This window comes from Novosphingobium anseongense (assembly GCF_037482895.1).
Taxonomy (GTDB): Bacteria; Pseudomonadota; Alphaproteobacteria; order Sphingomonadales; family Sphingomonadaceae; genus Novosphingobium; species Novosphingobium anseongense.
The window spans coordinates 1-93,363 of the sequence record NZ_JBBHJZ010000009.1; the positions used below are offsets into that span (position 1 = coordinate 1).

Sequence of the window (93,363 nt, forward strand, 5' to 3'; positions counted from 1 at the left end):
CGGCGGTTTTGGCAAGCGCGTGAAGGGGAACTTAAGGGGTGAGGCAATACAGTCACGTCATGCCGTTTGCTCGCCCTGTCCACTTTGGACAGCATGTTCTTGCTGTCCTAGCAGCTGCAACGCTCGGCAGCGCGGCAGTGACCGCCTGCTGGACTGCCGGCCTGGCCGTCGCCGCATCCGGTCGTCCGTTGGGAGCACCAATAGCACTACTTGCCATGGCGTGTTGGCTGGGCGTTATGATCAGCGCCCTACCATCCGCCGCTGTCGTCCTATCGGTGCTATGGCCGGTTATACGGCGGGGCACGACCGCATCGAACTGGCTCTGCTTGTTTGCTGGCATCGCCACCGGCATCGGCATCGCTCCGATTTGGAGTCCGCATATGCGCGGTGTTCCAATTTCTCAGCTTCCGATCTTCGCGCTATCCGGCGCCGCTATAGCCGTGATCTACATTGCTGTGCTGCGGCGAATGGGCCGAGCGCGGCCAATCGATGCCGAAATCTTCGCGTAAGGCGTGGATCGGCACCATCATGTGGTGCGTACGGACACCGCCTGAACAAATTTCCGCTTTCAGGGCTCGAAATTGGCATGCTGAACGGCCGAAATGTTGGCGCGTTCAGTCGCAGAAAACCTGTCAGGCGGGTTTGCCGGCGCAAAATCACGCGCATCGCAAAGTAGGACGTTCGCGACGAAATTTCGGGGGCTCGCGACGTGGTCCGAGCAACGCCTCGCGCTAGACCGCTCGCTCAAAGCACAGAGCCGGAGCGCCATGACAACCCTAGCCCAGCGTGACTACTTCACGGATCACGCCATTCTCGTCGATCCCTATTCCTATTTCGAAGCTGTCCGTGAAGGAGGGCCGGTCCAGCGCCGGTCGGATGGCATCGTCGTCGTCACAGGTTTCGAGGAGTCACTCGAAGTGCTGCGCAACACGGCCGATTTCTCGTCCGCAAACGCTCCGCAGGGCCCGAACGTGCCGCTCGCCTTCGAACCCGACGGCGACGACATAACCGCCCAAATCGAGGCGCACCGCGGCACGTTCTATGGCGGCACCCACCTCGTCGCCTATGACGACGATCAGCATACGTTTTCCCGGTCCCTGATCAACCGGCTGTTCACGCCGAGCCGGCTCAAGGCCAACGAACGTTTCATCGCCGAATTCGCCGACGAGCTCGCGCGTGACGCGGTTGCACGGGGCGGGTGCGACCTCATCGGCGACATCGCCACGCCCTTCGTCACGTTGGTTATCGCCGATCTGCTCGGCGTACCCGCCGAGGACCGATCGATCTTCATGGAAGCGATCAAGTCCGGACCGCCACCGGGCAGCCTCGATCCCGAGGACTTGAAGCTGCGCGGTCAGTCTTTGGTCATCATGGGCCGCTATTTCGCCGAATATGTCGCCGGCCGTCGCGCGGCGCCGCGCGACGACATACTTTCGGAACTGGCCGCCGCCACCTTTCCCGACGGGTCCCTGCCCGAGGTCGCCGAAATCGTTCGGCTTGCAACCTTCCTGTTCGGCGCCGGGCAGGACACGAGCGCCAAATTGCTCGGCAACACCATGCGATACCTGGTCGAGCGGCCCGAGCTGCAACAGGCCATGCGCGACGATCCCGCGCAGATCCCCGATCTCATCGAAGAAGTGCTTCGGCTCGAGGGGTCGTCCAAGATGACCGCCCGCCTCGTGCGCCGCAAGACGATGATCGCCGGCTTGGAAGTCCGTCCGGGCGACCGAATCTTTGTCGCCCTCGCCGCGGCGAACCGCGATCCACGGCGATGGGAACGCCCGGACGCGCTGGTTCTTGGCCGTCCCAAAGTGAAGGAACATGTCGCTTTCGGCCGCGGCGCACATGTCTGCGCGGGCGCTCCGCTCGCGCGGGTAGAGGTGCGCATGATTCTCGAGCGATTCCTTGCCCATACCCGGCAGATCGAACTCGACGAAGCCGTGCACGGCCCTCGAGGCAACCACCGTCTCGACTATGAGCCGAGCTTCCTCATTCGCGGGCTTTCACGCTTGCAGCTTAAACTGACCACGAAGTGATCTGGCCAAGCAACAGATACAGGACGATAAAATGATCGATGTCGCACCTCTGATCGACAGTACTCCGCTGATCGGCAAGCCCGAGGCACTGCGCGCGCGCTGGGAAGAGGACGGTGTCCTGTTCCTGCGCGGCGTGATGGACGAGGACCTGATCGCCTGGGCACGCGAGAAGTATCGCGGCGCCCTCGCGGCCGAAGACCTGATCGATCCCGCGCAGGAGGTTCCGGCCTGGACCGGCAAACAGCCCAAGACGCGGCGCCCTATAGATGCCTTGGGCACCCCCGTCTGGCACGAGATCGTCAAGCAGCCAGAACTCAACGCCATCCTGCGCGACGTTTTCGATGCGGATCCCGTCTGGATCCCAATCGCGGCGCATCGCAACGGCATGCCGAGCGGCCCCGTCATTGAGGGCCAGGACCTGTTCGCCGGTCGCCATCAGGACGGATTCTTCAACGAGGGCATCCAGTTTGCGATTTGCTGGATGCCGATCCGGGATGTCGACATGCGCTCGGGGAGTTTCGCTGTCGCGCCGGGAACGCACAGCCGGGGCGTGCTCCACGTCGAGAGCGACGATGGCTATGACATTCCAGCTGGCGTGATCGCCGATAACGCTTGGCGCGCGGCGGACTACCGCGTCGGCGACGTTCTGATCTTCAACTACCTGACCGCGCACGCGACCCTGCCCAATCCCTCGAACGAAATCCGAATGTCGCTCGACGTCCGAGCGATCCCAGCCTGGGCACCGCAGCCTGTCATCGGCGCTGTAGAAAAGGTCGAGGGCGGTGACGTCACGATCAGGACCGATGCCGGCGACCTTCGTACAGTGCACGTCGATGACGACACCTTTATCCGCGACATGAACCCCCGGCCGCGTGTGCCGACGTCCGAATTGGAGCGCATCGCCTTTCCCGGCGCGCATGTCATGGCGATGGCGCGAGAAGATGGCCGGGCCACGGTGTTGCGGCGCAATTTCTACTGATCCGACGGCTTAGCTGCAGACAACAAGGGCGCCGGTGCTTCCGGCGCCCTTTTCGTGACCGCAAAAGAAGTCGCCGGAACCCCAGGGGAATTCCGGCGCAATTTCAAACGACCGTGGGAATAAAAACCGGTCGTCTGGTTCACATGCCGAAACGGTAGCGCAGCCTTATGCCGTACATTCGGGGCTGGTTCGGGGCGATCGCCTCGTAGCCGCCGCTGGCGAAGTTGTTGGTGACGTTCAGATAGAACTTTTCCTTCGTCAGGTTCGTGACGAAGAAAGACGCGTCGAGCGGCAGGCCCGCGACCGATGCCCAGTTCAGGTTGAGATTGACCAGTTCCTGCTTGGGCAGGAGCCCGAGCGGGCTGGAGTCACTGGCGATCTGCCGGCTCGTGTAGGTATAGGTCGCGCCGATCGACAGACGGCCGATGCTCTCGTCGAGCGGCAGCGTGTAGGTGAGCGTCCCCGTAATCCGATGATGCGGGCTGAGCGGCAGGTCATTGCCCACGGTCAGGGGAATAGGCGCACTATAGGGCGAGTTCGCCGGCAACGGCGGGAGCACGAACTCCTGCAGTTTCGTATTGAGATAGGCGTAGCCCACATCGAGCTGCAGCGAGCGGAAGGGGGTCATGGACCCGTCCGCCTCGATGCCCCAGAGGCGCGATTTGCCGGCGTTGATGACGACTTGCGTGCCGGCGATACCGGGAACCCGCCCGACTGCGGTCGTGGTCAACTGCTGGTCGGTGAAGTTGTTGTAGAAGCCGGCGAGGTTGACGAAGCCTGAGAAGTCCCTGCCGTTGAAGCTCGTCTTCGCACCCAGTTCGTAGGTGTCGACCTTTTCGGGATTCCATGTCTCCAGTCCGATGATGCTCGGATTGAGGCCGCCTTGGCGGTAGCCGCGGGTATATTTCGCGTAGAGCAGGATGTCTTCGCTCGGCTTGTATTCGGCATCGATCAGCCATGTCGGGCGCTTCGATTCCTGGACGAAGCCGCCGAGCTCGCAACGGGCCGGCTCGAGCGTGACACTGCCCGGAGCTCCGACCGGAAGGGCCGGATTGGCACAGACGCCGCGCGGGGTATTGGCTGTCGGGAACGTCACCTGGATGCGCCGCCCCGACCCTGTGGTTCGGTCGATCGTGTAGCGCAGCCCCGCGGTCACCGCGAACTTGTCGCTGAACTTGTAGGTGCCTTGTCCGTAGAACCCGATGTTCCGGAAAGCGACCTTGTTGTAGACAAGGCTGACGCCCGACAGGCCGGGGATCGAGTTGACGCATTGCAGAGTGAAGACGTCGCTGCACTCGATGAAGGATTGCGAATAGGAGGTGTTGCCGGTGCTCAGCGGCTCGCTCTGCTCGTAATAGGCGCCAGTCTGCCAGGTCAGGTTGCCATGCTGCCCCTGCAGCTGGAGTTCGTTCGTGAATGTCGACTGCGCTGCGGTTTCCTGGTTCGGCGCATTGTTGAGGATAGTCGCCGAGACACCGCGGCCAGCGCTCGGGCCAGTTGCCGGGATGAAGAACTCGCCACCGATGCTGTAGCGCACGCGCTCGCGAAATTCGCTGTAGCTGGCGATGTTCTTCACCGTCAGCGCGTCGTTCACCCGCCAGGTCGTCGTGTTGATGACCTGCCACTGCTCGAGGAAGTTGAGCGGGTCTGGCGCGGGCGATTCGATATCATAATAGCCGTCGCCACGCGCTGCCTGCCGGTCGATCTGGGTACAGGCCAGCGGCGCGGTCAGAGCAGCGCGGCCGGTGCGAAGTGCGGGGTTCCGCTGGCAGGAGGCCAGCTTGTACGAGAAGCCGTTGGTATTCGATCGCGTATAGGTGGCGATCGTGTAATTCTCGAGGTCAGGCGTCAGCTCGCCGACCACTGAGAGGCGAAGCGCCAGATAGTTGGAGTCCGCATAGCGATCAGGCCCGACGCCGGAACGGTTGTGGAGATAGCCATCGCGCTTCTGCCGGTCGACGCCGAGACGCACGCGGAAGGTGTCGGCAAGCGGAATGTTGATGACCGCCTGACCGCGTATCAAATCGTAGTTTCCTACCGAGCCTTCGACATAGCCTTCGAAATCGGCCGTGGGCTTCTTGGGAACCAGCAGGATCGCACCACCGGTGGTGTTGCGACCGAACAGCGTTCCTTGCGGCCCCTTGAGCACCTGAATGTTTTGCAGGTCGAAGAAACTGCCTGGGCCTGCGCCATTGCCCGATGGCGTGCCGGCCGCGGCGCGCGGCGCCACGACGTCGGCGAAATAGACGCCAACGGTCGGAGACGTGTTGCTGTCCTGGTTGAAGCCGCGGATGGTGAAGGACGACTTGTCCGGGCCGAAACGACTATTGGAGGTCAGCGACGGAGTATAGGTACCCAGGTCGCTGGCCGTGGTGATGTTGCGGTTGTCGAGCTGCTGCTGGCTGAACACCGTGATCGAGATCGGCACATCCTGCAGGCGTTCCTCGACGCGCCTCGCCGTGACGATGATCGCGCCGTCTTCGCTCGCGTCGGTCTCGGCGTTCTGCGCGTAGGAGGGCGTGGCCATCAGGGCAGGCAGCGCGCTCGCCAGCAACAGCGAGAATTTGGTAGTCGAATTCATAGATCCCTCCCGTTTTCAACCTTCCGGGCGAGAGAAAGACGAAAGTTCGTCGCTCCTGCCGCCAGCGGTTTTTCTTTCTGATCTGCAGCGGGTGGCGAAGGCGAAATTCGTTAGCAAGGTTCCCGCGGCCGGTCCGGATGCACCAGCAGAAGGATCGTACTTTGCAGCAGCCACGGGAGACTTCCGCGGTTTTGCAATCGCCACGATAATTTGCGGACGATCGAGCAGTCGATCGGAATTCGAAGCATTTCGCAGATGCTTGGACGATGGCTATTCTGCGATCACGCGCACGATCGATGCGGGGTCTGAGGATAAAGGGACGTGGATGACCGTTACCGACAGCGCGCCCAAATTCGGCATGCAAAGCCAGCCGCGTTCGATCGTTTTCGAGAAACCGGCGCCCGTGCAGATCGCTCCGGGGATCTGGCTCGACCGGATACAGCCGGGAGGACGTGACGGCCCCAACGGTGAGGTCCTGATCGATTTTCCCGGCGGGCGCGTCTGGACCGATGCCTGGCTGCTCGGCGACGCGACTTCCGATTTCCAGATGCTGATCCCCGACATCCGTCTGCCCGCCAACCAATACTGGCCGCTGCACTGGCACGATTGCTGGATCGCCGTGGTGATCCTCGAGGGCACCTGCATGATCGGCGACTGGTGGATGGAAAAGGGCGACGTCCTGATCTCGGCCGACGGCGTGGAATATGGGCCGCTGCTGATCGGACCCTCGGGCTGTCAGATGTTCGAGGTATTCGCCGACCTCGCGACCCATGCGGGCGGCTATTCACCCGAATATCGCGATCACCCCACGCTGCAAGGCGGTGTGCACGCATTCAAGGAACGCTCGGCGCTAAATCGCCGCAACGACGGCCGCATGTCGCTGCCGGTCGACGGCGTCGAAGGGCTGATCAAGGGCCGGCTTGAGCCCGGCGCACGCTGGGATCTGGGCCAGGCCGGCGATCCGCGGCGAGGCGTGATCGGTCATACGGTCCTGGCCGCGGGCGAGACGCTTCCCGCCGGCCGTCGCGGCGACTGGCATGGGCTGTTCGTGCTCGAAGGAAGCGCGATGCTCGCAGATCGCCCGCTCGCGCGGAACGACGTCTTGATCGCCCGGCCCGGCGCGCTCGTACCCGAACTCATCGCCGGGCCGCAGGGCGCGCAGATATTCGAGGCGGCGCGCACGCCGGCCGGAATGGACAGGAGCCCAGAGGCATGAAGAGATCGGCAGCGCTCGGGGCCGTCCTTGCCGGATGCCTCGGTTTTACAGGAGTTGGCATGGCACAATCGCGCATGATCGTCCCAGGGGGAGAGCTCGACCCAGCCCATCCCGGCTCGGACGTATTCCTTCGCGCGCCGCGAGAGCCCAGCGTGCCACCGGGGCGCGCCTGCGAAGTCGCGCGCCGCTACGTCGAGCTGATCAATGCCGGCGACTATGCCGGGGTCGCAGCGCTCTATGCCGACGACGCGACCTTCCTCGAGCCGATGCGGCCCACGCTGCACGGCCGCGCCCAGATCGACGAATTCTACGCCAAGCGGATCGGTGCCATGAAACCGCGGATCGTCGCCGTCTCCTATCTGGGCGGCGAGGAGGAATGCATGGTCTCTTTGGCGCTGCGCACGGCGATCGGCGGCGAGGAGCGCTTCGTGCTGGTCTCGGTCGATCACTTCCTGGTGAACGCGCAAGGCCGGATCGTCTCGATGATCGCTTTCGCCCGGCCGCCCCGGGCTGGATGATCCAACAGGATTTGGAGAGCCTCGCGGCGTTGGCGAGGGGCCGGGTCACCCCTAGTCTTGGCGGCACAAGACGAGAGCCGTCATCAGGCGGCGCATTCGGGAACGAGGCAGTGACCCAGATATTCGAGAACATTCGCGTCGTCGACCTGACGCAGGGCATGGCGGGCCCGCTGGTAACGATGATCCTGGCCGATTTCGGCGCCGAGGTCATCCGGCTCGAGCCGCCGGGCGGCGATCCGATGTGGGATCATCCGGCCTACCTGCTGTGGCAGCGCGGCAAGCAGAGCGTCGCGCCCGACTGGTCGAGCGCGGAAGGCCGCGCCCACGCGCGGCAGATCGCCGAGAGCGCCGACATCTTCATCGAGAGCCTGGGCCCCGGCAAGGCGGTCGAACTCGGGCTCGGCTTCGAAGATCTGCGCGGCGCCAATCCCGCGCTGATCTACCACGCGTTGACCACCTTCGGACAGGAGGGGCCGCTCAAGGACCTCAAGCTCTACGACGGCATCGTCAACGCCCGCTCGGGGCGCATGCGCGACCAGATCGGCTGGCAGAAGCTGCGCCCGACCTTCCGGGCGGTGAACGACCTGTCCTACCATACCGCGATGTTCACGCTGCAGGCTTTGGTCGCCGCGCTCAGGGTCCGGTCGATGTCGGGCAAGGGACAGAAGCTTGAAGGCACCCTCCTCTCGGGCGCCAGCGCGCCCAACAACAACTGGCGCCTGTTCGACGAGCAGGACATTCCTGCAGATCTCTATCCGGGCGAGCTTTCGAAGGAAGCCGTCGCGCGCGGCGAACTGACCGCGGACCGCCATGAATCCGATCCCCAGACCGCCAATCCGAGCCAGATCTGCCTCGAGACCAAGGATGGTCGCTGGGTCATGCATTCGCACATCCAGCAGGATCTGTTCGATGCCTGGATCGACACAATAGGCTTCTCGTGGATCCGGGAAGACGACCGCTACCGCAATGCACCGAACATACCCGACCACGACGATCGCATCGCGCTCAACCTCCAGATCTTCGAGCGCTTCAGGGAAAAGACCGCGCAGGAGTGGCGGGAAATCTATCGCGCAAGCCCGGACTGCGCCGGGGAGACCATGCAGACGACGCAAGAGGCGCTGAGCCACGAACAGTTCGTCGCGAACGGCCATATCGTCGAGATTGACGACCCGCGTGTCGGCCGGATGAAACAGTTGGGCGCTTTCGCCAAGATGAGCCAGACGCCTGCCCAAATAGGCAAGGCTGCGCCTTTGCCCGGTGAGCACACGCAAGCCGTGCTCGCCCGCCTCCCCCTCCCCAAGCCGAAGGTCGAGCCGCGAGGCGGAGATCCCAAGCGGCCGCTCGAGGGAATAACGGTGCTCGAATGCGCCAGCTGGCTCGCAGCACCCTTCGCCGGCGCGCTGCTCGCCGATCTCGGCGCGCGGGTGATCAAGGTGGAGCCCTTGTCGGGCGATCCCTATCGCCGCATGCCGACCAATGAAAACATGATCCGCGCCTTCCAGGGCAAGGAGAACATCTGCCTGAACCTCAAGAGCGAGGAGGGGCTGCAGATCTTCTACGACCTCGTTCGGCAGGCCGACATCGTCATGCACAATTACCGGCCGGGCGCGCCCGAGCGGCTGCGCATCGACTACGAGACGCTCAAGGCGATCAAGCCCGATCTCGTCTACGTCTATGCCGGCTCCTACGGCTCGGTTGGCCCCGATCGTTTTCGCGCGGCCTTCAATCCGACGATGGGGGCATTCTCGGGGAATTCCGTGTTCCAGTCGGGGGCAGGCAACCGGCCCAAGGGCGACCAGTCACCCGACCCCATCGCCGGTAGCGGCGTCGCTACCGGCATGATGCTGGGCCTCGCGGCCAAAGTGCTCACCGGCAAGGGACAGTACGTCGAGACATCGATGATGAATTCGAACGTCTACTGCAATTCGGACGATGCCTTCAGCTATGAGGGAAAGCCCGCCCGCCGCGTGCCTGACCAGGACCAGCTCGGGCTCGAGGCGACCTATCGGCTCTACGAGACGGCCCATGGCTGGCTCTTCGTCGCAGCACAGTTCGACGGTGAGTTCGCGGACCTGTGCGCCGCGCTCGATCGCGACGACCTTGCTACCGATCCGCGCTTCGCGACCTGGCGCGCGCGCATCGACAACAGCGACGCCCTCGCTGCCGAGCTCGAGCCGGTGTTCCGCGTGCGTACCGCCGATGCTTGGGAGGCGTTTCTGACCGACCGCGGCATCGCCGGCGTGCGCGCGGATGCCGCTTCGCACGTGCGCTTCCTCCATTCCGATCCGCAGCCCCGCGCGATCGGCTTCATGACGATGACTCGCAGCGACGTCTTTCGAGACCAGGCGCCCGACGGGCGATACTGGCGCCACGCACCGGTGGTGCGCTTCAGCGATACCCCCTGCGAGGCCGGCAAGCCCTACGAGGCCATGGGTTCGCACACGCGGCAGGTGCTGGGCAGTCTCGGCTACGACGCTGCCGCGATCGAGCGGCTGGCCGAAGCGCGCGTGGTTGCGTTCGGTCCGGCCGCTGCCGCGCGCGACCGTGCTCCGGCCGGCGCGACATAAGGACGATCGAGACGGATTGCGGCGTATCGCGATGTGTATCCGCGCCGCCGCCTGACCTAGAATGAGCGACAACGGCGCGACGGCAAACCGCGCGCGGCATATCGGGAGATAGAGATGGCGACGCAATTGGCCGAACGCGATTCCCTGACCGAGCTTGGCATCAAGCTCATCTCGGCGGACAACCACATCAACGAACCGCGCAACCTGTTCGTCGATCGCTTTCCCGAGCACCTCAAGGACAAGGCCCCACGGGTGATCGAGGGGGCCGATGGCGGCGAAGGCTGGTCGATGGACGGCAAGACGCCGCCCAAGCGAACCTATGGCCTCGAAGCGATGGCCGGGTTCGATCGCAAGGACTATCGCATCTCGGGTCTGCGCTACGAGCAGCTGCGTACCGGCAACTACGATGGCGCCGATCACCTCAAGGACATGGATCTCGACGGCGTCTACGCCTCGGTCACCTATCCGGGCTTCACGCCGGCCTTCTACACCAATCCGGACAAGGAGGTCGCCCTCACCGGCATCCAGGTCTACAACGACTGGATCCTCGACGAATTCCAGGCGGCTGATCCCAAGCGTCTGTGTGGCCTGACGATCGCGCCCTGCGAGGTCGGAATCGAGGAGAGCGTCGCCGAGATGCGCCGCGTTGCGAGGAAGGGCGCGCGGGCCATGTACATTCCCGGCTCGCCCTCGATCCCGTACAATCACCCGACGCATTACGAACCGATGTTCGCGGCCGCAGACGAGCTTAACCTGACGCTGTGCATGCACCGCAACCACGGCGGCCCCCCCGACAAGACCGATTGGGATTTCTACCAGTCGGACAAGGTCTCGATCGGCGGCATCGTCACGCGCTATTTCTCCTGCATCCGGCCCTTCTCCTACCTGATCTTCACTGGCGTGTTCGATCGCTATCCCAATCTCAAGATGGTCGGCGCCGAGGTCGATTGCGGCTGGGCGCCGTTCTGGGTGCAGACGCTCGACCACCATTGGGAGATCCAATCGAGCTGGTTCGACGTGAAACTCAAGCATCCGCCAAGCGACTTCATCGGCAAGAACCTCTTCACGACCAACGTCGACGACTATGCCGGCTACCAGATGATCGGCACGGGCCTGTGGCCCTGGCTGTCGAGCTTCACGATGTTCTCGTCGGACTATCCGCATTCGGCAACGATCTGGCCGGATTCTCGCAAGGTCGCGGCGAAGATGATCGAAGGCCTCAAGCCCGAGGACGCACGCAAGGCGCTGCAGGACAATGCCGTGCGCGTATTCGGCTTCCAGCTTTGATCGACCGCGCGAGCCGGCTCCGGAAAGGGCCGAGGGCGTCGATCGCCGGTATCGGCGCGACGCCCTACTACTTCCGCGGGGAATCGGCGCCGCAGACGATCTACGAGATGATCGGCAAGGCTATCCTCGCGGCGGTCGCCGACGCCGGACTGTCGGTGCGCGACATCGACGGGATGGCCTTCTATTCCTACGGCTTCGAGGGCGCGCAGATCGTCGAGCAGCTCGGCCTGCCCGAACTGAACTTCGCCGCGGTGGTCTCGGGACAAGGGGGAGGATCGGCCGGCGTGCTCGACCTCGCCGCCATGGCGATCGAGACCGGCAGGGCCAAGGCGGTGATCTGCATCGGCGCCTGCCAGCAGATCGCCAGCCGCTATGGCCAGTCGCTCGCGGGCCTCGCCACGACGCCGCAGGGGGTGCTTTCGCTGACCTCGGGCCTCACCGGGCCGGGCCAGTCCCTTGCCCTGTTCGCCCGGCGACACATGCACGCATATGGCACCCGGCGCGAGGCGTTCGCCGAAGTCGTCATGGCTTCGCGGGCCTATGCGGCGAGCCGGCCCGAGGCGATCCGCAAGAAGCAGATTACGCTGGAGGACTACTTCGCGGCGCCGATGCTCGCCGATCCGCTCTGCCGCTATGATTTCTGCGTCGAGAGCGACGCGGCCCTGGCCTTCGTCGTGACCAGCGCCGAACGCGCGCGGGATCTCAGGCAAAAGCCCGTGGACATTCTGGGCGCGGTCCATGGCGGCAAACGCGAATGGGGACGGGCCTTCTTCTGGATGAACCAGCCCGACGACCTGTTCGCCTCGTCGGGTGCTCGCGCGATCGCCGAACGGCTCTATGGCGAGACGGGCGTCGCGCCGGCCGATATCGACGTGGCGCTGCTCTACGACCATTTCTCGCCGCTCGTGGTTATGCAGCTCGAGGACTACGGTTTCTGCGGCAAGGGCGAAGGCGGTCCCTTCGTCGAAAGCGGCGCGATCCGGCCTGGAGGCGCCATTCCGGTCAACCCGCACGGCGGCCAGCTGTCCGAGTGCTACGTCATCGGCATGACGCAGATCCGCGAGGCGGTCGAGCAGCTGCGCGGCACCGCGACCAACCAGGTCTCGGGCGCGAGCCTAGCCCTCGTCACCGGCGGCCCCGCGCCGATCCCGATGAGCGCGGCGATCCTGGGAGTTTGACACCATGACCGAGCTATCCCAGCCCCCCGACATCTCGCGGCTCGAAATCCCGGTCGATCCCTGGACCCAGCCGTTCTGGGATGCGACCGCGCGCGGGGAGCTGCGCCTGCCGCGCTGCGCCTCCTGCCAGATTTTCCGCTGGCCGCCCGGTCCCTTTTGTCCTGAGTGCCAATCGCAGGCGGTCGATTGGGCAGCGGCAGGACGCGCCTTGCTCTACAGCTTCACGATCGTGCGTCAGCGCGATCTTTCAGATGACGGCCCCGGGCGGCTCGTGATCCCCGGTCTCGTCGAATTTCCCGATGCGGGCGGCATCCGGATCATGGCGGCGATCCTCGCGCGAGCCGAGGCCGTCGCGATCGGCGCCAGGCTCGTCTTGGGCTGGACGCCGCACGGCGATATGAAGGTGCCCGTGTTCACGCTCGATAGGGAGCCATAGCCATGGGATTGGTCTGCGACATCGACCATATCGGCATCAGTGTCTCGGACATGACGAGGGCGATCGCCTTCTTTCGCGACGTGCTGGGGGCGCAAGTTACCGAGCCTCACCTCTACGACGACCCCAGGATTGGCACGGTGGTCGGACTTCCGGGCCTGCGCAACGTCATTTGCCAGGCCTCGGTCGGCGGCAAACGCTTCGAGCTGCTGCAATATGTCGCGCCCGAGGGGCGCCAGGCCGACAACCACCGCCCCTGCGATCCCGGCCACATGCACGTCGCTCTCGCCGTCGAGGATATCGAGGCCTTCATCGCGCGGATGAAGCTCCATGGGTTCGAGCCCGCCAATCCGGTCCAGCGCGGAATGGGCGGCCACGGGCTCTCAGCGGCCTACTGCTACGGCTTCGACGGGCTAGTGTTCGAACTGATCGAATACCCCAAGGCTCCCTGACCCGGCGGTCACCCGCCGCCCAGACGCACGCCGGGCGCGATGATCGTGCCATCGGGCTCGTAGACCTCGACCACACTGCGCGTGCGATCGGCGTAGTAGACCACCTCGTTCTTGAGGCGATGATCGATCGATTCCACCTGCAGCAGCTCCAGCTGCTCGCAGTCGCCCGCCTCGAACCAGTATTTGGCGCCGGCGGGCACCAGTACCCCTTCGTGCGGACCGAGGTCGGCCACGAGTTCGTCCCCCTCTCCATAGAAGCGCGCGCGTCCCGAAAGGACGAACCAGAAGCCATCCATGGCCGTGTGCATGTGCAGTTCCTGCTCGCCGCCGCCGCCGCGGAAAACCTGGACCATCGAGAGCAACGTCTGGGTTTTCACCAAGGGCACCAGCGCGCGATCGCGCTTGGGGTTTTCCGGGGCCTTGTAGCGGAACGGCTTCATCCGCGTGCTCTTCTCGGCCTTGCCAGTGATGGCCTTGATCTCCATCACGCTGACCGTCGCTGCCTCGTCGCTCATATCCTACTCCTGTCGACCGACTGATAGCGCGGTAACCCCGCTTGGCGAGGCCATGGGCGCAAGGCCGAACGCTGCCGCAGGAATTTCAGACGATCACGGTGCTAGAGACGATCGAGCAGTCGATACGGCGTTAGGCACATGGTCGCCGAAGCGGGAAGACCTAGTGTCGGCCCCACGCATCGCTCGATCGCGAACCGTGCGGCGAGCGTGGGAGAAGACATTGCCGGAAGCCAGGATGAACGATTTCCATCTTCGGGATTGTGCCGCCATCACCGATCTCGTCCACACCTATGCGCTCCACGTCCGATCGGGCGAAGGGCAAGCCTGCTGCGCTCTGTTCACCGAGGACGCGGTGTTCGAGATGCACGTGCTCGATCCCGCCGACATGAGCCTCAAACTGCACAAGCGCCTCGAAGGCCGCGATGCGGTGATCGGCCATATCGCGGGAGCGACCTCGCCCAACGCGCGCATATTGCCGATGATCCACAACCTGATCGTCGAGGTAGATGGGACCCAAGCGTCGAGCACCTGCGCCATGTCCGCCGTGACGATCCCCGACGGCATCGATCTGTTCGGCGAATACAGCGACAGCTTCCGCTTCACGGATCGATGGCTGTTCTCCGCGCGCAGGCACACGATCCTGCTGCAGCGTCCGAGCGGCAGCGCCCGGCATCTGGCGGGAGGAAGCGAACGATGAGCGGCCACGCGATGGGAGGGGCCGCGACCGATCGGCCGATCACGATCCCGGTGCGCATCGTCATGCTCCTGGGCGGGCTGATGGTGGCGATTGCCATGGCAGCGATCGCGCCGGTCCTCCCCGAAATCGAGCGCGCCCTCGCCGTGACGCAGAACGAGAAGCTGCTCGTCAAGATGATGGTGCCCTTCGCCGGCGCGGCCATGGTCGTCGGCGCGCCGCTCACCGGCTTTCTGATCGATCGGATCGGCCTGCGATCACTGCTGATCCTTCACGGCCTTCTCTTCGCCATAGCCGGGACGGCGGGTTTGTACCTAGACAATCTCTATGCCCTGGTCGGTTCGCGGCTCTTCGTCGGTTTCGCAGCTGCCGGCATGGGCACGATCAGCATGACGACGATCAACACCCGCCTCGAAGGCATCGAACGCGCGAAGTGGATGGGCTTCCACATGGCGACCGCGATGCTGGGGGCTTTGGTCATCTTCCCTCTGATCGGTGTCCTGGGCGAGATCGGCTGGCGCTGGCCCTTCGCGATCTATGCGATCGGCCTCGCCGTCTCAGGTCTGGCGGCCATCGCCCTGCCCGGGATCGTTCCGGCAGTGGCAAACTCTGAGGAAGTCGATCGCGCGCCACGCGGGAATCCATTCAAGTGGTTTCCGCTGTGGTTTCTCCCCCTCGCCCTGACCGTCGGCTCGATCACCTATCTGCCGACCGTATACCTCGCCTTCGTTGCGCGGGACGTCGGCCTGAGCAGCCCCTCGACCTTGTCGATGATCATGCTGGCCGACTCCCTGATCGGCGCAATGATGTCGTTGATCTTCGGTTGGTCGCGCAAACGGGTCTCGAGCTATGCGGCCTTCGTCTTCAGCTTTGCCTGCACCGGCACGGGGATGCTCGTCGTGTCGCTGTCTTCGGGCATCGGCGGGATCGTCTCGGGCATGCTGATCTTCGGTTTCGGCATCGGCTGGTTCATGCCCAACGTCATGACCGCGCTGTCGCAAAGGGTGGCACAGACACGCCAGGGATCGGCCGTGGGCATTCTCAAGGCGACACATCATCTGGCCTCGCCGCTCGGCGTCCTCGCGGCAGAACCGATCGCCCGCACGCATGGGCCGCACGGGGCAATGATGGCAGGCGCCATGCTCTCCTTCTGCGCTGCGGCCGTATTCGCCTCACTCGCGTTCAGGAGAGTCGAAGCCAGCCGAAAGTATCGGAGCGCTGCCTAGCCCCCAGGATTGCACTAGTGGGCCGCGACCAGCTTTTCTCGGTAGTTGTGGCGCAGGGTGCCCGGGGTGACGCCGAAATATTCGTTGAAGCGATGGCTGAAAGCGGATTCGGACCGGTAGCCGATGCGCTCGGCGATCTCCGCGATTTTGAGATCCGTGCGCTTGAGAAAATCGGCGGCGTGCTTCATCCGTTGCTCGGTGACATAGGCCATCGGCGTGCAGCCGACGTCGGCGGTGAAGCGCATGGCGAAGTTCGATCGACCCATGCCCACCTTGTGGGCCAGACGGCCGACGGTCCATTCGTTGAACGGATGGGTCTCGATAAAGCTGATGGCCTGGGCGATCGGCTCGCGATAGCCGCATTCGCGAAAGATCGACGTGCAGGCCGGGTGCTGGCGGAAGGCCGCGATAAACAGCAGCATCGCGGCACGGGTAAGGACCGAGGTTCCGCCGCTGGCCTTGGACAGGCGATAGACCTCCGCGAGGTCGAGGAAGCACTCCGACGCCTTGAAGCGCAGGAGCGGCGGAAGGCCCGGCGGTCTTTTCGCGGTCGGCCATCTTGCCTTGAGCCTGCCACACAGCAGCTGGCACGTCGAAACTCCTTTTCCCAAGGCATAAGTCATCGGAGCATCGACGTATTCGCCACTCGCGAGAAAGGTCAGGACTTCCGTGGTCTCATTGTCGGGGCATCGGATCGTATGGGCGACGCCCGACAGGAGGATGGCGACGTCTCCTGCTTCCAAATCCAGACTCTGCCCGACGCCCCAGGACAGGCGTGCAGCACCGCCGAGCGCCGCGTAGAACAGTACGCCTTCCGAATGCGGTATCCGAAATCCGCCCGATCGCCCCATGTCGACATGGCACCAGGTTTGGCTGCGCAACTCGATGAGATTCAGAAACTCGGATAGCGACCAATCCACCTGCTTCTCCCTGCAGCGGTATCCATTGTCCGCCGTCGTCAGCGGAAACCTATCGCGCTTCGCGCCCGCGACTATGCTTAATCGTCCAGCTTTAATGCTAGATCGACTGATGCCACATCGTTTGCCAATCCGCGTCGGCGATGCTCGGGCCTGCGTGAAGGCGTACACGGCGGGCGGCACCTGTAGTTCGGTCGCCTTATTGGACGTCCGAAGCTCGAAGAGGATCGCGTAGATCGTCAAACTATTCTCGCGAGCGCGAGGAAGGTTAAGACGCGGTCGTCCGCCTTTGCGGCAGCATCGACATGCTACGATAAAATGAACGGATGACCGCTAACAAAGCTCTGGTTTTAGTTTGGGAACGGCGGGTTTGTCGGCGCAGGCGGACCAGCGCTACCGAGCATCGGTTTTATCGATGCGCTGCGAGATCTCTTGGTCGTACGCGGCGATGAGCGCGGCCGCTTCCTTCTGAAGATCAGCAATACCCGATTTTGTGGCAAACTCCGCGATGGCGTCCAAGATGCCAGAGCCAGCCAACCATCGGGCAGTGGGGGTCGCCAGAAGCGACCACGCTTCCAAATAGTCTGCGAACGCCCCTACAAAATCCCCTTGATGGTCGGCCTTGTAGTCACCATCGCCAAGAAAGTGGCCAACTGCGTCGAACCGCATCGAACCAATCTCAGCCACCACAGCGGCCTGTGATCCTGATTTCGAAGTGCCAGTCATGGAGTAGCAGTATCCGTGGTGCTCTCCGTTTTCCAGCTTCGTTTGCGAGTGCGTAATCGGCGGGTTTTGGGGTGCTCAGAACCTGCCTCGAATGACGGCTATGTCGGCTATATCGTCGGTTAATTCGTCCAAGGCCTGACAGGCCACCGTCAACAAAGTCACCAATGCGGAACAAACTCCCCATTGCGAAAAGCTTTGTCCAGCATCTGACGCGCAGCACACCCAACCCGCTGGCAACCACGGAACTACCGGATCGAAACCGAACTTTCAACCAAGGTCACTCAAGTCACTCATATCTTGTGAAAATAAGGGACAATAACGGTCATAGCACCAAACATATCCATTTTTGCATCAATTCATATGACCAGTTAGACTTACCCACCCCCGATATTTTCATTTTGTTTACCAAATTATCTCATGGATGATGAAAGGATATATTTCGGGATTTGCGTTTATGCTTACGAGCGGCCTGAGCGGAGCAGCCACCTTTAGCGGCAATCTCTGGACCAGCAAAACTCAATCGCAAACTGCGAGCGCAGGTCAAACAAAGGCAAAGCCTGACCCCGCCAGCCCAGTGCCTGCCGCTTCCATGGCTCCCGCCACCATAGTCGATCCCATGCTGAGCGGACTCTCCGCCGACCTCTTGGATCAGAAATCCACTTCGTTTGCCTGGCACCAGCTTCAAGAACTGACCAGTACCAGCGGCGCTTACGGCCGAACGGAAGGCCCCGATTCATCGATAAGGCTTTCGACGAAGGAAGCCGGGTTCGTCGTGACCACGGCGAACGAATATAAGCAACAGCTCGAAACAAGGATGAAAGCGGAAGGCTGGTGGGACGATGCCACCAACGCGCCAATCCTTTCCAAACGCGATACCGAAACACGAGCGACCGATCCTGTATCAGGAAACGAGGTCGTGACGGGCAGGCCTTCCGGCATCATCGGATGGAACGTGTCGCGTCTTGACGTCGAAGGCTCTAAATTTGCTTGGGAAATGTCGAGACAGGAGCTTGATTCCACTTGGCAGAAAGCCCTGCTCGACCGCGCGGCACAAGCCAGCAGCCCGGTAACTGTGAACTATGGCCAAGTCTTGGATCAATTCCTTGGCATCGGGTCGAGCAAGGTCGAGCGCACCTGCTGACGAAATCCGTGACCACAAGTACCTCGCCGACATTCCGAGGGACGCGGCCCACTCCTAGAGAACTGGGCGCGAACACCGGCCCCGGCATAGGCGGTCAAGCGACCAAATCGCTCCTTCGAAACAACGTGAACGTACGGCAGCTTTTAAGGAGCGCGTGAGGCGCCGTGAACCGCGGCTAAGTTGGCGAAGATGTTCAAAATCTTCGGAAATGGAGAACTTGAAATTACTTCTCTGGAACTCGGACATCGGAATCACCTTACCCCTGATTTACCCACTCAAATCCGTGTTCTAAGTCATCATTTAAAATGAAATGACCTTCATATCCTTTTTGTTTCATTTTCGTCGATATGCAGTCAAACGCATTGGCATCTCCAAAGTAGCCGACTGCCATAATCGCAGGGGTTTCCATCGATTCCGGCCGAAACCCTTTCGATCGGGCAACTTGGCTTAAAATTTCAGTGGTCACGGAACCCGGTTCGGCATAGAAATCATACCATCCGGGTGTGAAAAGAGTTTTTTCTTTAATTATAACCAATGAATATTTTTTTGAATTACAAGCTAGCTCAATTGTGGAAACTAAAGAGTTTCTTTTTATCATACGTTCGCTGCTCGACACTAAGTGCATTTCGAAAATCATGAGCGCTATTATTACAAATGCTGATATATATATAGTGCATCGCAATAAACGGAAATTGGCGAAACTTTTTCCTGGAAGTCGCACGATGCACCTCTCGAATCAAAAATATACAATCAACCATGCCGTCTGTTGACGGCATGCGGCTCAGCATGTCGGTCAATATATGGCCGCGCCGACTGCTAATTTGAAACGCGCGATATGCTCCTTTCTCCGCCAATGCTCTTGCCATTCTTGAATGCGCTGACAACGGAATTGCGACGGGATTTTACTTCGATCTGGAGGCACTTTCGTTCATGTCACCTTAACTGCTGCATCTTGTGCGCCCGTCCCGGGGTCGGGAGCGAACCCCAGGCGCAAGGCTGGACGGCAGGCTAGGTCCTCGACTGTGATGACCCTGTCGATCAATCGTTACAGCGTGGAGATTGTGAAGATTCGCGCGTCAGGCATAAGTGAAATCACCGCCACCGTTCAACGAGGCCTCAATGTGGAAAGCGGCATTACTAATCGGCGGCCTGCTTGCGAGTGGTGTGGTCCATGCGAAATCGCTTCGCCGCGCCTCGGAACCGATTGGAGGGCCACGCAGCTGGGAATCACAAAACGATTACCCCTCGCGCGCGATCCGCGAGCAAGTCGGAGGGACAACCAGCTTTCGCCTCACCGTCCGTCCAGATGGCAGCGTTTCTAATCGTGAAATCACCGTATCAAGCGGCCACGAGAACCTCGACCAAGCCACGTGCTGGGCCGCGCTACAACGCGCGCGCTTCGCGCCGGCGAGAGATAAGGCCGGAAGGCCTACAATCGGCACGTTCGCATATTACAGGCAATGGATACCGCCGGTACGTCGATACGAGCATTGATCCATCTGGCGTCCCTGACGATCCCATACACTGGCTATCGAGGTGCTACCCTCCATCTAATCGCGCTTCTGCTCAGTTGAACGATTGGCCGCTTCCAGGGAACGCTAAATCACCTCGGTATGTCGGCTATGTTGGCGAGCTCAGCCATTTCATGAAATCCATGTCACATCATTGATCCCGCATAGGCACCTGGCAATGGCAAACACGAACTATGGGCAGATCAGGCTCTGAACGACCGGCCGCTTACTGCAGCGACAAGCCGCGACCCGCCGGATGGGTAGCCTTGATGCGGTACCCGCAATCAAACGCCGCAAAATCAACAATACGATCCACGTAAGCGCGAGAAGCGCGCGATGGACTGGGTCGAACCGCTGGTTGATCTGCGGCAGGCGGGTGCGGCACGCACGCCCTACAGGCGTTTCGACGTCTTGGGTCCACCCGGGGCAACAGATAGGGCCTACTTACAATTGCCTCTCCGTTCGGCCGACAATGGTTGACGAGTGACGCTATGCGGTGACGGCGGACCGAGGCTCCGGAACCATCGGGTTCGACTTCGATCTGGGATGGAGGGCCGCGAAGAAAGTCGTGCGGCTAAGGCGCCCGAACATGTTGCTGTCTTTAGCGAACGGGTTGGCTCATAACGAGCGCTTCGCCCAGCGGCGATTTGCAAAATCAGATGAGGCGTTGTGAACATGTCCTTAAAAGCCTCCTCGGACTTGATCATGGCGCAAGGCGACGAACGCCACGATCGCTCGCCGGACTTCGGACGGATTGCAGCCGCCACCGTCATGATCGTGGCGATTATCTCGGTGGCGTGGCTGGTGGTGAAACTCAGCGGCTTTCTGCTTCTCGTCTTCGCGGCGCTTGTGTTGGCAGCGATCTTCGATGCCATGACCCGTCAGGTCCGCCGCTTCACGCACATGAGGCGCGGGTTTGCCCTGGCGCTGTCCGTCGTAGTCCTGCTTACAGTTATCGGTGGCGTGTTCGCCATGTTCGGCACGCAGCTAGCAGGTGAGTTCGACACGATCCATGAGAGCATTCCTCCCGCCATTGACCAGCTTCGCAGTTTCCTGGAGCGGGTTGGGCTCGGGGAGCCTGCCCGGGACATGTTGGAGCAAGGCAGCGGCGACCTCTCCGAATTGCTTTCGCAGGCGGGGGGCTACGCATTAACGCTGGGCAACAGCTTGGCCAATTTCGTCCTTGTATTCGTCGGGGGGATTTTCGTCGCGAGCGATCCGGCGGTTTACCGTCGCGGGTTGCTGCTCCTCATGCCGCGCCGTGCCGAAGCTACGGTCGCGACGGCATTGGACGACGCGTCGCACGGCCTGAATGGTTGGATGGTCGGGCAGGCGGTGTCTTCGGTGGTTGTAGCAGCACTCACCTGGGGTGGGCTCACTGCGCTAGGCGTGCCGGCATCCGGCGGCCTTGGCCTGATCGCAGGGTTGCTCGACGTGATTCCGATGATCGGTCCGATCATCGCGGGCGTGCCTGCGGTACTGCTCGCCTTCACCGTATCGCCCGCGACGGCGCTGTGGACGATAGGCCTCTTTCTGCTGGTTCAGCAGCTTCAGGGCAACTTTCTTCAGCCGATGATCCAGAAGCACGCGGTCGATGTTCCGCCAGCCGTGTTGCTCTTCGCTGTAGTGGCCGCAGGCGTGTTATTCGGCTTCCTTGGCGTCCTGCTGGCCGCACCGCTGACGGTAGTGGTTTTTGTGATGGTACAGCGGGTTTACGTACGTACGCTACTCGGCAAGGATATTAAGGTCGCAGATGAGGACTGAGCCCCGTCGAGAGACCTCATCCCGACGGTCGGCATGGCCGGTAACGCCCCCCGCTATTCGGTTCTCGAACAGCGCCCAGCGTCAGGGTGCAGCCGTCCGATGCAAGAGGTGAAAACATTCCCATCGGATAAAGCTGACGCTTAAGTTATAAGCTCGCACAGCGAGGTCCAACCATGCCGGGCTATCTGGAGAAGTTGCTGAGTGGCATGCCGTGGGAAGGTCGCATGCCGCGCCAAGTGCTTGGTCGATCACCTGATGCCCGCCTCGAGTATCCCTAAGTGGTTTAGCCTGGCGTGTAGGATGGTGCTTAGTCCGAGATCGAAGAGATCACGCGATGTGGCGGCCAGCTCACGCCATCACACTTAGGGCACGGCGGAGCGTTTTGTAGCAAATTGTAAACCGTCATTGCACCGGCAAGCTTTGCCCCCAGGTATTACTGGCGCGAATTAAGGATTTGGATTGCAACGTATTTTCGTCCTAGGTCATGGCCGGCAAGTCATTGGCATCGCTGCGCTGGCTGGATTGACGGGATTGCTCGCGATCTTGGCCTGGGTGCAGTTTGGCACCAGCCTGTCATTGGAACAAGAAACGGGCATCCGCCCTTCTCTGATCCTTCTGGATGCGCAAGGTCAGCCTTTCGCTCGAAAAGGGGCCTACCGCGAAGCCCCCGTCGACGCCGCACAATTGCCACCGCATGTGGTGGCGCCCTTCGTGGCTATTGAGGACAGGCGGTTTTACAATCACGGCGGTCTCGACTTTCGCGGCATAGCCCGTGCGGCCGCATCGAACATGCTGACCGAAGGGGCGGACCAAGGCGGGAGCACGATCACGCAGCAATTGGCCAAGATGGCCTTCGTCGGCAGCGATCGCAGCTTTGGCCGCAAGCTCCGCGAAGCCCTCGTCACGCTGCGACTGGAGCATCAATACACCAAGACGCAAATTCTCTCAGCCTATCTCAACCGCGCTTACTTTGGCGACGGGACCTACGGCCTCGGCGCTGCAGCGATGCATTATTTCGGCAGAGGTCCGCAAGAACTCGACCTAGCCCAAGCGGCGATGCTGGCCGGGGTCGTCAACGCGCCTTCTCGACTTGCCCCCTCGCGTCATCTCGCAGATGCGCAGGCGCGCGCCGAATTAGTTTTGGCAGCGATGGCCGAAACCGGTCAGTTGACCAGGCAGGAAGCGGACCGTGTCATAGCGGCCGAACCGCAAGCGACGCTGCCGTTTCTGTCGGGCGGCTATTTTGCTGATTGGGTGGCGCCCCAAGCGCTCGCCGGCGCGACAACGGGCTACGGCCACATGGTCGTCAAAACCACGCTGGATAGCAACCTCCAGAGATCCGCTGAGGCCGTGGTTTCGAAGGCGATCGGGCAGGCCCGCAACCTTGGGAAGGATGGGCAGGTCGCCCTCGTCGCCATGCGCACCGATGGCTCCGTGGTGGCCATGGTCGGGGGCAGAGACTATCGCACCTCGCAGTTTAACCGGGCGGTCCAGGCAGAGCGTCAGCCGGGCTCTGCCTTCAAACTGTTCGTGTATCTCGCTGCGCTTCGAAACGGTGCCGACAGCGAGACGCTCGTCAACGATCGGCCGCTGACTGTCGCAGGCTGGACGCCCAAAAACTATTCCAACCGATACGCGGGTCCAATCCCCCTCACCCGTGCTTTTGCGCAATCGAGCAACGTCGCCGCGGTGCGCCTGTCGGAACAGGTGGGCCGTGAAGAGGTCATCCAGGCAGCGCATGATCTTGGCCTGCGCGCCAACATCAAGCCTTTGCCGAGCATTGCCCTGGGGACGTCACCAACCACGCTGCTCGAACTTACTGGAGCCTACGCTAGCGTTGCCGCGGGGTCCTACCCGGTAAGGCCCATTGGGATGCCCGCTGACGATGATTTCCAGGCACGGACGGAGATGGGTTACGATGAGCGCGCGGCGCTGCTCGGCATGTTAAATGCCGTCGTAGAGGACGGCACCGGAACCGCGGCAAGACTGCCGCTTCCGGCTTTCGGCAAAACGGGAACGACCCAGGATCACCGAGACGCATGGTTCGTCGGCTTTTCTGAAGATCTGGTTGTGGGCGTCTGGGTCGGAAACGACAACGAAGCCCCAATGAAGACCGTGACGGGCGGGGGCATACCGGCCAAAATCTGGCATGACTTTATGACGGTTGCCCTGAGCGATCAGATCGTGGCGGCCGAGGCCCGCAAGGCCGAGGCGGAACTGCGGGATACCTGGCCGGAGGAAGGTGCTCAGTGGCAAGATAGGGAGCCAGAATGGTGGGACCTTCGCCGAGTGCTACCGCCATGGGAAAGTTGGTCATTGTAGCCGCGAAGGAGCGGTAGTCCCGGCGGCTGGCTCGAGCGTCAATTTTCGCATGTCGCTTAGGTCGCGCCCTCGCGAACAGCGGCACTGGTCCGCAACTGAAGCCCAATGGACGCGTTGGCTTTTAAAGGAGCCGGCATATAAGCTACAGTCGCTTCGGGGCTATGATCGCGACGTCCACCGTTGTCATGTTCGGTCTCATGTACCTCAATACCTACGCATTGGGGCACGTGTCGTTCAGCCAGACCCGAATGTGGATGGCGCTCCTGATGGGAGCGGTCATGGCGCTGATCATGATCGCTTTCATGTGGCGCATGTATAAAAATCGCCGGGCGAATATAGCCATCAGCCTGAGCGCTGAGATTGTCTTCGCCATGTCGCTGTGGCTCGTTCGCAGCCAGGCCACCGTCGATGACCTCAGCTACATGCGGCGATGATCCCCCATCACTCGATCGCCATTATGACCAGCGAACGGACGAAAATCCGAGATCCCCACGTTCGATTGCTGGCCGATCGGATCATCGACGCGCAGGTGCGGGAAATTGCCGAGATGAAGCGAGAAATCGCAAGGCTCGAGGCCGCTCCCTCAGGACGCGATGCTCCCGTCCTGCCTTCATATCGCGATGGCCGAAGCGCCCCGCCCCGACCTGAAACCGACGAGATGGCCGGCGTCGATACCCTGCGACCTATCCACTAGTGTGCGTACGGTGGCAGGGCGCGAGCGAGTGCCGATCTGCAGGCGACCTCACGTGTCGCAGACTTTGAGCTCTCGCATGCATTCACTGGCGCCGCTACGGGCTCAGGTCATCGACCATGGGCCGCAGTTTCCGGGGTCCATCGCCGAAGCCCAGGCGCACTGCAATCGGCTCGTTCCAGCCATACGGATCAGTGCGGAATGTGAGCTCGCCAGCGCTATCGATGAAGACATTGCGGTACAGGAGACGGACCTCAATATTTTGGGGCAGATCGACGTAGCGTTCTTGCCCCGAGTTGCGTGCGTCCAGCCAGGACGCCAGGACGTTTTGATCCTTTGCAATGAGCTCGGCGAATTCGAGCGCATTCTCGACGCGTACGCAGCCGTGGCTCAGATAACGCTCGCTGCGGGCGAAGAGCCCCGGGTTGGCGGTGTCATGCAGGTAAATGGCGTGGCGGTTGTGCATGTCGAACTTCACTTGGCCGAGCGCATTGCCAGGGCCGGGTCTTTGCACGATCCAGCCTCCCCTCAACACCATGTTTCGGCGGCGGAGGTAATCTCTCCCAACGTAGGCCAGCTCGGTGTTCTGAATCGACTTTGGAATGGTCCAGCTAGGGTTCGCGACGAGCCGGAACATCGGCGACTGCAGCAGCGGAGTTTCGCGATCAGGGCTTCCGAGAATGACCTTGCGCTCATCAACGAGCTCTCCATTCCGCACATAGCGCAAACGAGCCGCTGCAATGTTCACGTCGATGCGCGTCTCAGGCCGCGTACGCGTTGTCCAGCGGCGCCGCTCGAGGGCAACCGACAGACTGCGAGCCCGGTCTGCGGGCCTCAGGTTCAAGACTTCGAATGTGTCGGGGCCGATTACCCCATCATCGGCAATCCCATAATCCCGCTGCACCTGCTTGATCGCGGCTTCGAGTGCCGGAGTGTAGGTCGGTAAGGCTTGGACGTCAGAGACGCTCGACTCAAAGGTCTCCGCGGCAACGTAGTCATTTGCGATGAGCTGCGCAGCTATGGCATCGATCCGCGGATCGGTGTCACCCATGCGGATGACGCCATCGGCAGGCAAGCGCGCCCTGACGTCTTCCACTGCTCGCCGCTGGTAGTCGAGATAGGCTTGCGACAGCCCGAGGTACTCCGCATCTGTCGGCGGCAGGCTGTCGACCCAGGCGGCGAATCGTTTCTCCTTCAGCGCGTTCGCAAGGGCTTCGGGCACGTCTATATCGGGGCGCGGCAGCGTGTAGATGGAGTGGAGGCTGGTGGGATCGACAAGCCCCTGCGCCAAAGCCGAAGCATAGGCCAAGGCTATGCGGGAGAGCTTAATCTCTCGGGTCAGGCGATCGTCGTCAGGTTGGGGTATCGGACCGAAATCCACATGGTCGAGACCATGTATCCGGCGATTGCTGAGGCGTGCGATCAGGGCCGCTTCGGCGTCGCTGGTCCAGACCCGGCGATAGCCCGTGTGCTCGTAGAGGCGTCGTGCTGCATCGTCGGCAGCAAGACCACGAAGACCCCGCGACATGTCGGTATCGGCAACCGAGCCTGATGACGCCGAGACAGGGGCCGCGTTGACGTACGGGCCGCCAAACAGCACCAGCGATCCCAGCAGAGCTGCGGATAGTTTCGTCGGAAATGTCATTATGAAATCACAATGATCTAACGCCGGAATTGATCCCCAGTGGACACCATTAGCACCCGTCGCTTTCCTCTGGGACTTTCCTGTCATTGGGACGTTGCGTCCTGAGACATGTTCGTGCCGCAGCGAGATGACACGCTCGTTATCGACCGTTGTGCTCGCCCCGCCTCGCCGGACACTCGCCGGACAACGGAAACGTCTTCGGTGGCAAGGTCGCTTTTTGGTCATGGCCGCACCTCATGGTGATCGTCGGCTTGGGCCGCAGCAACTGCGCAGATAGGCACGGAGGAAGGATGCCAATGCTATTCGATACGTGGCAGGGTCTTGTACGCGTGATCGTCATGGCGGTGATATCGTATCCCGCCCTGATCCTCATTTTACGCCTGAGCGGCAAACGCACGCTTGCCAAGATGAACGCCTTCGACCTCGTGGTCACGGTTGGCTTAGGTTCCACTTTAGCGACAGTAATCCTGACCAAGGACGTCGCGCTGGTTGAAGGTCTGCTGACCTTTGCCCTGCTGGCACTGTTGCAGCTTGCCGTGGCTTTGAGTGCCCGACGCTACAAGCTCATTTCGCGTCTGGTGAAATCGAACCCCCGCATTCTTTTTCGCGATGGCCAATTCATCGAGCAGGCGCTGCGCGACGAGCGCGTCGTGCGAGGGGAAATTGAGGCCGCCGTTCGCGGCGCGGGGATAGGCGATCTAGCAGCCGTCGCCGCTGTCGTGCTTGAGACCGACGGAAGTTTCAGTGTTATATCGAGGCAAAGCGCTGGTGCGAGGACCGCTCTGCCGCAGGGCGCTTCGGCATGAGGGCGCGCATTCTGCGTGTCAGGGACATGCTTCAGCAAAGCTACTGGTTCCTGCCTTCGATCATGGCCTGTGCTGCCGTCCTGCTCGCGGGGTGCATGATCTGGCTCGACAGCCACGAAGGGTCGGCATGGATGGACCGCTTCGCCTGGTTCTACGCTTCCCGCCCTAGCGGAGCGCGCCAGGTTCTTGCGGCCATCGGCGGTTCGATGATCACCGTGGCCGGCACCGTGTTCTCGGTGACCATAGCCGCCGTGGTCTATGCCTCGGGCCAGTACGGCCCTCGCCTCCTCAGCAATTTCATGCGCGATCGCGGCAATCAGGTGACCTTGGGAACCTTCATCGCGACGTTCCTCTATTGTCTTATCGTCCTGCGCACGATCCGCTCCCCGGAGGAAGCCGGCGGCGTCGGTTTCGTCCCCAACGTTGCGCTGCTCGTCGCAGTGCTCCTGGCGATCTGCTCGATCGCAGTGCTCATTTTCTTCATCCATCATGTTCCAAGTAAGCTTCACATCAACAGCGTGATCGAAGACGTCGGGCAACTCTTGCTAAACGAGGTCGAACATCGCTTTCCCCGCTTTGTTGGCAAGCCGAAAGGTACCGAAACCGGAGAGGGCGTTCCAACGTCGCCGGCCCTCTGCCGCGACACCAGCGATGGGGATGCCTCGAACGGCAAACTGGTAACGGCGCGGAGCACGGGCTATATCCAGGTCATGCGTGACGAGGATCTGCTCGCGCTCGCGGCGGAACATGACCTCGTTTTGCGTCTGCGCTATCAGCCAGGCGACTTTGTGCATCGGGGGCGTGCACTGCTGGAAGCATGGCCGCCTGAAGGCTGCGACGGTGATATTTGCCGAAAGTTGTCGGACGCCTTCGCCATCGGTTCGCAGCGCACGGCGCTGCAGGATCTGCGCTTCCTCATCGATGAGTTGGTCGAGATTGCCGCGCGCGCCCTGTCTCCGGGAGTAAACGATCCCTTTACTGCTGTGACCTGCCTGGACTGGCTCGGCGCTGCTATGACGGAATTGTCAGGCCGAGACGTCCCATCGCATCTGCGCGAGGACGAAAGCGGAGCGCTGCGGGTCGTGGCGCGGCCTCAGACATTCAGCCATTTTATGGACCGAGGTTTCGGTGCGCTCGCGCAATACTGTGCCGGCGACATGGTCGCTGCGCTCAATTTCCTGAATGCTCTCGGCGAAATCGCGATCGCCTGCGAGGATCCCGAGCGTCTTGCAACCGTCGGAACCTTCATCGAGCGTTTGGAGCTACTTGCCCAGCGCCAGCTGCACGGCTTCAATCAAGAGGCTGTGACGAACCGTGCGCAGTCCTTGCGTCGCGCTTTGGCGGAGCCGGACTATCAGCGGCGCCTGCAACACGAAGCGGTATGGTTGGGTGGCTCGGCGTGAGCCCCGGTCATTAGCTGGCAACTCATAGAGGCAGTGGGAGAGGAGGCCTCTTTGCTAGCCTGGCGTTACTTCCACCGCTTGCAACCGTGGCGTCCTCGGCCCTCATCGCGCCTGCGCTTATGGTCGGCGTGCCGGCCGCTCTTGTCGTGCTGCAACCCGATCTCGGCACTGCCATTATTATAATCACCATGGCGGGCCTGCTCATCATGTTCATGGGCGGCCTGCCACTTCGCCGATTTGTGGGCGGCGAGATTGCCGTCCTAGCAATTGCTCAGCTCGCCTGGTCGCTGCTTCGCGACCGCCAGAAACGCCGCGTCCTTGTGTTCATGGACTCGGAGAGCGATCCGCTCCAAGCGAGCTACCTCATCACGCAGTCAAGATCGCACTGGGTTCGGCCGGCCTATTCGGCAAAGATTTTATCAAAGGCTCGCAAAGCCACCTCAACTATCTCTCTGAGTCGCATACCGATTTCATATTCTCGGCCATGGCCGAGGAATGGGGCATGTTGGCAGGCTCGGACGGATTCGCTCATCGAAGTTGCGATGAAAGCGTATTTCGGCCACCTCAGCCTTTTCGCGCTTCGGATCCAGCGATGAGGCGATCCAGCTTTGCCCGCACCTCCATCTCGAAATCGGCAGCAAATCGATGTGATGGGCGCCTCTGCACCGCGGCAGCGACTATCGCCTCCTTGATGCGCTCGAGCCCCTTGGTATCCAAGACTTCGGCCAGGCGCAGTTCGACGACGAGCTGCAACAGCGCCGCGGCGACGATAGGGGAGCGGATCCCCACCAGATCCATGAGATGACTGCGCAGTTCACTTTCGTCGAGAGACATAGTGTCAGTCCCCACATTACCCCCTCCGCGGCGGCGCCGGGACAAGTCACCACAGGCGAGCCGAGGCGACCTGTCTCATCGCGGGCAACGTCCTCGAATCCCGGCATTTCATCGGCCTCGGCCGCATATCGTCGGCACTTGCTAGTCACAAAATTCGCGCGCCGCGCCTCCGCGAAGCTGCGCCGAACCACACGCCAGTCCGACGCAGCCCGCAAAAGCCAAGGCCGGGGATCTGACGGCCTGCCTTCTGTCCCCCTTGGGACCTTCGAAATAGTCGAAAGGAACGCCGCGGCCATGCAAAAATACCCAAACCAACCATTCGGGTTTACCAAAGTTACTGCCGTCGTCAGCCGGTGATGGAACCGGGCCATCGGCGGCAACGACAGTCGGCGCAGTGAGCTCAATTCCGCAAGCTGCCGTCCATCGCCAGTTTTTCGCACGCAGATTCAATTCGAGAGTCACTTCAAAGGCATCCTATGCAGCTCAACAGCGCTAGCCCTGCCGATCCGCTCGGCCGACGCGCATCTGGCCTGCCATGCCGTCGACCTGTTTTCGGGGAGGCGCGGCGCAAGCTCGACCAGCGATGAGGTAGACCGCGTTGTCCAAGACTATTTGAGTAAAAGTATCACCACGATCAAGCACGTGTCGGCCAAGCTCGGCCTCTATCCACGAGCACTCCAGCGGCTGCTCGTCCAGGACGGCACGACCCATGCCAACGATCTCGACGACGTCCCGCAGCCTGGCCTCCCACGGCCTGTCAGGCTCGGACCGTAGTTTCTCGATATCGCCATCGCGCTTCGATATTCGACGAAAAGCGCGTTCTCCCCGGTGGTTAGCAGGGGATTCGGACACCCCCCCGCCAGTTGGCGCCGTGCGTCAGCCGCTAACGCCCACCCCTGAAATCGAGTTCTTGCCGCAAAATGCCGGCCGGGCTCTGCCCGCGGGCAGTCGCGGCGGGCGGCGGCTAGACCGGTGACGCAAGATCGGCGAAGAGCGCAGCCGCCGAGGGCGGAGGCCTCGTCAGGTCGTCATGCCGCGCTTTGCCAGATCCACCAGTCTGGCCGCCAGTCCCTCGTCCATCGAGCTGCGCCAGCATACGTAGGGTGAGAAATCGATCGATGGCATGTCCTCGACTGGCTCCAGCAGGCCCTTGGCAAAATAGGGCCGGGCCATGCGTTCCGGTACGAAACCGCTCGCCCCCATGTCGACGAGCCACTGCAGCGACAGGGCCCCGAGATCCAATTCAAGGCCGGCCGAAGGCCACTCATCGAGCCGGGCCATTAAAGCGTCGCTGGCGCTCCTGCCCCAATTCAGACGCACGAAGTTCTCTTTCCAATCCAACCCCGGCCGCGCCGTCGCGAGCACGAGTTTGTCGGGGGCCAGTTCTTCGACGCGCACGCCAAGGCGCTGAACGGGATCATAGAGGAACACCATGTCGAGCTCATCTTCCTCGATGGCACGGTTGAGCTGCGCGGGAGCGGCAGCAAGAGCGCTGACAGCCAGACTCGAAAACTGGTCACGGACCTCGCCCAGCCAGGGTATCAGCAAGGATGGCCAGAGCGCGTGCTGCCCTCCTAACCGGATGACCGCCTCGAACGTAGGCGGCAGGGCGACGCGCGCACATCCTTCATCCCAAGCCCGGACCATCGCCTTTGCCGGTTCGACAAGTCGCCGCCCGGTGGCTGTCAGCCTGCAACCGCGGCGATCACGATCAAACAGCCTCGCTCCCAGCACGTGCTCCAGCTGCTTTATGCGCTCAGTAACGGTCGGCGGACTGGCGTGAACGCGGCGCGCAGCCGCCACGAAACTGCCCGTCGCGGCGGCGGCGAGGAAGGTGCGTGCGGTCGGTACATCCATTTCGGTTAAGCAACTCCGAATTTAAGGTTCAGAACATTCGATAACACAAAACTTACAGACCGGGTATCGGGATCTCGGAAAGGATCACCAGAACGCGCGATCAAGCGCGGGTCAGGTTCCGCCAGCCTCGCAGCGGTGCCGCAAACTGCGGCAGCGACGATACCGCTGATGATCGTCAGCGGTCCTTCAAGAAGAGCATGTCAGGTGCACGGACTCAGCAAAATCGAATTGATCATCATCGCTGCAATCCTTGGGCTCGGGATTATGCTCCTCGGCTGGTTCGAGCTGGAGTATCTCCTTGAACGCTGAATCGTCCCTGCCCTGCCGCGGGCGTGGTCAGATTTCCTTGAAGTTTGGCAAGTCCGCAACGCCCTTGCGAACCGGAATTCGGTTCTGCCGACCGTTGGCGGCCATTTTGCTCGTCGCCGCCAGTCCAGCTCTCGGACAGCAGAGGTCCGGCGAGCCGCGGATGCAGAAGATGGAAGCTGAAATCCGCGCCCTGCAGCGCAAGGTCTTCCCCGGCGCTGGCGGCGAAAAGATTTTCACGCCCGAGTTCACCAATGCACCGACCCGCAGGACCGTCCCCGGCCGCGCAGCCAGCAACCCCGCAACCGATATCTCGCTCCGCCTCGAAAGTGCGAGCCGGCACATCGCGCGGCTGACGGCCAGGCTGGGTGAGGTAAATGAGCGGCTTGCAAAGATCGAAAGCGCAATGGTCGCGAACGAGCAGGCAGTTCGCGGCGACAAACTCTCGACGGCTGTCCCCGCCCTGCCCACATCGAAACCGGTCCCGCCCGCTCTGACGGCTGTCGACACGACAGCACCCGCAGGCCCCTCCCCCAATCGGCTCGATCGGGTTCGCGCGATCGTCAAGCCCCGCACAAGCGACCCAGCCGACGACGATTACAGCTATGGGTTTCGCTTGTGGCAGGCCGGTCTCTATCCCGAAGCGCGGCAGCAACTGAAGTTATTTCTCGCCAAATATCCCCGGCACGGCCGCATCAGCTTCGCCAGGAACCTGCTTGGCCGCGCCTTCCTCGACGAGGGCAAGCCGCGCGAGGCGGCGACCTGGTTTCTCGATAATTACAGGAGCGCCAAGCAAGGCGCGCGCGCGCCCGACAGTCTGCTTTTTCTCGCCCAGGCCATGCACAGCCTGAAAGACGACAAGCGTGCCTGTATCGCGCTCGCCGAATTCGGCGAGGTCTTTGCGATGGAAAGCGTCGGCCGGCTGCGCGAACACTATCGATCGGTCCGCGAAGAGGTCGCGTGCCCGCAGGCATCGGCGACACGAGATCACGCCTGACGATCGGCGCTTAGCCAACCGAAATTCCGCACGCTGGCCCAAGCTCGACCGACCGAAGGCGGACTGGACCGCCAGCTCTATCGCGCCAGTCCGAGGAAACGAATGATGGCGATGCTGCTGCAAGGACACCATAAGCAATCCGCCGGGTATCCGACATTCAGTACTGTAAAAGGTCTTCGACTTCGGTGGTTTGGCCGGCCCTCCCTGCTCATCCTGATGATCTGCGCCTTCTTCACGTTGGCACTGGCCTGGTCGTTCTGGGCCCAGCTTGACCAAGTGGCACGTGCGCCCGGGCAAATCATTCCGACCGGCCGAGTCCAGGTCGTCCAGACGACCGATGGCGGCAAGATCGAGGCCATTCGCGTACGCGAGGGCGACAGGGTCCGCAAAGGACAGGTCCTGGTCGAGCTCGATGCCGTGAAGATCACCGCGGCGGTCGGCGACGCGCGCGGGAAGGTCGCGTCCTTGATGAGCTCGATGGCGCGCATCAACGCCGAGTTGTTCGACCGCCCATTGATCTTCCCGTCCGAAGTTCAGGCTTTTCCTGAATTCGTCGCTAACCAGACCCTGCTCTATCAAAAGCGCCAGCAGGCTCTCAAGGATCACCTGGAAGCGCTGCAGGCTATGCTGACTTTGATGAAGCAGGAGTTCGACATGAACCTGCCTCTGCTCAAGCAGGGCGATGTCAGCCGCGCGGACATGCTGCGGCTCCAGCGCGGCGTATCCGACATCCAGTCGAAGATGGTCAACGTGCGCAATCGGTACATTCAGGACCTCCAGGCGGAATATACCCGGACCGAGGAGGACCTCGTCTCCGCGCGCGAAATGCTTGCCCAGCGCAGCGACGCGCTTACCGACACCAAAATCGCTTCGCCGGTCGACGGGGTGGTAAGGAACGTCCGCGTGACCACGGTCGGGGGCGTCTTGCGCCCTTCGGAAGAGGTACTCTCGATCGTCCCGAGCGATGACCAGCTGGTGCTCGAGACCAAGATGAGCCCGCGCGACATCGCCTATATCCGCGTGGGCCAAGAAGCATCGGTCAAGTTCGACGCATATGACAGCTCGATCTACGGTTCGGCCATCGGCAAAGTCACCTATGTCAGCCCCGACACCTTGACGGAGCGAACGCCTGCTGGCGACCAGGTCTACTACCGTGTCCACAGTTCAGTCGACACGCGCGTCATGAAGCCGCACCTGCCTGGCGAGGCGATCGAGATCCAGCCCGGGATGACCGCAACAGCGGAAATCCAGACCGGCCGCGACACGGTCTGGCACTATCTGACCAGACCGATCCGCAAGATCCTGAGCGAAGCGATGACGGAGCGGTGAAGCGAGAGCCCGCATGCCTGACCGGTTCCGATCGCGGGCGACGCCGGCGGATCCAAAATAGCCGATCGGCGAGTGCGGTTTTTTGACCAAGAATACGGGGACGATGGTGCCGCGCCTGCGCCACGCGGGCCATCCAACCGGCCGCCCGAGGCGGACTAGACTATAGGGAAAGACAGCCTGAGGATTTCACCGTTTTCGGCAATGAGGAAGGTTCCATCTTGTTGGCGCGTGAGAGCGCGGCCGTCCTGCAATATGAAGTCGCGGTCGGCCCCCTCGCCCATCTCGACGATGGTATGACGGGTCTGCGACCTGCCAATGGCCTCATGTTTTGCGATGACCCGCCACATGCCCCGCCTCCAAGCTTTGCCGGAAGGGAGCCTCGCCACTGGAGCGAGGCTCCTGGTGATCATCCGTGCGAGCATCCTCGTCGGCGGCGATCCTGTGTGGAACAATGGCCATGGCATGGCGGTTCCCTTCGTCGTCCACCGGTTCCTTTCGCACATCACCAGCCGATCGCCGTCCGCGAAGTTTTCGGCCGGGCGATGCGCGTCGAGGCTCGGCGGCTCTCGAGCGTGAGTTGCAAGACTGGCTGCTCCCCCGGCCCCCTTATTTATCCATGGGTGCCGGCAATTTGAGACGCGTCCGCCTGGTCGCGCGCAATGTCCTCCAAGCGCAAGCGTTCGTGTGCGAGTGCCGCCTGGGCGATCGCCGTCGCAAGCAGGACACGCCTCTCGGGCGAGACGGGGTCCCGGCCATCCTCGCGGGCGAGGCCGAGGATCGCGAGGGTTCCCAGCGACGTCGCGAGCGGATGAAACTGCCAACTGGCCTCCGAGATCCTGCCCGTCCCGCTCCCGGCGGGTTCTCCCCGCTCCCGGACCCAATCGAGCGCAGTGTGGTCGAGCGGATCGAGCTCGACCTCACAGGGATGCGACGCGATCACGCTGAGACGGCCATCGATCTCGCGTGCGACGAGAGCGTGTACGTGCATCAGGCTTCCGATGTCGCGAGCGACGACCTGGGCTGTCGCTCCCCAGTCGGCAACCCGGGTCAGATGCTGGGCGAAACTGGCAAGCGCCGCGCTCTCCTGAGCGCTCCTGTCGCTGAGAAGGAGGCGATCGCGCAGTGTGCCGGTCAGCCAGGATGTGTAGAGGGCGATGCCGGCAAGGGCTGCGAACATGAGCCAAGTCTGGGCCGCCAAGGGATCGAAGGCGGTCACGGGCGCCAGGAAAAGGACGTTGAAGCCCGCCGCCGACACGAATGCGGCAAAAAGTGCCGGCCAGAATCCGGCCCGCGCGGCTACGGTGATCACCGGGAACAGGAAAAGCAGGCTGAAATAGCTGGTACCCGTCGCACGCTCGAGAAGGAACACCAAGGCAAGCATGGCCCAGGCGGCCAAGGCTGCGACGACATAGGCGATGGCGGATTGGGGCGATTCCGCCGCCCGTCTATTTCGCGGCGCGCCGTCACCGGCGACCATGTGCACCACCAAGTCAGGGCGACGCAGGACGAGGCTTTGCGCGAGCGAGGGAGCGCGCATTCGCTCGACTAGACTTCGCGGCGAGAGCGCCAGCACGACGTGAGGACGCGAATAGCCCGATATGTGCCCCGCGATCGCATCCGCGGTCGTTGCGGCCGGTACATGCGATACGCTCGCGCCCAGCCGAACGGCGAGGGTCAGGGCCTCGGCGCCGCGACCGTCGTCGCGCGAAGTTTCAACGGACCGCGTCACGGGAAGGATGGCCTCCCAGGGGACATTGGAGATGCGAGAGAGGTCACGGCCGAGCCACACCGCCATCTCGGTGTTCGCCGAACCATCGATGACGACGACAATACGGTCGCCGCCCATCTTTTCGGTGTCAGCTCCTGCATCCATTTGCCGATTCTCCATGGGACCTACCGCCCCGCATGTTCAACGTTCGGCAAATGTGGTCACGCCGCGCCATCAGCCAAGGCCATGCAAATGCGGTGAAAACACGGCAACTAACCGAGCGGGCACAATCCGCCGACAACGAAGTCCGGGAAAGCACGCTGCGCCGGGCTAACCAGTAAAAATGGGTTCACCCCCAAGCGAAGCGCAACATCGACAGCGGCGGCACCGCCAGTTCGGTCGGCGTGCGTAAGTCGCCCGCCTTTTCGCGCGTCAGCATTCCAGGACCAGGCAAGTCGCTCCAGCACGCATGGTGAGATCGGCCCGAGGCTCATCGGCAAGCGCCAGAGCGTCGTTCGCGCCGAGTTCGACATCGCAGGCCAGGATGCTCCCTGCCATGGCGCAAATATAGGCATGACGCGAGCCAAGCGGCACGGAGCAGAAGCGCCCGGCTGCCTCTGACTGTACAAAACGAAGGCTGGCACCGGTTTCGAGCAAAATCGCGGGGGCGTCTTCGACACTGGAGGAAGCGATAAGGCCCTCGGTGTGGTGCCACCGTTGGTGCGACATTTGCGAAGGCCCTGACCACTCGTCCGAGGTGAGCCACAATTCTGTGAGACCGGCCACTTGCGACCCGCGATTGACGAGCCCGAAATCATCGCCGCCGCGCATGCGCAAGTGGACGATCTCGCCTGGTCGCGCGAGGATCCTCTCGCCGCCACACTGGACGAGTGCGGCCCCCGTTTCGACGATCAGCAGGACTTCCATAGCGCCCAGGAAATTCGGCCCGCGCTCCCCACCCGGCGCGACCTCGAGGCGATTGAAAGTGCGCAGACGCCCCCAGTTTATCCGGTTGGGCGACTGGTAGGGACCATAGCAGAAATGGTGCCGCGACATGACGCCACGAAACCTCGTTTCTCCCTGCTGGTCGGCGCGCCTCAGCTCGATCATCGCACATTATCCGCGGAGAACCGCAGCGACAGAGCATGATAGAGGCGCTCGCGACACACGAACTGAGCAACGAAATCGGCGACGAGCGCCGCCGCGAGCAAGGGCATCATCAGCCCGCGACTGGCGGTCGTCTCGGCAATGATGATCACCGCGGTGAGCGGCGCGCGCACGATCCCCGTGAAATAGGCTACCATGCCCAGGAGAACCACGGCGCCAGCGGGGCAGTCTGGAAACAGCATGCTCAGAACATAGCCCACGCCGGTGCCGGCCGAGAGCGAGGGCGCAAATATGCCGCCCGGCAAGCCTGACACGGCAGTCGCGAGCGTCGCAAGCATCTTGGCTGGACCAAACCAGTAAGGCGCGTCCGTGCCTGAAATGATCGCATGGGCCGTGGCGTAGCCGGTCCCCCAGGTGATCCCTGTGAGCAGGCCGAGCGCTGCCACGACCAGTCCGCAAAGACCGGCGAGATGCAGCGGATGTGCCCGAAGCCAGGCAAGCGGCCGAGCACGAGAGGCGCCAACGGCGAGCATGGCGCGCGAGAAAAGTCCCCCGAGGAGGCCACCGAGGACGCCGGCGACCGGAGCGACCACGAGCGCCTGACCGACGGTCAGTGTCTGCCCCATCGCGCCGAAATAGACGTAGTCGCCCGCCAGGCCGAGGCTAACCATGCCGGCGATGAGGACCGCTGCCATGACGAGCAGTGTCATGCGCTGCTCATAGGCGGCGGCAAGCTCCTCGATCGCGAAGGCGACGCCTGCCAAAGGCGTATTGAATGCGGCCGCCACGCCCGCTGCACCACCCGCAATGTATACCGAGGCGCGGATCGGCACGGCCATGAGCCGGTGGGCGTGGCCCATGATCGAGGCAGCGACCTGTACGGTCGGGCCTTCGCGTCCCACCGAAGCTCCACACAGGAGCGCCGCGATCGTGAGGACGAGCTTCGTCAGGACGGTCCGCGCCGATAACAGATGCTCCATCCCGCGCTCGGGGTGGCGGGTCGCCGCCATGGTCTGCGGAATACCCGACCCAGCGGCCTCGGGCGCGATCCGGCGCGTCATCCAGACCAGGGCGACGAAGCCGAATGGCGTCACCACCATCGGCGCCCACCACCAGCGGGCGACGATGTGATGGAACAGCTCTCCCGCCGCGTCGGCGAGCCGAGCGAATAGCAGCGCTGCAAGGCCGACGAGGATCGCCCCCCCAAGGAAGGCCGCGCGCCGTCGCATGACCACGGCCCCCAGACCATATAGCCTCAGAAGCGCGCGAGCCCGGCGCGGCCTGAAACGCGCTTTCGACATCACTTTGCTTCTCCGATCCTGGGCTGCGAAGCGAACCGCAGGACCAGAAAGCCAGCGATGCCGGAAAGGATTGAGCCACCGAGCACGCCGATCTTCACTTCATCGACGAGCGCGGTATTGTCGAAGGCGAGCCCGCCGATGAACAAGCTCATGGTAAAGCCAATGCCGCACAGCAGCGCGGTGCCGTAGATTTGCACCCAGCTTGCATGGCCGGGCCGGCAGGCAAGTCCGAGCCGGTCGCAGAAGGCGACCGCACCCAGGACCCCGACCTGCTTGCCGAGAAACAGGCCTGCCGCGACGGCGAGCGGCAAGGGCGCGAGCAAATCCCCCATCGTCACGTCCACGAGCGAGACACCGGCATTGGCCAGGCCGAAGACGGGCACGATGACGAATGCGACCCAGGGGTGGAGCCGGTGCTCCAGGCGATGCAATGGCGAATCCTCGGCATCCGGCGCAGCGGGGCTGGCGCGGATGGGCACGAGGCTCGCCGCAAGGACGCCGGCGATCGTTGCGTGGATGCCCGAAAGAAGTACGGCCACCCACAGCATCGCGAAGAGAAGCAGGTAGGGCCAGAGGGCCGTGACACCCGCGCGATTGAGAACGAACATGACACTGAGCAGGATGCCTGCGGCCAATAAGGCCGGGCCGCCGATCGCTTGGGTATAGGCCAGGGCGATAATAACGACGGCCCCCATGTCGTCGACGATGGCGACCGTGGTCAGAAAGAGCTTGAGCGATGCGGGCACACGGCGCCCGAGAAGCGACATGACACCGAGCGCAAAGGCGATGTCCGTTGCCGAGGCGATGGCCCAGCCTGGCGCAAGGCCCGGTGTGCGGCCGACAATCACGAGGTAAACCAGCGCTGGAACGGCCATTCCGGCGAAGGCCGCGATCGACGGAAGCGCCCGATCCGACCAGGATGAGAGATGCCCATCGACGAGCTCGCGTTTAATCTCGAGCCCCACGAGCAGGAAGAAGACGGCCATCAGACCATCGTTGATCCAGTGAAGCAGCGAGAGCGGGCCGACTGGTAGGTGGAGGACGGCAGCGAATGCCGGGGCGAGATCGCTGTTCGCGAGGACCAGTGCGAGCGCTGCCGCCGCCATCAGGATCAGACCGCCGGCGGCTTCGTGGCCCAGGAATGTTCGCAGCGCGGAGGCGGGGACGCGTCTTATCGATCGCAGGACGGACAAGTTATCAAACTCCCTGAACACAAAATTGCCATGGCCTTCACTCGGGCAGTGAAGTGCTCAGGCGCCAGACCACTGGGCGAGGACCTCGCCTGTGCTGGGATTGACGATGGCGACGTTATCGAATTGCACCGAGACGAGGCAGTCGGGCGGCGCAGATGTACGGCGCACGGTGCAGGCTATGACGCGGCCGCTGGCCAAGCGGCGCAGACGTCCGGCGAGGACGATGTCGTACCCTTCGCTGCTCCGGCTTTCGCCCGCGGAAAGCAACTTTGTCACCGCATATCCGCGCTCGGCCCGCCGATGGGTGCGCGCGTCGTCGGGCGTGAAGAACTGGGCAATGCCGATACTCTCGCGCTCACTCGACGAGGTCTCGCCGGCATCGAGGTTCAAGGATGGCGGTTGTCCCGAAGGCTCCGGGCCGGGTGACGGCGCTGCGATGGTCCTGGGCGCCTCGGCGCCCGGGGCAGCCTGTCGGCAATCGGCGTCAAGAAGCCAGGGCCTGTGGACCCAGAAACCCTCGACGGCTTCGTAGCCACTTTCACGCAGGCCGAGGACAAGCGGCGTTTGCGCGCCGATCTCGTTGTCGAGCCTGAGCTCGAGCTTGCCGCGCGTTTCATCGAATGTCAGCCGGCGCCCTGGCACCGGCTCGTCCCCCGCGCAGCCGAACCGCATGCGCAGGGCGAAGCGTGAACCGTCGAGGTCGCGCTGTGTTGCCGACTGATCGCGTCCAAGCGCCGTGTCGCTTGCCGCCCGGGCTATCGCCAGGAGCAAGGCCTCGCGGCCCAGAGGTGTCTCGACGAGGGGTGGTACGATCGTGGGTGCTGCAGCGCTGGGGGTCGCGGTGGGCAGGTCTTGCGGCGCGTCCCCCTTCTTGCAGGCGGACAACAGGCAGACGACCGCCACAAAGGCGGCTGTTGCGGACCATCGCGTCATGCCTGATGCCCTAACACGATTGTCGCGGACTTTGCGACCCTGGTCTGAACTTTTGCAAGCCGGATTGCTTGGCGCGGCACCGAATTCCTATCATAAGCAGCCCATGACCATGAGCCAGCTGATCACGCTCGTCGTGCTCGTTGCCGTCGTCGTCGCCCTGATCTGGGATAGATTGCGGTCCGACGTCGTGGCACTGACGGGCGCCGCGGTGCTTCTGATGACGGGGGTGGTGCGGCCGGTCGAAGTGCAGAGTGCCTTCGCCAGCCCTGCCATTATCGCGCTCGCCTCGCTCTTCGTCATTGCCTACGCCATGGAGCTGTCAGGCCTGCTCGACGCGGCGATCGCACGCGTCACGCGCCTGTGCGAGAAGATCGGCAAGGCGGGACTTTGGCTGCTGATAGCCCTCGCTGGCGCGGCCTCGGCCTTTCTAAACAATACGCCAATCGTTGTGCTCGGGGCGCCGGTGGTGCGCGATGTTGCAAGGTCGCTGCAGCTTTCTCCCAAGCCTTTCCTGATACCTTTGTCCTATGCCGCGGTGCTTGGCGGTTGCTGCACGCTGATCGGCACCTCGACCAATCTCCTCGTCAATGACATGGCCTCGGTCGCCGGACAGCCACGCTTCGGCATCTTCGAGATCACGCCGGTCGGCATCCTCGTGGCCTTGTCGGGCGGGATCTACCTCATGCTGTTCAGCCAGGTGCTGATCCGGGCCGAGCCGGAGGCCGAGCCATCGCCGCGGCCCGATGCCTCCGCGCTGTCGGAACCCGGTCTTGCGGGGGGCCAGGTCGGGATGGCAGCCGCCTTCGCCGAGCAGGCGGGCTTGCGACCGGCGGCCGCCGCGACGGCGGCGACGGTTTTCGTGACCGTCGTCGTCCTGGCCGCGCTCGATATCGCCCCGATCGCGGCCTGTGCTTTTGCCGGGGCGGTCCTCCTCATCCTGCTGCGTGTGCTGACGGCAGAAGAGGCCTATTCGGGGCTGAGACCCGAGGTCCTCATGCTGATCGCAGGCATGGTGGTTCTGGGCATCGCACTCGACGTCACAGGCCTCGCAGCCGCGGTCACCGCGGGGCTGATCCATTCACTCGACGGACTGAGCCCCTTCCTGGCTCTTGTGATCATCTACGGCGTGACCCTGTTCGCGACAGAGCTCCTCTCGAATGCGACGGTAGCCGTACTCTTCACTCCGATCGCGGTGTCGCTTGCCGAGGCCTTGCACGTGAGCCCTCGTCCTTTTTTGGTTGCCGTCATGATTGCCGGCAGCGCGGCGTTTGCGACGCCCTTCGGCTACCAGACCAACGTGCTCGTCTACCAGATGGGCGGCTATAACTATCTCGACTTCGTCAAGGTCGGCATCCCGCTCAACCTCATCACCTGGATGGTTGGTGTCGCGGCCATCCACGCGTTCTTCCCCTTCTGAATCGGGCCCTCGCCCGCAATCGTGTTGCGGGGATCAATAGGTCCGCGGTGGTGGCGATCACCCCGTGCTTCGTGGGCACCAAGCAACAAACCACAAGCGGATGAGCCGATTTCCGGGCGGGCCTGAGCGCCAGCAGCAAATGGCGCGGCCCCAGGCGCGCGACCACGGCGCGAGAGCCGCAGCGGCGCAGCGCGCAGTTGAACAGTCGGCGCCGGCTAGCTATCAGGGCGAACCCGACGCATGCGGGGCGTGGCCTGCTCGTGGGTTTCGATCCCGTTGCCCGGCAGGCCACGCAAATCCCGCTCTAATCCGCGGCGCTCCAACGAAGGTTCGAGCAGACGGTTCGCCACAGCCCGGAGATCTGAGCGCCGGCTCTCGTTCAATCCGCCATCATGGCAGATAGGCGGCAAACCTATTGATAATGGCGCGAATATCGCCGCGAGAGCCGGGCCAGGTCTCCGGTCCTCGGATATCCACATGGCTCAACTGCATCAGCGGGCGCGCCGATCCGGAATTTTCGTCGCACATTGTCCCGCGAGGGCCGCGGGGCGCAACGCCCCGCGAGCCACCGATGCAAACGTTGTGCTACTGGCCGGGCACAGATGACGCTGCCGATTTTGCGGCTGCCTCCAGCTCTGCCGTGGTCATCCAGATTGTCAGACCCGCAGCACCGACGGTGAACGCGCTCTTGGATAGGCTGACGGCGCCTTCTGGGCGATCGATGAGCACCTGATCGCCAGATACTTCCTTGATCGTGCCGATCATTGCGCCGGCCTTGCCATGAACCTGAGCTCCGACGACCAGAGCAGCGTCGCGTGCGGCATTGGTCTTCGCGGCCGCAGCAACGACCATGTCGTCGAGCTGTGCCTTGGTGGCATTGATCACGGGGCCCTTGGCGCTAGCAGTGAAGGCGCTGCGTGGAAGAGTCGCCTTGTTGGCCCCTGTGTCGAGGACGACGGCGTCTCCTGACTGGCTGACGATCTTGCCGACTTCTCCGCCCTGCGGATCAAAAACCGTGGCGCCGGCGGCGAGGGTTGGACTGGCGGGCGCCGAAGGCGCTCCCTGCGCGAAGGCGGCTGTTGGCGTCATCGTTGCCGCCAGGACCGCGATCGTGAGGTGCATTCTCATAAATTACTCCCAAAACTGAAAAAACTCGGATCGAAAGCCTTTCACTGATGCGATCGATCTCGACCGCAGCGCCATTGGAAAGCGCAATTACGGCGAAGATGTGGTCACGGGGCCAGAATGCCGCGCGGGACGTGCTGCAACCTGGAGGCCGCCTTCAGCAACGCGGGCCGATTGCCCCTCGCAAACGGGCGAGCCAATATCGATCAAAGCGGTGTGAAGGGGATGCGAGAGCTGCAAGCCGCCCGCCGACCTCGCTCAGTCGGGTGCGATGCGATCGATGATGCCCGCATCGATGACTGGCGCGGCCTCGAGGCTGTCGGCATCGAGCACGGCGGAAAGACGCTCGAGCATGGCGACGATCATCGCCTGCTCCCAATCGGGTAACTGCGAAAATCGGTCCTGGAAGCGGTCCTGCATGACGTCCGGCGCCGAGGACAGGATCGCCCTGCCTACAAGGGTAATCGTCACCCATACTTTCCGGCGATCGTTCTCACGGCGACTTCGCGCGACGAAGGAACGTTCGACGAGCCGATCGACGATGCTCGTTACAGTGGCCTGGCTGAACTGGACCGCGGTTGCGATCCCCCCGGCGGTTGCCTCGCCCTCGCGGGCGACTTCCTGGAGTACGACAAGCTGCGAAGGGGTCAGGCCGGTTGCCATTGCCAGGCGTTTTTCACTGAGATCGGCGGAACGCAGAAGACGGCGTATCGCTCTCAGGGCAGACTCGGTGCGCGGCTCTATCACGCTTCCAGCTACCGCCCGAACGCGCCCGCGCCAATCTGATTATTATTTCGAATTCCAAAGAGATGAACGCAACATTCCGATATTTCGAATGGGCGAAAACAGGATATACGCTTGTTTAATATGAATTTTATGACCACCTTTGGACCGACTCGTGCCAGTGAGCTCCAAAATATATTTTCGACTTTGAAGTAATAGGGGATTTCATTTGATTTATAGCGGCCATGCGGACGGCACCGTCCGCAGCTCCGCCCCACCGAGCAGGCGCGCCGGCTCGGACCATTGTTTTCGCAGTCCAACCTCGCGCGACGCCGATGCAGTCGCGGCCCTGATCGCAGCCAGCCCGCCGCTCGACGGCAATTCGCTCTACTGCAATCTGCTGCAGTGTACGCACTTTGCCGGAACCTGCATCATCGCTTCACGTGACGGCGAGATCGACGGCTGGATTTCGGGCTACCGCCCGCCCGATCAGCCCGAAGCCCTCTTCGTCTGGCAAGTGGCCGTCCACGAACGCGCCCGCGGAGCGGGCCTGGGCGTTGCCATGCTGGAGGCGCTGTTCGAGCGCAATGATATGTCCGATGCCCGGTGGCTCAAGACCTCCGTCACGCCATCGAACCGGGCCTCGCTACGCATGTTCGAGAAGTTCGCAGCTAAGCGCGGCGCTCCCATGCGCCGCGAGCCATGGTTCGACGCCGCCGCCCATTTCGGCGGTCGGCACGAGAGCGAGGATCTCTATTTGATCGGCCCGCTTCCCATCCCCATGCCCACTCAATCGACCCGAAAGGAATCTCGATGAACACGATCCCTCGTCCGTCCGCGACACAGCCCAACGCCGCCCTCTATCGCCGTCTCGAATCGCGCGTTCGCAGCTACTCGCGCGCCATGCCGCGAGAGTTCGCGAGCGCGAGCGGCCCCTGGATGATGGACAGCCAGGGCGGACGCTACCTCGACTTCCTTTCGGGATGCTCGACCCTCAACTATGGCCACAACCACCCCGTCCTCAAAAAGGCGCTGCTCGACTATATTGAGCGGGACGGCATCGCGCACAGCCTCGACCTTCACACCGAGGCCAAGACGACTTTCCTCGAAGAGTTCGACGCCACGATCCTTAAACCTCGCGGACTGTCCTACAAGGCCATGTTCACCGGGCCGACAGGGACAAATGCGGTCGAGGCGGCGCTGAAACTCGCGCGCAAGGTGACGGGCCGGCACCATGTGATCGCCTTCACCAATGGCTTTCATGGCATGACGCTGGGCGCCCTCGCCTGCACCGGCAACGCCGGCAAGCGCGGCGGCGCGGGCATCCCGCTTAGCCACGTCAGCCACGAGCCGTTCGATGGCTACTATGGCCCAAAGGTCGACACGGCCGATCTCCTGCGCCAGCGGCTCGAGGATCCCTCGAGCGGTCTCGATGCTCCGGCAGCCATCCTCTTGGAAACCGTGCAGGGCGAAGGCGGCCTCAATGTCGCCTCGCCGCGCTGGCTGCGCAAGATCGCGGCGATTGCCAAGGATCACGGCGCGCTGCTCATCGTCGACGACATCCAGGCAGGCTGCGGCCGAACGGGCTCCTTCTTCAGCTTCGAGGAGGCCGCCATAGTTCCCGACATCGTCACGATGGCCAAATCGTTGTCCGGCATGGGTTTGCCCTTCGCCCTGACGTTGATCCAGCCGAACCTCGATGTCTGGGATCCGGGCGAGCACAACGGCACTTTCCGCGGCAATTGCCATGCTTTCGTCACGGCAACGGCGAGCTTGCGGAACTTCTGGGGTGATCCGGCCTTCTCGCAGGACCTGCAGCGTCGCAGCCAATTCCTCGCCGAGCGACTCGAGGCCATCGCCGCGGCCTGCGACGTGCCCGCCCAGGTCAAGGGGCGTGGCATGATACGCGGGATCGACGTTGGTTCGGGAGCGCGCGCCTCCGCGATCACCGCGGCGGCATTCGAACTTGGTATCGTCATCGAGACCAGCGGCCCGCACGACGAGGTCGTGAAGGTCCTGGCACCCCTCACGATCGATGACGACGTCTTTGCGAACGGGCTCGACCTTTTAGCGCATGCCTTTCGCAGCACCGGAACCCAGCCGCTCGACGCGGCCGCCTGAGGAGACCGACCATGCTGATCAAGAAACTTCACGAAATTCGCGCTTCCGACCGGAACGTCACCGACAAGGGCTGGGAAAGCAGCCGCCTGCTTCTCGCCGAGGACGGCATGGGTTTTTCCTTTCATGTGACGACGCTCCACGCCGGCGGCGAATGGACCTTCCACTATCGCCACCACGTCGAGGCCGTTTTTGTCCTCAACGGCAAGGGCAGTGTCGAGGACTTGGCGACGGGTGAGCGTCATGCCCTGTCGGCGGGCACGCTCTACGCGCTTGACCAGCACGATCAGCACACGCTTCGCGCCGAATCCGAGCTCGTCACCGTCTGCGTGTTCAATCCGCCGGTCACCGGCAGCGAAATCCATGACGAGAGCGGCGCTTATCTGCCCGCCGTTCTCGCCTCGTGAACGCGGCGGTTTTCACCAGCAACGCAGGAGCGACAATGGCCGATCCTTACCCCTCCAGGTGCGGCCGCGAAGCGGCTGTGCTGCCGCGCGTCGATCCCGTGGTGCACGGCACTTGGCATGAAGGCGCGCCGCTCACGCAGGAGCAGTTGACCCAATTCGAACGCGACGGCTATCTCGTTCTCGGCGACCTTTTCACCACCGGGGAGGTCGCCGCCCTCTGCCAGGCGAGCACAGCGCTGCTCGCCGATCCCAAAGCGCTCGATCCCGACACCGTGATTGCCGAGCCTGGCTCGCGCGAGGTGCGGTCGATCTTCATGGTCCATCGCCAGGACCGGGCCATGGCGCGCCTCGCTGCGGACCGACGGCTCGCCGACATCGCGCGCCTCGTGCTTGGAGACGAGATCTACGTCCATCAGTCGCGGCTCAACTACAAGCCGGGCTTCGCGGGACGCGAGTTCTACTGGCACTCCGATTTCGAGACCTGGCACGTCGAAGACGGCATGCCGCGCATGCGCGCTCTGTCGATGTCGATCCTGCTGTCGCCCAACGATGCGACCAACGGTCCGCTGATGATCATTCCCGGCTCGCACCTGGCCTTCCATGCCTGCGCTGGCGAGACGCCGCAGGACAACTACCGGGCATCGCTGCGCAAGCAGGATCTCGGCGTGCCCGATCGCGCAACGCTGACCGATCTTGCAGCCGAGAACGGCATCCGCACAGCCATGGGCGATCCGGGAACCGTCATCCTCTTCGACTGCAACGCCATGCACGGTTCCAACGGCAACATCACGCCTTTCCCCCGCAGCAATGCCTTTATCGTCTACAATGCCGTGTCGAACTGGCTTGGACCTCCTTCGGGTGACCTCGAGCCACGTCCCGAATTCATCGCGGCGCGCAAGGCAGCACCCATAATTTCAGGGCGGCCGTCGCTGCCACTCGAAATCGCAACGATCTGCTGACAGCTGACCGGACTGGCCCGTCCGGTCTCGAAAAACCATGCTCCAGAACATTCGCTCCGTCGGCACCTTGCTCCTCGCCATCTTCATGCTGATGATGGGCAGCGGGTTCCTGGCCACGCTCGTGGCGCTAAGGCTTCAGGCCTCGGGCGCCCCCGCCTACGTGGTCGGCATCGTCGCCATGGCCTATTTTGCGGGTCTCGCGATCGGTTCGATCCTCGCCTTCAGTCTCGTGGGGCGGGTCGGTCACATCCGTGCCTTCGCGGCTTTCGTCTCCTTATTCTCGGCGACCTCGATCGCCTATGCGATCAATCTGGATCCGGTGTTCTGGGCACTGCTGCGCCTAATCGACGGTTTATGCATGGCCGGCGTGTTCGTCTGCCTGGAAAGCTGGCTCAATGATCGCGCCGAGGCTGCAAACCGCGGTGCCATTCTCGCGCTTTACATGATCGCGCTTTACGCAGGCCAAGCGATCGGCCAGTTCCTGCTCAATCTCGGCCACGCCTGGCCATCGATGCCGTTCATCGCAGCCTCGATCCTGCTATCATTGGCGGTGCTGCCTGTGGCCCTGACGCGCATGCCGGCTCCGCCAATGCCGCAGGGCCGGATCATGCGGCTCGGCCGGCTTTATCGCGCCTCTCCGCTTGGCGCCGTCGGCACTGCCGCAACGGGTCTGATGCTCGGCGCCTTTTACGGTCTGGGCGCTATATTCTCGCGCGGCTCCGGGCTTGCCGATGCGGGCACCGCCCTGTTCATGAGCGCGACAATCCTTGGCGGGGTGGCACTGCAGTGGCCGCTGGGCATACTTTCCGATCGCCTGGATCGGCGCAAGGTGCTCGTGGCCTGCTTCGGCGCCAGCTTCGCCATTTGCCTTGCCATCGTTCTCGGGGCCCAGGGACGCACTGAACTGATGGTCGCAGGCGGGCTTTTCGGCGGCATGTCCTTCGCGCTCTATCCGCTGTGCGTCGCTCACACCAACGACCATCTCGACGCCGAGCAGCGGGTCAGCGCGACAGGCGGCCTTGTGCTCGTCTATGCCCTCGGCGCTGCCGCCGGACCGGTTCCGGCATCGCTATTCATGGAAATTGGCGGTCCGCGTGGTCTGTTCCTGTTCATCGGTCTTTGCGCGGCGCTCGTCGTAGTCTTCGCTAGTTACCGCCTTATGGTGTCCCCCCCCGTTCCCGGTGACCGGCAGCGCCGCTTCCTGCCGCTTCCGCGAACGACCCCGCTGACCGCAAAGCTCGCGCCAATCTCCCGCGAACCGAGGCGCTAAATGAAGCACGTAAACGAGTTCGTTGCAGGCTGGCCGGTCTGGACGCAGACTATGGCAAGCGCAGCTGCGCTGGTGCTCTTCGCGGTGCTGGCCAACGTCCTCATCAAGCGCGTCATCTTGCGCCTGATCGATCGCGTCCTGATCCGGCTCGGTCTCGAGACAGGCACCGTCTATCTCGATCCGGTCGCGCGGCGGTTCGCCAACGTCGTTCCCGCGATCGTGGTCGCGCGCGGGATCGCCTGGATACCCCGACTTCCACCCGGCGCCATATCAATTGGTCGCAATGTCGCGCACGCGGCCATCATCGTCGCCGTCGTCCTCGCACTGAGCGCCGCGCTCGACGGCTTGAACGCGCTCTATCAGCGCCGCCCCCATGCCGCGAGCCGCCCGATCAAGGGCTATCTGCAGGTAGCGAAAATCCTCCTGTTCGGCGCCGCCACAATCCTCGTCGCGGCCGTGCTCATGGACCAGTCACCTCTGCTGCTTCTTTCGGGGCTTGGTGCCATGGCGGCGGTTCTCATGCTGGTGTTCAAGGACACGATCCTCTCGCTCGTTGCCTCTGTCCAGCTCACCTCGAACGACATGCTGCGCGTCGGCGATTGGATCGCGGCCCCGCAATTCGATGCCGACGGGGACGTCGTCGACATCGCGCTTCACACCGTCAAAGTGCAGAATTTCGATAAGACGATCACGACCATCCCCACACACCGCCTCATTGTCGAGCCGTTTCGGAACTGGCGCGGAATGAAGGAGACGGGCGCCCGCCGGATCATGCGAGCACTCCTGCTGGACCAGACGAGCGTCGCTTTCCTGTCGGAGGATCTCGAGACGGAGTTGGCTCAATTCCAGGCGCTTAGTCCTTACTTGAAGGACAAGGGCGCGCAAATCGCTCGCTGGAATGCGGAACTCGACGATCGCGGTGAAGCCAAGATCAACCGTCGCGCTTTGACGAACATCGGGACGTTTCGAGCCTATGTCGACCACTATCTTGCCAGTCATCCGGGCTTGCGATCCGACATGACACGTATCGTCCGTCAACTGGCACCGAGCCCCGAAGGCCTGCCACTGGAAGTTTACTGCTTCGCTGACACGTCTGAATGGGGCGCCTATGAAGCCACCCAGGCCGACATTTTCGATCATCTTCTCGCGATCCTGCCGCGGTTCGGTCTCCGCCTCTATCAGCGCCCCGGTGGTAGCGATTTGCGGCAGCGAGGCGCGCCCCACGGCAGCGTGAATAGACAGAACGAAATCAGTACACAGCCGAGCGAGGCAATATCCCAATGAAGCGTGCCACGATCTCGCCGCTGCTCCCGTCTTCGCGCGCAACCCTTCATCGCGCGATCATGGCCTCTGCTCTTGGCAATGCCACCGAGTGGTTCGACTATGGTATCTACGCTTATGGAATTGCCTACCTTTCGGGCGCGCTATTCCCCGGCACGACCGAGAAAGCGACGCTCTTCGCGCTGGCGACGTTCGCGATATCGTTTCTCATCAGACCTCTCGGCGGCCTGTTCTGGGGCCCTCTCGGCGATAGGTACGGGCGCAAGACGGTGCTGTCTTTGACGATCGTCATCATGTCAGCGGCAACGCTCGCGATCGGCCTCGTCCCATCCTACGCCGCGATCGGATTTTGGTCGCCGGCCCTGCTCGTGCTGCTCAGGCTCGTCCAAGGATTCTCGACCGGGGGAGAATATGGCGGCGCGGCCACGTTCATGGCCGAATATGCTCCTGACGAGCATCGCGGGTTCTACGGAAGCTTCCTCGAGGTCGGAACGCTCGCGGGTTTCTCGCTCGGCGCCCTGCTGATGTTGGGCTGTTCGATGGTCCTCGGCGAGCCGGCCATGCAGGCCTGGGGCTGGCGCCTGCCCTTCCTCGTCGCGGCTCCCCTCGGCCTTGCCGGCCTCTACTTGCGGTCGCGCATCGAGGACACGCCTGTGTTCCGCGAAATCGAGGTGATCGGGGCGAAAGAGCGCGGGCACCTGCGCGAACTGCGTGATCTTCTGCGCCGGTTTCGCATGCCGCTGATCGTGCTCGGCATGCTCGTCGTGGCCCTCAATGTGGTCAACTACACCCTGCTCAGCTACATGCCGACCTATCTGCAGCTGCGGCTTGGCCTAACGTCCGAACAGGCGCTCTACGTGCCCATCGTCGGTATGCTGTTCATGATACCTTTCTTGCCAGCAGCAGGTGCATTGTCCGATCGCTTCGGACGCAAACCACTCTGGTGGGCCTCGCTCGCCGGCCTTCTGGTGATGGCGATACCCGCATATGAGTTGATGGCGACCGGTATTGCTGGCGCGATCGCCGGCTTCGTCCTGCTCGGACTGCTCTACGTCCCCCAGCTCGCGACGATCTCCTCGACCTTTCCCGCTATGTTTCCGACACACGTCCGTTTCGCGGGCGTCGCGATCTCCTATAACGTCTCCACCTCGCTATTCGGTGGCACAGCCCCCGTCATCAATTCCTGGGCGATCGGTGAGACAGGCGACATTCTCATACCCGCATATGCCATGATGGCGGCCTGCAGCGTGGGCCTGGCGGCCATGCCTTTCCTCGTCGAGACGGCCGGTCAGTCGCTTCGCGGGATCGGTACGCCGGGGACATGAGCGTCTCGCCGCCAACAGGCCCACAGTCCAGGGCAGGCGATGGAGTAGCCGCGACCAGCGAGCAGGCGCTTTGCGGTGCTGAGGCGCCTTCGCCCACGGCCATGCCCGTCAATGCTTGGCGCTCGATCGCTCACCGCGTCTGGCTCAACAGCGATCGCCATCATCTGGGGCTGATGTCGGCTGGCATCGCCTTTTACGCTTTTTTGTCCTTCGTCCCGCTGCTGGGCGCCTTGGTCATGTCGTACGGGATCATCGCCGACCCGGCAGCGGTGGGACGGCACATGGCCTTCATGATCGAGATGCTCCCGACCGACGCGGCCCGGCTCGTCAACGAACAGCTCGTGGCGCTGCTCGTAACCGCCAGCAAGAAGAAGGGTATAGCGCTGATCGTCGCGATCTGTCTGTCGATCTTCAGCGCGAGCCGGGCGGCCGGCGCAATGATCGAAGCGCTGAACGTCATCTACGAAGAAACGAACCGGCGCGGTCTCGTCCGTAACTGGTTTGTTGCGATGGCGCTGATCGTCGCCGCGGTCGCCATCGCCCTGGCGGGCCTTGCTTCAGCCGCGCTTTTTGCGTTTGCCGAGGCGCTCTTTGGGAGCGCGGGACCATTCGTCGCGCCTCTCTCGCGCGCGCTCGCCTGGACAACGGCAGCTCTGCTATGTTGCCTCACGCTGGGCGCCATGTACCGCTTCGCGCCCGATCGGTCCGACGCGCGCTGGCAATGGTTGAGCCTGGGGGCCGCAATGGGCACCGGGCTGTGGCTCGTGGCCACGCTTCTGTTCGGGGTCTATGCGGCAAATTTCGGGAATTACGATGCCACTTACGGTTCCCTTGGCGCCGTCGCGGTCCTGCTGATGTGGCTCTATGTTTCGGCCTACGCCGTACTGGTCGGCGCGCTCGTCAACGCCGAGATTGAGCGACAGACCGCACTCGATACGACGACAGGCATGCCGCGACCGATGGGTCAGCGGGGCGCCCACATGGCGGATACGAGCGCGGCCCTTCATGGAGCTGACTAGCAGCTACTGTGGGAGACGAAGTTTTAGACCAGCCGAAGAATCCACCAGGACGCAGGGCCGCTTTCCACGAGCGCCGACGTGGTACAGCGATCTGTAAGAACGGTCGATTTTGGAGACAGCGCTTGGTGGTTACGTCGGCAATGAAGGTGGATCTCCCGCCAAATGGCGAGTAATGCCGGGAACATCGAGAGCGCTGTTGACGCGGGTTACTGTCGTCTAATGAGTATTACTTCGGAAGCGCCCAAGGATAGACAAAATGTAACCGCCCCCAGTTCTCACTTGGGTTGAGAGTTGCACCCCCGCAGATTTGGGGGACGTTTATCGCTTCTATCGATCGCTTCACGCGCGCACTTCTACGCGGCGCGCAAGACACCTAGGGCCACTGGCGTACTTACAGGGCACTTCTGAAACATCTCAAGCATTCACACGCGCGATATATCTTCCTGAGCCTGCCCCGCGGCGGCTCCTGTATAAGGGTGGTCGAATATAAGTAGGTTGTCGACCAACCTGATCGACAGCTTCGCCCTGCACGTGGAGATCGGTTTCGAGGGCGGCGTTGTCCCGCACCAGGAAGGCGCTCGATCCGCGTAAAGATCGAAGTTTGAACTGCTTGCGCGCGGGCAGGTCTGCCTTCATCTCTTAATTGAGCGTCTAGACGACTCTGGCTTGCCTCTACGACCTCGAACTGTATAGCGGTCACGGGTGTTCGTCGCTGGAAAGCTGCGCGGGCAGGTTTTTTCGCTGGTCGGGCCGCCAGCGCAGATTGCCTGCGCCCGGATACCACCTTGCCCCTTAAACGCTTCATTCGCGCGAGCGCGATCCGCCAATTCCTATACGGCCAGTCGTCGGCAGGCCTTATGCTGTTGGCGTCCGCAGCGCTCGCACTTGTACATGCCAACTCACCTCTCGGCCCAGGCTACGCCGCGATGCTGCAGTTTCATCTGGGCCCTTTATCGATCGAGCATTGGATCAACGACGGGTTGATGTCGGTGTTCTTTTTGCTGGTAGGGCTCGAGTTCAAGCGCGAGATGCTTGATGGTCAGCTCTCGACCTGGTCAAGGCGAATCCTACCCCGCAGGGCTGCCGCAGGGGGCCTGGCTGCCGCAGGGGGCATGCTTGCGCCCGCTCTCATCTATCTCAGTCTTACCGCGGCCCCACCACTACTGGCTGGGCGATACGGTGGTGCGGCGCAGCGCGCGAAGTGACCGCAGTCCCTAGGCCAGTCCCACACATCCTTTGAACGAATATTTTTCAGAAAGCTGCTCGTGTCGATCCTGCCTGAATCATTGAAAGCCTTGCCATGGGGCATGCTCTGCACGCTCGTTGCGATAGTCCTTTTCGGCTTGGCGACGCTTTACTCAGCGGCGGGCGGCCATTTGTCTCCCTGGGCTTCCAATCAAGGCATCCGGTTCGTCATCCTGTTCGGTGTGATGATCGGCCTCTCCAGAGTGCCTATTACCCGCTGGATGGAGATCGCCTACCCGTTCTACGTCATAGCACTTGTGCTCCTGCTCATTGTCGAGCTGTTCGGAAAGATCGGCATGGGCGCCCAGCGCTGGATTGACCTAGGCTTCATTCGGCTCCAGCCTTCCGAATTTATGAAGCTCGCCGTGGTGCTCAGCCTGGCCAAATATTTCCACCGGCTTCCGCCTGCGTTCACGACTTCACCATCAGCGCTTCTTCCGCCCGCTCTGATGGTGGCAGTCCCGGCAGCGCTGGTAATGCTGCAGCCCGACCTTGGTACCGCCATGATGATCACGATGGCCGGTGTTCTGTTGCTGTTCGCGGCGGGTTTACCATTGAGATGGTTCGTAGCTGCCGGCGCTGCTGTCCTCGCGTTGCTGCCGGTCGCGTGGGCGCTTCTCCACGACTATCAAAAAAATCGTGTGCTAGTGTTTATGAACCCTGAAGGTGACCCACTGGGGACTGGTTATCACATCACCCAGTCCAAAATTGCCATTGGATCAGGCGGTCTCTTTGGGAAAGGCTTCCTAAATGGGTCCCAAAGTCACCTGGAGTATCTTCCCGAAAGCCATACCGATTTCATTTTTGCTTCGATGGCCGAGGAATGGGGAATGCTGGGCGGCATCCTCCTTCTATGCGCTTACGCCTATCTCATCCGGTGGGGCTGGAAGTTGGGCGTGGAGGGAGCGTCAGTGTTCACGAGGCTGACAGCCACAGGCTTGTCTTTCACTCTGTTTCTCTATGTTGGGATTAATCTATCGATGGTCATGGGCCTCGCCCCGGTGGTCGGCATCCCCCTTCCGCTCATGTCTTATGGTGGTTCCGCGATGATGACGGTCATGATCCTTCTCGGGATCCTGATGTCACTTCATCACGAGGCCAAGTTGAACCGAACCCGCCTGTAGAGCCTCGGCCGTCTTCGCCACCTTAATGAATGGAAGGCCGGTTTTGGGACATCCGTCCGACCCAGCGAACGTCAGCAACGTCGGCGGACATGGTCCAAAAGCGAGCTACCAACAGTCATTTGAAAGCTTGGCTTCCGGCTCATCAAACTCTTGGAGCGCGCTAGCGTATCGGTCGGCCATCGCCAGAAACTCATCCACCAAAGCAGGATGCTCCGCTGCTCTTGCCCGTGCCAGCCATTCCAGACGCTTCTGTTCCCACTGGTCTCTTTTGCTCGGGGTAATCGTAACCTCCATTCGATTTGCCGTGTTATCGGTGCAACTGATTTTCCCGACGTTGAGAATGGCGAACGATCCAAAAGAGTTCCCTACCAAAAAATCGCTCCCTGCATTGACGCCCGGCGGTTCAAGGGCGCTAGCTCGGGCGCCCACATGTCTGGATTGCCGGCGATAACTGCGAGGCCAACAAATCAAACGCTACTCGATTTCTCCCGGCAGCCTTGGCGGTATATAGAGCCTTGTCCGCCAAGTCGAAGACCCGTTCCGGCTCCTGCGCTCCGCAGAATAAGTGGATTCCGAAAGAGGCTGTAACTTTGCCATAGGGCGCATTGCCGTGATGAGCGATATCGAGTTCCTCGATGCTCAACCGGACCCGCTCGAAGAACTCTCCAATCTCCATCTCGTCGCAGCAGTAGCGCGCTACCAGAAATTCCTCTCCGCCTATGCGGAAAAGCAGATCGTCGGCCCGACTGAGGTGCTTGCGCAGGATTTCGCCCATGCTGCGCAGAACCTGGTCGCCGGCGGCGTGACCATAGTGATCGTTGTACTTCTTGAAGTTGTCGACATCGATCAGCGCGACCGATTTCCACGCGCCGGGTGCGGCACAGCGGACGAAACCGGGAAACTCGTCGTTGAAGGCGCGGCGGTTCTTGACGCCCGTCAGCATGTCATGCCGTGCCGACCTGGCCTCGGTCACATCGGTGAACACCCAGATCCGTGCAGCGAACTGGTGATGGTCAAGGAATGGCACGCTTCTGCGCGAAATCATGCGGCCATCAACGAAGCGCAGCTCGTCGGTCAGGGTCTCGGCTGTGGGGTGCACGCGTTCGACTTCTGTGAAAAATGCCTGGGGATCGATCAGCATCGAACCGACATGAGCGAGCATCGCCGTCTCATCGCCGGCATCCATCAGCGCGTCGGGGATATTCCAGATTTGGGCGAAGGCCGGATTGGCATAAATGACGTGGCGGTCGCGATCTGTCAGCAGGACGCCGTCGGGCAGCGCGTCGAGCGTGAGCTCGAAAAGCGATTTGAGCGGCGCGTGTGCAAGCGGAGCTTGGTAGCCCCTGACACTCCAGCTATGGTGAACAGCCAACATTGTCGTTCCTGCGGGTTCTGCAATCATAGGGCGAGCAAAGAGCTCGAACTCGCAACATCTGGATGGCCGTCGTTAAGATTCCGCACCGGCCTTACCCGAAACGGCCAGTCTTGCGACCAATGTCTAAGCCAATCACGAAGCACTCCGGCACAGCTGAATGAAAGACACTTATCGGGGCATTCCGATTCGTGCCCTGAAGGCAGCAGAGTCGGCGGGAACGCCACGCAACAGCAGGATGTCTCATCGCTCTGCCCGTCGGCCTTGAAATGGCAAACGGCGCCAACCAAATCCGCGCGCGGATCACAGGAGAGCGATTACCCAATGACGACGATGAGCGATGCCGCCCCCGAAACCCGTTCCTTCGAAGCTGATGTCTCCAAGCTGCTCCACCTCATGGTGCACTCGGTCTATTCGGATAAGGACGTCTTCCTCCGCGAACTTGTCTCGAACGCGGCCGACGCCTGCGAGAAGCTGCGTTACGAGGCAGTCGCCAAGCCGGAGCTGCTGGGCGACGATCCGCGGGCGCGCATTACCGTTACGTTCGATCCGGACCAGCGGCAGCTGACGGTCGAGGACAATGGCATCGGAATGAGCGCAGACGAGATGACCGAAGCGCTTGGCACCATCGCGCGATCGGGCACCAAGGCGTTCATGGATCAGTTCGCGGCCGGGAAGGACCGCGAGGGGAGCCAGCTCATCGGGCAGTTCGGGGTCGGTTTCTATTCGGCATTCATGGTCGCCGACAAGGTGGACGTAACGTCCCGCCGCGCTGGGAGCGAGGAGGCGGCTGCTTGGTCGTCCGATGGCCTCGGCACCTACACGATCAGGGAAGCGGAGCCTGAGACGGCACCGGCGCGCGGGACGCGCGTCTTGCTCCATCTCAAGGAGGACGCTGCCGACTACGCCCAGCGCTTCAGCGTCGAGCGTAAAATCAAGGCGCAATCGGGCCATGTCCCGGTACCCATTTTCCTGCGCGAGAAACCCGATGCCGAGCCCGATCAGATCGCTGACGGCGCGGCCCTCTGGACCCGCTCCAAGTCGGAGATCAGCGAAGAGGAATACACCGACTTCTATCGCACCAATGCTGGACAATTCGATGCGCCTGCGCTGACGCTGCATTACCGCGCCGAGGGCACCCACGAGTACAACGTGCTTGCCTTCGTACCCAAGACCAAGCCGTTCGACCTCTTCGATCCTGAACGGACGGGGCGGATGAAACTCTATGTTCGCCGCGTATTCATCACGGGCGAGGCGCAGATACTGCCCCGCTATCTGCGTTTCGTGCGCGGGCTCGTCGATTCCCAGGATCTCCCGCTCAACGTGTCGCGCGAGATGATCCAGGAAAGTCCGGTGCTCGCCGCTATCCAGAAGGGCGTGACGAACAGGCTCCTGAGCGAATTCGACAAGCTCGCCCAAACCGACGAGGAGCGCTATCTCAAGATCTGGGAGAGCTTCGGCGCGGTGTTGAAGGAAGGCCTCTACGAAGACTACGCCCGCCGCGAGACGCTGCTTGGTCTGACCCGCTTCAAGTCGACCGCAGGAAACGATTGGCGCACGCTCAAGGACTATGCCGCCGGGCTCAAGGAAAACCAGACTGCGATCTATTACGCGGTGGGTACCGATCTCGACCGCTTGGCCTCCTCCCCGCAGCTCGAAGGCTTCCGTGCGCGCGGCGTCGAAGTGCTGCTGCTGACCGACCAGGTCGACAGCTTCTGGGCTTCCTCGGGCGTGGACTTCGAAGGCAAACCCTTCAAGTCGGTGACCCAGGGCCTATCCGATCTCAGCCTCATCCCGCTCCCGGACGGCGAGCAAACTGCCGCCGAAACCTCGAGAGAAGTCGCCTCGTTCATCGACTTCGTCAAAGAGGCTCTCGGTGACGCTGTATCCGACGTTCGCGCATCGGAGCGCCTGACCGAGAGCGCCGTCTGCCTCGTCGCACCTGACGCCGGTATGGACCGCCAGCTCGAGCGGCTGCTCGCCAATGCGGGCCAGCTCGCCCAGTCGAGCAAGCCCGTGCTCGAGATCAATCCGCGCCACGACCTCGTGACGCGTCTCAGTGCGCTAGCGGATAGCGACAAGGACTTGCGCGAAGACGCCGCTCACCTCCTGTTCGATGAGGCACGCGTCGCGGACGGCGAACTCCCGGTCGACCCTCGCGCCTTCTCGGCACGGCTAGGCCGCATTCTTCTGCGCGGCATCGCCGGCTGAGAAGCTAGGAGTCTGGCGGCACGGACAATCCTCCCCGCCAGACTCAACTCACATCCTCGTCAGGCCGCCATGCGATCCTCGCCTAAGTCGCGTGACCACTGCTCGATCTGGTTGTCGACCAGGCGGCGAAGTATTTCGAGCCGCGCCACCTCGTCGCGAGGCGCACCATGGGATCGCGCGCGATCCAGTTCCGCTGTGAGACGCGAAAGCTCCTGCCGCAGATATTCCAGAAACGCCTTCGGCATCGTCAGCCTGGCCCGCTGTCGAGATTTCGCAGCGCATCCATGACCTCGCTGAGCCGTAGCGGGCCCGGGGCCTCGGGCGGTTGTCAAAGATCGGGGCGGCTCTCGACGGCGTTCGCGTCCGAAGCCCAGGACGCCAGGATCGCTCGCTTGACCTCAGGCTCGAGCTGTGGATGGCGGACAACGTCGAAGGGACTGTTGAAATGGGAGAGGGTCATGGGCGCGTGCCTCCTTTCTGCCTTTCCTCTTCCTGACTCTATAATTTGCCGGCCGCACGGGTCGGTCCGCGGCTAGGCTTGCCGGTCCGCACAAAGCGAGATCGGCAAGCCATGGTTCCGGGATCAGGCCGCGTTGCGCGTCTTGTCCTTGGGGCCCTCGATACGATCGTTGGCCGGTCGACCGCCAATCTCGATGCGCCGCGGCTTCATCGCCTCGGGCACGACACGTTTGAGAGCGATCGTCAGCAACCCGTGCTCGAAGCTCGCCGCTCCCGCCTCAATGAAATCGGCAAGTTGGAAGCGGCGTTCGAAGTCGCGCGTCGCGATACCGCGGTGAAGGTAATCGCCTTCGGGCTCTGCCTGCGAGCGCTTGCCCGCGACCATGAGCAAGTTCTGCTGGGCAACGATCTCGATCTCGTCGGGCCGGAACCCAGCGACCGCGAGGGTGATCCGATAGGTATCCTCCCCGTCCTTGACGATATCGAAGGGCGGGTAGCCCTCGACAGTGTCGGCGCGCGAGCCGTTCTCGAGAAGGTCGAAAAGGCGGTCGAAGCCCACCGTGGAACGCCGGTAGGGCGCAAAGTCAAAGTTCGTTCTCATTTCCAAATCCTCCATTTGAAGCAATTCGGACGTGAGATGCACCGGAACACAGAGCCGGTGCCCTCCATGTCCACCGGACCCGAACGAGGCATCCGGCAGCCGATAGCTAATTTTGAAGAGGGGAGTTTCAAGATGCGAGATGCACCTCATCAGCAAAAAATTTCAGCCAGGCGCGTTGCTGCTGAAGGCGTTCATCGGATCACGTCGGACCGGCACCTCCCGCTCTGTGCACCTGATCGCAGAGGGCCGCTCTCATGCGGCGGAACCCGCTTAGCACGCGCCGTTCTGATGCGTCTGGCGATGCCGTCATGACGGCGGCCAAGATCCACCCGCCGAGCTTAATCAATGACCGCTTTTGGCGAGCTAAGGAGAACTGACAAACGGCGGCTTGGTCGGCGGAAGGCGTCCAGCGGCCCCCACGAGATGGAGTCAAAACGGTGGACGTTCGTGCACAAGCGCCGGAACTCCTTCACCTGGCGTTCCGGCGACCGTCCTGGAGTAGAGAGATGCAGCAATTGTGCTGCGTCCTAAGGTCTCCGTAGCTACGTGCAACGTCAAGATGGACGCCAAGCCAACCCACCATGCCGGATGAACGCGACCATACCTCCGCTTGTCTCGGACTATGCCCGCGAGCGGAAATGCTATCATACCGACAAAAACCACGGTCAGCATTGAGTACATGAATAAGGGCGCCGGTAGCAACCGGCCCATTGCGGGGCCCATGATCGCTGCCATACCGCAAATAATAAGGCGCGGGTGCCATTCGCGATCACGCCGTCTGATCACGCCACCAATCAATAATGTCGCGAAGAGGAGAACACTCAGAGGGTTCATCACGAGGAATTGAGCGGGCAGAAAGAAAAATGGCACTCCCCCCTTTTGTACCGTCCAGACCGTCGTGCAGGTGCCAACGATGACCATCGCGACCGCCCAACCTACGGCAGTCCAGCCCAGTTTCCGGTGCATTGAGAGGGACCCGGCTGCCCCGAGGATTGCTTGGGAGACGAACAGCAAGACCCAGCCCATAAAGAGAACTGCGTGGATGTGCACGTAAGGAGCGGCGTTAAATGTCGATATACCTGCCGCCGCGAAGAACGAAAAAGCGGCAACATTCAGCATCGCCATGATCACAGCGGTCACCGCGAAAAATTTCGTGTCCGCCGCGAGCATCGGACGCCTTGAAATTGTTAAAGTCACCGTCCCATCTCCCGACGTCCGATCGCTCGGCCCACTTTCAAAGCAGCCAGTCGAAGCGCTATGAGAAGCACTCGACTTGGCATAATTATCGGTGTTTGCCAAAAATGCCAAAGCGGCCGCATTCCACCTTGGATACAGCCGATCGTCCCTTCGCCATGCATCGATTAAACGCTGAAGATCGGCGTCTTTCTGGGAAACGAAATGGATCTTGGAACGGCCGCTTTTTGTCGAAGACCCTCGTCCTTCGGTTGATTTAGCGCCTCCCGTCGCACGCCGCCCAAGAACATCGTTGCAGGATGACATGAGAGGCGCTCGAGGAGGTCGCACAGCGCAATGCATGCCCCCCTTCGCACGGTGTTCACGGCTTTCAGCTAATTAATCCATTTCCGATCGATAGGTCGATTTGTGTGCGAAACTGAACTGATAAATCTATCGACCGCGGCCTAACGGCTACACATTGTTTCGTGAAATGGGGTGACAGGGGTGCGTCATTTGAGCGCGAAAGCGCGCGGTTTTCCGTTCGTTGGTGTCCGGCATGTGGAGGGCGAGCTAATCTACACCGCTTCGGTGCTGCTGCGCCGACAGGCAGTGTCTATTGAGGAATTTGGTAGTCACACATCCCTCGCGGCGGCCTGGAGAGAATTGGACCATTCGTCGGGCCGCTGTTCCCTTAGCCTCTCCGACGCCCTGCAATCATGATGAAGGCCGCGATCTCACAATTGGTGCTTCCCCTAAAAGCGAGGATCGCCAATGCGTCATTGTTCGTCGGCTGCGAACTCACCGGCCTGCTCTGCCGCTCATAAATGAGCGGCCGCGCTTTCTCGGATATGTCGGCAGAACTGCCCGCTTTTTTATGAAGCGAAGCGATGTCACATATGATCGCGCCATCTCGTCTTGACCTGGAAGCACCGATGACCGGTGGTTGGAAAGGACGATCATGAGCCGTTTGAACTGGACCGAATTCGCCCCTGATGGTGCCAAGGCATTGTTCGGTGTCCACCATTATGTCACCTCGGAAACTAATCTTCCCGAGGAGCTCGTGCACCTGGTGTTCCTGAGAGTGTCGCAGATCAATGGCTGCGCTCACTGCATCGACATGCACACGCGAGATCTCTTGAAGACCATGGCGATCGACAAGGTGGCCCTCGTGCCGGTGTGGGCCGAAGTCCCGCATCTGTTTTCCGACCAGTACCGGGCTGCATTGGCTTGGGCTGAGGAAGTGACCAATGTCAGCACCACCCATGCCTCCGATGAAGCTTACGCCGCCGCCGCCGCGGCTTTCATGCCGAAGGACCTTGTTGATCTAACGATTACGATCGCGGCGATGAACGCTTTCAACAGGCTTGGCGCGCCGTTTCGCCTCCCGGTGGCTGCAAAAGCCTGAGGTGTTGGATGGGAGCGCATTGACCGCTCCCATCCACCGTTGCTGGTTGCATCAAGCCGCCTGAATGAATGACCGGTTTAAAATCCCCCCACCGTCAGCTATGTCGGCGAAGGCGGCAGGTCTCGACCATGAGCCGGTCGCTCAGCGCCGCCCTCGCGAACGTCCGTTCGCGGCGGAACCTGCCGTTCGGACTAATCAAAGGGACGATCGCAGAGCCTGCATCCTGATAATACTCGGGCTAGCCGCTGACCCCGAGAACCGCCATTATGGGCTGTCTGGCTGTCATGCATGCCGGTGTGAGGAGGAGGTACGAGGCAGTCATTCTGCGGCAGTGTGTGTCAACTCATGATGGCTGGGCCGGGGCAGCGGGCGTGACCAGGATGACGGCGGAGCGACTGAAGACTCCGTGTCATAACCGTTCGATTTTGACTACCAACGAGCCAGCGGTTCGGATGATTTCGCCCGTCTCGTCGATACGAAAGGTGCCGTCAGGGAGGCACGTCACCGCCAGACCAGCCTCCAAAATGAAATCGATTTCCTCGCCCTTCTCCATCTGGACGATGATGTGCCTCCGGCCATTCTCGCTAACCGCAGGCTGCCGTCTTGTTACGCGCCAGTGCATGGCCGAGTTACTTAGCTTTCCCTGCTGCGGAAAGAGAAAGGAGCTCCGGCGGCTGCCTCGGAGCTCCCCTGTCCATCCTCGCGAGCTTTCCGAACGGCGCGAACGATCATGCAACGGAATTGGGCGCCAACCAGTTTCGGCAAAGTTCATTGCCGAGAAGCGGCAGGCAAGTTTGCAGATCGTCCACACCGAACTTCCGCTCAAGCGGCTTCGCGCTCGGCCTCGTGCCCTGAGCAGGCCGCCATCTGGTCCTTGACCGCGAGCTTCAGCTTCTTGAGCCGGCCGATCAGGAAATGGCGCGGAAGGGGACGCTTCTCCTCCTCGCGAATTTCGGCTTCGAGACGCGCATGTTCGCGCTCGAGGTAGCGCAGATAATGGTCATTCATCGTCGAGTTCCTCATGTTCGATGATGGGACCCGGCTGCAGCCGGGTCCTTGGTGTGTCAGTACTCCATCTCCGGTATCGCGGCCTTTGCGCCCTTGTCATCCTTGGGCGCTTCGGCGACGAGCGCCTCGGTGGTAATCAGGAGCGAGGCTACCGAAGCGGCGTCCTGGAGCGCGGTGCGGACCACCTTGGCGGGATCGATCACCCCCGAGCCGACCAGATCTTCATATTGGCCGGTGGCGGCGTTGAAGCCCCAATTGTAGTCCTCGCTCTCCAGGAGCTTGCCGACGATGAAGGCACCATCCTCACCGGCGTTGTCAGCGATTTGCCGTGCCGGCGCGCGAAGTGCGCGGCGGACAATATCGATGCCAGACTGCTGGTCGTCATTCGCCGCCTTGAGGTTGCCAAGGGCCTTGAGCGCGCGCAGCAGGGGAATACCGCCTCCCGGCAGAATGCCTTCCTCGACTGCGGCGCGGGTGGCGTGGAGTGCGTCATCGACGCGATCCTTCTTCTCCTTCACCTCGACCTCGGTCGCGCCGCCGACGCGGATCACCGCGACACCGCCCGCGAGCTTGGCCACGCGTTCCTGCAACTTCTCGCGGTCGTAGTCGCTCGTCGTGGTCTCGATCTGTGCGCGAATCTGCGCGACGCGGGCATCGATGTCCGAGCGGGCTCCGGCACCATCGACGACGGTCGTGTTGTCCTTATCGATGATGACCTTCTTGGCGCGACCGAGCATGCCAAGCGTCACGCTTTCGAGCTTCGTACCGAGCTCCTCGCTGACGACATTGCCGGCCGTGAGGACGGCGATGTCCTCGAGCATCGCCTTGCGGCGATCGCCGAACCCTGGCGCCTTGACCGCGGCGACCTTGAGCCCCCCCCGTAGCCTGTTGACGACGAGCGTCGCCAGAGCCTCGCCTTCGACATCCTCGGCGATGATGAGCAGCGGACGGCCCGACTGCACCACCTGCTCGAGCAGCGGGATGAGCGCCTGGAGGTTCGAAAGCTTCTTTTCGTGGATGAGAATATAGGGGTCCTCGAGCTCGACCTTGAGCTTCTCGGCATCGGTCACGAAGTAGGGTGAGAGATAGCCGCGGTCGAACTGCATGCCCTCGACAGTCTCAAGTTCTGTGGCGAGGCTCTTCGCCTCCTCGACCGTGATCACGCCCTCGTTGCCGACCTTTTCCATCGCCTGGGCGAGAATGCGGCCGACTTCCTCGTCGCCATTGGCAGAGATCGTCGCGACCTGAGCGATCTCACTGTTGGCGCTGACCTTCCGGGCATGGGCCTCAAGATCCTCGACCACCGCTTTGACGGCGATGTCGATGCCCCGCTTCAAGTCCATTGGGTTCATGCCAGCAGAGACTGCTTTCGAGCCTTCACGCACGATGGCCTGGGCAAGGACCGTCGCGGTGGTCGTACCGTCGCCGGCCTTGTCGTTCTGCTTCGATGCAACTTCGCGCAGCATCTGCGCACCCATGTTCTCGAACTTGTCCTTGAGTTCGATTTCCTTGGCGACGGTGACGCCGTCCTTGGTGATGCGCGGCGCGCCGAACGACTTCTCGATGACCACGTTCCGGCCCTTGGGCCCAAGGGTCACCTTCACTGCGTTGGCCAGCGTATCCACGCCGCGCAGCATGCGATCACGCGCGTCTGACGCAAACTTCACTTCCTTGGCAGCCATTGCCTTGTCTCCTTTCTTCAAATTCCTTCCTGAGTGTTAGTGGGACAGGTCAGCCTCAAGCCGCCTGCTTGAGCTCTGCCTTGGGCTCGATCACGCCGAGGATGTCGCTCTCCTTCATGATGAGCAGATCCTCGCCGTCGATCTTGACCTCGGTTCCCGACCACTTGCCGAAGAGGACGCGGTCGCCGGTCTTTACCGTCGTCTCGTCGAGCCGCCCGCTATCGTCGCGGGTGCCCGGGCCGACGGCGACGACTTCGCCTTCCTGCGGCTTTTCCTTGGCGGTGTCGGGGATGATGATGCCGCCCGAGGTCTTTTCCTCGGCCTCAAGGCGGCGGACGACCACACGGTCGTGCAAGGGGCGGAAATGCATGCATAACCTCCAGATGCAAAACAAGATGTGATGATCTCCCCGCCATCTCAGCGAGGAGCGCCGCAGAAATATGAAAACCGATTTTGGTGATCAAGAGGGTAAGTGAAAAAAATTGGCACTCGATCTGAGCGAGTGGCAATTCCCCCCTTATCAGTGGGTTAGGATGAAGAAATCCTCTTGACGCGACTCAAAGTCGAACCAAAATCTGGACCCGCACGGGCAAAGTCCCGCGCACGAAAGGAGCGACACTAGGAAAGGAGGCACGGCCATGTCGCAGCCATTTTCCCGTTTTCTTCATCCCTTCGATGTTGCGCGTCATCCCAGTCTGGAGCCGGAAGTGAAGCGCGCCATTCTTGCATCCTGGGCGTCCGATCGATCCGCAGTCCGTGACCAGCCCGCAATGCGGAAGCCGCCCGGCGCCAAGCGGGCGGTGCCGGTCGATGACATCCTTGCCGCCATGCATGCGCTCGACAGGCCCGCGGAAGGTCTCAGCGCGTCGCCATGAGCCAGCGGGACTTCATCGTGCAGCTAGAGGGCCGTCGGCTGACTACGGCAGAGATTCACTATTATCGTCCCGATGCGCCCTCGCTGTTACAGCTGTTCGTTTGGCAGGAGTACGATCTAGCGCCTGATTTCCCGGTGCTGTTTGAGTTTCTCCAGCATTGGCAGCGCGAGATCGAGGCCGCGCTTCACTCCGTGTGCATTTCGCATGAGGGGATGATCCGCCCCACCGGATGGCTCGCGGTCGATGGCGTGATCGATTTCCGGTGACCCGCCATCTGCTCGAGCGGTGGCTTGAGCGGAAGCAGGAATGTGCCGGTCCGCCTGCCGTTTGGCGAAGTCAATTTACCCGGCGCTTCAGTTCGAGAAAGGAGATTCAAGGCTATGGAATGGAAGTTGGTGCGCGAGGACAACGGCAGCACCGCGGTGAAGAACGGCGAGGTCGAGAGCGAATTTGCGGCGCTGACCTGGGCGCGGCATTGGCTCCAGAATAATGCCGATCACGACCGCTATCGGCTTCAGCCCGAGGCAGACGATAGGTCGATGTTAATGATCCGCACCGTTACCGGACAATGGTATGGAATGGTTACTCCCGCCGAATCAGGCGCCACTTAGCTGGCTGCGCGTTGCGGCCACGTCATATCGGTTGGTCTGGGAACGATGGACTGCTGGTGCTTCAAAGCTAGCACCTTCAGGAGAGACAGATGCACGATGATCCACCGATCGCCCGCGATGAGAGCGCTGCTGACTGTTTGAGCGCCGCGAACGTCTGCTGCATCGGAAACCGGCCATTCACAGCCAGGAGGACGAGTAGCAGCTTCGTCACAAAGGCAATCGGATTTCTCTACTCCTCGAACCTATGAATGAAGGACGGCTTTCAGGTAAACCATCTGAACCGCCGAATGTCTCCTATGTCGGCGCTATCGGTCGTAAACCATCCCTAATAGCCAAGAAACGAAAGGCTATACAAAATCGGACAGCCAACAGCCATGACGGTGCAAATCGAGGTGAACAGCCAGAATCTGATTGGGCGGGTTGCGCGGGGAAACTCGAAGCCACCGTCGATGCCGATGCATTGATCTTTGTATGCCCACCACAGGGTGAGAACGAGCACGCCCTCACCTACAACGAACCATATCCAATCCTGTGTCGTCATGCACCAATTGATACCGAAATCGCTAACCTTTGCTAGGTTCCTTCCAAGGATCGGGAGCATCGGGCGGGGCATCTGCTTCTGGGGGCGTAAGGCTGAGAAGCGAACTCCTCTTTTGTCGGCGTTACCGCAATTCACGCTGTCGGCGGATCAGATCGTCGAGCGCCTGGCTCCACGTGGCCGCCGATCTTTCTGCATTCAATTTACAATATCCGCGATGCTCGATCGCAACACCAAATGCGTTCTTTGCCTCATACACGATCGACATGGACGGCGGGTCACCGAACAGTTCGCCAGTTTTTATCCGGCGATAGGTCGAAGGCGCAATGAGCTCGGCGCGGATCGCGTCATCACAGACGCGCGCGGCTCTCTGCTGAGGCGAGAGCCACCAAACTCCGCCACCACCCAACGCGAGGACCAATACGAACAGCCCCCAATTTCGCGCGTCTTGCTTTTCCATTCACCCCTAACCCGTCTCGGCAATACTTCAGAATTTTCGCGACATGGGCAAGTCATCACCATCATACTCGAAGAGCAATCTGCTCGCTCTCCCGCTATCGTCCATGCCAGGAACGACCGTGATGACTTTGCTCTGAAAAGCAGCGGCAAGAACCTCGGTTTCCGTCATGCCCAAATGCGCCATCAAATGTATTACGCTTCGCCTTCCCTCATCGTCGCGACGCATTTTTTCATTTAGCAGGTAGGCTTCCAATGACTTGCGTCGCCGCCACTGCCCGCAGATGAAGCGGCCATAGGCGACTGTAGCGATGGCCGCGGTCAGTATCGTCGCCCAATTGGCCGCAACCGTCAGGCCGTCCATATAGTTCATGTTCCGCCCCTTTTCCGCTCACGTGCGAGCACAGCGCTCACAAAATGCCAATAGCGGCCTCTTCAGTGATCAACCGTCGCTTCTTAAAGCGACCATTCATCCCGTGTTGGGCAAGCACCGCAGGCGGATTGCCGTGTGAGGGACCGAGAGATAATGCGATCGATATACGTTATCGTCTACTGCTCGGCCATCAGCGCGCCGGTCGCGTCGCAGCCACCTCCAAGCCCAACTTGGGAACAGGTCAAGAAGACTGCCGAGGCATGCTCGACCATTGCGCATCGCGTCAGCGTCACCCCAGCTTTTCCCGGATCTCCGAATTGGGGCTACTATCTCGATGGCAAGGCGACACTTAATCAGCGGCAATGCTTCTATCGCAGATTAAAGATCAGGGAGGTTGAACAGCTTCTCCGCGACGGCACCTCATCAAAGAACTAGGGCGAGTTCGCAGGCCGTTCGCGCTCTCGGCTTTCTAAATGAGCGGCAGCTTCCAGGTAGCGCCTGTGCCCAGCCGAGCGACCGCTATGTCGGCGATACAAGCGCAATCGGGCTCTGCACGAAGGTGCAATCCAATATTCCAGGCAGGAAGATATCGTCTACGAACTGACCACGCCGGGTCAGCAGCCCGGGGGTCTTCCTTACGCGGGATCCGCTGACCGATATAGCGCGAAGCACCGATATTTGGACCGTTCATGCCGCGCCTCTCGCGCCAGCTGCAACTGTTTCATGCCCATTCGACGATCGGAAAGACTGAGCCAGTGTCTGAAGGGAGATGGTCAGATACGGTCCGCGCACCATCTGTGGACGAACGCCCTGGGGAAGCATTGGTCTAGAAGGATGCCTATGGCCACGAGCATATGTTGCACTCGCGGCCACAAGTTCAATGCATCAGGGCATAAGGACCGTGTCGATGACGTGGATCACACCGTTCGATTGCATGACATTGGCCGTCGTGATCATGGCATGGCCTCCCTTCGCGTCAGTAATTCTCCAGCCCGATCCCGACCGCGCGAACGACAGCGTTCCGCCCTGCACCGTGGTGTAGGTGGCAGTACCGCTATGGGCCCTGGCATCGGTCGTGATCTGCTGGGCGGTGATGCGGCCAGGGACAACGTGATAGGTCAGAATCCCCGTCAGCGTCGCCTTGTTCTCAGGCTTGACCAGAGTATCGACAGTGCCCGCAGGCAGCTTGGCGAAGGCCGCGTTGGTGGGAGCGAAGACCGTGAACGGGCCGGCCGCTGACAAGGTCTCGACAAGGCCCGCTGCCTTGACCGCCGCGACGAGAGTCGTGTGGTCTCGCGAATTCATCGCGTTTTCGACGATCGTCTTCGTCGGATACATGGCCGCTCCGCCCACCATCGGATTCTTGGCGATGGCCGGGTTGCCCGCAATCGCTGCCGAAGCGATCAAGAGCGCGAAAGCGGTTTTGCGAAATGAAGGCATAGATAATCTCCTGAGCACCCAGCCCAGCGGAACTACGCATGGCGAAGCGGTTAGGATGCGTCGTGCCGCAATTAAACTTCGGCTCGTCGCGATCAGCAACCCCTGAGAATTTCGAAAGAATTGAGATCGAGGCGATTTGGCAGCGTCGGGACCGTTGGCTGACTCCAACGCAAACCCCTGCTCACGCGCCGACTGCAACGATCGCCTTGACCGGCAAGTCTGCAGAGAAGACTGACGCAAGCCCGCAGAGCAAGGCACGGTCAGTTGCGACGATGGTACGGGAAGCTTAACCGGCGAGGCTGGTATGTGCCCGCGCCACTCCGAAATTGCTGGCGATCAGCTTGAGCACTTCGCTCGACGCTACGGGCCGGCTCATCAGATAGCCCTGAATCTGCCGGCATCCTTCGCTTCTGAGAATCTCGGCCTGCTGCGCATCCTCCACCCCTTCCGCGATGGTCTCAATCCCGAGCGCATCGGCAAGCGTGGTGATGGCACGGATGATGGCGTTGGCGTTGGCCTGCTGCCCCAGGTCACGCACGAAGCTTTGGTCGATCTTCAGCTTGTCGAACGGGAAGGACCGCAGGTAGCTAAGCGACGAGTATCCCGTGCCGAAGTCATCAAGCGAAATCCGAACGCCCAGCGAGCGCAAGCCGTGCAGCGTGCCCAGGGTCCGCTGCACATTGGCGATGAAGATGCTTTCGGTGATCTCGAGTTCGAGGCGCTCGGGGGGCAGACCGCTGCTTGCGAGCGCCTGGACGATCATGCTCGACAGGACCGGACTGGAGAACTGCTTGGGCGAAATGTTGACCGCTACGGAAATGCCATCCGGCCAGGACACGGCCTGACGGCAGGCCTCGCGGATCACCCATTCGCCGATCGGGATGATGAGCCCGGTCTCTTCGGCAACCGGTATGAATTCGACCGGACTGATCATTCCCCGCTCGGGGTGATGCCAGCGGATCAGCGCCTCGAAGCCTTTGAGCCGCTCTTCGCGCAAGCTGTAGAGCGGTTGGAAATACAGCTCGAAGGCACCGTCACGCACTGCACGGCGCAAATCGAGGTCCAACTGCCGACGTCGACGGGCCTCCTCGTCGAGTGATGCTTCGAAGAAGTGGTAGTTGCCCTTGCCGTCATTCTTCGCCCGATAGAGCGCGAGGTCGGCGTTCTTGAGCAGGGTGACACTGTCTTTGCCATCGGCCGGTGCGACCGAGATGCCGAAGCTCGCCGAGGCCGATATCACGTGACTGGTAAGTTGCAGATCTTCGTCGAAGCAGGCGTTGAGCAGGCGCGCGAGCGAGGCGACGTCGTCGTCTTTGCCCAAGGCTGGGAACAGGATGCCGAATTCGTCGCCGCCGAACCGCGCCACGGTCGCATTGGGAAATTCGCCCCGCAATCGGCTGGAAATGCCCTTGAGAAACTCGTCGCCGATCGGATGCCCGAGCGTGTCGTTGATCGACTTGAAATCGTCGAGGTCGATGAAGGCCACCAAGGCCCGTGTCTCGCTGGACAGACGTTCCAAAGCGTGATCGAGCTGCTCGATGAACAGGCGGCGGTTTGGCAGGTTGGTCAGGCCGTCATGCAGCGCGATGTGAGTGATCTTGCGTTCACGGTCCTCTATCGCTTCAACCATGGCATTGAAACTTCCGGCGAGCTGTCCGACTTCGTCGATGCTGTCGACCTCGACCTTGGCCACCTCGCCCGCGGCGAACCGGCGCGTGGCATCGGCCAGCGCGCGTAACGGACGGGTGATGCCCGTCGCCAGCCGCGTGCCGATCCAGGCGGCCAGCACGATGCCTGCCAGCGCAATGGCAGCCAGGATGTGCTTGAGCGACTGGTAGTCGGCAAGCGCCTTGGTCAGCGAATGGCGCAGCATCAGGCGTGGTTTTAGACCCTCCTGAAGGCTCGGCACGGTCGAGAGCCGGTAGAGCACTTCCTCGCCCCGGCCGGCCCGCGAGGACACCTTGCCCAGCGGCAAGGTAGCGAGCGCGCCCGTGACCTCGTCGGACGTAAGGACCTGCGCGGTGATCGGAATCGCCGCAAGTCTCGCCATCTGGCGCATTTCGCTGCCATCGAGCGGTTGCACCAGCAGCAGCCAGCCAGCGAGATCGGGAGTGTTGATCGGCGCGGCGACAGCGAGAGAAAGTTTTCCGCCAAGGTCGATCATGCCGCTTTTGCGGCCGCTGTCGAGCGCCGGCCAGAGCAGCGTCCCATCGATCGCGGGCGTGCCCGCGCTCGAGATGATCTGGGCATTCAGGTCGACGATAAGCGCCGCGCCTGCACCAGACCTGTCACGCAAGCTGGTCAGCGAAGAGGCGACCGTCGTCGTGTCGCCCGTGGCGAAAGCCTGGCGAAAACCGAAATCGTTCGCCAGCACCACCGCCGCTCCGCGCATCTGATGGTCGCGCTGCTCGATCAGCTCGTCGAAGATGCGGGCGTTCGACGCCATGTTGCGTTCGGCGATGCGGCGTCCATGACCGTTGATGCCGAAATCGGCGACTACCAGCGAGGCGGAGAGAGTCAGTCCAAGCAGCGCTATGAAGACGACTGCGATGCGCGTTCGCAGCGAAGTGAAGGACAGGCGCGACAACCGTTGCACCGAAGACAGCAGAATTTTCATCGCAAAATGACCGCAGCGCGAACCGGCTGCCCCGATGCCGGCGCGCTGAGCATCTCGCTCTGCTCATTGTTGGGCGCTCGCAGCTGCGGATGCCAGATTGTAACGCGATAGCTCCCGCCTCCCAGGCCCTCGACCCGGGCGATGCCGTTCTGGTCGGTCTTGGCGGCGAACGGGGTATTCACGACCCTCACGTAGCCGCGCATCTGATCGTGGATATTGCAGCCTAGCGCGACCGTGCCGCTGACATCGAAGCGCTGGGTGCGCGACTGGTCGCGCCCGTAGAGATCAAACTTGAAGCGGGCTGCGCGAGAGAAGCTGTAGATGCTGTGCCGGACGGTATCGAGGTTGGGAAATGCAACGACGCTACCGCGCGGCACGATCAGTGTACCGGGCGTGAAGGCCAGGTTTCGCTGCGCCATGGCGTTGCGCCACGGAAAACTGAAGGCGCCGGTGCTGGTTGCGGGGCGCTCGATCTCGACCACGGCGTCGCGTATCGGCATGCCGCGTTGATCGACGACTTGCACACTGACATGCTTCTCGCCGGCCGCGAGCGCGCCCGTCGCCGCCACGATCGCTCCCAAGCTCGCCAGTATCGAAATCAAAGCCCGGTTGCGCATGGCCTCGTGCCTAGCGCGCGACGCGTTAACAACGGGTCAAGCCCGTTCCAGCGCGATTAACCTTATTCTCATGCCTCCCAAATATTCAGCACGAATGCTTGGACGACCTATCACCCTGGCCGCCTTGCTGGCCCTTGGCATCTCTTCCGTGCCGGGCGCTGCCCACGCGCAAGATCTGTTCGAAGGCGGCAAGCTCCTGCTTACCAATGGAATCTCGACTGTCGAAGGCTCGGGAGGTGGCGGCCTTGCGACTTGGGCGACGATCAGCGGCCTGGAAACCGGCTCGGGGATCGGCATTACCGGCCATGTCACGGTCGTCGAGCTGCCCGACTATGGCCTCGAAAGCCACGGCATCGCCGTCGGCATCGGCGATCGCCTTGAATTCAGCTATGCCCGTCAGAATTTCGATACCCGAATGGTCGGCGCGGCGCTTGGCCTCGGCAAGGGCTATACCCTCAACCAGGACATCTACGGCGCCAAACTGCGCCTGCTGGGCGACGCTGTGTATGGCAAGTCCCTGCTCCCGCAACTAAGCATTGGCGTTCAGCACAAACGCAATCTCGACGGCCCCGTCGCGCGCGCTGTCGGCGCGCGGCATGACCGCGGCACCGATTTCACGCTCAGCGCCACCAAGCTGTTCCTGCGCTACAGCCTGCTGGTCAACACCACGTTTCGGCTGACCAAAGCCAACCAGCTGGGTCTTCTCGGATATGGCAGTGATCGCAATGACAAATATTCGGCGCAGTTCGAGGGATCGATCGCTTATCAGCTCTCCCGGCGCTTGGTTGTCGGTGGCGAATACCGCACCAAGCCCGACAATCTAGCGATCGCGCACGAAAATGACGCGAAGGACGTTTTCGTGGCCTACGCGCTGACCCGAAACGTCACCTTGACGGGCGCCTATGCCGATCTTGGCTCGATCGCGACCTTCGGCGGTCAGCGCGGTGCTTATCTGTCAGCCCAGCTCGCATTTTGAGGACGATCCGATGGCTTTCTCCTTCCTCTTGCTGCTCGCCGCCCAAGCCACGCCGCCTCCTTCCGAGCCGCCGATCGATTGGGACAAGGAATTCGGCGTCGAACAGAAGGTCCGCGATCCAGCAACCGGCGAGACACCGGTGGCCCCATACACGCAATCGAACGCAAATGCCGGTGCACGGCCGTTCAGCGGAAAGACCATGGCGAGGACATTCGGCGGGCAGGACGGAATCCGCAGCATAACGGCACGACTGGTTGAGCTCAGCGAGAACGATCACCGCACTACCGCCATTTTCAAGGCGCACGACATGGTGCGACTGCGCCGGACGCTCTACGAGCAATTCTGCTACATCCTCAACGCGGGTTGCGACTACAGTGGGCGGGACATGGCGTCGACGCACAAGGATCTCGGCCTCAAGATGGTGGATCTCAACGCGCTCGTGGAGAACCTGCAACGCGCCATGCGCGAGGCTCACGTGCCTTTCGCTGCGCAGAACCGGCTATTGGCGAAGCTCGCGCCGATGGATCGCGACACACTCAAGCCTCGGTGACCGCAAAACGCCAAAGGTGGCCGCTTGGATTCCTCGCTTTAGCCTGATGAATGAAGGGGAGCTTCCAGAAAACGGGATCGTTCCGCTCGAACGATCGCTATCGTTGGCGAAAGGAATGACGAAAATCGGGACGTCTTGCGAAAAGATCGGTGATCTCGGCTATCTGGCCATACGCTCCAGGAGACCGATCACTTCCGCTGGGCGATATGGCTTCGGCACGAACTGAGCGCGCGACGGCAGCACGACCTTGTCCCTGGTAACATTTCCCGACGTGATGATGATTTCTATTGGCGGCCATAGATCGCGAACGCGGGCCGCAAGCCTCATTCCATCCAGGCTCCCGGGCATCTGAATGTCCGTGAACACGACGCGAATGTCGGAACGCGCCTCCAGTATCAGGATCGCATCGTCAGCGTTGACCGCCTCGATCGCGACGAAGCCAGCGTCCTCGACCATTTCCACGGCCAGCATCCGGATGAGGGGCTCGTCTTCGACCACCAGAACAACACTTTTACTCGAACTTACGGCCCGACCCATGAGAGCTCATCCAAATACGACGGCTCTTCGATTTCTCGATCCCATCAATGCCTAGGTTCTATCGAACGGCGTGATCGCCTTACAGTTCCGACAATCCCTTTCAATTCAACGCAAAACAGCGAACCGGACGACTTTCCTCAACGCGGCATCTTGAACGTGAACCGCGTTTCCATGGGCGTCGATGATACCTCCAACACGCCCTCGTGGGCTTTGGCGATCACCGAAGCGATGTAGAGGCCCAATCCCAATCCTTCCGAATTCGAGTCGTTCTGGCCGCCTCGTTGGAAGGGCTGAAACAGCTTCTCGCGTACATCATCGGAAATCTCATTGCCGCTATTTGCGATGTAGATTTCAAGGTCACTGCCGCTCGTTCTGCTGCCAATGCGGACAGGTTCACCGCTGTCGCCATGTGTGACGGCGTTCGCGACGAGATTCGACACCAACTGCCCCATGCGCTGTGGATCACACGCGACGGAAACCTGGGCCTCTTCCTCGATCAGGAGCGAACGATCGGGATGGTTGGAGGCCAGTTCGTCGACCACTTGTCGAACGAGCGCTGCAATGTCGGTTTTGGCGAATTTCAAAGGCACGCCTTCACCGAGGCGACCACGAGAGAAATCCAGGATGTCGTCGACCAGGCGCGCCATTCGATCGACGCTTGCCTGCATGCGATCGAGAACGAGGTCGGTTCGCTCTTCGTCAGGCCTGCGCCTGAGCATGCTGATGCCCGCTTGAACCGATGCCAGCGGATTGCGAATATCGTGCCCTAGAACCGCAATGAACTGTTCTCGCTGCAAACCTGTCTCAGCTTCGGCATTGAGGCTAGCTTCGGTAAGATCCAGCAGCCCCGTCATATTGAGATGAAAACCGATCAGGTCGGCGAACATGCGAAAGAGGTTCGCGATCTCCGGGCGATCGAGGTCGCGCGGCTCGGGATCGATCGCGCACAGAGTGCCCCACATGCTACCGTTCGACAGGATGATCGGATAGGAAGCGTAGCTGCGAAACCCGTACATCTTGGGCGTGTGATGGTCGCAGTATACCGGATCGGCCAGGGTATCGGGAATGACGACGGCCTGCCGAGACTGGCGGATTTCGTTGCAGATCGTGGTGTCGAGTTGCAGGTCCCCGCCAGGAAGAAGGCCAAAATCGATCTCGTCACGGACGGCATATGCCACCCACTCGCTTTCGGTCACCCTGGCGACCGCTGCAAATCCCATTCGGGTGACGGCGCATACCGTCTCGAGAATGGCTGGCACGGCTTCAATTCGCCCAACGATCTCAACGGCTTTTGTGTGGTCAGGCTTCATATCGCCTTGTTAGCGCGGGATGCGGTCGGTTGGAATGGGCGAACCGCGGCGGCTTCTCCCCAACCGCTGGCGCCCGCTACAGGCGCCATCGCAGAACTCATGCGGCAGGTCGGCTTCGCATTTTCGACCCAAGCGCGAGATCACGAACGTGCGACGTCTATTGAGGTGCAAAAAAGAGCACCCCGAGCGGCGGCGATGTCGGCGGGCTCCGACGCCACGCAATGTGCTCGACCCATCACTAACTCGGGCGTGGTCCCGGTGCGCCAGCGGACCAAGATTCCCGTTCCGCAAAGATACGCGCGACCTCGGCCATGTTGTCGCTTCCCCAGTTGCAAAGCGGCGTGAGGGCCTCCGCCAGACTGTGGCCCAGTGGCGTCAACGTGTAGTCCACGCGCGGTGGAACTTCTTGATAGTCGTGGCGCGTGACGATGCCGTCGCTATCCAATTCTTTCAGTTGCTGGATCAGCATCTTGTCGCTCACGCCGCGAACCGCCCGCTTGAGCTCGCCATAGCGGTTCGGCCCCTGGATCAGGAAGTAGATGATCAGCGGCTTCCACTTGCCTGCGATGACGCGAAGCGTGGCGTCCAGGCCGCAGGAGAAACCGGGGTTGCAAGAGGGCGTGCTCGACAAAAATCCTACTTACCAAAAGGTGCATACTTGTCGATAGGTAGGTGCGCCGCCAGCTACGTGCCAGTTCAAATCTCGAAAGGCATGAGCCATGAAAAGACTGGAAGGCAAAACCGCAATCGTCACCGGCGGCGGCACGGGCATCGGCTTCGGAACAGCGAAGCGGTTCATTGACGAGGGCGCGTTCGTTTACATTTTCGGACGTCGGCAAGGTCCGCTGGACGAAGCGCTAGCGGTTCTGGGACCTAACGCCCGCGCCGTGCAGGGATCGGTCACCGAGCAGGCTGACCTCGACCGGTTGTTCGCGACAGTGAAAGCAGAACGCGGCAGCCTCGACATTCTGGTCGCAAACGCCGGGTTCGGCGAACTGGTCCCGCTCGGGCATATTACCCGGGACCAATACGACGCTGCCTTCGACATCAACGTCAAGGGAGTACTATTCACCGTCCAGACTGGCCTCCCGCTCATGGGACCAGGTGGATCGATCATCCTGACCGGCTCGACCACGGGCGTGATGGGAACGCCCGCTTTCAGCGTCTATAGTGCGACCAAAGCGGCCGTGCGCAACTTCGCGCGGAGCTGGGCACAGGATTTGCGCGGCACCGGGATTCGCGTGAACGTACTCTCGCCGGGGCCGACTCTTACCGAACTCGCGGCCGAAGCGGTCGGCCGCGATGCAATGATCGAGATGGGCTCCGGCACCCCAATAGGTCATGTCGGCGACCCATCGGAAATCGGCGCAGTAGCCGCATTTCTCGCATCGCCAGATAGCAGCTTCATGACTGGCAGCGAAGTTTTCGCTGATGGCGGGCTCGCGCAAATATAGGCGCAACTGGAATCTCGGGACTGGCCGGCGTGTGCGCCGACCAGTCCCAGCCGTAGATTTTCAAGCGCAAGGAATGATGAATGGGTGGCGGCTATCGGAGCGAACGAGAGGTTAGATCAATGGCGCTTCTGTCGGCGACATCGGCCTTATCAATGACAAGCCCTAGGTGTTCGCAGCGCCATTCGCCAGAATGTGAGCGCCTGAAACCCAGCTCGCTTCGGCAGACGCCAAGAAAGCCACCACCGCTGCAATTTCGCCGGCCCGCCCGACCCGATCGAAAGGCGACGCACTTTTGAAGAACTCGAAAGCACCTTCGGGTGCGGAATCCATCATGCCTGGGCTTGTCGCACCAGGTATAACGGTGTTCACGGTCACACCCCGCTTGCCAAGCTCGCGTGACCAGCTTTCGGTGAAGCTTTTCACCGCGGCTTTGGTGGCGGAATACACCCCGGCACCCGCCATCGGATATTCTGCAAGCGAGGAGGAGAGGTTGATAATACGACCGCCGTCGCCGAGCCGCGTCGCCGCTTCCGAAGCCACGAACAAGGGACCACACAGGTTCACACCGAGCATCCACTCGAGCTGCCATTCGTCGAGTTCGGCTAACCCGCCACCGCCGCTCACACCAGCTGAATTCACGACGATGTCGAGCCGACTATGCATGTGGTCGATGGCCTCGAACATCTTGATGACGTCGCTACGTATCGAGACGTCGGCCTGTTGGACGGCTGCTGTCCCACCAAAGGCTTCGATCTGTGCAACGGTGTCGAGGGCGCCCGCTTCGCTGCCGCTGTAGTGCACAACGATGCTCGCGCCGCGACGCGCAAGTTCCAGGGCTATCTCCTGGCCGATGCCGCGACCGGCGCCTGTGACCAAAGCCACGCGGCCATCGAGTTGTCCTGAGGGATACGTCATGGTTGTCCAATCACTGTTCGGCTCGCGCTGGCCAAAGCCCCTTTGCGATCAGGCCGGTGAGGACTTTCGCGGTCAGATCTTCACAGCGGACCGAGGCGTGGGTGACGACCTGCGTGGCGTTGCGCATCAGCGAGAGGGAGCGTCGCATCGTTCCATCACCGATTCGTCCGATGCTCACGCGCTCGGCTTCTAGATCGTCCGCCACCACGCCGAGCGGTGCGATCGAATAGCCGTGGCCTCGAGCGATAAGCTCGCCAAGATGGCGCATGGCATCGAGCTCCAGGGCGACGGTCACAGCGCCTCCCAGCCTATCGGCCTCGCGTGCGATCACCTGCCGCAAGCCGTGCTGTGGCCCGGGCAGGATCATGGGCAGGTCGGCCAGCTTCGCTGGCTCGACCGGCAAAGGTTCGGTCAAGGTACCAAATTCGCCCGCCGGCCCGATCAGGAAAAGCTCTTCACTGGCAAGCCGGCGGGCTGAGAGATGACGAACGGGTCCCATATCGTGCAGTATGCCGAGATCGACCTTGCCGAGATCGAGCCAGCCTCGGATCTGTCCAGTAAAGGCCTCGACCAGCCGAAAAGATACCTGGGGCGCATGGGCGAGAAACGCTTCGACCAGGGCAACACCTGCGACCCGGCTGATCGAATAGGGGACCGCGAGGACGACCTCGCCGCTGACGTCGGTCGTCAGGTCACGGACGTCCTCGATCGCCTGTTCGGTCGCGGTCATGATCTGACGCGCGTGTTCCTGGAATACGCGCCCGGCTTCGGTCAGGACGACCCCCTTGGGTGTGCGGCAGAACAGGCTGAAGCCCACCTCGTCCTCCAGCCGCAAAAGCTGCTGGCTGAGCGAGGGCTGGGCTATGCCCAGCGATTCCGCCGCACGGCTGATCGACCGCGTCTCCGCAATCTTCAGAAAACTCCGAAGATGGCGTGTGTCCATGTTACTCGGCTGCCACGCTCAAGTGCGCCGCATGATGCGCCGGGCGCATGTCGACGACCCAGCGCATGGAGCGCCGCATCGGTTCGATGCCGTCATGCGGCGAGCCCGGGGGCATATGATGTGAGTTGGCATAGACAGTCATCGGATCGCCACCTGCGAGCGACACGAGCCTCTGGACGCCCGCCAGTGCAAAGGCGTCGAGCAAACCCGCGCGACGCTCTTCAGGGTAAAGGCCGACCGTTTGCGTCGTATCGTCGCACCATTTGATGACGTCGCTCAAATCATCGACCGGCACAAAATTGACCACCCGATTGTTGAGCTTGTCGAAGAATTCGACCCGATCGTTGAACTTCGAGACGATGAAACCACCCGTCAGCGTATCGCCCTCGACGTGGTAGAAATCATCCTCGAGCGCCACGGCTTCCATCTCGGCTTCGAGCTCGCGATTGCGCGTCAGGAACGGCACCGATAGCAGCGGCGGGATCGTACCATAGGCTGCGACCATCTTGCGGCCGAGTTCGACGACCTGGGCGATGCTGTCGTCATCCGTGCCGCTCTCGACATAGACGATACGGGTGTTGGCGCAGGCCGTCTGGTTGTAGAAACCGGCCAGCGTGGCGAGGCCTATCGCGCATTCGTCTATCGCGGCCTCGCTTGCGAAGGTCTCGCGGCCGACCATCGACATTGAGTATTTCGGGTTGAGCGCCGTCAGGTCGATCCCGGGTGTCAGGAATTTCTGGATATGCTTGACCGAGCTCATGCCGCCCCAGGCGGTAATCTTGTCGATCCGGCTGGTCCGCACGATCTGCGAATCCATGTAATCGTCGCCGCCCTTCCAATAGGCCACGGCAATATGCCTGGTCATCGGATGGTCCGGGGCGAGCCCGATCAGAGTGCGCGCGATGGCATTGGCGGTCAGCGGATCGTTCGACGGTGACTTGATCAGGATGTCGGACTTGGTGAGACCCGCGCGCGCCAGGGTCATGGCCGCGACGACGGGCACGTTGCCGGCGGTGATGTGCAGCTGACGCGTGCCGACCGCGCGGATGCTGACGCTGTCATAGTCGCCGCCGCTCGATACCCAGCCATCGATATAGGCCAGGCCGATGGTCTTCTCGACAAGCTGAGTCATGAGCGTCGGGTCGAACATCCGCGGCAGTGCGTCGTAGACCCCGCGCAGGATCGGCTCGGCGAGCCCGCCGGCCTTGAGCGCAAGGGCAAAGCTCTCCTGCATCAAGGGATTGTCGTCGAGCGACAGACGCTGACCGAGTTCGGCCAGGAGGTCGATGATGTCCTTCATCGGCGTATCGTGCAGGTCGCGCAGTCGCGACGTATCGCCGAGAACCAGATCGTGGACGTGCTTGTGTGGATCGGCCTGGCGGAAGGCGGCGCCGCCGCGGCCCTTGAATTCGACCGCATCTTCGCCGGGCATGATCACCCGACCGCGGGCGATGATCGGGATGTCGAGGATCTGATCCATCACGCTTCTCCCGCCACGAATTCCATGAATTCGTTATAGGCCTGCTGTGATCCGGCGCAGGTTATCTTGTCCTCTCCGCCCTCGTTTTCGCCGAAGCGACGGATGGACTTGGCCACACGCGGCGAATCCCAGCCGCAATCGCATTTGCCGTCGTAATGGACTGTGACCTCGTCGCCCGAGGTGAAACCGCCCCAATAGGACTGCGGGATCAGGTCGACGAGCACCAGGCGGCCCTTTTGCGCACCCTCGCGCGGAAGCGCTTCGCCTTCGGCTCCCATCAGCAGCGGGACCGAATAGGGCGGTAGATGGAAGAAGCCAGCCCGGCACAGGGGCGCGTTGCCGATGCATTCCGAGAAACCGTACTGGTTGCCCATGAAATCGACGCCAAAGAATTGCATGATCTGCTCTTCCCAGTCGTCCGGTGCGTCCTTGTAGCCCTTCATGCCGCCGCCGCCGGAGATGATCGATCCGGGAGCGAACTCGCATTTTACCCCGCGTTCGAGCCCCGCGCGAGCGACGCGGAACATGTCCGCGAAAGTACCGCCGATCTTTACCCGCTGGCCCTTGTATTCCTGGATCAGACTGGCGAACCAGGCATCAAGATCGCTGTCCTTGGCGCGACCCTGGGCGAGCATCTGTTGGCGTTGTTCGAGCAAGGCCGGGTCCAGGCCTAGAGCGGCAACGTCGCCCTTGTCCTCGGCAGCCTGCATCCGACCCGAAAGCGCCATGAGATCGGCCGGGATATGGGTATCATAGAGCGTGTGATAGTGCTCTTCGCCGCCGGCCATCTCGACGTTGAACAGGCTCATCATCTTGAGCATGGTCTGATATCCGCCCCGATAACCGGGGAAGAACGTCGGCAGCTTGGTCGTCCAGGCATCGACGCCGCTGGCGGCGTAGTTGACGTTGAAAAAATGGAACTTCCACGGTCCGAACTCGTCGCGCGATCGCGGCACAAACGAGAGCTTGCCAGTGGTCCCGCTCGAATAGGTCACCAGCATGCCGTAGGCTTCGAGCCGGCCAAGCCATTCCTCGATGGTCCTGAGGCCGGTCAGATCGACCTTCGAAAGGTCGTGCGCGGTCAGCTTGTCGAGCCATCCCGTCAGCTTCGCGAAATCGCGGTTCTCGATGATCTGGATCGGATAGTTCTTGAGGACACGATGATCGAAGCTGACCGGGAGGAGATCCTCGATCTTGTCGATCGTACCGACGCCCTGGCGGTCGGCAAGCTTCTTGAGCGCAGGGATGCGGTCGCGCAGGCGGTGGAACTGGATCTTCGCCGCTTCGAGCTGAAGCTTCTCGCGCTCCTCGCGCGGGATCGCCATCAGCTCTTCCCAGCTGCGGCAGGCCCAGGCGGCAGGGTTGTCCGGCAGAAGCGAAATGCCCATCGCAATATCCTCTCTTATCGTGGTCTTGCGATCCTTACTCCACGCCTCACCGGGGCAGAATGCGGTAATACATGCTCGTAGCGATAGGTAAAACCTATCGCTACGCGGTGACGCCCAACTTGAGCAGTAGATCCGCCACGCGCTCCGGCTCGGTGACCATCATGTCGTGGCCTGTATCGATCTCCCACACGCGATCGGCGTCTAGGCTCCGCGCGAGACTGTCGCCGCTTCGTCGCCGCAGGGTGGAAGGCGCGTTGATGTTGGTGCGCGGCAGCGCTCGGATTGCCGCCGCATTGCCGAGACGCAAGGGTTCGACGAAGCATCGCCAGGGATGCGGCGTCAGCTTGCCTTGCAGCCATGAGACGTCTTCTGGCTCGGTTACCCCGTAGATCGCGAAGGACGGCGCGTCTGGCCAAAGGACCAGCTCGACACCGTCTTCCGATCGCATCTCGTTCGCAGCGAGCTCTCGCAGCGCCGGTGACCAATCGACCAGGGCCTCGCCGTCATTGGGAATGGCGGCATCGAGGTAGACCAATTCCGCGATTCGATCGGACAGCTGATCCGCCACCCCGGTAATCACCATTCCGCCATAGCTGTGACCGACCAAGATGATTTCGGTCAGGTCCTCGAACGCGATCAGGTTCACGACATCGGCGATATGGGTGGACAGTGTCGTCTCGCTCGACAGGAGGTGCCGTCGTTCGCCCAGGCCCGTCAGGGTCGGCGTGTGAACCTCATGGCCGGCCGCCCTTAGAAGCCGCGCGACCTTGACCCAACACCAGCCACCATGCGCGCCGCCATGAACCAAGACAAATCGAGCCACTGATCTCTCCCGCCGAGACGTTAGGCCATCAGCTGCCGAAGCGATACCGCACGCGCACGCCATACATCCTAGGCTCTCCCAGGAATTTCGATACGAAGCCTGAGCTCGACTGCTCGTTGACCTGCGTGAAATAGCGCTCGTTCGTGACGTTGGTCGCGAAGACCGAAACATCGATGGGACTGCCTGCGACACCGTTCCAGTTGAGGTTGAGGTTGAGCAGGTCGGTCGGCGGCAGCAGACCTTGGGTTCCCGAATAGGTCGCGCGCAGGGCAGAGGTGTAGCTGTAGGTCGCGCCGATGGTCAGGCTTCCGAAGCTTTCTGGGAGAGGAAGCGTATACATGCCGGTGACCGAGAGCTTGTGCTTCGGCGCAAAGGTCAGTGGTTGGCCAACGGCATTCGTCGGTATCGGCGTATCGAACAGACTTCCGGGGATCAGGGTTGACGGCAGGGGAACCGGCGCGAACTCAAGAAGCTTGGTATCGAGATAAGCATAGCTGCCGTTGAGGCTCAATCCTGCGAATGGCGTCAGCGTCGCCTCGACCTCGATACCCTGGATGCGGGATTTGCCTGCGTTCACGATGGCCGTGTTGGGAGCGATCAGACCGCGGCTGTTGGTGAAGCCTGTTTGCACCTGCTGATCGCGGAAATCGTTGTAGAAGCCGGCGACGTTGAAGCTGCCCGGCACCGCGCCGCGCCAGCTCGTTTTTGCACCCACCTCGTAGGTATCGACACGTTCGGCGTCGTAGGTGTTGTAGCCCTCGGCCGAGAACGGGTTGGTGCCGCCTTGGCGATAGCCTCGACTGTACTTGGCGTAGAGCAGAACGTCACCAACCGGATGGAAGTCCAGGCCGATAAGCCATGTCGGTGCCTTCGTGCTCTTCTCGAACGCCTCTTCACAGACCCGCGGATCTGTGAAAGCTCGGTTTCTCAGCAAGCTGTTGGTGCACTGGCCCACTGCCACGTTGGGCACCGCGAAGGTGTAGATGGCTTTTTGGTTTGTGCTTCGCATCCGATCCCAGGTGTAACGGATGCCGCCGGTAACCTGCAGCTGCGGGGTGAGCTTGTAGGAAGCCTGCCCGTAAACGCCGATGTTGCGGTAGGCTGTGCGGCCGACCTGATAGCCCAGTGACCCGCCCGTCCCGGGTCGGCCTCGCAGTGCGCCGACGACGTCCGTGCAATCGTAGCTGCCGCCTACACAGGACAGAGTGGAGGGATTGAGGTTGCCCTGCAATCCGAGAGGATCGCTGAGTTCCAGATAGGCACCTGCTTGCCAGATCAGGGCGTCGTCGGCCGAGCGGCCTTGAAACTGGAGCTCCTCGCTAAAGGTCGACTGGTCGCTCGTGTTGAGCCCTGGCACATGCTGAATGTTGACGAACGTGGCGCTGAGTCCGGCGTTGGCTCCGGTCGAAAGGCCATTGAACGTTGCAGGAATCACCCATCTCGTCCCGAAAGCCTCGTTCCGAGTGCGGTTGGTCAACTGCGCATAGCTGGCGATGTTCTTGATCGTAAGCGTGTCGCCGGCCTGCCAGGTTGTGGTGTTGATGACCTGCCATTGCTCCATGAACAGTTTGGCATTGGCTAGGCCGTTATCGACCGAGAAGTAGTCCTGGCCCGATGCCCGCGCGATCTGGTCGCAGGACAGCACGCCGGTAATGTTCTGCGCGCCGCGAACCACCGGGAAGCAAGACGTGAGCTTGGGCAGCGGCCCGTTGGTGTCCGAACGCATGTAGCTGGCGATGAAATAGGTCTCGAGATCGGGCGTCAGGTCCACGCTCAGACTTGCGCGCGCGGCGACGTAGTCGATGTTGTTGAATTCGTCGGGTCCGATGCCCGAGATGTTCCGCAGATAGCCTTCGCGGACCTGCCTATCGACGCCGGCGCGCAGGCGCGCTGTCTCGCCCAGGGGAATGTTGATGACACCCTGCACACGACGCAGGTCGTGGTTGCCAGCCGAGCCCTCGACATAGCCTTCGAGGTTGGCGGTCGGCTTCTGGGGGACGAGCAAAAGGGCGCCGCCGGTAGTGTTGCGGCCGAAGAGGGTTCCCTGCGGGCCCTTGAGCACCTGGACGTTCTGCAGATCGAAGAAGCTGCCTGGACCGGCGCCATCGCCCGTGGTGGTGGCGCCGCCACCCCGCGGCGCGACGACGTCGGCAAAATAAACTGCAACCGAAGCGGTGGTGCGCTGTTCCTGAGTGAATCCGCGGATAGCGAACGACGTGTTCTCGACGCCGTAACGCGAATTGGCCTGGAGCGACGGCGTGTAGATCGCCAGATCGACGCCCGATGTCACATTGCGGTTGGTCAACTGCTGCTGGTTGAACACGGTTATCGAGATCGGCACGTCCTGCAGCCGCTCCTCGACGCGTCGGGCGGTAACGATGATGGCGCCAGCATCCGTCTCACCGGCAGCGCCATCTTGTGCGAGGACGGCTTGGGGCGACATCGCCATAGCGAGCCCGAACGTCGAGCAGCCAAGAGCCAGACGGGTCAGTGTGTGCATCGTGATCCTCCCTCAAGCATCGGGGGAGAGGCATCGCAGATGGTGCGCCTCTCTCTCCCAACCCGGCGCTTCGCGCGCCTTGGTGAGGCAAGGGCTAACGATGGCACGATGGGGGTGTTAGGCCCGATGCTGCTCGCAGCGATAGGTTTTGCCTATGTGGCGGGCTCCTTCTCTGTCCATTCGGGGTACGGCCCCAGCCCGACGATCAGCAGTCCCGAAACGATGCTTGCTGGGATCGCTACGAGCAGCAGGGGCGCGTAGTTCCCGAATGCGTCATGCACGGCAGCCGCGATGGTCGGCCCCAAGCCGCCGCCGACAGCGATGAGGCTCGCCATGACGCCGAAAATCTTGCCGAAGTTGCGCATGCCTCCATAGCGCGTCGTGAGGTAAGCGCAGATCTGCAGACTGGTTCCTGCAGCGTACCCGATGAGGATCATCGCCAGAACCACGGCCGCCGACGTTCCGGTTGGATACAGGATCAGCAGGAAGCCGACCGCTGGCAACGATAGACTGAGGCCGCCGACCCAGCCGCCGTCGATACGATCGAGAAGCCAGCCGGTGACGATCTTCCCCACGATGCCCGCGACCCCGGCAAGGCTAGCGAGATAGGCTGCATTCGCGCGATCGATGCCGTTCTCGACGAGGATCGGGACCTGATGGACCAGGATCGCGATGTTGAGCAGGCACGATATCAGTGTCGCGCCAGCGATGCGGATTAGCGTCGGAGTGCGGAACGCTTCGCCAAAGCCCAATCCCGTGCTGGCAACTTCGCTGGTCGTTCCGGGGCGCTGCAGCCGTCGACGGTCGCGCGCGTCAAAGAAGAACAGGAAGAGCAGTACGAAGGTAAAGCCGCCCCAGCCGATGCCGAGCGTGGCATAGGCCGTCCGCCAGCCGTAGTTGGCAATCAGGAACTGCGCCAAGGGAGGCACCACTACTTGCGCGATAGCCGTGCCTGAGAGCGCGAATGCGAGCGCCAGCCCGCGACTGGTGCTGAACGTGCTCGATACGGCTGCCGACCAGATCGTGGTCTTGAGCAGCATGGCGACGAGCGCATAGGCGAGCCACAATCCAAGCCACTGCGCGATCGAGCCAGACAGGGTCGCAAAGCAGGCGATCGCCGTCGCGGAGAGCACGACGCCAGGCAGAGCCAGCCGTCGGGATCCCCAGCGATCGACCATGGCACCAACAACGGGCGACAGGGGGAGCGACAGCATGGCGGCAATCGTAAGGCCCAGGGAGATCTGACTACGGCTCCACGCGAATTCGGCTTGAAGCGGCTCCATGAACAAGCCCAAGCCATGGCTCATCACCGAGTGAAACGACATCCCCACCGTCGCAGCGAGGACAAGCGTCCAATGGGCGCGCCACTCCTGTCCGGCGGATGGCGCAAAGTGCTCTTGAGCGGTTGCGAACGCGCCCTTGGGCGATTGAACTGCAGCGGCGGAAACCATTCCTCATCCCTCTTTTCCCAGAGGGTAAGACAGGCGAGTGCGAAGTGACGAATTCCAAAGCGCTCTACCCGCGATAGGCTTTACCTCTCGCTACTTGCAAATGTCAGATAAGACGAATGACGAGGTTATGATTGTGAACGTAAGGCGGCTTTTGGCGTGTAGCCTTAGCGATCCGAACGGCAGCAAAGTCGGCGTTTGACGAAATTGCGGTCGTATCAGTCGTGGCGCAGCGCTTCCGCAGCCGTCTCGTCTCCGGCGGCGTCCGCAATTAGGTCCACATCCGCACAGAAATTGACTGCAAATTAGGTGCCATCACAATGGTAGACCGCGATGAGAAAACGGGGGGCAGCGGCGATATATGACACCGAGCTCGATGAAATTTGGCTTCCGGGGGCACCCTCAGCGGTTCGCCATCGTCGCTGCTGTCGGTGTGGAGCTTATGCGATCCATTGCCACTCTTTTCCTCGCCACACTGGTTTTCGGCTGCAACAGGGAGCCGGAACTTCCGCAGATACTCCGTGATAAAGGGGATCAAGCAGGGAAAGTTTGGCTCGTTTGTGGCCCGCCGCATGGGAAAAGTCTTGATAATGCAATACACAACAAGCGCATCGTGGCTCGCCTCAACAGCCAGTTCCCTCCAGGTTCACCAGCATCAAGGCTAGATGCCGAGTTGGCCCGACAAGGATTTGAGCTTCATACGTGCCAAGATGAGCCGACCATACGCAACGCGAAATATAGCTGGAAATCATACGGGGGCGGCCTGAGCCTTATCACTTACAAAGTAAATTCAGAAAATCGAATTGAATGGGTGACGGGGGTGTCGCAAAACACTGTTGAGTAATATTAGTCGCGAAACCATGTAAGTGTTATTGGCCTCTACGGCGGCGACGTAGGGCGCGCCCAGCCAAGGACAACGAGCGGCTGGACCGGCATATGCCAAGGAGGTGAGCGAGTTGCGCCCTGTCGAATGGCTCGAGTTGCGCAAGCGGCTCGGTGGACAGGTGCTCCTCGAGAAGATCTGATTTCTCGGCGCGACTCTGAACCAATGGCGAGTTTCGAGGACCCGCATCCGATCTTCGAACGGCGGCTAAGTCGGCGTTTCCGGCAACGTTCCAACTCGCTAACCGGCACCGCCGGTGGTGCAGACTTTCTGGACACGAGCAGTCTCGTTTTCGAATACAGTTCGGTTGGATTCCGTCGCGAACCTTTCCGCATTCGGCGCTGGCCGATGAGCTGGTCCGCTTTCTGCGAAGTCTAGTTCGCGGATCCGCACGAACCTAACGAACGAATTGTTTCCCACCTGGCAATGGCCGGGGATACCGGGCGCCACCCAAAGCGCAGCCAATCCATTGTTCACCGCGACATATAGTGTTGGCTGCATACCTGCGGCATGAGCTGCCCTGACCTCGGCTTTGCCGTCTCGCCCTGCATACAGGTGATCGGCAAATGTGGCGGTGCCACGCTCGGCCTCAGGGGGTGCCTCTGCCCGTTCTGCTTGGGGGCCACACCCGGTCAGAATCCAACCGGAACAAGCTGCGATGAGACAGGAGTACCGCACAACGTTGATTTTGCACATCGCACGCTCGAACGCCAGCGAGCGCCCACCTGGCGGACTGAATGAATGTCTGCTTCCATGGATCCTTCCGGGGATTCGGAACGTCATCTAAGTGGGCGTTTCCCACATCCAATTTAAGGCTACCCGCCCTTGGCTCGCCTGCCATTAAGCCAAAGTTCAGTAGCGGTTGGACGAACTACGATTGTAGCAATTTGGGGATTTCCGACGATGCTCCGCGCTTCCTTCGCCGTCGCCGCGCTTTTCATGATGACGATGCCCGCGTCAGCAAAGGCTTCGGCACCGGAGAAGGCCGATATCATCATGCGCATCGGCGAAACCTTCGACACTATCATCAACGATCAGCCCATTCGGTTTCATATGGCCCCCGACGCTATTTCCGTGCCCACACTGAATGCCGACGCTGCCAAGCGAGCCGGATTGGAGCCGAGCATGATCGGCTACGTATATGTCATCGGCCCGGAGAAGATTGCGTTCCGAACGGACAACGTTGCCTACGGCACACAAGACGCCTCCTTCCGTCGCCGAACCGCCTTCAGCAATCGGCAGATTGTCGCAGCGGCCGACGGCATTGCCGGCCCCGAGACTTTCTCGTCCGCGCGGACAACCTTCATACTGCGCGATCCGCAGCCGGGTGATCGGGCCATCACCTTCCCGCTCGATAAGGAACTAGGCCGCAGTCAGACTAGCGTGCGATTGGATGTTGGCGGACACCAGATCTACGCGGCCTTCAGCACCGACCGTGTGGAGAGCCTCGTAACCGCCACCGGCGGGCGCTGGATCGCCGATGCCAATGGAGGACGGTTTGCCGGCGAAGCGCGCGCGGCACCGATCCTCTATGGCGTATCGCGACCCGTTCGTTCTCTCGCGATGGCGCGCCCCTTGGTGCTCGGTGAGCTGGAAATCCGCAATCTTGCGGTGCGCGTGTCAGATATGGGCGATGCCCAAGGCATCGCGGAAAGCCGCCTAGAGGACCAGGACGCCGACGAGATCGTGGTGACTGCAGACAGCACACGAAAGGTCCCGAAGCAGCGGCTGTATATCGGCATGGATACGATCGGGCACTGCGCTTCGATCACCTATGATTTTGCGGCGGGCACCGTCACACTGATGTGCCCGGCCCAGTCGCGATCTGTTCCGACAGCGTGAACCGCCTTTCCATCTCGCGGCAGAACCAGCAATGGTGTCAGGTTGCATTATGGCGGTGATCCACCTCAATGGCCGTCATCCGCCGATCTAATCTGAAAGTCCGTTCCCCCGCCAAAAGCTGACACCGGCAAACGCTATTGGAACGGAAAAATACGATCTCTCACCAGCCCCGTATCCGACCAACGCGTCCGTGCGGCGCGGTAGATCATATCTGGAGCTTTCCGGTGTTCTGCCATCCTTTGAGATTGGTATAGACCGATTTCGGTCGTCGCGGAGAATACATGCCAGCAGCCTTCCTGCCCGAAGCGATCGAAACAGCGTCCGTCGAAAATCAAGCCGATGTCATTGAAGTGATCGGCACGCGGGCCGAGAACTCCGAGAAGATCGACAGACGCACCTTCCAGGTCCAGCAAACTCCGCACTCGGCGCAGAAGGACGCGGTGCAACTGCTGCGAGGGCTGCCCGCGATCACCGTCACTCCCGATGACCGTATCCTGCTGCTGGGTGCCGGTAACGCGAATATCTACATCAATGGCCGACCTTACATCGGCGACGCCAAGCAGTATCTGCGTACGCTTCACGGCACCGACATCGACCGGATTGAGGTCCTGACCAACCCTTCCGCGCAGTTCTCGGCGGAAGGAACCGGCGGTGTCATCAACGTCGTTCTGCGCAAGAACGAAACGGCAGGCACCTCGGGCAACGTCAGCCTGCAATCCTCAAGCTACGGACATAGCCTCGTCGACACGACCGTAAACGTCAAACGGGGGAAGTGGGCATACGAGGTCAAGGCGGGCGGCAACGTCGGCACCATGGTACGTTCGCGCTATCAGAAGCTGCGCACCGTCGAAGCCCCAGGCGGCGGCCTTGCAACCGTGAACTCGGAAGATGGTGAGTTCTCGTATGAAGGCGTGGTCGGACGGTTGAGCGGTAAGGTCACCTACGATCTCGATCCTAAGACCACCATCTCGGCCCAGCTGGGAGGCGGAGGAGGTCACGACATCGTGACCAACAAGGGCCAGTTCCTCGGTCTCACCGCCGACTTTCCCTCGTTCTACGAACACCGAATCATGAGCAGCGTCGCCAGCTACCTGATGGGCGATTTCAGCATCCTCCATCGGGGGACTGCCAAGGGTGAGACGCTCAGCGCCTCCGCCCAGTTTTATGCGAACCCCGACGTTCGAGACGTGACGAACGCGCGCTTCAGCGACGGACGACTCTTTCGGACCGACGTTCGCAAGCCTTCGCATTCCGTGGATGCACATATAGACTGGAAACGCCCCACCGCGGCAGGCCAGATCCTGTCGATCGGCAGCACATGGAGGCTCGACGTCACAACGCAGGACTACCTGTTCACGAGCATCGGCGCCGGCCGTACACTCGGACCCGACGTGGCGGACGCGTACGACGGCTCGAGCAGCACGATTGCGGCATACGCGACCTTTCAGCAGCCTCTGGGCGATCTCATTCTGACGCCCGGCCTACGCGTGGAGCACAATGCCCGCCGCATCTCGAGCCCAGGAACCGCGGAAATGGTGATCAGGCGATCGGATCTGTTTCCGACATTCCACGCCAAGCAACGGCTGGGAAGGAAGCTGGATCTGAGCGCCAGTTACAGCAAGAGAATCGAACGAGCTCGCCTTGAGATTCTGCGCCCATATGGTTTGGTCGAGGATGCCGTGACCATCTTCCAAGGCAACCCAAACCTGAAGGACCAGAGCACGCATTCCTACGAAGTGAGCCTGCAGTACCATTCGGGAAAAACCCAGGCCGGAATAATCGCCTATATGCGCAACACCGACGATCTATGGAACAGAACCTACGACGTGAGCCCGGCGGGAACGACCGTCTACAGCTTCGTCAATGCGGGCAGCCGCCGAAATGCCGGCGTGCAATTCGATCTCAGCACCCCGCTCAACCGCCGCCTGAAGGTCAGCGCGAGCCTCAATCTGTTCAATCAACGCAATCAGGTCGATGCTTTCGGGCGTCCCGAGGTTCGAAGCGACTTCCGCTACACGACTAACGGCACGCTCGAATGGACGCTTCCAGAGCGAGGGTCTGTGCCTGGCGACGTGGCGCAGCTTCAGTGGTCGTACAACAGTCGTTCTCGCGACTACCAGCTTACCGACCTGGCCTGGTGGGACGCGAGCCTAGCCTATACCCACAGCTTCAGCCGGACGCTGTCGCTATCGGCGACCTTCCGGTCCCCTCGGCGTACACGCCAGCGCCTGATTGCACCTTTTGCCCAAGAGGCGATTTCTCGACAGCGAACGCCCGAAATCCAGCTCAAGCTACTCAAAACGTTTGGTGGCCGTTGAGCCACCGCGCCGATCGCACTGAGCCGATACACTAGAGATGAGACCTTGAGCTGAACCGTCTCGGTCTTCGCTGAATGAAAGTCCGCTAACGACGAGGACTGAAGAACCGTGCAACTTCGGGAATGTCGGCGAATGACGCCAACTTGCAGTGCAACGGGAAGTGATTGATACCGCTCAGAATGAGCACCGTGCACAAGCTTCGGCGGCCGCCGAGAAACAGGAACCGGTTATCCGGTCAAGCTCCGGGCTTGCCAAGGCTGCAAAGACGTCGACGTCGCTGGCGTTATAACTTCAAATTATTTGCCATCGCCCTTCTTGCACTGTCTGCGGCGATCGGAGGGATCAGCTACATCTCTCTTGGTGCGAAGGGGGAAACAGGACTCGCCTTTACCTGCTCTCAGCCGAGAATACTAGACGGCGATACCTTCGATTGCGGCGACACTCGTGTGCGCCTCGCCGGTATAGATTCACCTGAACTCCCCGGCCACTGTCGTCCCGGCAGAGAGTGCACGCCAGGCGATCCTTACGCCAGCACCGCGAACCTGAGGAAGCTAATCGGATCGTCGACGCTGCAGTGCCAGCAGTCAGATATCGACCATTACGGACGAGCCATCGCTCGATGTGCCGCCGGCGGCTTGGATTTGTCATGCGGGCAGCTTCGTGATGCTCACGCAGTCCGGCGATATGGTTGGATTTGGTGCTGATCGAATTTCTGTCGGATCACACCCTCGTTGCGGGTTTCACGCAATGTTCGGTTTCATCGCGCATAGCGTGGTCCTTGGGCGTCCACTAAGTCGGCGCGAGCCGCCAGGCTGCGCCCCTGACAATCGCGTCATTTAATCTCGCGCAGACTGATTGGATAACCCTTGAGCGGTCCGATTTCGGATTGCGGATCGACGGCCTTCTTTACGAGCATAACCAATGCCCTCAGAGGAACACTCCCCCCGCCATATCCGAACCTCCGAGCCTCCCTCAGGTTGCAGCGCCGTTGCCCCTGAAATAATCCGCATTCGCGCGGAAGCGCTGCGTCACTTGCCAATCTGAGAGGCCCACTGTCATCGTGCGCATCATTGACTTCCCTCTGCACCGGCAACGGAAGGCGGAACTTGTCGTTGTCGGGCGCGCAGACGACAATTTCGCTCAAGTCTTGAGGTCTTTTGCATGACGCGAATGACAACTTCCGATGTGCATTCTCAAGAGCTTGCTGGGCAGTCACCTGCGCTGCAATTGGTTCAGGCCAATTGAAGACCAACGACAAACAGGGCAACAAAGGCAGCAGTCGCATCATCCCGCCCCGCGCTCATCCGAGTCCGCTCAAAAGCCCGGGCGGCAGGCTGAACGGACGACGGCTTTCAGGCGAGCCGAAATGCAACGGAAACGGCGGCAATGTCGGCGTTACCCACCGTTGTGAAATCTTAGACCAAGATCGCCGCCGCACCGCTCCATCACCTTACCTCTTGCACGCGACGATCGCCGCAATCACCGACAGGGTTTCCCGCGCGTCTCGAACCAGCACGGTATCCAGGCCTAGCTCCTTGGCAGGATAGTCGTTGCCGCCGGGGAAAATCGCGTCGCCGACGAACATCATCGCAGCAAGGGGTATGCCGCTCTCGTCCCTCAGACGTTTCAGACCATAGGCTTTGTCCACCCCTTCGCGTGTCACGTCGATCGACGTCGCTCCGCCCATGTTGATGGACAAACCTGGAAGACGACCCCGCAGGTCTGCCTGGATGACCTTGCGCTTTGAGAAATCGGGATCCCAGTTTTCCTTTGCTTCGATTGGCGCCTCCTGTCCGAGGGCGGAAAAGGTGATTTGACTGCCACGATCCTCGATGCGCTGGCCCCAGGTCTGTTCGGGAACAAAACCCGTGGCCTCAAGCGACTGATCGAAAGCCTGCAGTATGCGGGCCTTCTCTTCCTCGTCGAACAGTTCAGCGTAGACCGTCCGCCAGGCACCCTCGCGGTGAACGTACAGCTTTGTTCCGGTGGTGGGCATCAGCCAGAGCCTCGACCGGTCCGCGCGCGCTGGGAGACGCGAGGCGACCTGCTTTTCGAACTGCGGCCAGTCTCCGCCCGAGATGACCGCGACATGAGCCACGTCGAGCAAATCCGACAGGGCTTCACCCATGTCGTCCTGCAAAGGCTGCTTGCTTTCGGCGAGCGTGCCATCGAGATCGAATGCGACAAGGTCCTTCAAAATGCTCTCCAGTTTTCGTGGTGCTTCCGCTGCCATCGAACTTTGACCCGGAGCCAATGTTCCTCCGGCAATGTCCCAGGCATGAGGTTGTCCAGTTAACGACGATGGGCAAAGGGCTGTCGGCAGCTTCAGCGCAGGTGCGCTCGCGGTGGTCGGAAAGGTCGAGCAGTGC

85 protein-coding genes and 2 pseudogenes are annotated in these 93,363 nt (G+C 61.7%); 45 read left to right on the forward strand and 42 right to left on the reverse strand.

Annotation, left to right across the window (positions count from 1 at the left end):
- Positions 1-602: 602 nt before the first annotated feature.
- Together WG901_RS22825 and WG901_RS22830 are read left to right on the forward strand one after the other, a co-directional pair.
- The gene (locus tag WG901_RS22825; RefSeq protein ID WP_339589447.1) at positions 603-2,036 is read left to right on the forward strand and encodes a cytochrome P450; all 1,434 of its coding nucleotides are present in this window, start codon (positions 603-605) and stop codon (positions 2,034-2,036) included.
- 31 nt (positions 2,037-2,067) lie between these two features.
- The gene (locus WG901_RS22830; protein WP_339589448.1) at positions 2,068-3,015 is read left to right on the forward strand and encodes a phytanoyl-CoA dioxygenase family protein; all 948 of its coding nucleotides are present in this window, start codon (positions 2,068-2,070) and stop codon (positions 3,013-3,015) included.
- 139 nt (positions 3,016-3,154) lie between these two features.
- Here WG901_RS22830 and WG901_RS22835 read toward each other — a convergent pair whose 3' ends face one another.
- Positions 3,155-5,596 (reverse strand): TonB-dependent receptor, encoded by a 2,442-nt coding sequence (locus tag WG901_RS22835; RefSeq protein ID WP_339589449.1) that lies wholly within the window; start codon positions 5,594-5,596, stop codon positions 3,155-3,157.
- Here WG901_RS22835 and WG901_RS22840 point away from each other — a divergent pair.
- From WG901_RS22840 to WG901_RS22870, 7 genes are all read left to right on the forward strand, one after another.
- Entirely contained in the window at positions 5,535-6,812 is a 1,278-nt protein-coding gene (locus WG901_RS22840) for a hypothetical protein (RefSeq protein WP_339589450.1), read from the forward strand. The two genes, WG901_RS22835 and WG901_RS22840, sit on opposite strands and share 62 nt — an antisense overlap.
- Before the next feature lie 59 nt (positions 6,813-6,871).
- A complete protein-coding gene (locus WG901_RS22845; RefSeq protein ID WP_339589451.1) occupies positions 6,872-7,330 on the forward strand; it encodes a nuclear transport factor 2 family protein in 459 nt (152 codons plus the stop codon).
- Positions 7,331-7,440: 110 nt separating this feature from the next.
- The gene (locus WG901_RS22850) at positions 7,441-9,897 is read left to right on the forward strand and encodes a CaiB/BaiF CoA transferase family protein (RefSeq protein WP_339589452.1); all 2,457 of its coding nucleotides are present in this window, start codon (positions 7,441-7,443) and stop codon (positions 9,895-9,897) included.
- A 114-nt stretch (positions 9,898-10,011) separates the two neighbouring features.
- On the forward strand, positions 10,012-11,184 hold the full coding sequence (locus tag WG901_RS22855) for an amidohydrolase family protein (protein ID WP_339589453.1): 1,173 nt from the start codon (positions 10,012-10,014) through the stop codon (positions 11,182-11,184).
- A complete protein-coding gene (locus WG901_RS22860) occupies positions 11,181-12,362 on the forward strand; it encodes a thiolase C-terminal domain-containing protein (protein ID WP_339589454.1) in 1,182 nt (393 codons plus the stop codon). The genes WG901_RS22855 and WG901_RS22860 overlap by 4 nt, the downstream gene beginning before the upstream one ends.
- A gap of 4 nt (positions 12,363-12,366) precedes the next feature.
- Positions 12,367-12,798, forward strand: coding sequence for a Zn-ribbon domain-containing OB-fold protein (locus tag WG901_RS22865; RefSeq protein ID WP_339589455.1), 432 nt, complete (start codon positions 12,367-12,369; stop codon positions 12,796-12,798).
- A gap of 2 nt (positions 12,799-12,800) precedes the next feature.
- Positions 12,801-13,247, forward strand: a complete 447-nt coding sequence (locus WG901_RS22870; RefSeq protein WP_339589456.1) for a VOC family protein — start codon at positions 12,801-12,803, stop codon at positions 13,245-13,247.
- An 8-nt stretch (positions 13,248-13,255) separates the two neighbouring features.
- Here the strand turns inward: WG901_RS22870 and WG901_RS22875 are convergent, their stop codons facing one another.
- Positions 13,256-13,762: a cupin domain-containing protein gene (locus WG901_RS22875; protein ID WP_339589457.1), complete on the reverse strand. Its 507-nt coding sequence runs from the start codon at positions 13,760-13,762 to the stop codon at positions 13,256-13,258.
- 235 nt (positions 13,763-13,997) lie between these two features.
- Here WG901_RS22875 and WG901_RS22880 point away from each other — a divergent pair, with 235 nt between their 5' ends.
- Complete coding sequence (locus tag WG901_RS22880; protein ID WP_339589458.1) at positions 13,998-14,459, forward strand: nuclear transport factor 2 family protein; 462 nt, start codon at positions 13,998-14,000, stop codon at positions 14,457-14,459.
- Positions 14,456-15,682, forward strand: coding sequence for an MFS transporter (locus WG901_RS22885; RefSeq protein ID WP_339589459.1), 1,227 nt, complete (start codon positions 14,456-14,458; stop codon positions 15,680-15,682). Before WG901_RS22880 ends, WG901_RS22885 begins: the two co-directional genes overlap by 4 nt.
- A 14-nt stretch (positions 15,683-15,696) precedes the next feature.
- Here WG901_RS22885 and WG901_RS22890 read toward each other — a convergent pair whose 3' ends face one another.
- Together WG901_RS22890 and WG901_RS22895 are read right to left on the reverse strand one after the other, a co-directional pair.
- A complete protein-coding gene (locus tag WG901_RS22890; protein ID WP_339589460.1) occupies positions 15,697-16,842 on the reverse strand; it encodes an AraC family transcriptional regulator in 1,146 nt (381 codons plus the stop codon).
- 150 nt (positions 16,843-16,992) lie between these two features.
- Positions 16,993-17,325, reverse strand: coding sequence for a hypothetical protein (locus WG901_RS22895; protein WP_339589461.1), 333 nt, complete (start codon positions 17,323-17,325; stop codon positions 16,993-16,995).
- A gap of 421 nt (positions 17,326-17,746) precedes the next feature.
- Between WG901_RS22895 and WG901_RS22900 the strand changes: the two genes are divergently transcribed.
- Entirely contained in the window at positions 17,747-18,466 is a 720-nt protein-coding gene (locus WG901_RS22900) for a hypothetical protein (RefSeq protein ID WP_339589462.1), read from the forward strand.
- 256 nt (positions 18,467-18,722) lie between these two features.
- Here WG901_RS22900 and WG901_RS22905 read toward each other — a convergent pair whose 3' ends face one another.
- Positions 18,723-19,103 (reverse strand): hypothetical protein, encoded by a 381-nt coding sequence (locus WG901_RS22905; RefSeq protein ID WP_339589463.1) that lies wholly within the window; start codon positions 19,101-19,103, stop codon positions 18,723-18,725.
- Positions 19,104-19,585: 482 nt separating this feature from the next.
- Here WG901_RS22905 and WG901_RS23805 point away from each other — a divergent pair, with 482 nt between their 5' ends.
- The 4 genes and pseudogenes from WG901_RS23805 to WG901_RS22920 all read left to right on the forward strand — a co-directional run bounded on the left by WG901_RS23805 (position 19,586) and on the right by WG901_RS22920 (position 24,757).
- Positions 19,586-19,960: an energy transducer TonB gene (locus tag WG901_RS23805; RefSeq protein ID WP_417603974.1), complete on the forward strand. Its 375-nt coding sequence runs from the start codon at positions 19,586-19,588 to the stop codon at positions 19,958-19,960.
- Positions 19,961-20,682: 722 nt separating this feature from the next.
- Positions 20,683-21,741 carry an AI-2E family transporter gene (locus WG901_RS22910; protein ID WP_339589464.1) on the forward strand — a complete coding sequence of 353 codons (1,059 nt, stop codon included), beginning with the start codon at positions 20,683-20,685 and terminating at the stop codon, positions 21,739-21,741.
- A gap of 459 nt (positions 21,742-22,200) precedes the next feature.
- A complete protein-coding gene (locus WG901_RS22915) occupies positions 22,201-24,063 on the forward strand; it encodes a transglycosylase domain-containing protein (RefSeq protein WP_339589465.1) in 1,863 nt (620 codons plus the stop codon).
- A 161-nt stretch (positions 24,064-24,224) separates the two neighbouring features.
- A pseudogene (locus tag WG901_RS22920) lies at positions 24,225-24,757 on the forward strand (DUF305 domain-containing protein).
- Between the two features lie 94 nt (positions 24,758-24,851).
- On the opposite strand, the gene WG901_RS22925 reads toward WG901_RS22920, so the two are convergent.
- On the reverse strand, positions 24,852-26,399 hold the full coding sequence (locus WG901_RS22925) for a L,D-transpeptidase family protein (RefSeq protein WP_339589466.1): 1,548 nt from the start codon (positions 26,397-26,399) through the stop codon (positions 24,852-24,854).
- A 296-nt stretch (positions 26,400-26,695) separates the two neighbouring features.
- Here WG901_RS22925 and WG901_RS22930 point away from each other — a divergent pair, with 296 nt between their 5' ends.
- The 3 genes and pseudogenes from WG901_RS22930 to WG901_RS22940 form a co-directional block, all read left to right on the forward strand.
- Positions 26,696-27,205, forward strand: a complete 510-nt coding sequence (locus tag WG901_RS22930; protein ID WP_339589467.1) for a DUF421 domain-containing protein — start codon at positions 26,696-26,698, stop codon at positions 27,203-27,205.
- A 26-nt stretch (positions 27,206-27,231) separates the two neighbouring features.
- Complete coding sequence (locus WG901_RS22935; RefSeq protein ID WP_339589468.1) at positions 27,232-28,608, forward strand: DUF2254 domain-containing protein; 1,377 nt, start codon at positions 27,232-27,234, stop codon at positions 28,606-28,608.
- A 119-nt stretch (positions 28,609-28,727) separates the two neighbouring features.
- Positions 28,728-29,056: pseudogene (locus WG901_RS22940) on the forward strand (FtsW/RodA/SpoVE family cell cycle protein); the annotation flags it as partial.
- A 116-nt stretch (positions 29,057-29,172) separates the two neighbouring features.
- Here the strand turns inward: WG901_RS22940 and WG901_RS22945 are convergent.
- On the reverse strand, positions 29,173-29,442 hold the full coding sequence (locus WG901_RS22945) for a hypothetical protein (protein WP_339589528.1): 270 nt from the start codon (positions 29,440-29,442) through the stop codon (positions 29,173-29,175).
- 612 nt (positions 29,443-30,054) lie between these two features.
- Between WG901_RS22945 and WG901_RS22950 the strand changes: the two genes are divergently transcribed.
- A complete protein-coding gene (locus WG901_RS22950) occupies positions 30,055-30,216 on the forward strand; it encodes a hypothetical protein (protein WP_339589469.1) in 162 nt (53 codons plus the stop codon).
- 246 nt (positions 30,217-30,462) lie between these two features.
- On the opposite strand, the gene WG901_RS22955 is transcribed toward WG901_RS22950, so the two are convergent.
- Positions 30,463-31,299: a LysR family transcriptional regulator gene (locus tag WG901_RS22955; RefSeq protein WP_339589470.1), complete on the reverse strand. Its 837-nt coding sequence runs from the start codon at positions 31,297-31,299 to the stop codon at positions 30,463-30,465.
- Positions 31,300-31,467: 168 nt separating this feature from the next.
- Here WG901_RS22955 and WG901_RS22960 point away from each other — a divergent pair, with 168 nt between their 5' ends.
- The 3 genes from WG901_RS22960 to WG901_RS22970 all read left to right on the forward strand — a co-directional run bounded on the left by WG901_RS22960 (position 31,468) and on the right by WG901_RS22970 (position 33,931).
- Positions 31,468-31,608 (forward strand): hypothetical protein, encoded by a 141-nt coding sequence (locus WG901_RS22960; RefSeq protein ID WP_339589471.1) that lies wholly within the window; start codon positions 31,468-31,470, stop codon positions 31,606-31,608.
- A gap of 160 nt (positions 31,609-31,768) precedes the next feature.
- Positions 31,769-32,602 carry a tetratricopeptide repeat protein gene (locus WG901_RS22965; protein WP_339589472.1) on the forward strand — a complete coding sequence of 278 codons (834 nt, stop codon included), beginning with the start codon at positions 31,769-31,771 and terminating at the stop codon, positions 32,600-32,602.
- A 105-nt stretch (positions 32,603-32,707) separates the two neighbouring features.
- Positions 32,708-33,931 carry an HlyD family efflux transporter periplasmic adaptor subunit gene (locus tag WG901_RS22970; RefSeq protein ID WP_339589473.1) on the forward strand — a complete coding sequence of 408 codons (1,224 nt, stop codon included), beginning with the start codon at positions 32,708-32,710 and terminating at the stop codon, positions 33,929-33,931.
- A 155-nt stretch (positions 33,932-34,086) separates the two neighbouring features.
- Here the strand turns inward: WG901_RS22970 and WG901_RS22975 are convergent, their stop codons facing one another.
- From WG901_RS22975 to WG901_RS23000, 6 genes are all read right to left on the reverse strand, one after another.
- Entirely contained in the window at positions 34,087-34,278 is a 192-nt protein-coding gene (locus WG901_RS22975) for a hypothetical protein (protein ID WP_339589474.1), read from the reverse strand.
- Positions 34,279-34,541: 263 nt separating this feature from the next.
- Complete coding sequence (locus WG901_RS22980) at positions 34,542-35,804, reverse strand: DUF4118 domain-containing protein (protein ID WP_339589475.1); 1,263 nt, start codon at positions 35,802-35,804, stop codon at positions 34,542-34,544.
- Between the two features lie 267 nt (positions 35,805-36,071).
- Entirely contained in the window at positions 36,072-36,749 is a 678-nt protein-coding gene (locus WG901_RS22985) for a cupin domain-containing protein (protein ID WP_339589476.1), read from the reverse strand.
- Positions 36,746-37,975, reverse strand: coding sequence for a chloride channel protein (locus WG901_RS22990; RefSeq protein ID WP_417603958.1), 1,230 nt, complete (start codon positions 37,973-37,975; stop codon positions 36,746-36,748). The genes WG901_RS22985 and WG901_RS22990 overlap by 4 nt, the downstream gene beginning before the upstream one ends.
- Positions 37,976-38,046: 71 nt before the next feature.
- Positions 38,047-39,240: a Na+/H+ antiporter NhaA gene (gene nhaA, locus WG901_RS22995; RefSeq protein WP_339589478.1), complete on the reverse strand. Its 1,194-nt coding sequence runs from the start codon at positions 39,238-39,240 to the stop codon at positions 38,047-38,049.
- 57 nt (positions 39,241-39,297) lie between these two features.
- A complete protein-coding gene (locus WG901_RS23000; protein WP_339589479.1) occupies positions 39,298-40,173 on the reverse strand; it encodes a hypothetical protein in 876 nt (291 codons plus the stop codon).
- Between the two features lie 103 nt (positions 40,174-40,276).
- On the opposite strand from WG901_RS23000, the gene WG901_RS23005 reads away from it, so the two are divergent.
- A complete protein-coding gene (locus WG901_RS23005) occupies positions 40,277-41,590 on the forward strand; it encodes an SLC13 family permease (protein ID WP_339589524.1) in 1,314 nt (437 codons plus the stop codon).
- 585 nt (positions 41,591-42,175) lie between these two features.
- On the opposite strand, the gene WG901_RS23010 is transcribed toward WG901_RS23005, so the two are convergent.
- The gene (locus WG901_RS23010) at positions 42,176-42,712 is read right to left on the reverse strand and encodes a hypothetical protein (RefSeq protein ID WP_339589480.1); all 537 of its coding nucleotides are present in this window, start codon (positions 42,710-42,712) and stop codon (positions 42,176-42,178) included.
- Positions 42,713-42,973: 261 nt separating this feature from the next.
- Positions 42,974-43,462: a MarR family winged helix-turn-helix transcriptional regulator gene (locus WG901_RS23015; RefSeq protein WP_339589481.1), complete on the reverse strand. Its 489-nt coding sequence runs from the start codon at positions 43,460-43,462 to the stop codon at positions 42,974-42,976.
- 205 nt (positions 43,463-43,667) lie between these two features.
- On the opposite strand from WG901_RS23015, the gene ectA reads away from it, so the two are divergent.
- The 10 genes from ectA (at position 43,668) to rodA (ending at position 54,186) form a co-directional block, all read left to right on the forward strand.
- Positions 43,668-44,255, forward strand: a complete 588-nt coding sequence (ectA, locus tag WG901_RS23020) for a diaminobutyrate acetyltransferase (protein WP_339589482.1) — start codon at positions 43,668-43,670, stop codon at positions 44,253-44,255.
- Positions 44,252-45,559 (forward strand): diaminobutyrate--2-oxoglutarate transaminase, encoded by a 1,308-nt coding sequence (gene ectB, locus WG901_RS23025; RefSeq protein ID WP_339589483.1) that lies wholly within the window; start codon positions 44,252-44,254, stop codon positions 45,557-45,559. Before ectA ends, ectB begins: the two co-directional genes overlap by 4 nt.
- An 11-nt stretch (positions 45,560-45,570) precedes the next feature.
- The gene (locus WG901_RS23030) at positions 45,571-45,963 is read left to right on the forward strand and encodes an ectoine synthase (RefSeq protein WP_339589484.1); all 393 of its coding nucleotides are present in this window, start codon (positions 45,571-45,573) and stop codon (positions 45,961-45,963) included.
- Positions 45,964-45,998: 35 nt separating this feature from the next.
- Positions 45,999-46,922: an ectoine hydroxylase gene (gene thpD, locus WG901_RS23035; protein WP_339589485.1), complete on the forward strand. Its 924-nt coding sequence runs from the start codon at positions 45,999-46,001 to the stop codon at positions 46,920-46,922.
- A 37-nt stretch (positions 46,923-46,959) separates the two neighbouring features.
- Complete coding sequence (locus WG901_RS23040; RefSeq protein WP_339589486.1) at positions 46,960-48,192, forward strand: MFS transporter; 1,233 nt, start codon at positions 46,960-46,962, stop codon at positions 48,190-48,192.
- Positions 48,193-49,476 carry a mechanosensitive ion channel family protein gene (locus WG901_RS23045; protein ID WP_339589487.1) on the forward strand — a complete coding sequence of 428 codons (1,284 nt, stop codon included), beginning with the start codon at positions 48,193-48,195 and terminating at the stop codon, positions 49,474-49,476.
- A gap of 59 nt (positions 49,477-49,535) precedes the next feature.
- On the forward strand, positions 49,536-50,798 hold the full coding sequence (locus WG901_RS23050) for an MFS transporter (RefSeq protein WP_339589488.1): 1,263 nt from the start codon (positions 49,536-49,538) through the stop codon (positions 50,796-50,798).
- Between the two features lie 101 nt (positions 50,799-50,899).
- The gene (locus WG901_RS23055) at positions 50,900-51,817 is read left to right on the forward strand and encodes a YihY/virulence factor BrkB family protein (protein ID WP_339589489.1); all 918 of its coding nucleotides are present in this window, start codon (positions 50,900-50,902) and stop codon (positions 51,815-51,817) included.
- 857 nt (positions 51,818-52,674) lie between these two features.
- The gene (locus tag WG901_RS23060; RefSeq protein WP_339589525.1) at positions 52,675-53,022 is read left to right on the forward strand and encodes a Na+/H+ antiporter NhaA; all 348 of its coding nucleotides are present in this window, start codon (positions 52,675-52,677) and stop codon (positions 53,020-53,022) included.
- A gap of 60 nt (positions 53,023-53,082) precedes the next feature.
- Positions 53,083-54,186, forward strand: coding sequence for a rod shape-determining protein RodA (rodA, locus tag WG901_RS23065; RefSeq protein WP_339589490.1), 1,104 nt, complete (start codon positions 53,083-53,085; stop codon positions 54,184-54,186).
- Positions 54,187-54,598: 412 nt separating this feature from the next.
- Here rodA and WG901_RS23070 read toward each other — a convergent pair whose 3' ends face one another.
- On the reverse strand, positions 54,599-55,561 hold the full coding sequence (locus WG901_RS23070; protein ID WP_339589491.1) for a GGDEF domain-containing protein: 963 nt from the start codon (positions 55,559-55,561) through the stop codon (positions 54,599-54,601).
- Between the two features lie 321 nt (positions 55,562-55,882).
- Between WG901_RS23070 and htpG the strand changes: the two genes are divergently transcribed.
- The gene (gene htpG / locus WG901_RS23075; RefSeq protein WP_339589492.1) at positions 55,883-57,769 is read left to right on the forward strand and encodes a molecular chaperone HtpG; all 1,887 of its coding nucleotides are present in this window, start codon (positions 55,883-55,885) and stop codon (positions 57,767-57,769) included.
- Between the two features lie 59 nt (positions 57,770-57,828).
- Here the strand turns inward: htpG and WG901_RS23080 are convergent, their stop codons facing one another.
- The 4 genes from WG901_RS23080 to WG901_RS23095 all read right to left on the reverse strand — a co-directional run bounded on the left by WG901_RS23080 (position 57,829) and on the right by WG901_RS23095 (position 60,329).
- Positions 57,829-58,014, reverse strand: a complete 186-nt coding sequence (locus WG901_RS23080; protein ID WP_339589493.1) for a hypothetical protein — start codon at positions 58,012-58,014, stop codon at positions 57,829-57,831.
- An 83-nt stretch (positions 58,015-58,097) separates the two neighbouring features.
- Complete coding sequence (locus tag WG901_RS23810) at positions 58,098-58,229, reverse strand: hypothetical protein (protein ID WP_417603964.1); 132 nt, start codon at positions 58,227-58,229, stop codon at positions 58,098-58,100.
- Between the two features lie 123 nt (positions 58,230-58,352).
- Positions 58,353-58,829 (reverse strand): Hsp20 family protein, encoded by a 477-nt coding sequence (locus tag WG901_RS23090; protein ID WP_339589526.1) that lies wholly within the window; start codon positions 58,827-58,829, stop codon positions 58,353-58,355.
- A 429-nt stretch (positions 58,830-59,258) separates the two neighbouring features.
- Positions 59,259-60,329: a hypothetical protein gene (locus tag WG901_RS23095; RefSeq protein WP_339589494.1), complete on the reverse strand. Its 1,071-nt coding sequence runs from the start codon at positions 60,327-60,329 to the stop codon at positions 59,259-59,261.
- A gap of 634 nt (positions 60,330-60,963) precedes the next feature.
- Here WG901_RS23095 and WG901_RS23100 point away from each other — a divergent pair.
- Positions 60,964-61,410 (forward strand): carboxymuconolactone decarboxylase family protein, encoded by a 447-nt coding sequence (locus WG901_RS23100; RefSeq protein ID WP_339589495.1) that lies wholly within the window; start codon positions 60,964-60,966, stop codon positions 61,408-61,410.
- Between the two features lie 409 nt (positions 61,411-61,819).
- Here WG901_RS23100 and WG901_RS23105 read toward each other — a convergent pair whose 3' ends face one another.
- The 4 genes from WG901_RS23105 to groES all read right to left on the reverse strand — a co-directional run bounded on the left by WG901_RS23105 (position 61,820) and on the right by groES (position 64,470).
- On the reverse strand, positions 61,820-61,963 hold the full coding sequence (locus WG901_RS23105) for a hypothetical protein (protein WP_339589496.1): 144 nt from the start codon (positions 61,961-61,963) through the stop codon (positions 61,820-61,822).
- A 269-nt stretch (positions 61,964-62,232) separates the two neighbouring features.
- Positions 62,233-62,418, reverse strand: a complete 186-nt coding sequence (locus tag WG901_RS23110; protein WP_046764598.1) for a YdcH family protein — start codon at positions 62,416-62,418, stop codon at positions 62,233-62,235.
- Positions 62,419-62,474: 56 nt separating this feature from the next.
- Positions 62,475-64,100 carry a chaperonin GroEL gene (gene groL / locus WG901_RS23115; RefSeq protein ID WP_339589497.1) on the reverse strand — a complete coding sequence of 542 codons (1,626 nt, stop codon included), beginning with the start codon at positions 64,098-64,100 and terminating at the stop codon, positions 62,475-62,477.
- 55 nt (positions 64,101-64,155) lie between these two features.
- On the reverse strand, positions 64,156-64,470 hold the full coding sequence (groES, locus tag WG901_RS23120) for a co-chaperone GroES (protein ID WP_339589498.1): 315 nt from the start codon (positions 64,468-64,470) through the stop codon (positions 64,156-64,158).
- 268 nt (positions 64,471-64,738) lie between these two features.
- Here groES and WG901_RS23125 point away from each other — a divergent pair, with 268 nt between their 5' ends.
- The 3 genes from WG901_RS23125 to WG901_RS23135 all read left to right on the forward strand — a co-directional run bounded on the left by WG901_RS23125 (position 64,739) and on the right by WG901_RS23135 (position 65,586).
- Positions 64,739-64,975, forward strand: a complete 237-nt coding sequence (locus WG901_RS23125) for a hypothetical protein (protein WP_339589499.1) — start codon at positions 64,739-64,741, stop codon at positions 64,973-64,975.
- A complete protein-coding gene (locus tag WG901_RS23130; protein ID WP_339589500.1) occupies positions 64,972-65,241 on the forward strand; it encodes an usg protein in 270 nt (89 codons plus the stop codon). Before WG901_RS23125 ends, WG901_RS23130 begins: the two co-directional genes overlap by 4 nt.
- Before the next feature lie 114 nt (positions 65,242-65,355).
- Positions 65,356-65,586 (forward strand): hypothetical protein, encoded by a 231-nt coding sequence (locus WG901_RS23135; protein WP_339589501.1) that lies wholly within the window; start codon positions 65,356-65,358, stop codon positions 65,584-65,586.
- Positions 65,587-65,911: 325 nt separating this feature from the next.
- Here the strand turns inward: WG901_RS23135 and WG901_RS23140 are convergent, their stop codons facing one another.
- From WG901_RS23140 to WG901_RS23165, 6 genes are all read right to left on the reverse strand, one after another.
- A complete protein-coding gene (locus WG901_RS23140; RefSeq protein ID WP_339589502.1) occupies positions 65,912-66,127 on the reverse strand; it encodes a hypothetical protein in 216 nt (71 codons plus the stop codon).
- Between the two features lie 121 nt (positions 66,128-66,248).
- Positions 66,249-66,584 carry a hypothetical protein gene (locus WG901_RS23145; protein WP_339589503.1) on the reverse strand — a complete coding sequence of 112 codons (336 nt, stop codon included), beginning with the start codon at positions 66,582-66,584 and terminating at the stop codon, positions 66,249-66,251.
- A 27-nt stretch (positions 66,585-66,611) separates the two neighbouring features.
- A complete protein-coding gene (locus WG901_RS23150; protein WP_339589504.1) occupies positions 66,612-66,953 on the reverse strand; it encodes a hypothetical protein in 342 nt (113 codons plus the stop codon).
- Positions 66,954-67,838: 885 nt separating this feature from the next.
- Positions 67,839-68,393, reverse strand: a complete 555-nt coding sequence (locus WG901_RS23155; RefSeq protein WP_339589505.1) for a fasciclin domain-containing protein — start codon at positions 68,391-68,393, stop codon at positions 67,839-67,841.
- Between the two features lie 286 nt (positions 68,394-68,679).
- Positions 68,680-71,010, reverse strand: a complete 2,331-nt coding sequence (locus WG901_RS23160; RefSeq protein WP_339589506.1) for a putative bifunctional diguanylate cyclase/phosphodiesterase — start codon at positions 71,008-71,010, stop codon at positions 68,680-68,682.
- Positions 71,007-71,627, reverse strand: coding sequence for a cupredoxin domain-containing protein (locus tag WG901_RS23165; RefSeq protein WP_339589507.1), 621 nt, complete (start codon positions 71,625-71,627; stop codon positions 71,007-71,009). The genes WG901_RS23160 and WG901_RS23165 overlap by 4 nt, the downstream gene beginning before the upstream one ends.
- Between WG901_RS23165 and WG901_RS23170 the strand changes: the two genes are divergently transcribed.
- Complete coding sequence (locus tag WG901_RS23170) at positions 71,626-72,603, forward strand: DUF3034 family protein (RefSeq protein WP_339589508.1); 978 nt, start codon at positions 71,626-71,628, stop codon at positions 72,601-72,603. The genes WG901_RS23165 and WG901_RS23170 overlap by 2 nt on opposite strands.
- Positions 72,604-72,613: 10 nt before the next feature.
- Complete coding sequence (locus tag WG901_RS23175; RefSeq protein ID WP_339589509.1) at positions 72,614-73,153, forward strand: group I truncated hemoglobin; 540 nt, start codon at positions 72,614-72,616, stop codon at positions 73,151-73,153.
- 159 nt (positions 73,154-73,312) lie between these two features.
- Here WG901_RS23175 and WG901_RS23180 read toward each other — a convergent pair whose 3' ends face one another.
- The 3 genes from WG901_RS23180 to WG901_RS23190 all read right to left on the reverse strand — a co-directional run bounded on the left by WG901_RS23180 (position 73,313) and on the right by WG901_RS23190 (position 75,631).
- Positions 73,313-73,651 carry a response regulator gene (locus tag WG901_RS23180; protein WP_339589510.1) on the reverse strand — a complete coding sequence of 113 codons (339 nt, stop codon included), beginning with the start codon at positions 73,649-73,651 and terminating at the stop codon, positions 73,313-73,315.
- A gap of 176 nt (positions 73,652-73,827) precedes the next feature.
- The gene (locus WG901_RS23185; protein WP_339589511.1) at positions 73,828-75,000 is read right to left on the reverse strand and encodes a sensor histidine kinase; all 1,173 of its coding nucleotides are present in this window, start codon (positions 74,998-75,000) and stop codon (positions 73,828-73,830) included.
- Between the two features lie 238 nt (positions 75,001-75,238).
- Complete coding sequence (locus WG901_RS23190) at positions 75,239-75,631, reverse strand: winged helix-turn-helix transcriptional regulator (protein ID WP_339589512.1); 393 nt, start codon at positions 75,629-75,631, stop codon at positions 75,239-75,241.
- A gap of 88 nt (positions 75,632-75,719) precedes the next feature.
- Here WG901_RS23190 and WG901_RS23195 point away from each other — a divergent pair, with 88 nt between their 5' ends.
- Positions 75,720-76,454 (forward strand): SDR family NAD(P)-dependent oxidoreductase, encoded by a 735-nt coding sequence (locus WG901_RS23195; RefSeq protein WP_339589513.1) that lies wholly within the window; start codon positions 75,720-75,722, stop codon positions 76,452-76,454.
- 162 nt (positions 76,455-76,616) lie between these two features.
- Here WG901_RS23195 and WG901_RS23200 read toward each other — a convergent pair whose 3' ends face one another.
- The 7 genes from WG901_RS23200 to WG901_RS23230 form a co-directional block, all read right to left on the reverse strand.
- Positions 76,617-77,369: an SDR family oxidoreductase gene (locus WG901_RS23200; RefSeq protein WP_339589514.1), complete on the reverse strand. Its 753-nt coding sequence runs from the start codon at positions 77,367-77,369 to the stop codon at positions 76,617-76,619.
- A 10-nt stretch (positions 77,370-77,379) separates the two neighbouring features.
- On the reverse strand, positions 77,380-78,312 hold the full coding sequence (locus WG901_RS23205) for a LysR family transcriptional regulator (protein WP_339589515.1): 933 nt from the start codon (positions 78,310-78,312) through the stop codon (positions 77,380-77,382).
- Position 78,313: 1 nt separating this feature from the next.
- Positions 78,314-79,792 (reverse strand): acyl-CoA reductase, encoded by a 1,479-nt coding sequence (locus tag WG901_RS23210; protein ID WP_339589516.1) that lies wholly within the window; start codon positions 79,790-79,792, stop codon positions 78,314-78,316.
- Positions 79,792-81,180 carry a hypothetical protein gene (locus tag WG901_RS23215; protein WP_339589517.1) on the reverse strand — a complete coding sequence of 463 codons (1,389 nt, stop codon included), beginning with the start codon at positions 81,178-81,180 and terminating at the stop codon, positions 79,792-79,794. Before WG901_RS23215 ends, WG901_RS23210 begins: the two co-directional genes overlap by 1 nt.
- 100 nt (positions 81,181-81,280) lie before the next feature.
- Positions 81,281-82,003, reverse strand: a complete 723-nt coding sequence (locus tag WG901_RS23220) for an alpha/beta fold hydrolase (RefSeq protein ID WP_339589518.1) — start codon at positions 82,001-82,003, stop codon at positions 81,281-81,283.
- Positions 82,004-82,031: 28 nt separating this feature from the next.
- Positions 82,032-84,503, reverse strand: a complete 2,472-nt coding sequence (locus tag WG901_RS23225) for a TonB-dependent receptor (protein WP_339589519.1) — start codon at positions 84,501-84,503, stop codon at positions 82,032-82,034.
- A 152-nt stretch (positions 84,504-84,655) separates the two neighbouring features.
- Positions 84,656-85,954 (reverse strand): MFS transporter, encoded by a 1,299-nt coding sequence (locus WG901_RS23230; RefSeq protein WP_339589520.1) that lies wholly within the window; start codon positions 85,952-85,954, stop codon positions 84,656-84,658.
- A gap of 373 nt (positions 85,955-86,327) precedes the next feature.
- Here WG901_RS23230 and WG901_RS23235 point away from each other — a divergent pair, with 373 nt between their 5' ends.
- From WG901_RS23235 to WG901_RS23245, 3 genes are all read left to right on the forward strand, one after another.
- Positions 86,328-86,795 carry a hypothetical protein gene (locus tag WG901_RS23235; protein WP_339589521.1) on the forward strand — a complete coding sequence of 156 codons (468 nt, stop codon included), beginning with the start codon at positions 86,328-86,330 and terminating at the stop codon, positions 86,793-86,795.
- Positions 86,796-87,737: 942 nt separating this feature from the next.
- The gene (locus WG901_RS23240) at positions 87,738-88,676 is read left to right on the forward strand and encodes a hypothetical protein (RefSeq protein ID WP_339589522.1); all 939 of its coding nucleotides are present in this window, start codon (positions 87,738-87,740) and stop codon (positions 88,674-88,676) included.
- 281 nt (positions 88,677-88,957) lie between these two features.
- The gene (locus tag WG901_RS23245) at positions 88,958-90,994 is read left to right on the forward strand and encodes a TonB-dependent receptor (protein WP_339589523.1); all 2,037 of its coding nucleotides are present in this window, start codon (positions 88,958-88,960) and stop codon (positions 90,992-90,994) included.
- A gap of 1,450 nt (positions 90,995-92,444) precedes the next feature.
- Here the strand turns inward: WG901_RS23245 and WG901_RS23250 are convergent.
- Entirely contained in the window at positions 92,445-93,191 is a 747-nt protein-coding gene (locus WG901_RS23250) for an HAD-IIB family hydrolase (RefSeq protein ID WP_339589527.1), read from the reverse strand.
- Positions 93,192-93,363 lie beyond the last annotated feature (172 nt).

Excerpts from the sequence above, each read along its gene's own strand:
- groL (WP_339589497.1), bottom strand. The coding sequence starts at position 64,100 with ATGGCTGCCAAGGAAGTGAAGTTTGCGTCAGACGCGCGTGATCGCATG.
- WG901_RS22985 (WP_339589476.1), bottom strand. The coding sequence starts at position 36,749 with ATGATCGAGCTGAGGCGCGCCGACCAGCAGGGAGAAACGAGGTTTCGT.
- WG901_RS23185 (WP_339589511.1), bottom strand. The coding sequence starts at position 75,000 with ATGAAGCCTGACCACACAAAAGCCGTTGAGATCGTTGGGCGAATTGAA.
- WG901_RS23245 (WP_339589523.1), top strand. The coding sequence starts at position 88,958 with ATGCCAGCAGCCTTCCTGCCCGAAGCGATCGAAACAGCGTCCGTCGAA.
- WG901_RS23210 (WP_339589516.1), bottom strand. The coding sequence starts at position 79,792 with ATGGATCAGATCCTCGACATCCCGATCATCGCCCGCGGTCGGGTGATC.
- WG901_RS23235 (WP_339589521.1), top strand. The coding sequence starts at position 86,328 with ATGAAATTTGGCTTCCGGGGGCACCCTCAGCGGTTCGCCATCGTCGCT.
- WG901_RS22910 (WP_339589464.1), top strand. The coding sequence starts at position 20,683 with ATGGCGCAAGGCGACGAACGCCACGATCGCTCGCCGGACTTCGGACGG.
- WG901_RS23145 (WP_339589503.1), bottom strand. The coding sequence starts at position 66,584 with ATGGAAAAGCAAGACGCGCGAAATTGGGGGCTGTTCGTATTGGTCCTC.
- WG901_RS23165 (WP_339589507.1), bottom strand. The coding sequence starts at position 71,627 with ATGCGCAACCGGGCTTTGATTTCGATACTGGCGAGCTTGGGAGCGATC.
- WG901_RS22870 (WP_339589456.1), top strand. The coding sequence starts at position 12,801 with ATGGGATTGGTCTGCGACATCGACCATATCGGCATCAGTGTCTCGGAC.
- WG901_RS22905 (WP_339589463.1), bottom strand. The coding sequence starts at position 19,103 with ATGATTTTCGAAATGCACTTAGTGTCGAGCAGCGAACGTATGATAAAA.
- WG901_RS22835 (WP_339589449.1), bottom strand. The coding sequence starts at position 5,596 with ATGAATTCGACTACCAAATTCTCGCTGTTGCTGGCGAGCGCGCTGCCT.
- WG901_RS23010 (WP_339589480.1), bottom strand. The coding sequence starts at position 42,712 with ATGCACCTCACGATCGCGGTCCTGGCGGCAACGATGACGCCAACAGCC.
- WG901_RS23000 (WP_339589479.1), bottom strand. The coding sequence starts at position 40,173 with ATGACGCGATGGTCCGCAACAGCCGCCTTTGTGGCGGTCGTCTGCCTG.
- WG901_RS23070 (WP_339589491.1), bottom strand. The coding sequence starts at position 55,561 with ATGTTGGCTGTTCACCATAGCTGGAGTGTCAGGGGCTACCAAGCTCCG.
- WG901_RS23100 (WP_339589495.1), top strand. The coding sequence starts at position 60,964 with ATGAGCCGTTTGAACTGGACCGAATTCGCCCCTGATGGTGCCAAGGCA.
- htpG (WP_339589492.1), top strand. The coding sequence starts at position 55,883 with ATGACGACGATGAGCGATGCCGCCCCCGAAACCCGTTCCTTCGAAGCT.
- WG901_RS23155 (WP_339589505.1), bottom strand. The coding sequence starts at position 68,393 with ATGCCTTCATTTCGCAAAACCGCTTTCGCGCTCTTGATCGCTTCGGCA.
- WG901_RS22855 (WP_339589453.1), top strand. The coding sequence starts at position 10,012 with ATGGCGACGCAATTGGCCGAACGCGATTCCCTGACCGAGCTTGGCATC.
- WG901_RS22935 (WP_339589468.1), top strand. The coding sequence starts at position 27,232 with ATGCTTCAGCAAAGCTACTGGTTCCTGCCTTCGATCATGGCCTGTGCT.
- WG901_RS23135 (WP_339589501.1), top strand. The coding sequence starts at position 65,356 with ATGGAATGGAAGTTGGTGCGCGAGGACAACGGCAGCACCGCGGTGAAG.
- WG901_RS23125 (WP_339589499.1), top strand. The coding sequence starts at position 64,739 with ATGTCGCAGCCATTTTCCCGTTTTCTTCATCCCTTCGATGTTGCGCGT.
- WG901_RS23230 (WP_339589520.1), bottom strand. The coding sequence starts at position 85,954 with ATGGTTTCCGCCGCTGCAGTTCAATCGCCCAAGGGCGCGTTCGCAACC.
- WG901_RS23080 (WP_339589493.1), bottom strand. The coding sequence starts at position 58,014 with ATGCCGAAGGCGTTTCTGGAATATCTGCGGCAGGAGCTTTCGCGTCTC.
- WG901_RS22980 (WP_339589475.1), bottom strand. The coding sequence starts at position 35,804 with ATGGATGCAGGAGCTGACACCGAAAAGATGGGCGGCGACCGTATTGTC.
- WG901_RS23030 (WP_339589484.1), top strand. The coding sequence starts at position 45,571 with ATGCTGATCAAGAAACTTCACGAAATTCGCGCTTCCGACCGGAACGTC.
- WG901_RS23005 (WP_339589524.1), top strand. The coding sequence starts at position 40,277 with ATGACCATGAGCCAGCTGATCACGCTCGTCGTGCTCGTTGCCGTCGTC.
- WG901_RS23160 (WP_339589506.1), bottom strand. The coding sequence starts at position 71,010 with ATGAAAATTCTGCTGTCTTCGGTGCAACGGTTGTCGCGCCTGTCCTTC.
- WG901_RS23170 (WP_339589508.1), top strand. The coding sequence starts at position 71,626 with ATGGCCTCGTGCCTAGCGCGCGACGCGTTAACAACGGGTCAAGCCCGT.
- WG901_RS23050 (WP_339589488.1), top strand. The coding sequence starts at position 49,536 with ATGGCCTCTGCTCTTGGCAATGCCACCGAGTGGTTCGACTATGGTATC.
- WG901_RS22825 (WP_339589447.1), top strand. The coding sequence starts at position 603 with ATGTTGGCGCGTTCAGTCGCAGAAAACCTGTCAGGCGGGTTTGCCGGC.
- WG901_RS22900 (WP_339589462.1), top strand. The coding sequence starts at position 17,747 with ATGATGAAAGGATATATTTCGGGATTTGCGTTTATGCTTACGAGCGGC.
- WG901_RS23060 (WP_339589525.1), top strand. The coding sequence starts at position 52,675 with ATGCTGTTGGCGTCCGCAGCGCTCGCACTTGTACATGCCAACTCACCT.
- WG901_RS23805 (WP_417603974.1), top strand. The coding sequence starts at position 19,586 with ATGTGGAAAGCGGCATTACTAATCGGCGGCCTGCTTGCGAGTGGTGTG.
- WG901_RS23810 (WP_417603964.1), bottom strand. The coding sequence starts at position 58,229 with ATGACCCTCTCCCATTTCAACAGTCCCTTCGACGTTGTCCGCCATCCA.
- WG901_RS22990 (WP_417603958.1), bottom strand. The coding sequence starts at position 37,975 with ATGCGACGGCGCGCGGCCTTCCTTGGGGGGGCGATCCTCGTCGGCCTT.
- WG901_RS23040 (WP_339589486.1), top strand. The coding sequence starts at position 46,960 with ATGCTCCAGAACATTCGCTCCGTCGGCACCTTGCTCCTCGCCATCTTC.
- WG901_RS23090 (WP_339589526.1), bottom strand. The coding sequence starts at position 58,829 with ATGAGAACGAACTTTGACTTTGCGCCCTACCGGCGTTCCACGGTGGGC.
- WG901_RS23110 (WP_046764598.1), bottom strand. The coding sequence starts at position 62,418 with ATGAATGACCATTATCTGCGCTACCTCGAGCGCGAACATGCGCGTCTC.
- WG901_RS22885 (WP_339589459.1), top strand. The coding sequence starts at position 14,456 with ATGAGCGGCCACGCGATGGGAGGGGCCGCGACCGATCGGCCGATCACG.
- WG901_RS23130 (WP_339589500.1), top strand. The coding sequence starts at position 64,972 with ATGAGCCAGCGGGACTTCATCGTGCAGCTAGAGGGCCGTCGGCTGACT.
- WG901_RS23045 (WP_339589487.1), top strand. The coding sequence starts at position 48,193 with ATGAAGCACGTAAACGAGTTCGTTGCAGGCTGGCCGGTCTGGACGCAG.
- WG901_RS23205 (WP_339589515.1), bottom strand. The coding sequence starts at position 78,312 with ATGGACACACGCCATCTTCGGAGTTTTCTGAAGATTGCGGAGACGCGG.
- WG901_RS22965 (WP_339589472.1), top strand. The coding sequence starts at position 31,769 with ATGCAGAAGATGGAAGCTGAAATCCGCGCCCTGCAGCGCAAGGTCTTC.
- WG901_RS23150 (WP_339589504.1), bottom strand. The coding sequence starts at position 66,953 with ATGAACTATATGGACGGCCTGACGGTTGCGGCCAATTGGGCGACGATA.
- WG901_RS23195 (WP_339589513.1), top strand. The coding sequence starts at position 75,720 with ATGAAAAGACTGGAAGGCAAAACCGCAATCGTCACCGGCGGCGGCACG.
- groES (WP_339589498.1), bottom strand. The coding sequence starts at position 64,470 with ATGCATTTCCGCCCCTTGCACGACCGTGTGGTCGTCCGCCGCCTTGAG.
- WG901_RS22930 (WP_339589467.1), top strand. The coding sequence starts at position 26,696 with ATGCTATTCGATACGTGGCAGGGTCTTGTACGCGTGATCGTCATGGCG.
- WG901_RS23095 (WP_339589494.1), bottom strand. The coding sequence starts at position 60,329 with ATGTCATCCTGCAACGATGTTCTTGGGCGGCGTGCGACGGGAGGCGCT.
- WG901_RS23240 (WP_339589522.1), top strand. The coding sequence starts at position 87,738 with ATGCTCCGCGCTTCCTTCGCCGTCGCCGCGCTTTTCATGATGACGATG.
- WG901_RS22865 (WP_339589455.1), top strand. The coding sequence starts at position 12,367 with ATGACCGAGCTATCCCAGCCCCCCGACATCTCGCGGCTCGAAATCCCG.
- WG901_RS23055 (WP_339589489.1), top strand. The coding sequence starts at position 50,900 with ATGCCCGTCAATGCTTGGCGCTCGATCGCTCACCGCGTCTGGCTCAAC.
- WG901_RS23140 (WP_339589502.1), bottom strand. The coding sequence starts at position 66,127 with ATGACGACACAGGATTGGATATGGTTCGTTGTAGGTGAGGGCGTGCTC.
- WG901_RS22845 (WP_339589451.1), top strand. The coding sequence starts at position 6,872 with ATGGCACAATCGCGCATGATCGTCCCAGGGGGAGAGCTCGACCCAGCC.
- WG901_RS23215 (WP_339589517.1), bottom strand. The coding sequence starts at position 81,180 with ATGGGCATTTCGCTTCTGCCGGACAACCCTGCCGCCTGGGCCTGCCGC.
- WG901_RS22875 (WP_339589457.1), bottom strand. The coding sequence starts at position 13,762 with ATGAGCGACGAGGCAGCGACGGTCAGCGTGATGGAGATCAAGGCCATC.
- WG901_RS22880 (WP_339589458.1), top strand. The coding sequence starts at position 13,998 with ATGAACGATTTCCATCTTCGGGATTGTGCCGCCATCACCGATCTCGTC.
- WG901_RS22895 (WP_339589461.1), bottom strand. The coding sequence starts at position 17,325 with ATGACTGGCACTTCGAAATCAGGATCACAGGCCGCTGTGGTGGCTGAG.
- thpD (WP_339589485.1), top strand. The coding sequence starts at position 45,999 with ATGGCCGATCCTTACCCCTCCAGGTGCGGCCGCGAAGCGGCTGTGCTG.
- WG901_RS22945 (WP_339589528.1), bottom strand. The coding sequence starts at position 29,442 with ATGTCTCTCGACGAAAGTGAACTGCGCAGTCATCTCATGGATCTGGTG.
- WG901_RS23175 (WP_339589509.1), top strand. The coding sequence starts at position 72,614 with ATGGCTTTCTCCTTCCTCTTGCTGCTCGCCGCCCAAGCCACGCCGCCT.
- WG901_RS23225 (WP_339589519.1), bottom strand. The coding sequence starts at position 84,503 with ATGCACACACTGACCCGTCTGGCTCTTGGCTGCTCGACGTTCGGGCTC.
- WG901_RS22955 (WP_339589470.1), bottom strand. The coding sequence starts at position 31,299 with ATGGATGTACCGACCGCACGCACCTTCCTCGCCGCCGCCGCGACGGGC.
- WG901_RS23200 (WP_339589514.1), bottom strand. The coding sequence starts at position 77,369 with ATGACGTATCCCTCAGGACAACTCGATGGCCGCGTGGCTTTGGTCACA.
- WG901_RS23105 (WP_339589496.1), bottom strand. The coding sequence starts at position 61,963 with ATGGAGAAGGGCGAGGAAATCGATTTCATTTTGGAGGCTGGTCTGGCG.
- WG901_RS22970 (WP_339589473.1), top strand. The coding sequence starts at position 32,708 with ATGGCGATGCTGCTGCAAGGACACCATAAGCAATCCGCCGGGTATCCG.
- WG901_RS22830 (WP_339589448.1), top strand. The coding sequence starts at position 2,068 with ATGATCGATGTCGCACCTCTGATCGACAGTACTCCGCTGATCGGCAAG.
- ectB (WP_339589483.1), top strand. The coding sequence starts at position 44,252 with ATGAACACGATCCCTCGTCCGTCCGCGACACAGCCCAACGCCGCCCTC.
- WG901_RS22925 (WP_339589466.1), bottom strand. The coding sequence starts at position 26,399 with ATGACATTTCCGACGAAACTATCCGCAGCTCTGCTGGGATCGCTGGTG.
- WG901_RS22975 (WP_339589474.1), bottom strand. The coding sequence starts at position 34,278 with ATGTGGCGGGTCATCGCAAAACATGAGGCCATTGGCAGGTCGCAGACC.
- WG901_RS22960 (WP_339589471.1), top strand. The coding sequence starts at position 31,468 with ATGATCGTCAGCGGTCCTTCAAGAAGAGCATGTCAGGTGCACGGACTC.